At 72.8% G+C, this 115,343-nt stretch carries 93 protein-coding genes and 3 pseudogenes (2 of these 96 running past the window's edge); 43 read left to right on the top strand and 53 right to left on the bottom strand.

Annotated elements, in window-relative coordinates; translation table 11 throughout:
• Positions 1-147, bottom strand: partial view of a matrixin family metalloprotease gene (locus tag ASD33_RS20730; RefSeq protein WP_056562340.1) — the 5' portion only. The gene continues 117 nt to the left of window position 1, outside the view; the window shows 147 of its 264 coding nt (coding positions 1-147); it begins with the start codon at positions 145-147; its stop codon lies beyond the left edge, outside the window.
• A gap of 607 nt (positions 148-754) precedes the next feature.
• On the opposite strand from ASD33_RS20730, the gene ASD33_RS20720 reads away from it, so the two are divergent.
• On the top strand, positions 755-2,419 hold the full coding sequence (locus ASD33_RS20720) for an adenosine deaminase (RefSeq protein ID WP_242427144.1): 1,665 nt from the start codon (positions 755-757) through the stop codon (positions 2,417-2,419).
• Positions 2,420-2,829: 410 nt separating this feature from the next.
• On the opposite strand, the gene ASD33_RS20715 is transcribed toward ASD33_RS20720, so the two are convergent.
• Positions 2,830-3,783 carry a glycoside hydrolase family 16 protein gene (locus tag ASD33_RS20715; protein WP_056562333.1) on the bottom strand — a complete coding sequence of 318 codons (954 nt, stop codon included), beginning with the start codon at positions 3,781-3,783 and terminating at the stop codon, positions 2,830-2,832.
• A gap of 294 nt (positions 3,784-4,077) precedes the next feature.
• On the opposite strand from ASD33_RS20715, the gene ASD33_RS35525 reads away from it, so the two are divergent.
• The 3 genes from ASD33_RS35525 to ASD33_RS20705 all read left to right on the top strand — a co-directional run bounded on the left by ASD33_RS35525 (position 4,078) and on the right by ASD33_RS20705 (position 7,993).
• Positions 4,078-4,365, top strand: coding sequence for a hypothetical protein (locus ASD33_RS35525; RefSeq protein ID WP_157870061.1), 288 nt, complete (start codon positions 4,078-4,080; stop codon positions 4,363-4,365).
• 290 nt (positions 4,366-4,655) lie between these two features.
• The gene (locus ASD33_RS20710; RefSeq protein ID WP_199863567.1) at positions 4,656-6,731 is read left to right on the top strand and encodes a glycosyltransferase; all 2,076 of its coding nucleotides are present in this window, start codon (positions 4,656-4,658) and stop codon (positions 6,729-6,731) included.
• A 2-nt stretch (positions 6,732-6,733) separates the two neighbouring features.
• On the top strand, positions 6,734-7,993 hold the full coding sequence (locus tag ASD33_RS20705) for an acyltransferase (protein WP_079044903.1): 1,260 nt from the start codon (positions 6,734-6,736) through the stop codon (positions 7,991-7,993).
• Positions 7,994-8,132: 139 nt separating this feature from the next.
• On the opposite strand, the gene ASD33_RS20700 is transcribed toward ASD33_RS20705, so the two are convergent.
• Entirely contained in the window at positions 8,133-8,651 is a 519-nt protein-coding gene (locus tag ASD33_RS20700; protein WP_056562330.1) for a hypothetical protein, read from the bottom strand.
• A gap of 235 nt (positions 8,652-8,886) precedes the next feature.
• Here ASD33_RS20700 and ASD33_RS20695 point away from each other — a divergent pair, with 235 nt between their 5' ends.
• Positions 8,887-9,381 carry a DUF3237 domain-containing protein gene (locus ASD33_RS20695; RefSeq protein WP_242427143.1) on the top strand — a complete coding sequence of 165 codons (495 nt, stop codon included), beginning with the start codon at positions 8,887-8,889 and terminating at the stop codon, positions 9,379-9,381.
• A gap of 367 nt (positions 9,382-9,748) precedes the next feature.
• Here the strand turns inward: ASD33_RS20695 and ASD33_RS20690 are convergent.
• Positions 9,749-10,201: pseudogene (locus ASD33_RS20690) on the bottom strand (SRPBCC family protein); the annotation flags it as partial.
• A gap of 378 nt (positions 10,202-10,579) precedes the next feature.
• Here ASD33_RS20690 and ASD33_RS20685 point away from each other — a divergent pair.
• The 3 genes from ASD33_RS20685 (at position 10,580) to ASD33_RS20675 (ending at position 12,046) form a co-directional block, all read left to right on the top strand.
• Complete coding sequence (locus ASD33_RS20685; RefSeq protein ID WP_056562326.1) at positions 10,580-10,735, top strand: hypothetical protein; 156 nt, start codon at positions 10,580-10,582, stop codon at positions 10,733-10,735.
• A gap of 215 nt (positions 10,736-10,950) precedes the next feature.
• On the top strand, positions 10,951-11,364 hold the full coding sequence (locus ASD33_RS20680; RefSeq protein WP_347232294.1) for an STAS domain-containing protein: 414 nt from the start codon (positions 10,951-10,953) through the stop codon (positions 11,362-11,364).
• A gap of 115 nt (positions 11,365-11,479) precedes the next feature.
• A complete protein-coding gene (locus tag ASD33_RS20675; protein WP_056563122.1) occupies positions 11,480-12,046 on the top strand; it encodes a type 1 glutamine amidotransferase domain-containing protein in 567 nt (188 codons plus the stop codon).
• Positions 12,047-12,260: 214 nt separating this feature from the next.
• On the opposite strand, the gene ASD33_RS20670 is transcribed toward ASD33_RS20675, so the two are convergent.
• The gene (locus ASD33_RS20670; RefSeq protein ID WP_056562319.1) at positions 12,261-12,422 is read right to left on the bottom strand and encodes a hypothetical protein; all 162 of its coding nucleotides are present in this window, start codon (positions 12,420-12,422) and stop codon (positions 12,261-12,263) included.
• A gap of 245 nt (positions 12,423-12,667) precedes the next feature.
• Positions 12,668-13,177, bottom strand: coding sequence for a GNAT family protein (locus ASD33_RS20665; protein ID WP_056562316.1), 510 nt, complete (start codon positions 13,175-13,177; stop codon positions 12,668-12,670).
• Positions 13,178-13,511: 334 nt separating this feature from the next.
• On the opposite strand from ASD33_RS20665, the gene ASD33_RS20660 reads away from it, so the two are divergent.
• The 3 genes from ASD33_RS20660 to ASD33_RS20650 all read left to right on the top strand — a co-directional run bounded on the left by ASD33_RS20660 (position 13,512) and on the right by ASD33_RS20650 (position 15,467).
• The gene (locus ASD33_RS20660; RefSeq protein ID WP_056562313.1) at positions 13,512-14,198 is read left to right on the top strand and encodes a HemK2/MTQ2 family protein methyltransferase; all 687 of its coding nucleotides are present in this window, start codon (positions 13,512-13,514) and stop codon (positions 14,196-14,198) included.
• Entirely contained in the window at positions 14,182-14,442 is a 261-nt protein-coding gene (locus ASD33_RS20655; protein ID WP_056562310.1) for a CDGSH iron-sulfur domain-containing protein, read from the top strand. The genes ASD33_RS20660 and ASD33_RS20655 overlap by 17 nt, the downstream gene beginning before the upstream one ends.
• 83 nt (positions 14,443-14,525) lie before the next feature.
• The gene (locus tag ASD33_RS20650) at positions 14,526-15,467 is read left to right on the top strand and encodes an iron-containing redox enzyme family protein (protein ID WP_242427161.1); all 942 of its coding nucleotides are present in this window, start codon (positions 14,526-14,528) and stop codon (positions 15,465-15,467) included.
• A 69-nt stretch (positions 15,468-15,536) separates the two neighbouring features.
• On the opposite strand, the gene ASD33_RS20645 is transcribed toward ASD33_RS20650, so the two are convergent.
• Complete coding sequence (locus ASD33_RS20645) at positions 15,537-16,493, bottom strand: TIGR03557 family F420-dependent LLM class oxidoreductase (RefSeq protein ID WP_056562304.1); 957 nt, start codon at positions 16,491-16,493, stop codon at positions 15,537-15,539.
• Positions 16,494-16,786: 293 nt separating this feature from the next.
• On the opposite strand from ASD33_RS20645, the gene ASD33_RS20640 reads away from it, so the two are divergent.
• Positions 16,787-16,960, top strand: coding sequence for a CsbD family protein (locus ASD33_RS20640; RefSeq protein WP_056562299.1), 174 nt, complete (start codon positions 16,787-16,789; stop codon positions 16,958-16,960).
• 70 nt (positions 16,961-17,030) lie between these two features.
• On the opposite strand, the gene ASD33_RS20635 is transcribed toward ASD33_RS20640, so the two are convergent.
• On the bottom strand, positions 17,031-17,465 hold the full coding sequence (locus ASD33_RS20635) for a MerR family transcriptional regulator (RefSeq protein WP_242427142.1): 435 nt from the start codon (positions 17,463-17,465) through the stop codon (positions 17,031-17,033).
• Positions 17,466-17,493: 28 nt separating this feature from the next.
• Here ASD33_RS20635 and ASD33_RS20630 point away from each other — a divergent pair, with 28 nt between their 5' ends.
• On the top strand, positions 17,494-18,267 hold the full coding sequence (locus ASD33_RS20630) for a methyltransferase domain-containing protein (protein WP_056562296.1): 774 nt from the start codon (positions 17,494-17,496) through the stop codon (positions 18,265-18,267).
• Between the two features lie 728 nt (positions 18,268-18,995).
• Positions 18,996-20,375: pseudogene (locus ASD33_RS20625) on the top strand (multicopper oxidase domain-containing protein).
• Positions 20,376-20,450: 75 nt separating this feature from the next.
• Here the strand turns inward: ASD33_RS20625 and ASD33_RS20620 are convergent.
• The 6 genes from ASD33_RS20620 to ASD33_RS20595 form a co-directional block, all read right to left on the bottom strand.
• Entirely contained in the window at positions 20,451-20,825 is a 375-nt protein-coding gene (locus ASD33_RS20620) for a DUF6193 family natural product biosynthesis protein (protein WP_056562291.1), read from the bottom strand.
• 10 nt (positions 20,826-20,835) lie between these two features.
• On the bottom strand, positions 20,836-25,713 hold the full coding sequence (locus tag ASD33_RS20615) for an RHS repeat-associated core domain-containing protein (protein WP_056562288.1): 4,878 nt from the start codon (positions 25,711-25,713) through the stop codon (positions 20,836-20,838).
• 194 nt (positions 25,714-25,907) lie between these two features.
• Positions 25,908-32,096 (bottom strand): non-ribosomal peptide synthetase, encoded by a 6,189-nt coding sequence (locus ASD33_RS20610; protein ID WP_056562285.1) that lies wholly within the window; start codon positions 32,094-32,096, stop codon positions 25,908-25,910.
• Entirely contained in the window at positions 32,093-32,872 is a 780-nt protein-coding gene (locus ASD33_RS20605) for a class I SAM-dependent methyltransferase (RefSeq protein WP_242427141.1), read from the bottom strand. The genes ASD33_RS20610 and ASD33_RS20605 overlap by 4 nt, the downstream gene beginning before the upstream one ends.
• An 86-nt stretch (positions 32,873-32,958) precedes the next feature.
• Entirely contained in the window at positions 32,959-33,711 is a 753-nt protein-coding gene (locus tag ASD33_RS20600) for an alpha/beta fold hydrolase (protein ID WP_056562280.1), read from the bottom strand.
• A 241-nt stretch (positions 33,712-33,952) separates the two neighbouring features.
• Complete coding sequence (locus ASD33_RS20595) at positions 33,953-37,252, bottom strand: S8 family serine peptidase (protein WP_079044936.1); 3,300 nt, start codon at positions 37,250-37,252, stop codon at positions 33,953-33,955.
• A gap of 795 nt (positions 37,253-38,047) precedes the next feature.
• Here ASD33_RS20595 and ASD33_RS20590 point away from each other — a divergent pair.
• Together ASD33_RS20590 and ASD33_RS20585 are read left to right on the top strand one after the other, a co-directional pair.
• Positions 38,048-39,376, top strand: coding sequence for a chloride channel protein (locus tag ASD33_RS20590; RefSeq protein WP_056562274.1), 1,329 nt, complete (start codon positions 38,048-38,050; stop codon positions 39,374-39,376).
• A 21-nt stretch (positions 39,377-39,397) separates the two neighbouring features.
• The gene (locus ASD33_RS20585) at positions 39,398-40,363 is read left to right on the top strand and encodes a YhjD/YihY/BrkB family envelope integrity protein (RefSeq protein ID WP_242427140.1); all 966 of its coding nucleotides are present in this window, start codon (positions 39,398-39,400) and stop codon (positions 40,361-40,363) included.
• 48 nt (positions 40,364-40,411) lie between these two features.
• Here the strand turns inward: ASD33_RS20585 and ASD33_RS20580 are convergent, their stop codons facing one another.
• Positions 40,412-42,202 carry an ABC transporter ATP-binding protein gene (locus tag ASD33_RS20580; protein ID WP_242427138.1) on the bottom strand — a complete coding sequence of 597 codons (1,791 nt, stop codon included), beginning with the start codon at positions 42,200-42,202 and terminating at the stop codon, positions 40,412-40,414.
• A 331-nt stretch (positions 42,203-42,533) separates the two neighbouring features.
• On the opposite strand from ASD33_RS20580, the gene ASD33_RS20575 reads away from it, so the two are divergent.
• The 5 genes from ASD33_RS20575 (at position 42,534) to ASD33_RS20555 (ending at position 47,817) form a co-directional block, all read left to right on the top strand.
• Positions 42,534-42,998 carry a hypothetical protein gene (locus ASD33_RS20575; RefSeq protein ID WP_157870060.1) on the top strand — a complete coding sequence of 155 codons (465 nt, stop codon included), beginning with the start codon at positions 42,534-42,536 and terminating at the stop codon, positions 42,996-42,998.
• Complete coding sequence (locus ASD33_RS20570; RefSeq protein ID WP_063991982.1) at positions 42,995-44,932, top strand: GMC family oxidoreductase; 1,938 nt, start codon at positions 42,995-42,997, stop codon at positions 44,930-44,932. The genes ASD33_RS20575 and ASD33_RS20570 overlap by 4 nt, the downstream gene beginning before the upstream one ends.
• On the top strand, positions 44,929-45,834 hold the full coding sequence (locus ASD33_RS20565) for a hypothetical protein (protein ID WP_056562266.1): 906 nt from the start codon (positions 44,929-44,931) through the stop codon (positions 45,832-45,834). The genes ASD33_RS20570 and ASD33_RS20565 overlap by 4 nt, the downstream gene beginning before the upstream one ends.
• Before the next feature lie 193 nt (positions 45,835-46,027).
• On the top strand, positions 46,028-47,299 hold the full coding sequence (locus tag ASD33_RS20560; protein WP_056563115.1) for a molybdopterin-dependent oxidoreductase: 1,272 nt from the start codon (positions 46,028-46,030) through the stop codon (positions 47,297-47,299).
• Positions 47,296-47,817, top strand: a complete 522-nt coding sequence (locus tag ASD33_RS20555) for a hypothetical protein (protein ID WP_056562263.1) — start codon at positions 47,296-47,298, stop codon at positions 47,815-47,817. Before ASD33_RS20560 ends, ASD33_RS20555 begins: the two co-directional genes overlap by 4 nt.
• On the opposite strand, the gene ASD33_RS20550 is transcribed toward ASD33_RS20555, so the two are convergent.
• Positions 47,717-48,340, bottom strand: a complete 624-nt coding sequence (locus tag ASD33_RS20550; protein WP_056562259.1) for a TetR/AcrR family transcriptional regulator — start codon at positions 48,338-48,340, stop codon at positions 47,717-47,719. The two genes, ASD33_RS20555 and ASD33_RS20550, sit on opposite strands and share 101 nt — an antisense overlap.
• Positions 48,341-48,547: 207 nt before the next feature.
• Between ASD33_RS20550 and ASD33_RS20545 the strand changes: the two genes are divergently transcribed.
• On the top strand, positions 48,548-48,997 hold the full coding sequence (locus tag ASD33_RS20545) for a hypothetical protein (protein WP_056562256.1): 450 nt from the start codon (positions 48,548-48,550) through the stop codon (positions 48,995-48,997).
• Here the strand turns inward: ASD33_RS20545 and ASD33_RS20540 are convergent.
• The gene (locus tag ASD33_RS20540) at positions 48,960-50,489 is read right to left on the bottom strand and encodes a glycosyltransferase 87 family protein (RefSeq protein WP_056563112.1); all 1,530 of its coding nucleotides are present in this window, start codon (positions 50,487-50,489) and stop codon (positions 48,960-48,962) included. The genes ASD33_RS20545 and ASD33_RS20540 overlap by 38 nt on opposite strands.
• Positions 50,490-50,602: 113 nt before the next feature.
• On the opposite strand from ASD33_RS20540, the gene ASD33_RS20535 reads away from it, so the two are divergent.
• Together ASD33_RS20535 and ASD33_RS20530 are read left to right on the top strand one after the other, a co-directional pair.
• The gene (locus tag ASD33_RS20535; RefSeq protein ID WP_056562253.1) at positions 50,603-51,745 is read left to right on the top strand and encodes a molybdopterin-dependent oxidoreductase; all 1,143 of its coding nucleotides are present in this window, start codon (positions 50,603-50,605) and stop codon (positions 51,743-51,745) included.
• A complete protein-coding gene (locus ASD33_RS20530; protein WP_063991981.1) occupies positions 51,742-52,200 on the top strand; it encodes a hypothetical protein in 459 nt (152 codons plus the stop codon). The genes ASD33_RS20535 and ASD33_RS20530 overlap by 4 nt, the downstream gene beginning before the upstream one ends.
• A gap of 167 nt (positions 52,201-52,367) precedes the next feature.
• Here the strand turns inward: ASD33_RS20530 and ASD33_RS20525 are convergent, their stop codons facing one another.
• The 3 genes from ASD33_RS20525 to ASD33_RS20515 are packed head-to-tail and all read right to left on the bottom strand — an operon-like array spanning position 52,368 to position 54,408.
• Positions 52,368-53,024 carry a methyltransferase domain-containing protein gene (locus tag ASD33_RS20525; RefSeq protein ID WP_079044898.1) on the bottom strand — a complete coding sequence of 219 codons (657 nt, stop codon included), beginning with the start codon at positions 53,022-53,024 and terminating at the stop codon, positions 52,368-52,370.
• Positions 53,021-53,695 (bottom strand): DUF2064 domain-containing protein, encoded by a 675-nt coding sequence (locus ASD33_RS20520; RefSeq protein ID WP_056562250.1) that lies wholly within the window; start codon positions 53,693-53,695, stop codon positions 53,021-53,023. The genes ASD33_RS20525 and ASD33_RS20520 overlap by 4 nt, the downstream gene beginning before the upstream one ends.
• Positions 53,692-54,408 (bottom strand): glycosyltransferase family 2 protein, encoded by a 717-nt coding sequence (locus tag ASD33_RS20515; RefSeq protein ID WP_056562248.1) that lies wholly within the window; start codon positions 54,406-54,408, stop codon positions 53,692-53,694. Before ASD33_RS20515 ends, ASD33_RS20520 begins: the two co-directional genes overlap by 4 nt.
• A 271-nt stretch (positions 54,409-54,679) precedes the next feature.
• Between ASD33_RS20515 and ASD33_RS20510 the strand changes: the two genes are divergently transcribed.
• Together ASD33_RS20510 and ASD33_RS20505 are read left to right on the top strand one after the other, a co-directional pair.
• Entirely contained in the window at positions 54,680-55,522 is an 843-nt protein-coding gene (locus ASD33_RS20510) for a response regulator transcription factor (protein ID WP_242427160.1), read from the top strand.
• Positions 55,515-56,624, top strand: a complete 1,110-nt coding sequence (locus ASD33_RS20505; RefSeq protein ID WP_056562245.1) for a HAMP domain-containing sensor histidine kinase — start codon at positions 55,515-55,517, stop codon at positions 56,622-56,624. Before ASD33_RS20510 ends, ASD33_RS20505 begins: the two co-directional genes overlap by 8 nt.
• Before the next feature lie 85 nt (positions 56,625-56,709).
• On the opposite strand, the gene ASD33_RS20500 is transcribed toward ASD33_RS20505, so the two are convergent.
• Positions 56,710-57,738 (bottom strand): NAD-dependent epimerase/dehydratase family protein, encoded by a 1,029-nt coding sequence (locus ASD33_RS20500; protein WP_056562241.1) that lies wholly within the window; start codon positions 57,736-57,738, stop codon positions 56,710-56,712.
• Between the two features lie 258 nt (positions 57,739-57,996).
• On the opposite strand from ASD33_RS20500, the gene ASD33_RS20495 reads away from it, so the two are divergent.
• Positions 57,997-58,794, top strand: a complete 798-nt coding sequence (locus ASD33_RS20495) for a VOC family protein (protein WP_056562237.1) — start codon at positions 57,997-57,999, stop codon at positions 58,792-58,794.
• Between the two features lie 119 nt (positions 58,795-58,913).
• On the opposite strand, the gene ASD33_RS20490 is transcribed toward ASD33_RS20495, so the two are convergent.
• Positions 58,914-61,424: an RICIN domain-containing protein gene (locus ASD33_RS20490; protein WP_056562234.1), complete on the bottom strand. Its 2,511-nt coding sequence runs from the start codon at positions 61,422-61,424 to the stop codon at positions 58,914-58,916.
• Positions 61,425-61,830: 406 nt separating this feature from the next.
• Here ASD33_RS20490 and ASD33_RS20485 point away from each other — a divergent pair, with 406 nt between their 5' ends.
• Positions 61,831-62,829, top strand: coding sequence for a LacI family DNA-binding transcriptional regulator (locus ASD33_RS20485; protein ID WP_056562231.1), 999 nt, complete (start codon positions 61,831-61,833; stop codon positions 62,827-62,829).
• A 251-nt stretch (positions 62,830-63,080) separates the two neighbouring features.
• Entirely contained in the window at positions 63,081-64,154 is a 1,074-nt protein-coding gene (locus ASD33_RS20480) for a nitric oxide synthase oxygenase (RefSeq protein ID WP_063991980.1), read from the top strand.
• A 75-nt stretch (positions 64,155-64,229) separates the two neighbouring features.
• Here the strand turns inward: ASD33_RS20480 and ASD33_RS20475 are convergent, their stop codons facing one another.
• The gene (locus ASD33_RS20475; RefSeq protein ID WP_056562229.1) at positions 64,230-64,520 is read right to left on the bottom strand and encodes a hypothetical protein; all 291 of its coding nucleotides are present in this window, start codon (positions 64,518-64,520) and stop codon (positions 64,230-64,232) included.
• Positions 64,521-64,665: 145 nt separating this feature from the next.
• Positions 64,666-65,565 (bottom strand): NAD(P)-binding domain-containing protein, encoded by a 900-nt coding sequence (locus ASD33_RS20470; protein ID WP_056562226.1) that lies wholly within the window; start codon positions 65,563-65,565, stop codon positions 64,666-64,668.
• Between the two features lie 69 nt (positions 65,566-65,634).
• Here ASD33_RS20470 and ASD33_RS20465 point away from each other — a divergent pair, with 69 nt between their 5' ends.
• The gene (locus tag ASD33_RS20465) at positions 65,635-65,988 is read left to right on the top strand and encodes a helix-turn-helix domain-containing protein (RefSeq protein WP_056562223.1); all 354 of its coding nucleotides are present in this window, start codon (positions 65,635-65,637) and stop codon (positions 65,986-65,988) included.
• Between the two features lie 107 nt (positions 65,989-66,095).
• On the opposite strand, the gene meaB is transcribed toward ASD33_RS20465, so the two are convergent.
• The 3 genes from meaB to ASD33_RS20450 are packed head-to-tail and all read right to left on the bottom strand — an operon-like array spanning position 66,096 to position 71,067.
• A complete protein-coding gene (meaB, locus tag ASD33_RS20460; protein WP_056562219.1) occupies positions 66,096-67,079 on the bottom strand; it encodes a methylmalonyl Co-A mutase-associated GTPase MeaB in 984 nt (327 codons plus the stop codon).
• Positions 67,076-69,256, bottom strand: coding sequence for a methylmalonyl-CoA mutase (scpA, locus tag ASD33_RS20455; RefSeq protein ID WP_056562217.1), 2,181 nt, complete (start codon positions 69,254-69,256; stop codon positions 67,076-67,078). The genes meaB and scpA overlap by 4 nt, the downstream gene beginning before the upstream one ends.
• Positions 69,256-71,067, bottom strand: a complete 1,812-nt coding sequence (locus tag ASD33_RS20450) for a methylmalonyl-CoA mutase family protein (RefSeq protein ID WP_056562214.1) — start codon at positions 71,065-71,067, stop codon at positions 69,256-69,258. The genes scpA and ASD33_RS20450 overlap by 1 nt, the downstream gene beginning before the upstream one ends.
• Before the next feature lie 134 nt (positions 71,068-71,201).
• On the opposite strand from ASD33_RS20450, the gene ASD33_RS20445 reads away from it, so the two are divergent.
• The 3 genes from ASD33_RS20445 (at position 71,202) to ASD33_RS20435 (ending at position 74,713) form a co-directional block, all read left to right on the top strand.
• Positions 71,202-71,477 (top strand): hypothetical protein, encoded by a 276-nt coding sequence (locus ASD33_RS20445; RefSeq protein WP_056562212.1) that lies wholly within the window; start codon positions 71,202-71,204, stop codon positions 71,475-71,477.
• Between the two features lie 130 nt (positions 71,478-71,607).
• Positions 71,608-72,312, top strand: a complete 705-nt coding sequence (locus ASD33_RS20440) for a DUF2470 domain-containing protein (protein WP_056562209.1) — start codon at positions 71,608-71,610, stop codon at positions 72,310-72,312.
• A gap of 124 nt (positions 72,313-72,436) precedes the next feature.
• Positions 72,437-74,713, top strand: coding sequence for an MMPL family transporter (locus ASD33_RS20435; RefSeq protein WP_056562206.1), 2,277 nt, complete (start codon positions 72,437-72,439; stop codon positions 74,711-74,713).
• Positions 74,714-74,780: 67 nt separating this feature from the next.
• Here ASD33_RS20435 and ASD33_RS20430 read toward each other — a convergent pair whose 3' ends face one another.
• On the bottom strand, positions 74,781-75,707 hold the full coding sequence (locus ASD33_RS20430) for a TIGR03564 family F420-dependent LLM class oxidoreductase (protein WP_056562203.1): 927 nt from the start codon (positions 75,705-75,707) through the stop codon (positions 74,781-74,783).
• A 115-nt stretch (positions 75,708-75,822) separates the two neighbouring features.
• Here ASD33_RS20430 and ASD33_RS20425 point away from each other — a divergent pair, with 115 nt between their 5' ends.
• The 3 genes from ASD33_RS20425 to ASD33_RS20415 are packed head-to-tail and all read left to right on the top strand — an operon-like array spanning position 75,823 to position 78,106.
• Positions 75,823-76,377: an HD domain-containing protein gene (locus tag ASD33_RS20425; RefSeq protein WP_056562200.1), complete on the top strand. Its 555-nt coding sequence runs from the start codon at positions 75,823-75,825 to the stop codon at positions 76,375-76,377.
• On the top strand, positions 76,374-77,042 hold the full coding sequence (locus ASD33_RS20420) for an RNA polymerase sigma factor (RefSeq protein WP_056562197.1): 669 nt from the start codon (positions 76,374-76,376) through the stop codon (positions 77,040-77,042). The genes ASD33_RS20425 and ASD33_RS20420 overlap by 4 nt, the downstream gene beginning before the upstream one ends.
• Positions 77,039-78,106: a CU044_5270 family protein gene (locus ASD33_RS20415; protein ID WP_056562194.1), complete on the top strand. Its 1,068-nt coding sequence runs from the start codon at positions 77,039-77,041 to the stop codon at positions 78,104-78,106. The genes ASD33_RS20420 and ASD33_RS20415 overlap by 4 nt, the downstream gene beginning before the upstream one ends.
• On the opposite strand, the gene ASD33_RS20410 is transcribed toward ASD33_RS20415, so the two are convergent.
• Positions 78,096-79,031 (bottom strand): glycerophosphodiester phosphodiesterase family protein, encoded by a 936-nt coding sequence (locus tag ASD33_RS20410; RefSeq protein WP_056562192.1) that lies wholly within the window; start codon positions 79,029-79,031, stop codon positions 78,096-78,098. The genes ASD33_RS20415 and ASD33_RS20410 overlap by 11 nt on opposite strands.
• 358 nt (positions 79,032-79,389) lie before the next feature.
• On the opposite strand from ASD33_RS20410, the gene ASD33_RS20405 reads away from it, so the two are divergent.
• From ASD33_RS20405 to ASD33_RS20395, 3 genes are all read left to right on the top strand, one after another.
• Entirely contained in the window at positions 79,390-80,985 is a 1,596-nt protein-coding gene (locus tag ASD33_RS20405; RefSeq protein ID WP_056562189.1) for a hypothetical protein, read from the top strand.
• Between the two features lie 169 nt (positions 80,986-81,154).
• A complete protein-coding gene (locus tag ASD33_RS20400) occupies positions 81,155-81,946 on the top strand; it encodes a helix-turn-helix domain-containing protein (RefSeq protein WP_056562186.1) in 792 nt (263 codons plus the stop codon).
• Between the two features lie 167 nt (positions 81,947-82,113).
• Entirely contained in the window at positions 82,114-82,584 is a 471-nt protein-coding gene (locus ASD33_RS20395; RefSeq protein ID WP_242427137.1) for a hypothetical protein, read from the top strand.
• Between the two features lie 94 nt (positions 82,585-82,678).
• On the opposite strand, the gene ASD33_RS20390 is transcribed toward ASD33_RS20395, so the two are convergent.
• The 4 genes from ASD33_RS20390 to ASD33_RS20375 form a co-directional block, all read right to left on the bottom strand.
• Positions 82,679-84,121, bottom strand: coding sequence for a GH1 family beta-glucosidase (locus tag ASD33_RS20390; RefSeq protein ID WP_056562180.1), 1,443 nt, complete (start codon positions 84,119-84,121; stop codon positions 82,679-82,681).
• Between the two features lie 68 nt (positions 84,122-84,189).
• Positions 84,190-85,125, bottom strand: coding sequence for a carbohydrate ABC transporter permease (locus ASD33_RS20385; protein WP_056562177.1), 936 nt, complete (start codon positions 85,123-85,125; stop codon positions 84,190-84,192).
• A gap of 4 nt (positions 85,126-85,129) precedes the next feature.
• Positions 85,130-86,128: a sugar ABC transporter permease gene (locus ASD33_RS20380; RefSeq protein ID WP_056562174.1), complete on the bottom strand. Its 999-nt coding sequence runs from the start codon at positions 86,126-86,128 to the stop codon at positions 85,130-85,132.
• Positions 86,129-86,213: 85 nt separating this feature from the next.
• Positions 86,214-87,548, bottom strand: coding sequence for an ABC transporter substrate-binding protein (locus ASD33_RS20375; RefSeq protein ID WP_056562171.1), 1,335 nt, complete (start codon positions 87,546-87,548; stop codon positions 86,214-86,216).
• 359 nt (positions 87,549-87,907) lie between these two features.
• Between ASD33_RS20375 and ASD33_RS20370 the strand changes: the two genes are divergently transcribed.
• The gene (locus ASD33_RS20370; RefSeq protein ID WP_199863558.1) at positions 87,908-88,939 is read left to right on the top strand and encodes a LacI family DNA-binding transcriptional regulator; all 1,032 of its coding nucleotides are present in this window, start codon (positions 87,908-87,910) and stop codon (positions 88,937-88,939) included.
• A 184-nt stretch (positions 88,940-89,123) separates the two neighbouring features.
• Here the strand turns inward: ASD33_RS20370 and ASD33_RS20365 are convergent, their stop codons facing one another.
• The 3 genes from ASD33_RS20365 to ASD33_RS35840 all read right to left on the bottom strand — a co-directional run bounded on the left by ASD33_RS20365 (position 89,124) and on the right by ASD33_RS35840 (position 93,311).
• Positions 89,124-90,890, bottom strand: coding sequence for a glycoside hydrolase family 6 protein (locus ASD33_RS20365; RefSeq protein ID WP_056562167.1), 1,767 nt, complete (start codon positions 90,888-90,890; stop codon positions 89,124-89,126).
• Between the two features lie 37 nt (positions 90,891-90,927).
• Positions 90,928-92,508 (bottom strand): cellulase family glycosylhydrolase, encoded by a 1,581-nt coding sequence (locus ASD33_RS20360; RefSeq protein ID WP_079044894.1) that lies wholly within the window; start codon positions 92,506-92,508, stop codon positions 90,928-90,930.
• A gap of 650 nt (positions 92,509-93,158) precedes the next feature.
• Positions 93,159-93,311 (bottom strand): hypothetical protein, encoded by a 153-nt coding sequence (locus tag ASD33_RS35840; protein WP_199863576.1) that lies wholly within the window; start codon positions 93,309-93,311, stop codon positions 93,159-93,161.
• Between ASD33_RS35840 and ASD33_RS34360 the strand changes: the two are divergent.
• Positions 93,283-93,687 (top strand): annotated as a pseudogene (locus tag ASD33_RS34360) (glycoside hydrolase family 48 protein); the annotation flags it as partial. The gene ASD33_RS35840 and the pseudogene ASD33_RS34360 overlap by 29 nt on opposite strands.
• A 31-nt stretch (positions 93,688-93,718) precedes the next feature.
• On the opposite strand, the gene ASD33_RS20350 reads toward ASD33_RS34360, so the two are convergent.
• From ASD33_RS20350 to ASD33_RS20295, 12 genes are all read right to left on the bottom strand, one after another.
• Positions 93,719-94,783 carry a hypothetical protein gene (locus tag ASD33_RS20350; protein WP_157870059.1) on the bottom strand — a complete coding sequence of 355 codons (1,065 nt, stop codon included), beginning with the start codon at positions 94,781-94,783 and terminating at the stop codon, positions 93,719-93,721.
• Between the two features lie 94 nt (positions 94,784-94,877).
• On the bottom strand, positions 94,878-96,233 hold the full coding sequence (locus tag ASD33_RS20345) for a polysaccharide lyase family 1 protein (RefSeq protein ID WP_079044893.1): 1,356 nt from the start codon (positions 96,231-96,233) through the stop codon (positions 94,878-94,880).
• Complete coding sequence (locus ASD33_RS20340) at positions 96,230-97,036, bottom strand: rhamnogalacturonan acetylesterase (RefSeq protein ID WP_056562158.1); 807 nt, start codon at positions 97,034-97,036, stop codon at positions 96,230-96,232. The genes ASD33_RS20345 and ASD33_RS20340 overlap by 4 nt, the downstream gene beginning before the upstream one ends.
• Positions 97,033-98,373 carry a sugar ABC transporter substrate-binding protein gene (locus ASD33_RS20335; protein WP_056562155.1) on the bottom strand — a complete coding sequence of 447 codons (1,341 nt, stop codon included), beginning with the start codon at positions 98,371-98,373 and terminating at the stop codon, positions 97,033-97,035. The genes ASD33_RS20340 and ASD33_RS20335 overlap by 4 nt, the downstream gene beginning before the upstream one ends.
• A 68-nt stretch (positions 98,374-98,441) precedes the next feature.
• Complete coding sequence (locus ASD33_RS20330) at positions 98,442-100,070, bottom strand: glycoside hydrolase 43 family protein (protein WP_056562152.1); 1,629 nt, start codon at positions 100,068-100,070, stop codon at positions 98,442-98,444.
• The gene (locus ASD33_RS20325) at positions 100,067-100,912 is read right to left on the bottom strand and encodes a PmoA family protein (RefSeq protein ID WP_056562148.1); all 846 of its coding nucleotides are present in this window, start codon (positions 100,910-100,912) and stop codon (positions 100,067-100,069) included. Before ASD33_RS20325 ends, ASD33_RS20330 begins: the two co-directional genes overlap by 4 nt.
• Positions 100,909-102,102 carry a Gfo/Idh/MocA family oxidoreductase gene (locus ASD33_RS20320; protein WP_056562145.1) on the bottom strand — a complete coding sequence of 398 codons (1,194 nt, stop codon included), beginning with the start codon at positions 102,100-102,102 and terminating at the stop codon, positions 100,909-100,911. The genes ASD33_RS20325 and ASD33_RS20320 overlap by 4 nt, the downstream gene beginning before the upstream one ends.
• On the bottom strand, positions 102,099-102,932 hold the full coding sequence (locus ASD33_RS20315; protein WP_242427136.1) for a carbohydrate ABC transporter permease: 834 nt from the start codon (positions 102,930-102,932) through the stop codon (positions 102,099-102,101). Before ASD33_RS20315 ends, ASD33_RS20320 begins: the two co-directional genes overlap by 4 nt.
• Positions 102,929-103,867 carry a sugar ABC transporter permease gene (locus ASD33_RS20310; protein ID WP_056562139.1) on the bottom strand — a complete coding sequence of 313 codons (939 nt, stop codon included), beginning with the start codon at positions 103,865-103,867 and terminating at the stop codon, positions 102,929-102,931. Before ASD33_RS20310 ends, ASD33_RS20315 begins: the two co-directional genes overlap by 4 nt.
• Positions 103,868-103,993: 126 nt before the next feature.
• Positions 103,994-105,808, bottom strand: coding sequence for an L-arabinonate dehydratase (araD, locus tag ASD33_RS20305; RefSeq protein WP_242427135.1), 1,815 nt, complete (start codon positions 105,806-105,808; stop codon positions 103,994-103,996).
• Entirely contained in the window at positions 105,805-106,728 is a 924-nt protein-coding gene (locus ASD33_RS20300; protein WP_056562136.1) for a dihydrodipicolinate synthase family protein, read from the bottom strand. The genes araD and ASD33_RS20300 overlap by 4 nt, the downstream gene beginning before the upstream one ends.
• The gene (locus tag ASD33_RS20295) at positions 106,725-107,375 is read right to left on the bottom strand and encodes a GntR family transcriptional regulator (protein WP_056562133.1); all 651 of its coding nucleotides are present in this window, start codon (positions 107,373-107,375) and stop codon (positions 106,725-106,727) included. Before ASD33_RS20295 ends, ASD33_RS20300 begins: the two co-directional genes overlap by 4 nt.
• Before the next feature lie 254 nt (positions 107,376-107,629).
• On the opposite strand from ASD33_RS20295, the gene ASD33_RS20290 reads away from it, so the two are divergent.
• Complete coding sequence (locus ASD33_RS20290; RefSeq protein WP_056562130.1) at positions 107,630-108,355, top strand: dienelactone hydrolase family protein; 726 nt, start codon at positions 107,630-107,632, stop codon at positions 108,353-108,355.
• Positions 108,356-108,448: 93 nt separating this feature from the next.
• On the opposite strand, the gene ASD33_RS20285 is transcribed toward ASD33_RS20290, so the two are convergent.
• From ASD33_RS20285 to xylA, 5 genes are all read right to left on the bottom strand, one after another.
• Positions 108,449-109,663, bottom strand: coding sequence for a S8 family peptidase (locus ASD33_RS20285; RefSeq protein WP_056562127.1), 1,215 nt, complete (start codon positions 109,661-109,663; stop codon positions 108,449-108,451).
• Between the two features lie 253 nt (positions 109,664-109,916).
• Positions 109,917-110,669 carry a lactate utilization protein C gene (locus tag ASD33_RS20280; protein WP_079044892.1) on the bottom strand — a complete coding sequence of 251 codons (753 nt, stop codon included), beginning with the start codon at positions 110,667-110,669 and terminating at the stop codon, positions 109,917-109,919.
• A gap of 14 nt (positions 110,670-110,683) precedes the next feature.
• On the bottom strand, positions 110,684-112,108 hold the full coding sequence (locus ASD33_RS20275) for a LutB/LldF family L-lactate oxidation iron-sulfur protein (protein WP_056562124.1): 1,425 nt from the start codon (positions 112,106-112,108) through the stop codon (positions 110,684-110,686).
• A complete protein-coding gene (locus ASD33_RS20270; RefSeq protein ID WP_056562121.1) occupies positions 112,105-112,821 on the bottom strand; it encodes a (Fe-S)-binding protein in 717 nt (238 codons plus the stop codon). Before ASD33_RS20270 ends, ASD33_RS20275 begins: the two co-directional genes overlap by 4 nt.
• Positions 112,822-112,891: 70 nt before the next feature.
• Entirely contained in the window at positions 112,892-114,061 is a 1,170-nt protein-coding gene (xylA, locus tag ASD33_RS20265) for a xylose isomerase (RefSeq protein ID WP_056562118.1), read from the bottom strand.
• Positions 114,062-114,340: 279 nt separating this feature from the next.
• Here xylA and xylB point away from each other — a divergent pair, with 279 nt between their 5' ends.
• Positions 114,341-115,343 carry the 5' portion of a xylulokinase gene (gene xylB / locus ASD33_RS20260; RefSeq protein ID WP_056562114.1) on the top strand. It continues 479 nt past the right edge of the window, so the window shows 1,003 of its 1,482 coding nt (coding positions 1-1,003); the start codon lies at positions 114,341-114,343; the stop codon falls past the right edge of the window.

The raw sequence follows: 115,343 nt of genomic DNA, 5'->3' as shown, positions 1-115,343 counted from the left end.
GTGACAGAACCCCAGCGCGTGCCCCAACTCGTGCGCGGCGACCCGCCTGCGGTGCTCGTCCGTACCCCGCCGCTTCCCGTCGTCCAGGTAGGCGCGGTTCATCAGGAGATGGTCCGTGCCGTGCTGCGGGGGCCACTTGCCGTACACGTCACGCCACTGCCCGGAGACGCTGCTGACGCCCCGGAACTCCAGATCCGCACGTCGCAGCTCCGTCGGCCACGATCTTCACCTGCTTGAGCGAGCCCGCCCCCCCCATACCCTGACCGCGTACATACGCGCGTCATCGAACTTCGACTCGTCGTCCCACGCGATCTCCGTGCCGTCCACGGAGGACCGGCCGCGCGAGTCGACCAGCCCGTCAACGCACGCATACGGCCGGGCGGCGCCCGGGGCCGCGTGCGCCGGGGCCGGAACGGCCAGCAGCGCGGCGGCTGCCGAAGCAGCCACGAAGCCTGAGGTGTTCGTCCTCATGTCACCGGACGATAGCGTTCCGTGACCACCCGGGAGAGCGGCAACCACCCTGCCAGGTGCTCCACACCACCATGCCGGCCAACGTGCTCCCCCTCACCTCCCCCGCGCGCCGGTTCACGCCCCGCGCCGGCCGAGGCCGCCCCCCAGCCCTCGTCGACCAGCTCTTGAACGTCCGTTCGTCGTTCGGCTGTTCCGTGCGAGGAAATTTCTCGTGCGGGTGGAGTGGTGGGTGAAAGGCCCGTCACGGGCCCCATGCCGCGCCGTCACTCGCGATCATGCCGGAGTGATCAATTCCGTACCCCCACAGGACCTCAACCGCCCCGCCCCGCACCGCACTTCGCACCGCACCTCGCGCCGCCGTGCGCTGGTCGTCGCCGCGCTCTGCCTGCTGCCGGCGGCACTCGCCGCCCCGGTGAGCCAGGCGAGCGCCGCGCCCGGCGCACCCGGCGGGCCCGCGGCCGCGCCGCGGCCGACGCCGACGGCGGGGGAGGCGGTGGCCTCCGCGCGGCTCGCCTCGATCCGCAATGACCCGGCCGCGCTCCAGGCCTTCTTCCGCGCCCTGCCCAAGGGCGGCGAGCTGCACAACCACCTGTCCGGCGCGGTCACCACCGAGTATCTGATCGAGCTCGCCGCCGAGGACGGGCTCTGCATCGACACCAAGACCATGACGGCGGTCGCGCCGCCATGCGGACCGGGCACCCGCCCCGCCGCCGACGCGCGTACCGACGGTGCCTTCCGCGACGCGCTCGTACGCGAGTGGTCGATGCAGGACTTCCCGGCCGACGGCAACGGGCACGACCACTTCTTCGACACCTTCGGCAAGTTCGGCGAGGTGACCTGGCGGCACCGCGGCAAGCTGCTCGCCGAGTTCGCCGACACCGTGGCCGAGCAGAACCAGTTCTATCTGGAGACCATGGTCACCCCGGCCTCCGACAGCGCGAAGAAGCTCGCGGGCGAGGTCGGCTGGGACGCCGACCTGGCCCGGATGCACAGCAGGCTGGTCGCCGGCGGCAAGCTCGACAAGGTCGTCGCCGAGGCGCGCAAGGAGGCCGACGACAGCGACGCCGAGTTCCGCACCGAGGCCCGCTGCGCCACCGACACGCCCCGCCCCGGCTGCGGGCTGACCGTCCGCTGGATCTCCCAGGTCTCGCGCGGCAGCACCAACGAGCGGGTCTTCACGCAGATGGCGGTCGGCATGCGGCTCGCCGAGGCCGACCCGCGCTTCGTCGCGGTCAACCTGGTGCAGCCTGAGGACTGGGACACCTCCCTGGCCAACTACCGCACCCAGATGCGGATGCTGCAGTACCTGCGCGGCGTGTACCCGAAGGCCCATGTCACCCTGCACGCGGGCGAGCTCTGGCCCGGGCTCGTCAAGCCGGAGCACCTCACCTTCCACATCGGCGAGGCCGTGAACACGGCCGGCGCCGAGCGCATCGGGCACGGCGTCGACCTCGTCCACGAGGACGACTGGCAGAAGGTCGCCGACACGATGGCCGCGCGGCGGATCGCCGTCGAGGTGCCGTTCAGCAGCAACGCCCAGATCCTCGGTGTCAAGGGCGCCGACCACCCCTTCGAGGCGTACCGCGCGCACGGCGTCCCGATCGTCCTCGCCACCGACGACCCGGGCATCTCGCGGATCGACATCACCCACGAGTACCGCTACGCCGCAGCGACGTACGACCTCGGCTACCGCGAGCTGAAGGACCTGGCCCGCGCCTCCCTGGAGTACGCCTTCCTGCCCGGCGCGAGCATCTGGCAGGGCAACCCGACCCGTGACGGCTACCGCCTCGCCGGCGCCTGCCGCCACGACGAGCCGGGCTCCGAGCGGCTGCGCCCCGCCTGCCGCCGGCTCCTCGACGCCAGCCCCAAGGCCGCCGTCGAGTGGCGTCAGGAGGCCGCGTTCGGCGCCTTCGAGCACCGCGTCGCGAGGGGCCCCGTGGGCGGCTGATCCCCTGATCCGTCCGCTCCGTGCGCCCCGCCGTCCGCCACTCCAGGGCGGGCGGCGGGGCCGCGTCATGCCGGGCGACGTGCCATACCGGGGGCCGGGCGGCGCCGAGCGGGATCGCGGCGGACAGGATCGTGCCCTCGCCCGGCGCGGACCCGACCATCGGGGTGCCGCCGAGCTGGGCGGCGCGGGATCTGCTCGCGCCACCTGTCACCTTCGACAGCTGAGTGGCTTTCTTGTCGCCCGGCTCTGCGGGGACGACATCGGTGAGGACTTCTCCGGCCCGGCCCGTACACGCACTCTGAGTCGACCACCCAGTGGCCGACGCGCGTCAACGACCGGAGCGCACCTCGACTCGGTCCAGGTGCGCTCCGGCGGTCCATCGCGACGGCGAGGCCCGCCGTCGGGTGGCGTCAGGGCTTCGGGACGGTGTTGATGTAGTCGGTGCCCGCGCTGTGGAAGCCGTCCACCGTCTTCTGGACGTTCGCCGGGGACACGGCCTCGTCCGCCTTGTAGTAGACCCAGTCGACCTTCATGTCCCAGCTGCGCGGACCGCCGGTGAAGGGGAGGTCGATGAGCCAGTTGCTGAAGTGGATGTCCATCTGCTCGCGCGGGACGTACTTGCCGGAGCTGGTGAAGAGCTCCTTGCCGTCCAGGGAGTAGGTGACCTTTCCGTCCATGGCGGTGATCATCATGGTGTGCCAGCCCCCGAGGCGTCGCTTGAGGCTGTTGTGGACCCGGTCCGGCGGATCGGCCTTGTACCAGCTGACGTTGTCGAGCTGCGGACCCACGGAACCCCAGCCGCCGTTCGGCAGGTACTCGAAGTCGAGTTCGCTGTAGTTCTCCGAGGAGTCCGAGGAGGAGATCGGGAAGAAGGTCTGGACGACGTGGTCCCCGTCGCGTCCGCTCGTGGGCTCGTCGCTGAGATGGACCCGGGCCGCGAAGGTTCCCGTGAAGAAGTTCCGGCTCGTGGTCTGCACCTCGACCTGCGTGGTGCCCTGCGCGGTGCCGTCGGTGGAGGAGCGCAGCCGGAGGACCTTGCCCCCCTTGGCCGTCGGGTCGGAGAGGAACGCGGCGCCGTCGGCGCTCCAGGTGTCCTTGATCCCCGGGCCGCCCCCGCCGGTACGGATCTCCCAGCCGTGCGCGGCGAGGGAAGGGTCGTCGGCGCCGGTGTAGTCGAAACTGTCGAACAGCGTTCCCGGCGGTCCGGTGGGCGTCGGCGAGGCATCCCGCGTCGCGGGCCCGGCGGCGTCGGAGCCCCCGCCGGTCGCGGGGTCGGCGGAACACGCGGCGAGCACGCACAGGAGGGCGGGCAGCGTGAGCGCGGTCCACGCTCGGCGACGAGAGGTGCGGCGGGGCTGGCTCACACTGGCTCCTTGGGGCGTAGAGGCGGTGACTGGACACGCCCGTTGCATGCGGATCAATCGCTGATCGCATGAATCGAGCGGTCATCCTAGCGAAGGATTCAAGTCATCCCGCCGCGTGTTCGCGACCCGGTCACCCAAGGGCCGGGAGGCGCCCGTCGACATACCGATCCGGTTACGGCACCCGATCAGGGCATGCCAAATGCGTACATCACACGCCAATCGATTCAGGCCATGCGCTACCGTCCGCTCTACGCTTCAGCGGTCCCCACACCCTGCACAAAAAGGCCACAAGTCATGCGCCACTCCGCCACATACCCCGGGCGCGGATCGGTCCACTCGGCACAGCCCGGACTGGCCGAATCACGTCAGGAGGAGCCTGCACCGGTCTTCGTCGACCAGTCGGGTCTGCGCAGCCGTCATCTGCGGCGCTTCGGCTGGCCGGTCTCCGTGGTCGGCGCGGTCCTGGCGGCCGCCATGGCCGGCAGCCTCATCGGCATGCAGTCCGACGCCCCGGCCATGGGGATACCGCCGAAGCCCTCGTACCTGCCCGCCAAGGGGCCCTTGCTGCCCTCCTTGCGCTAGGGGACGTCTCGCCGGTCGGGCCGCGCTCGCGGGTTCCGGCAGGCAGGACACCCCCGAAGGGCGCGGTCGGCGACACCTCACCCGAGGAGTGTGGCGACCACCCCGAATGTCATGACATTCCCTGACATGACGTGGTCATCGTGCCGCCCGGAGCGACGCCGACGGGCCGCCCGAGCGTGCCTGATCGTCCGCACCACCCATCTCCAGGAGCGCCCTTGTCCCGCCACCAGCGTCGCCGGCAGTCCCTGCTGAGACCGCGCCGACTGGCTGCGCCACCGCTGCGCTTCTTCATGCCGCTGTCCCTGCTGGCCTGCCTGCTCGCGCTTCTCGTCCTGCGCGGCCTCGCCACCAACGAGGCCTTCCACGACACCCGGATCGCGACCTCGGTCGACAAGACGACCGTGCCGGAGAACCTGCTCAAGGGCGGCCCGCTCATCGACGCGCGCGGCAGCAAGAACGAGCGCCCGGTGAGCTATCGGATCCCCGACCACACCGTGGTCCTCAGCTTCGACGACGGCCCCTCGCCGGAGTGGACCCCGAAGATCCTGGACGTGCTCGCGGCCCACGACGTCCGCGCGGACTTCTTCGTGACCGGCGCGATGACCACGCGGCACCCGGAGCTGATCCGGCAGATCGTCGCGGGCGGACACGAGATCGGCGTGCACACCTTCACCCACCCCGATCTCGCGTACCAGTCGAAGACCAGGATCAGCTGGGAACTGGCACAGACGCAGCTGGCGCTGGCCGGCGTCGCGGGCGTCCACAGCGCGCTGTTCCGACCGCCGTACTCCTCCGACGCGTCGGCGCTCGACGACTGGAACTACCCGGTGATCAAGTACGTGGGCGCCCACGGCTACCTCACCGCCTTCATCGACCGCGACACCGACGACTGGAAGCGCCCCGGCGTCGACGAGATCGTCAAGGCGGCGATGCCGCGCAAGCCCGGTGCGGGCGAACTGATCCTGCTGCACGACGCGGGCGGCGACCGTACCGAGACCCTCGCCGCGCTCGAGCAGATCATCGTGAAGCTGCAGGGCGAGGGGTACCGCTTCGCCACCATCTCCGAGGCGATCGGCGCCACCAGCGCCACGGTGCCGGTGCACGGATACCAGCTGTGGGCGGGCAAGTGTTTCATCTGGGCCACCCAGGCCGCCGTGCTCACCCTGCCGGTGCTGGTCGCCCTGCTGGCCGTCGTCGGCTTCCTCAACTTCGGCCGGTTCGCGCTGATGCTCGTACTCGCGCCGCTCCACGCCCGGCGTTCCCGGCGGCGGGACGCGTGGGGACCGCCCGTCACCGAGCCGGTCACCGTCCTCGTCCCGGCCTACAACGAGCGCGAGTGCATCGCGAACACCCTGAACTCCCTCGCCGCCAGCGACTACCCGATCGAGGTCATCGTCATCGACGACGGCTCGACGGACGGCACCGCGGACATCGTCGAGGAGATGCGTCTGCCGTTCGTCCGGCTGATCCGCAAGCCCAACGGCGGCAAGTCCAGCGCGCTCAACACCGGCATCGCGGCCGCGTCGCACGAGATCATCGTGATGATGGACGGCGACACCGTCTTCGAGCCGTCCACCGTGCGCGAGCTGGTCCAGCCGTTCGGCGACCGGGGGATCGGCGCGGTCGCGGGCAACGCGAAGGTCGGCAACCGCGACAGCCTGATCGGCGCCTGGCAGCACATCGAGTACGTCCTCGGCCACAATCTGGACCGCCGGATGTACGACATGCTCAACGTCATCCCGACCATCCCCGGCGCGGTCGGCGCCTTCCGCAAGGAGGCCCTGCGGCGGGTCGGCGGGATGAGCGACGACACCCTTGCCGAGGACACCGACATCACCATGGCGGTGCTCGGCGACGGCTGGCGGATCGTCTACGCCGAGCGCGCCCGCGCCTGGACCGAGGCCCCCGCCAGCATCCAGCAGCTCTGGTCGCAGCGGTACCGCTGGAGCTACGGCTCCATGCAGGCGATGTGGAAGCACCGCCGCGCCGTGATCGCGCGCGGCCCGGCCGGGCGCTTCGGCCGGATCGGGCTGCCGCTTGTCGTGATGTTCGGCGTGGTGGCTCCGCTGCTTGCGCCGCTGGTCGACCTGTTCCTGCTGTACGGCGTGCTCTTCGCGGACGCCCCGATCACCCTTGCCAGCTGGGGCGGCTTCATCCTGCTCCAGGCCGCGCTGTCCTGGTACGCCTTCCGGCTCGACGGCGAGAAGCCCCTGCATCTGATCAGCCTGCCGATCCAGCAAGTGGTCTACCGGCAGCTGATGTACATCGTCCTGTTGCAGTCCACGATCACGGCGCTGACCGGTGGCCGACTGCGCTGGCAGAAGCTCCGGCGCACCGGCGAGGTCGCGGCACCGGTGGAGGCCTGACCATGACCGCATCCTTCGAGTTCGGAGGATCCCAGGACACCGTCCGTCTGAGGATCCCCGCCGCTCTGCGACGGGAGTCCCAGCCGGAGCCGGAGCCGTCGGCACCGTCCCCGCGCAAGGGCGGCCGGGACCGCTACCTCGACATGCTGCGCGCGCTGGCGCTGGTCCGTGTCGTGCTCTACCACAACTTCGGCTGGTTCTGGCTGCCCATCGTCTTCCCGTCGATGGGTGTGATGTTCGCGCTGGCCGGCTCGCTGATGGCGCGCTCCCTCAGCCGTCCCGCCCTGGGCGTCATCCGGAGCCGTCTGCGCCGGCTGCTGCCGCCGATGTGGCTGTTCGGCGCGATCATGGTCACCGCCCAGGTCCTCGACGGCGGAGGGCCCGACGCCGAGGGGCACCCGGACTGGTGGTGGGGCAAGCTGCTGTTCTGGATCGTGCCGCTGAGCACTCCGCCGTACGCCGAGTCGCTGAACGGTTTCGACCATCTCGTGGGGCAGGGTTGGGCGACACAGGTCATCGTCCCGCTCTGGTACCTCCGCGCGTACCTCTGGTTCGTCCTGCTGTCGCCGTTGATGCTGTGGGCGCTGCGGAAGATGCCGGTGGTGACGCTGTTCGTGCCGATCGCGCTGGCGATCGTCATGAACACGTTCCTCATCGACCAGGAGTTCATCTACAGCCGCGTCTGGGAGACCGTCAGCGACTTCGCCACCTTCGGCTCCTGCTGGATCCTCGGCATGGCCCACCAGGAGGGCCTGCTCAAGAAGATCCCGCAGTACGTCGTGCCGTCCGTCGCACCGTTGATCATGGTGGCCGGCTGGTGGTACCTGCAGACCCGGCCGGTCGATCCGACCGTGCCCACCGACATCGAGAGCTGGCCGATAGCCCAGGCCCTGTGGTCCTTCGGCTTCGTCGCCATCCTGCTCCACGTCAGTCCCTCCTGGGAGGAGTGGCCCCGGCCGCTGGAGCGCTGGAACGGCCTGATCAGTCTGCTCAACTCACGCGCTGTCAGCGTCTACCTCTGGCACGAGACCGCGCTGGTGGCCGCGATCCCGCTGATCGACCCCCTCTGGTCCGTCGGCTTCTTCTACGAGCACTTCCAGTGGCTGCTGACCAGCCAGTGGTTCCCGCTGCTGGTGGCGATCCCGCTGATCGGACTGCTGGTGCTGACCTTCGGCTGGGTCGAGGACGTGGCCGCGAAGCGCTCGCCGCGGCTCTTCCCGTACCCGCGCCGGGTGCGGGGCAGGCGCAGGGCCGGCGCCTGACGCGTGGCCGTCAGGTCGCGTCGGTACGAGTGAGGGTGTCGGCGCGGTGGTCGCGGGAGGGTGATGTCGACGGCGGCGCGGAAGGTGCGGCTGAGGGCGGTCGTGCGGGTGAGGCCCTGGTGGTGCGAGGGCGGAGTGGTCAGTTCGTACGGCCGAGGACATCACCGGCTGCCGTGCGGAAGCCCTTCACGGCCTGGTAGAGGGCGTGTTCCCGCTCGGCGGCGAGAGCGGTGTCCTCCGCCTTCCGGGAGGAGTCTCCGGAGTGGGCGTCCTTCACCATCCGCCGCATCACGGTGGAGAGGTCGCCGGATGTGTGAGCCACACGGTCGGCCGCTTCCACGATCGAAGGCGGGCCTTCGAGACTGACGACTTCAACGGCACGATGGACGTTTCGCGCCAGCGCGACGAAACGGTGGACCTTCTCGTCCACGTCCCGCAGGTCGGGAGTCTCTGGCCGGAGCGCGTCCAGCACCGCGTCCATGGCGACGTCGCGATTGTGAAGTGCGTCGAGGTAGTTCACGTAGGCGTCCCTGCGGTGCTGCCTGCGCGACTGGCGGAACTGCGAGCGTGCGGTAGCGCGCCCGGTCACCATCGCCGCGCCGATGGTGGCCAAAGAACCCACGGCGGCGCCGAGCAGCGCGGCAAGTCCAGCGTCCATGATCCATTTTGCCTTTTCCTCTGGGACGACGAGGGCAGACGACTGCGTTCCGCTCCTTCGGCGTGAGGGTGGGGACGGAGTGGTGAGGTCCGGGGGTTCTGTCCTGGGTGGTCGGTCGGCGCTGTGCGGTAGAGGTGTGGCGGCGCGCTATGTCAACACCGTTGACCCGGCTTGGCGTGGCCTGCCTAGGATCTGCCGTTGCGTCCATGCCAGCCCCGCAGCCCTACGGAGTGCCGTGATCGCCCCAGAGTCGCAGACCCTCGTCGGGTCCGGTTTCACCCCCGCCCTGGACTTCGCCTTCGAGGTCCGTGTCTTCCTCGCTCCCTCCCTGCACATCGGGCACGGTGCCGGCGAAGTCACCGAGTACGTCCCCATCACCGGCGGCACGGTCGAGGGTCCCCGCCTGCGCGGCACCGTCCTGTCCGGCGGCGGCGACTGGTGCGACCGGCGCAGCGGGGTCTACCAGCTCGACGCCCGGTACCTCCTCCGAGCCGATGACGGCGCCGTCATCGACATCACCAACCGCGGCTACTACCACGAGGACGACCCCACCGCCCCCGCCCAGCACGACGGCGCCCTTCAGGTGTCCGAGGCGGGTGTGTACTACAGAACCTCCCCCGTCTTCCGCACCGACGCCCCCGCCCATCTCTGGCTCGCCCGCACCGTCTTCGTCGGCCTCGCCCGCGGCGACGACTCCGAAGTCACCATCCGCTTCTACTCCGTGAGCTGACCGCCCTCGCAACAAGCCGCAGAGGAAGGGCTCTCGGGCGCGTCCAGCCGTTCGACGCCTCGAAGCCGACGGCCGACCGCATCGGCAGACCGATGTCGACGAACCGGGTGCGGAGCGCAGTCCGCCCGCCCCCTGTCGGGAGCGGGCGGCAGGCTGCGTGGACGGCGCGGCGAGGGCCGTCGAGCTCGTTCCGTGGTCAGCTCGGGCGGGGGCCGTCGGAGCTGCCGGGCGGCATCGGCCGGGGCTGCTGCGCTCCCGGAGACGTGCTCGTCGGACCGGGCGTGCCCATCGCCCCCGGAGCCTCCCGGACCGGCGCGTCGGACGGCGTCGGCGAGACGGCGCCGGTCGGACCGCCGGCGGTGTCCGAGGGCTGCACGCGACCGCGCCACGCGCCGGTCTCGTGACCGTGCTCCTCGATGAAGCCCTTGAACCGCTTCAGGTCACCCTTGACCCGCCGGTCCAGGATGCCGAGCGCGTCGGCCGCCTTCTCGGCCATGCCTTCCGGCTCCACGTCCATCGCCAGACTCACCCGGGTGTGACCTTCGTCGAGTCCCTGGAAGGTGACGACGCCCTTCTGCTTCACGTCGCCGCCGACGGTCCGCCACGAGATGCGCTCGTCGGCCAGCTGGTCGACGATCTCCGTGTCGAACTCGCGGCGGACGCCCGCGATCCTGGTCTGCCAGTGGCAGTGTCGATCGTCGACCTGGGTGACGTCCTCGACGCCCTCCATGAAGCTCGGGAACTCCTCGAACTGTGTCCACTGGTTGTAGGCGTTCCGCACGGGAACGTCCACGTCGATGGTCTGCTTCACCATGCTCATGTCGTGCCTCCTGCATGTGTCGCGAACAATTCGGTGCCATTCCGCGCGTACCCGGCGATCTCGGGTCCAATCACCGGCGCCGCCGGTCCGGTGGAGTTCCCGCTCCGGTTCCCGTCCGCCGTCCGTCCCCGTGCCCTTCAGGGGCGTGTCGCTCTCAACCCCGCAGCGCCCGGACCGCGTTGTCCGTTGCCTCGGATGCCCGGACCGCCCCGCCGGGCGGCAGGCGGACGAGCGTCGGGCGACCGGGGGAGACGACAATCTTCGCTCTCTCTCTCACGACGGACGTGTGACGCCGTGGAGAACGGGCAACCGCCAGGAACGGAGGCCGCCTCGGCAAGAACGGCCCGAGGGCCCCCGGTGGCATTCGGAGGTGGCGTCATGGTTCCCCTGCTTCTCGTCCTGTTGGTGATTCTGATTCTCTTCGGCGCGGGCTTCGCGGTCGACGTGCTGTGGTGGGTGGCCATCGCCCTCCTCGTGCTGTGGGTGCTGGGGTTCTTCATGCGGAGTGGCAGCGGCCGCTGGTACCGGTGGTGACCCGGAACCGTGGGTGAGGCCCGGACGGCCCGGAAGCGTCGGCGGACCGACAGCGTCGGGGAGTACGCGTCATCGCTCGATGTGTGCGCCACTCACTCGGGGCCCGGCGTGACGGCGTCTCCCGTTCGTACCGGACCGTGCCGAGCCCGACACGTTCCGTCCCGCTCGCGCCCGCGCGGAGGAGCGGACAACCGATAAGGTGCAAAAATGGCAAAATGCCCTGGAAGGCTGGTGCGCCCATGGCGGACGAAGAGCCGGTGTCCGGAAGGGGCACGGCCACGCCTGACCGGTTCACGGTCGAGGTCCGATCCGTGCCGGGCGCGGACACCGCCGTCCTGTCGCTCGCGGGCGAACTCGATTGCGACACGATGCCCCCGCTGAGCGCGGCCCTGGAGGAACACGTCGGAGCCGGGAGGGTCCTCGTCGACTGCTCGGCTCTGGCGTTCTGCGACTCGTCCGGCCTCAACGCCCTGCTGCGGGCACGCCTGCGGGCGCTGGAGGACGGGGGAACGGTGGAGCTCGCCGGGCTGCGCCCGCCGGTGGACCGGATGTTCGACGTCACCGGCGTCCGCACCATCTTCCAGGTGTACGAGACGCTGGACGAGGCGCTCGACCGGAGCGCCCCCTGAGGCGGCCGAAACCGTGACCGAGGCCCTCGACGCCGCCCGGGGTGGCAGCGAGGACAGGGAAACGAGGAGCGACGGGTCGAAACAGCCCGACGCCCGGCAGGGGCAGGGAGGCACCGTGTCACTCGACGGCAAGAACGTACTGATCCTCACGACGAACTACGGCACGGAGCAGGACGAGTTGCTCGGGCCGGCCTCCGTACTGCGGAAGGCCGGCGCCCATGTCACCGTCGCCGCGCAGAAGGACGAGGCCGTCCACACCCTCGTCTCGGACCGCCGGCCCGGAGCCGACGTCACACCGGACACGACCATGGCGAAGGCGACGGCGGACGGGTTCGCCGTGGTGGTCGTGCCCGGCGGCACGGTCAACGCCGACCGGTTGCGGACGGACGCGGACGCACGTCGTCTCCTCTCGGCCTTCGCCGAGGCCGGCAAGCCGATCGCCGCCATCTGTCACGGACCCTGGCTCCTCGTGGACAGCGGGCTGGCCGGGGGCCGCGACCTCACGTCGTACCCCTCGCTCCGCCCCGACCTCGAGAACGCGGGCGCCACCTGGCTCGACCGGGAGGTCGTCGTGGACACCACCGGACGCCATCCGCTCATCACCTCCCGCAGGCCCGGGGACATCGACGCGTTCGCTTCGGCGATCGTCGACATCCTCGACGCCGACGGAGACCGGGACTGACCCCGACCGACACCCAGGCGGGGTGGGGCCCCCTTCGGCGGCGGGCTCCCTTCGGCGGCGGTCCCGTCACGGCGGAAACGCCGTGACGGGACCGNGCCTGCCCCCGCCCGACCCCCGGGCGGGGTGGGGCCCCCTTCGGCGGCGGGCCCCCTTCGGCGGCGGCCCCGTCACGGCGGAAACGCCGTGACGGGACCGCCGCCGAAGATGCCCGGCACTACCAGCGGTACCAGCGGCTGCCGCCGCCCCTCGGCCTGGCCACGAAGCCGATCAGCCACAGGACCAGGACGACGATGGCGACCCACCAGAGCACCTTCAGCGCGAATCCCGCGCCGAAGAGAAGCAGGACCAGAAGCAGGACGAGAAGCAGGGGAACCATGGATATCAACCTCCGAGAATGCGCGTGCCCCCGCTCTCGTCGTGTACACGCACCATCACGGATTCATCGGACAGCCGACGTCCGAGGGCCGTCCGGCCCGGGCGGGCCACACAGTGCGGGCGGGCCGCCCGGTGCGGGCCTCGCGGCAGAAGATCCCCGCTCCGCCCGTAGGCGTCCGTCCGTCGCCGTACGGCCGTGCGCTGTCGCTGTGTCATGGCGGCGGGTTCGTCTCCCCGCGGCCCGCCTCAGCTCAGCTCTTCGGCGAGGAGGTCCATCAGCAGGCCGTCGTGCCAGGTGCCGTCGGCACCGCGCTCGTACTGCCGCATGACGCCCACCGGCCGGAAGCCGACCTTGGCGTAGCAGCGGATGGCGGCCGCGTTGTCGGCCGCCGGGTCGATGACGAGTCGGTGGAAACCCGCATCCTGGACGAGGTGCCGGGCGAGGGTTCTGACGGCGTCGGTGCCCAGGCCTCGGCCGTGCACGGCGGGGTCCAGGAAGAGGTCGATGCCGGCGTGCCGGTAGTCGGCGTCCTCCTCGGCGTACCACTGGATCATGCCGATGATCCGCTCGTTCCGGACGATCGTCATGCAGTGGGTGTCGGGATCCGCCAGGGCCTCCGCGACCTCGGCTCCGAGGTCGGGCCCGCCGCGCCAGCGGGCCCGCACCTCGTCGGTGGCGCGGATCGCGGTCAGCGCGGGGACGTCGTGGGGCTCGGAAGGCCGGAGTTCGAGGGCTTCGCCGCACAGCACAGTCATGCCTCGGAGCCTACGGAGATACGGGTGCCGGGGCCACGGTGTTTGCGGGCGCGGCGCTGCCCGGGCGGTCCCGTCGGCCACGTCCATGCGATCCGGCTGCCCGCTTGCGCTCGGGCGGCCTCATCGAGGAGTCCTCTGCGCTCGGGCCGCCTCATCGAGGATTCCTCGCACCCCGCGAGGCCGTGCCCCACGCGATCCACACCGCCGTCCCGGGCGCCCGTGGTGCACGACAAGTGATCCGCCCCGGCATGAGGTGCCCTCCTCGGGGCAGTCGCAGGCTGAAGCCCGTGAAAGCCGATCGGACGGGCGCCGCGCCCGGACCTGGAGGTACACGATGGTCAGCATGGTCCCGGCCTCGGGGGTCCTCCCCGGCGGCCTGGTCGTCCTGCCGAGCGTCTACCGGCCACAGGCGGACACCCGCCTGCTCGCCGCCGCCCTCGCCCACGAGGAGCTCGGCCCCCGCACGGACGTCCTGGAGATCGGCACCGGGACCGGTGCGCTCGCCCTCAACGCCGCCGGCAGGGGCGCCGCGGTCACGGCGGTCGACGTGTCCTGGCCGGCGGTGGCGACGGCCCGGGTGAACGCCCTGGCCCACCGACTGCCCCTGAGCGTCCTCCACGGGGACTTCGTGGCGCGTACGAAGGGGCGGCTCTTCGACCTGGTCGTCACGAATCCCCCGTACGTACCGGCGCCCAGGGCGCGCCTGCCCTCCCGGGGCGCCGAGCGGGCCTGGGACGCGGGCCCCGACGGACGCCTGGTGATCGACCGGATCTGCGCGGCGACTCCGGCGCTGCTGCGCCCCGGCGGCGTTCTGCTGATGGTGCACTCGGGCATGTGCGGGGCGGAGACGACCGTGGACCGGCTGACCGGCACGGGCCTCTCCGCCGAGGTCACGGCGCGAGCCTCGGTCCCCTGGGGGCCGGTCCTGCGCTCGCGACGGGCCTGGCTGGAGCGGCAGGGCCTCGCACGCGAGGCCGAGCAGCGGGAAGAGCTGGTGGTCATCCGTGCCCGGAAAGCCTGACGACACGCCGCGCCCCGCGCCCGCCCGCCGGGTGTCGGTGGATCCGCAGGGCCCGGTCCTCGTGGAGGGCCCGGTCGAGATCGTTCTGGACGACGGGACGGTCGCCCGGTCCGACCGCTTCGCCGTCGCCGTGTGCACCTGCCGGCGGAGCCGTACGTACCCCTGGTGCGACACCAGCCACCGCCGCCGCGAGCGAACCGCCCGGCCGGCCCGAGGCGAGACATCCGGGGAGAGGTCCCCGTGACGACCCCGCCCCGCCCCGGCCCGCCGGCCGCGCCCCCTGCCGCCCCCCGCCTCGTGGAGGGGCGTGGCGAGCTGTCCCACGCCGTGACGGAAGCCCTGCGTTCCGGGGGCCCGCCGCGTCACGGTCCCGGGGCTGTGACGAGCGCCGACGTCTGGGGCGAGGACCTCCAGCTCGCCCTCTACCTCCTGTACGAACTGCACTACAGGGGCTTCGAAGGAGTGGACGACGCACGTGAGTGGGACCCCGAGCTGCTGAGGCTGCGCCGGGACATGGAGGCCCGTTTCCTCGACGCCCTGCGCGGCCGGCTGCCCGATGTGCCCCGGACGGCCGAGGAAGCCTTCGCACCGCTCCTGGTCGAGCCCCTCGACCTCGCCGACAGCCTCAGCCACCGCCTCGCGACCGACGGGGAACCGTGGCAGCTGCGCGAGTACGCGGCCCTGCGCTCCCTCTACCACCTCAAGGAAGCCGACCCGCACCTCTGGGTGGTGCCCCGTCTCACCGGCCGGGCCAAAGCCGCCATGGTCGCCATCGAGTACGACGAGTTCGGCGCCGGCCGCGCCGAACGTGTCCACGCGAGGCTCTTCGCGGACCTCATGGACGACCTCGGCCTCGACCACACCTACGGCCGGTACCTCGACCACGCGCCCGCGCCGCTCCTGGCGACCGTCAACCTGATGTCGCTGTTCGGGCTCCACCGCGCCCTGCGCGGCGCCCTCGTCGGCCACTTCGCCTGCGTCGAGATCACGTCGTCACCCGGCTCCAGGCGCCTGGCCAAGGCGATGCGGCGCTGCGGGGCGGGAGCCGCCGCCGAACACTTCTACGCCGAGCACGTGGAGGCCGACGCCGTCCACGAACAGGTCGTCCGCCACGGCGTCGTCGGCGGACTCCTGACCGACGAGCCCGCCCTGGAGCCCGACATCGCCTTCGGCTGCGCCGCGACCGTCCTCCTGGAGGACCGGCTCGCGGACCACATCCGCGGCGCGTGGGACCGGGGGCGCAGCGCACTGCGCCACCCGCTCGCGTAGAGGCCCGGGGATGCGGGCCTTCACCGGCTGCCTTCACCGGCCCCCGGGCCGGGCCTTCTTCCGCCGTCCTCAGCCGCTCAGTGCGGGCAGCACCTTCTCGCGGTAGGCGGTGAAGAACTCCTCCTGCCGCTGTCCGATCTGGCCCACGTACACCTCGTCGAATCCGGCGTCCACGTACGCGCGGACGGCTTCGACGTGCTCCTCGACGTCCGAGCCGCACGGTACGGAGTCGGCCACCCGCTGTCGCGTGACGAGCTGCGTGGCCTGCTCGAAGTGCGCGGGGGTGGGGAGGATCTGGTTGAGTTCGCCGGGCAGCCGTTCGGTCGGCCACATGCGGTGCGCCGTGTCGACGGCCACCTCCCGGTCCTGGTCCCAGCAGACCTTCAGGCCGCCGACGACGGGCTTGCCGGCCCCGCCGGCCTCGCGGAACGACGCGAGGGAGTCCTCGTCCGGGCTCATGGTGACGAGGCCGTCCCCGATGCGCCCCGCGAGTGCGGCGGCCTTGGGGCCGAAGCCCGAGACCAGAATCGCGGGCGGCGCCTCCGGAACGGTGTAGAGACGGGCGTTGTCGACCGTGTAGCGCCGGCCCCGATGAGTGACGTCGCGGCCGGTGAACAGCTCCCGCATCACCTCCACCGCCTCTTCCAGCATGTCCGCCCGCTCGTCGAACGCGGGCCACCGGTCACCGAGCACGTGCTCGTTGAGAGCCTCGCCGGTGCCCACGCCCAGCGTGAACCGACCGCCCAGCAGCACGCTGGAGGTCGCCGCCGCCTGAGCGGTCACCGCGGGGTGCAACCGCACGGTGGGGCAGGTCACGAGCGTGGTGACGGGCAGTTCCACCGTCCGGGACAGCGCGCCGATCATCGACCACACGAACGGGCTGCTGCCCTGGGTGTCGGTCCACGGATGGAAGTGGTCGGAGATGGCCAGGCGGGTGAAACCCGCGTCCGCCGCCAGGTGCGCCTGGCTCAGCAGCTGGGCCGGGGTGAACTCCTCGCTGGACAGGAAGTAGCCGAAGGACGTCATGCCGTGTTCCCTTCACGTCGGCCCCCTCGGTGACCCCCTCGGTCCGGCTACCCGGGCAGAGCCTCCCGAAGCACCGCGCGGCGCCCGGAGTCCTCGAACTTTCCTTCGAACGCGCCGCCCTGGACGTCACCGCGGCCCGTGCTCTTCCTGACCTGACCTGACCTGACCTGACCTGACCTGACCTGACCTGACCGGACCGTCGCCGGGCCGCATGGATGTCGGTGTCCGGGGAAGGCGCCACGACGCGTCTCGTTGCGGGGCGCGGGAGGGACGAGTACGGGAAGGTGAGAGGAATGGCCGGAGGCAAGAAGGCCAAGAACGCGGCGAAGACCGCCAAGGGCAAGGTGAAGGAGACCACGGGCAAGGCCGTGGGCAACGAGAGCCTGACGATGAAGGGCCGTGCCGAGCAGGCCGAAGGCGACGTGAAGCAGGCGAAGGAGAAGGTCAGGGACGCGTTCAAGCGCTGACCCGGCGGTCCTCGCCGTCCGGGACGCGTTCAGGCGTTGGCCTGTCGGCCCTTGCCCGTCCGGGACGCGTTCAGGCGTCGGCCTGTCGGTCCTCGCCCGTAAGCGACGCGATGACCCGTTGGAAGTGCGGGCAGTTCGCGATGTCCTCGTGTGCGCATTTCAGTGCGCCCTCTACCAACGCCAGCCGGGACTGCGCCTGTTCGACCGTGGCGCGGAGCGCCGCGCGGTGGGCCGAGAGGACCGCCTTGCGGTGTTCGGCGTCCTGGACCGTCAGCACGGTCCGGATCTCCTGCAGGCCGAGTCCGGCCTCCTTGGCCCGCAGGATCACCGCCGTGCGGACCAACTCGTCGTGGCCGTAACGGCGATGTCCGTTCGTGCCGCGCTCGGGGGCGAGGAGTCCCATCGACTCCCAGTGCCGCAGTACGTGGGGGGCCAGCCCGAAGCGCCCGGCGAGGGCCCCGATGCTCATCGACGCGACGGGCGGGTCGTTCTCGCTTGACTTCACGTCGACATTAAGCGCCAGCCTGACGGTCATGTCCAACACACACGTACATGGTGATTCGGCCGGTCGGGCAGCGCAGCTCATCGCTCTGCTGGACACGCTGGACGTACGCCCCGACGCCCGTCGACTCCGCGAGCGCTCCTACGCGTTGCTGGAGATCAGGCCCGGGGTCTCCGTCGTCGATGTCGGCTGTGGAGCGGGCCGGGCGGTGGCGGAGATGGCGGACCTCGGCGCGCGGGCGACCGGTGTGGACGTCAGCGCGGTGATGCTCGCCGAGGCCGGCAGGCGCAGGCCGGACGGCGACTTCCGGCGGGCCGGTGCCGACCGGCTCCCGTTCGCGGACGGTGAGCTGGACGCGTACCGGGCCGACAAGCTCCTCCACGAACTCGACGACCCCGCCCGCGCCGTCGCGGAGGCGCGCAGGGTCCTCGCGCCCGGCGGCCGTGCCGTCCTGGTCGGCCAGGACTGGGACTCCTTCGTGCTCGACTCCGACGCCGCCGCGTTGACCCGGGCAGTCGTGCACGCCCGCGCCGACGCCGTGCCGGGACCCCGGGCGGTACGGCGCTACCGGAGCCTCCTCCTGGACGCGGGTTTCCGCGATGTCGAGGTGGAGGTGCACACGGGCGTCTTCACCACGCCGGCCGCGCTGCCGATGCTCGACGGGCTCGCCCAGGGGGCGTACGCCGCCGGAGCGATCACACGGAGGCAGGCCGACGACTGGATGGCCGAGCAGCGGGCACGCGCCGATGCCGACCGGCTGTTCCTGGCCATGCCCTTCTTCGTCGCCTCCGCGACCCGGGCCTGACGCGAGGACTCGGACCGGGACCTGACCCGAGGACTCGAACCCGGACCTGACCCGAGGGCCCGGTCCCGGGTCCGACCCGAGGACCCGGACCTGACCCGAGTCACATACCCCCACCCCGTATCATCGTTCCTCGGCCCCCTCCCCTCGGGCCGAGGACGGAGAGCGACGTGACCGGGAGCCGGAAGGCCGCGACATGGTGGGGCCGCTTCCTGCTCGCCGTCGTGGTTCTCTGCGGCATCGTGCTCATGCACTCCCTCGGTCACCCCGGCGAACACACCGCCCCGGGCCCCGGCGACACCCACACGAGGACAGCGGCGCACGCCCCGGTCCCCTCCGCGGAACGAGCGGCTGCCGTCGGGAGCGTTCACTCGACCCACCCCGCGCCCGCCCATGGCGCGGGCGTCGCCGCGATGTGCCTCGCCGTGCTCGGCGCGGGCACCGGACTGCTCCTTCTGGCCCGGGCCGCGCGCCGACGCCCGCCCCTCCGTGACGTGCCCCCGGCGACGGCGCGGACGGCGTACGCGCTCCTGGATCCCGCCGCCCGCCCCGCACGGGTCCCTCCTGACGCGTCTGTCCCTGTTGCGCATATAAGGGCGCCCGGCCGCTTCGCGACGCGAGCGGCACGCCGCCCTCCTCACGCAACGACCACGTCAAGGGGTTCCTTCGTCACGACCCGACCCACCCGCCGCACCGTCCTCGGCGCCGGACTCGCCGCCGCCGGCGCTGGTCTGACCGCCTGCTCCGGCACGACGAGCGGCATGGAGCAGTCCTCCGGCGGCGGTTCCGGCACGCAGCCGGCCGCCGACTACCTCACTCCCGATAGCAAGGAGATCGGAGCGACCGAAGCTCTGCGCAAGCCCGGCCCGGAACGGAAGGTGAAGCTCACCGCCGTCGAGACCCCGCTCGACCTCGGCGGCGGACGCACCGTCCGCAGCTGGGCGTACGGGGACCGGCTCCCCGGCAAGGAGGTGCGGGTCACCGCCGGTGAGACCCTCGTGCTCACCCTGGCCAACCACCTTCCCGAGGCCACCAGCGTCCACTGGCACGGCCTCGCCCTGCGCAACGACATGGATGGGTGATCGTCCTCGACGACTGGGTCGACGGCGTCGACGGCTCCACCCCGGACGCCGTCCTCGCCGAACTCGGCAAGGGCATGAGCGGCATGGACCACGGCGGCATGGACATGGGCGCGGGCACGGACGGTGGCGGAGGGGCGGGCCACGACATGTCCCGCATGTCGATGACCGCCCCGAAGTCTCCTTCCCCGACGCCGGCCGGGCCCTCTCGCATGCTCATGGGCGCGACCAGCGACCTCCTGGGCGGCGACGCGGGCGACGTCGGCTACCCGTACTACCTGATCAACGGGCGTACGCCGGAGCCCCGCAGACCTTCACCGCCAGGCCGGGCGACCGGATCCGGCTCCGGATCATCAACGCCGGCGGCGACACCGCCTTCCGGGTCGCGCTCGGCGGCCACACGTTCACCGTCACCCACACCGACGGCTTCCCCGTGGAACACGCGCGGGCCGACGCCCTGCTGCTCGGCATGGGCGAGCGCGTCGACGCCCTCGTCACCGCCGGCAGCGGCGCCTTCCCGCTGACCGCGCTCGCCGAGGGCAAGAACCGCACCGCCCTCGCCGTCCTGCGCACCGGCGGCGGCGCCGCGCCCACCGCGTCCGTACGCCCGAGGGAACTCGACGGCAAGGTCGTCCACGGCGGGCAGCTCAAGGCCGCGGAATCGGTGCGCCTGGCAGCACGCCGGCCCGACCGCACCGTCGAGCTCGAGCTCACCGGCTCGATGGCGAAGTACGACTGGGCCATCAACGGCAAGAAGTACGACCCCGCCCAGCGCTACCCCGTCCGCGCGGGCGAGCGCGTCCGCCTCGCCTTCGTGAACGCCACGACGATGTGGCACCCCGTGCACCTGCACGGCCACACCTACGCGCACCCCGACGGCGGCGCCCGCAAGGACACGTCCATTCTGCTGCCGGGCCGACGGCTGGAGGTCGACTTCGACGCCGACAACCCGGGCCTGTGGATGGTCCATTGCCACACAACGTCTACCACGCGGAGTCCGGCATGATGACGGTCCTCGGCTACCTGAGGTAGAGAGCGCGACGGGACGGGTGCGGCCCGGCGGGGACGAACCGCCGGACCGCACCCTCGCCTCTGCGTCCGCCCCCGTCAGACGCGGCCCGCGCCCCCGAGCACCGCCGGCCCGCACCCCTCCGGGAGGTTCGCGACGACCAGGGCGAACGCCTCCTCCAGGGTCTCCGCCCGGCCGAGGGTCCCCACCCCCTTGGGGCCGGCCACCCGGAACCGTCCGTCGGCACCCCGCGGATGGACCTGCCCCCCGACATGAGCGGCAGGCATTCCGGTGCAGCCGCTGAAGTACATGACCCCGTGGCTCACCAGCGGGAAGAGCTGCCGCAGCAGCGGCTGCGCATGAGCGGCGCGGACGGTCTCCGCGTCGACCAGGTCCTGGCTCCCGGCGAGGAGGGAACGCCATTCCCCGGCCACGGCTTCCGCGGCACTCCGCGTGTCGGTGTCGTCCGTCATCTCTCTGCTCTCACCTCATGTGCTTCGGAAGCTTCGAAAGGTCCGGTTTGATCTCCGGGATGTCCGGCTTGGGAACGTCGATCTTCTCATTGTTCGAGTACCAGTCGATCTCCTCCCAGGGGCGGCCGAGGCGCTCCTCGTCCGGCTCTCCCCAGGCCGCGTCGCCGTCGTACTGCCGCACGGCGCGGGCGACCAGGCTCATCTCCCACGCGGTTCCGCCGACACCGGCGGGCGGGTAGTTGTCCTCGTGGCTCATGTTGAACTGGGAGCCGAACGCCGCCGCCTTCTGGAAGGCCTCGACGATGGTCTCCGGGGTGTTCCAATTGCCCACTTCGTCCCGGCTGTTCGGCATGCCGTCGAGCGTGATGGACAGCCTCGTGCTCCGGTCGCCGACGGCACCCGAGACGTTGGTCATCCAGTCCGGCGGGGTGCCGTGCGCGTAGGCGTCGCCGTTGTACGTGTGCGCGCCTGGATCCCTCTCGCGGTTCGGGTCGTGATCCGGGTCGTCGGGGTCGTTGCGCAGGTACCGGGCCAGCTCGTTCGACGCGTGGGTCGGCGGCCGGTTCGGCCCGAGGACGACACTGTGCCGGGGCTTGTCCGCGCCCCGGTGCGGGCAGCCCGCCAGCCCCAGCGGGTCGATCCACCGGGTCGGATTCTCCACGTACGCCACCGAGTTGGGCGCCGGTGCGAGGCCCAGGGGGTCGGGGGAGACGTAACGGCCGGAGGCGGGGTCGTAGTGGCGGTGGCGGTTGTAGTGGAGCTGGGACTCGGGGTCGAAGTACTGGCCGGGAAAGCGCAGCGGGGTGTACGCCGTCGCGTCGCGGTTCCAGGTGGTGGTTCCCCACAGGGTGGCGCGGGTGCGCCAGGCGATCTCGCCCGTCTCGTCGACGAGTTCGCGCGGGGCGCCGACCAGGTCCGTGACGATCGCGAAGAAACGGCGGTCGACCTCCGCGCCGTCCAGGAACCGGCGCTCCACCTGGGTCACCGGCTTGGAGCCGTCGTGGTCCCAGGTGAGCGCGACGCTCTCCGGAGCGCCCGGAGCGCGGGTCGACTGCTCGCAGAGGGTGTCGCCGTCCCAGGTGAACAGCGTCTCCTCGACGACCGTGACCCCGTCGTCCGCGAGGCGCCGCTTGGCGGTCCGGCGGCCCAGCGCGTCGTACAGATACCGCCAGCGGGTGCCGTCCGGGGTGGTGACGGCGATCAGCCGGTCCTCGGCGTCCCAGTCGTAGCGCCAGGTGTCCGGCTTGCGGGAGAGCCGGGCCTTCTGCCGCAGCACCACGCGGCCCTGGGCGTCGTGCTCGTAGCGGATCCCACCGGCGCGGGTGATGCGGGTGCCGTCGTACGCGCGGGCGCCCTCGGCCGTGCCCGCGCCCGGCCACGAGGCGTGCGTCTGGTTGCCGGCCTCGTCGTAGGCGTACCGCTCCGTCCACTTCCCGGCCCTGAGGCCGGTGACCCGGCCCTCGCCGGACAGTTCGAGCCGGCGGTGACCGGTCAGGTGGTCGTCGACGGCGGTCAGGTGACCGTCCGGGCGGTAGGTGTACGCACGCTCCTGGACGAGCCCGGATCCCGCCGCCCGGACGTGCTGGCCGGTGAGACGACCCACGGCGTCGTAGGCGTGGTCGATGGTGAGCGTGGTGCCGAAGCGCCGCGTGGTCTCCAGGCCCGAGGCGTCGAACTCGAAGTCGACCCGGTGGCCCGAGGTGTCCAGGCGTGCGGTGGAGCCGGCCGCGAAGGACCAGGAGCTGACCGCCCCGGACGGGGTGGTGCGCCGGACGCGGTGCCCCGCCTCGTCGTACGTGCGGGTCAGCGTCCGGCCGTCGACCGTCTCCCGGAGCACCCGGCCCGATACGTCGCGGACGTAGGACAGTTCGGAGTCGGGGCCGACAGCGCCGATGAGGTGGCCCCGGGCGTCGTAGCCGAAGCGCGTGACGGCCCCGTCGGCGTCCTTCAGGAGGAGCCGGCCGTCGGCGTCCCGCTCGTAACGGACCGTCTGCCCCGCCCCGTTGGTGCGCGAGGCGAGCCGTCCGAACGCGTCGTACGTGTAGCCGATGCCGCGTCCGTCGAAGTCGGTCTCGGCGATCAGCAGACCGGCCCGGTCGTAGGTGTAGGACCAGACGAGCCCCTGCGGGTTCGTGACGTGCGTCAGGCGCAGTTCGGTGTCGTGCGCGAACTCGTGGCGTGCCCCGTCCGGTGTCGTCCGGGCGCTGACCAGGTCGAAGTGGGTGTACTCGAAGCGGGTCTCGCCGCCCATGGCGTCGGTGTGCAGGACGCAGTTGCCCTCGCCGTCGTATGCCCAGGACCGGGTGGCCCCGTCCGGATCGGTCCGCCGGGCGAGCCTGCCCTCGACGGTCCACTCCAGCTCGGTGCTGCCGCCCTGCGGATCGGTGATCCGCACGGGCCGGCCGAAGGCGTCGCGGACGTAGCGGGTGACCCCGCCGTGCCGGCCGCGCACCGCGAGCGGGAGGCCGGCCGGGTCGTTCTCCACCCGGTCGACGGCGCCCAGCGCGTCGTCGACCCCGGTGAGACGGCCTCGGGCGTCGTAGCTGAGCCTGGTCATCGTCCCGTTGGGGCGGGTGAAGAGGGACGGGTTGCCGTCCTCGTCGTACTCCTGCCGGGACACCGAACCGTCCGGGCCGGTGACGACCGTGATCTGGTTCAGCTCGTTGTACTCGACACGGGCCGAGCTGCCGTCCGGGTGCGCGATGCCGGTGAGGTTGCCGCGCTCGTCGTAGGTGTACGCCGTGGTCCGCCCGGCGGGATCGGTGCGGGTCGCGAGCCGGTCGTGACGGTCCCACGTCTGGCGGACGGTGTTGCCCAACGGGTCGGTCACGGCGAGGACATGCAGCCGGTCGTCGAGGACGTAGACCTTGGAGGCGCCGGTGGAGTCCGTGAAACGGGTGATCCGGTCGCCGGTGGCGGGGTGGACGTCGTACGCGAACGTCGAGGACAGGCGGCCGTCCGGGCCGATCGTACGGGCGACCCTGCCCTCGGCGTCGTACACGTACCGGAAGGTGGAGCCGTTCCGGTCGGTCCACGAGGTGATGCGGCCGTCCGGGTCGTAGGTGAACCGCAGTGGCAGGTCGGAGGAGTTGACGACCTGGGTGAGCCGGCCCGACTCGTCGTAGCCGTAGCGCATCACCGTCCGCGGGCCCTCGGGCGTACGGAGGGCGAGCTCGCGCACCCTGCCGTCCTCGGAGGCGAGCGTCGCCAGATATCCGCCGGAGTGGGACACGGCGGTGGGTGCGCCGTCGCCCCGCCGGCTGATGCTGATCCGGTTGCCGCCGCGGTCCTCGATCGTCGTGAGCCAGTACGCCGAGGACTCGTGGTACGGGCTGCCGGCGAAGGTGCGGACCACGCCGGTGCGCGGGTCGGTGACGCGGTACGTGGTCACCGCCTCGTCCTGCTCGCCGTGGCGGAGCGCCAGACGGGGGCCCTCCACGGGGAGCACCGGGTCCGCGGCGCCGGGCGCGGGGAGCGCCGGGAACCACAGCACCGATCCGTCCTCGCGGGCCCAGAAGGCGCCCTGGCCGGAGGGGGCCGGTTCGATCCGCTCGTCGAGGGTCGACGCCCAACTGGGCCCGAACCAGTGCCCGTAGCGATAGGTCGACAGATGGGTGCGCCGCAGGACCAGCGGCAGGACGCCCGCCAGGGACAGGTCGACCTGCTCCATCGTCATCTCGCCGGAGGCGATGTCGACGGGGTCGCCCTCGCAGGTGCGGTCGCCGATCTCGACGCTCTTGCCGCGGGGGTCGGACTTGCTGTCCTTGAGGGGCTCCGGCTTGGCGCGCGTGTCGGAGCCGGGCCCCTTCTTGCCGCCCGGCCCGCGGCCGTCGGAGTCCTTGCCCTTGCCGTCGTCGTCCTTGCGTTCACGGGCGAGGCGGTCGCGGATGTTGTCGTCGTTGGTCTTGTGGTCCTTGGAGATCCGCTTGACGGCCCGGGGGAGTGTCTCGCCGACGTGGTCGCCCATGGTCTTGGCCGACTTCACCAGCGCGCCCATGGCCTTCTCGATGACGGGGTCGAGGGCGTCGGCGATGTCGTCGCGGCCCTTGTTGCGGCGCTGGGCGCCCTTCGCCTTGGTGAGCTTGCCGGCGGTCTTGCCGTGGATGCCGACGCTCACGCCGTTCAGCTTCGTACCGGCGTTGTCGTGCTCGTCGTGCTCGATGTGGAAGCCCTTGCCGCCGCCACGGCCTCCTCCGCCACCGCCGCCTCCGGCCGATGCGAGGTTCAGGCCGTCCTTCGCTCCCTGCACGCCCTCGTCGAAGCCGTCCTTGCCGGCCTGCTTCGTCTGGTTGAGGTCCACACCGTCCTGGACGCCGAGGGCGTCCATGCTGACCTGGACCACCAGGTCGGCCGCCATGTTCTCCAGGGCGGCCACGACCGGTTCGGTCATGACCGCGACGATATGACCGACGGCCTCTTCCATCGCGGCCGTGATGAGCTTCAGCAACTGCTTCTTCGTGAGCGCGATGGCTCCGGCACCGAGCAGCGCGGACAGACCTCCGGTCACCGGGATCAGCGCCATCGCCAGACCCGTCTGGCCGGCCAGCACCCCGAGCTCCGCGACGGCCTTCCACTTCATGCCCTCGATCGCGCCCGCCGCGAGGTCGAGCGCGTCCGCGATCGTGCGGGCCGCGGAGACCATGTCCTTGAGGTGTTTGCCCTTGACCTTGGTCCAGTGCGCGTTGAGCGCGTCCATCGCCTCGCCGTGACCCGACGACAGCAGGCGTTCCATGTGGTTGTTGGCGAGCTGACCGTCGTCGGCGAGGTCGTCCGCGAACTCCCGGAGCGCGTCCGCCATCTCGCGGTACGCGTCCTCGTCGACGTTGGGCCAGTTGACCCCCACCAGGTCGAGCAGTGTGTCCGCCCAGTCCGGCACCGTGACAGCCATGACCTCAGATCCCCCCGTACGCACGCATGTTCGCAGAATGCGAGTGCGAATACTGTGTCATGGGAGGTCGCAGTCGATCAACGTGACTTCTTCCCCGTCGGCATCCTCCGCTGCCTCACCCGCACGCGGTGAGGGGCCGTTTCGGAGTGATCCGAAACGGCCCCCGGTCGTCCTCGGGAAGCAGGGGAAGGGGGTCAGGCCCCGTCGCTCACCTCATGGGCGTCGCCCCTCCCGGCCGCCTCGGTCCTGAGGCGGTCGACCGTGACCGCGAGGTCCGCGATCGTGCGGGAGGTGAACACCTCACGCAGGCCGATCGTGAGACTGAACCCCTTGCGGATCCGGGCGATCAGCCGCGTCGCGGCCAGCGAATCGCCCCCGAGCTCGAAGAAGTTGTCGCGGACGTCCACGTGGGGGAGCCCCAGGACCTCGCACCAGAGCGCGGCGAGCCGCTCCTCGGTCGGTGTGCGCGGCGCGGCGGAACCGGCCGCGTCGTCGGCCTGCCGGGGGGCGGGCAGCGCGCGGCGGTCGACCTTGCCGTTCGCGCTGAGCGGCCAGCTCTCCAGGGTCAGCACGTGCGGGGGGACCATGTGCGCCGGCAACCGTTCCCCCAGCCATGCCCGGAGGTCTCCGAGCGGCGCCGCCCGTTCGACGGCCCCGGCCGACCGGACGGGGGCGGTACGGTCCACCCGCCCGCCGAGCAGCGAGTGCACCGGCAGATGGCGCTCACCCAGCGCGAGCAGCGGCCTGACCGGGGCGAAGTCGAACGCGCCGATCGGGCAGAGCCCGACGTCGGTACGCGACACCCGGTCCATCAGGAGCTGGCCCATGTACCCGGCCTCCAGCAGACAGAGGTCACGGGCGAGCCGGCCGTACATGGGCTCGATCGCGTCCGGGTCCGCGACGAGGAAGAGACAGAAACCGGCGGCGTCGAAGAGCGCACGGTTGTGCGCCGCGTGGATCCCGGCATCGAGCGTCGCCCCCTCGTCGAGGGTCACCAGCGCGTGGTCCGACGGGTCGAGGTAGTACGTGCCGCCCGCCAGACCGGACACCGCACCGGCCTTCACGTACAGGTACGTCTGGACCGGGTAGAGCCCCCCGCCCGACGGGTAACGGCACTTGGCGAGCCCGTCCACCTCGTCCTGCCGCAGAACGCCCAGGCAGGCGGCCAGTTCCGCGAGGTCCAGCGGCTCGGGGAGGAACGCCCGGTCGCTGCGCCGCCCCGACGGCTCGTCCGTCACCGGCGGCAGGGCGACCCGGGGCCGGTCCGCTTCCCGGCGCAGGCCGCGCCGGGCGAGCTTGAAGGCGGCCCGGTTCACGGGGTCGAGCACGGTGACGCCGGTGCGGCGGGCTTCTTGGAGGCCGGTGGCGATGTCGGAGGTGTCGTGCGGGGCGTCGCCCGTCGGCTGACCACCCAGGACCGGCGCTCGTACGCCGTCACCCCTCCGCTCGGGAATCACGTACGCGACCAGCCCGTCGTGGCCCGGCCGGTCCGTACGCGCGGTGGCGGTGACGACCGCCGAGGCGACCTCGGGGTGCGCGAGCAGCGCCGCCTCGATCTCGCCGAGCTCGATGCGCTGACCCCGGATCTTGACCTGGAAGTCGGCGCGTCCCATGAACTCGACGGTGCCGTCCGGCCGCCACCTGCCGAGGTCCCCGGTGCGGTACATCCGCTCCCCGCTGCGGGGGTGGGTGATGAACACCGCGTCGGTGCGCTCGGGCTCGCGCCAGTACCCGTCCGCCAGGCAGACGCCGGAGACGTACATCTCCCCGGTGACCCACTCCGGGCACTCGTCGAGGCGCTCGTCGAGCAGGTGGTAGCCGACGTTGGCGAGGGGCGTGCCGTACGGAACGCTGCGCCAGGACGGGTCGACCTCCGCGATCCGGTGCCAGATGCTCCACAGGGTCGTCTCGGTCGGGCCACCCGCGGAGACCACCTCGACGCCCGGTGCCGCGTCCGCCAGTCGGCGCGGGACCGCGAGGGGGATCCAGTCGCCGCCGAGGAACGCCAGCCGGAGCGACTCCAGCGGCGCGACCGCGTCGCCCGAACCGGTCGCCGGGTCCCCGCCGACCGCCTCCAGGAGCATTTCCATCATGGCCGGGACCGAGTTCCACACGGTGACCCCGTGGGCGGCGATCAGCCGCGCCCAGTGCGCCGGGTCACGGCGGTCGGCGGCGGCCGGGACGACCATCGTTCCGCCCGCGCCGAGGACCCCGAAGAGGTCGAAGACCGACAGGTCGTGATGGAGCGCGGACACCGCGAGGCAACGGTCGCCCGCCGTGATCCGGAACGCCGCGACGGTCTCCACCAGGCAGTTGACGAGCGCCCGGTGGTTCACCGACACACCCTTCGGCTCGCCCGTCGACCCCGAGGTGAACATCGTGTACACGAGGTCGGCCGGGCCGCCGTCGACGGGCGGCGGCGTATCGGTGACGGCGGGCAGCGGCCCGTCCAGGCTGAGCCGCAGGGGTCCCGTCGGCCAGTCCAGGGACGCGTCCAGCCGTGACTGGGTGAGGACGAGTTCGACCTCGCCCTTGGCGAGCAGAGCGCGGACGCGTCCCCCGGGCAGATCCGGGTCGATCGGCAGGTACGCGGCTCCCGAGAACAGCACCGCGTAGGCGGCGACGGCCTGCTCCCAGCCCTTCTCCATGACGACGCCGACCAGCCGGCCGGGCCGTGCGCCGTGCGTACGCAGCCAGTCGGCCACCTGCCGTGCGGCGGCGTCGAGTTCCGCGTACGACAAGGACCGGTCGGGGGCGATCACGGCGGGGGCGTCCGGGCGTGCGGCCACCTGTCGTTCGAAGAAGTGCTGCACCTGCACGTCGGGGATCGCACGGGTCGGACCGGTGCTCGACCGGCGCCGTTTCGCCTGCGCGGGCGGCAGGGCGAGCGGAGCACGCAGGTCCCAGGTGCGCTCGTCGGTCGCGAGCGCGCGCAGCAGGGCCGTGTGCGCGGCGAACATGTCGTCGACGAGCCCGGCGGGGAAGAGCTCGTCGACCGCGTCCCAGTTGAGGAGCAGCGCACCCTCCTCCTCCTGCACCTGCTCGTCGAGGGAGACCTGCGGGGTCTGCGAGACGGCGAAGACGGGGGTGAGCAGCTTTTCGAGGGGGGTCCTCCCCTCGGTGGCGAAGGTGAGGTTGCTGGTCATGACCACCGGCATCAGCGCCTGGTCGAATCCGCCCTGGAGGCGCATCAGTTCGCGCAGCACCTCCACACCGGTGACGTCCTGGTGCCGCAGGTCGGAGCGGAGCTGCCGCTGCAGTCCGCGCGCCCGGTCGAGGAAGGTGGAGCCCGTCCGGAAGTCGACCTCCAGGAGGGTGAAGGACGCGAACTGGCCGATCACCTCCCCATAAGCCGGGTCGTGGACCGGCCGGTTGAGGCGTGGCACGTTCAGCGTGAAGTGGCGTCCGGCGCTCCAGGTGGCCAGGACCTCGGCGTACGCGGCGAGCAGCAGCCCGGTCGGGGTGAGTCCGGCCCGGCCGGCCCGCTCCTTGAGTCCCTGCCACAGCTCGGCGGGCAGCGTGGTCTCCCGCCGGGTGAACCGGGGCCGCTCGATCGCACCGGCGCGGGCGGCCCCGGGCAGCTGCGGAGCGGGGGGAAGTTGGGGCAGCCTGCTCCACCAGTGGTCGCGCGAGCGCCGGTACGCGGCACCCTCCTTGCGCTCCCCTTCGGCGCGCACGTGATCGCGGAACGACTTCTCCGGCGCCGGGGGCTGTGCGTCCGGCTCCTCGTAGAAGCGCGACAGGTCGTCGAACAGGAGCCGTCCTGAGGAGAAGTCGGCGATGAGCGAGTCCACGCTGAGGTGGACCCGCAGGCCGTCGTCGAGCCGGGTGGCGGCGACCTCGAACAGCGGCCACTGGTCGGCCGGACGCACCTCGTGGGACAGCCGCTCCCGGACGGACGCCAACTCGGCCTCCACCTCCTGGTGTTCGCGGCCTCGGAGATCGGTCACCCGGATCTCGTACGGGGGCACCTCGGGGAGGATCCGCTGCTCGTTGGTCTCGGGCAGCATCACGGCGCGCAGCATCTCGTGCCGGTCGATCACCCGCCGCCAGGCGTGCTCGAAGCGGGGCAGGTCGAGAGTGGGGGCGTCGAACTCCAGATAGACGTGGGTGGAGACGTTCCCCAGCTCGAAGGCGCCCGTGCGGCCGAGGCAGTAGGCCTGCTGGGTGTCGGTCTGGGGGAAGGGCGCGTCCGGCAGGACGGCCGGGTCCGCCGCGGTGGCGCCCGCGGGGGTGTCCGGGGCGGCGTCGGCGGTGACCTGCGGCGAAGCGGGCATCGTGCCGAGGGCGGCCGGGGTCTCGGCCCGAAGCAGCCGGCCCGCCTCGTCGAGGGGGAGTCGACCCCGGTGCCGTTCGGCGACGACGGCCGCCAGCGTGGCGATCGTCGGATCGCCGTCGAACACGTCCTCGGACACGTCCACGCCGAGGTCGCGCTCGACCCGGCCGACGAGGCGCAGCGTCGCGAGCGAGTCCAACCCGAGGTCGAGCAGCGGGCGTTCGCGATCCGGTCCGTCCGATCGATCCGTCATCAGGGTCGCCACCAGGTCGCCGAGATAGGCCTCGACGGCGCCGGTCCGGCGGTCGTCGTCGACGGTCCGGTCGGGTCCCCGGTCGGAACCGGCGGTCCACTCGCCGACGACGGTGAGGCCGCCGTCGAGGAGGGCCTGCCGGGTGGCCCTGCGCTGGATCTTGCCGCTGGAGGTCTTGGGGATGGTGCCGGTGCGGACGAGGACCAGCCGGTGGAGCCGTACGTCGAACTCCGCGGCGATCGCCCGGCTTAGCCGCTGGGCGACCTCTGCGGCGGGTGGCAGGTCCGCCCCGCGCCGGACCTCGGCGACGAGCGACAGCTGTTCCGTTCCGTCGTCGTCGACGGCCACGGCGGCCGAGGAGTTGGCCTGCAGGGCGGGATGGGCGCGCTCCGCGCAGCGTTCGATGTCCTGCGGGTAGAGGTTGCGGCCCCGGACGATGATCAGGTCCTTGCTGCGGCCGGTCACGAACAGCTCGCCGTCGCGCAGGAACCCCAGGTCGCCCGTCCGGAGGAACGGTCCCTCTCCGGTGGGGAGTTCGGCCTCGAAGGCCGCCTCGCTCTCGTCCGAGCGCCCCCAGTAGCCGCGGGCGACGCTCGGGCCGCCCACCCAGATCTCGCCGACCCGGTCGGGTCCGCAGAGGTTCCCGGTGGCCGGATCGACGACGACCAGCCGCTGCCCGTCGACGGTGGAACCGCACCCGACGATGTCCCGGCTCCGGGCGGGCCCGTCGCCCACGGCCCCGGGGTCGTCGTCGCCGCCCGGGACGACGCGGTGCGCCTCCAGGGTGGGCGCGTCGACCGTGACGGAGGTCGAACGGGTCAGGTGCGTCCCGCAGGACACCATCAGGGTGGCCTCGGCGAGTCCGAAGCTGGGCCGCAGGGCGTCCCGGCGCAGCCCCCAGGGGGCGAAGTGCCCGGCGAACCGGTCCAGCGCCGACGCCCGTACGGGCTCCGCGCCGATGATGACGCTCTCCAGGCGGCTCAGGTCCAGGGGCTCGTGGACGGCGGGGTCGACCCGCTCGACGCAGAGGTCCAGGCCGAACGGCGGCGTCGGGGAGTTCGTCGCCCCGTAGGTGGAGAGCGCGCGCAGCCACTGGACGGGGTCCAGGACGAAGGTGCCCGGCGCCATCAGGACCGCGGGGAAGCCGGCGACGAGGGGCTGCAGGATCCCGCCGATGAGTCCCATGTCGTGGTACGGAGGGAGCCAGCTCACACTGACGGAGTCCTCGGACGTCCGGATGCGCCGCTGGATCTGAGCGGAGTTGTGCAGGAGGTTGCCGTGCGAGACCATCACGCCCTTCGGCGCGGCGGTGCTGCCCGAGGTGTACTGCAGGAACGCGAGGCTGTCGGTGCCGACGAGCGGGTCGGTCCACTGCTCGGCGTCGGCGGTGAGGGCGTCGTTCGGGAGTAAGGTGACGGCCCGCAGCTCGGGTGCGTCGAGGAGCTGCCGGCGGGCCCCGGGCGTGATGCGGTCGCCCAGCAGGGCGGCGGCGGGCGCCGCGTCCGCGGCGACGGCCCGCAGCCGGGTGAGGCTCCGGGCGTGCGGCGGATAGCACGGTACGGCGACGGCCCCGGCATAGAGGCAGCCGAAGTACGCGCTCAGGTAGCCGGCGCCGGGCGTGTGCAGGATCAGGACCCGGTCCCCGGTCTTGACCTCCTCCTGCAGCGTCGCCGCCACCACGCGGGCGCGGTGGTCGAGTTGGGCGTAGGTGAGTCGGGTGTCCTCCGCGCCGTGGCTGTCGAGCAGGACGTACGCGAGCCGGTCGGGCTGCCGCTCGGCCCGCGACCTCAGCAGGTCGACGAGACTGCCCGGCCGTCGGCCGTACGCCTCGGGGAAGGGGGCGGAAGGGTTCATGCCTGCGGCTCCCCGTCGCGCGCTCCGGCGCCTTCGCTGTCGTGGTCGCCCTCGTCCACGTCCGGCTTCTCCGCGCTCACCAGCTGGGTCCGGACCCAAGGACCGCTCCACCACATCCGCGGGCCGGCGTCGGTGCGGGTGGCGTTCACCGCGCCCGCCGCACGCAGCACGTCGAGGTAGCGCGGGGCGTGGAAGATGTCGGCGACGAGCAGCCGCCCGCCCGGCCTGAGGACGCGGTAGGCCTCCCGTACGGCCTCCTCGCGGCCCTCTGCGCCCACGATGTTGTGGATCGCCATGCTGGACACCACCAGATCGAACTGATCGTCCAGGAAGGGAAGGCTCCTCATGTCGGCGGTGACCAGTTCGACCCGGTCGGCGACCCGCTCGCGCCGGGCGTTGTCCGCCGTGGCGCTCTCGGTGTTGCCGGACTGGTCGACCGAACGCCAGAGGTCGACGCCGGTGACCCGGCCCTTCGGCACCCGGTGCGCCACCGCCGTCAGGACCGCTCCGCGCCCGCAGCCCAGGTCCAGGACCTGTTCGTCACCCCGCAGGCCGAGCGCGTCCAACTGCTCCTCCCAGACGAGGAACTTGCCCCGCGCGGTCGCGTGCAGATACAGCCCGGCCGGGACGGCCAGCAGTGGGGGGATCCGCAGCAGCCAACGGGGCGCGCCCGCGGCGACCGCCGCGAGCGGCGCCAGGACACCGCCGCCGAGGGCTGCCATCCAGCCCGGTCCGTCGATGCCGTAACGGCCTTGTCGTACAGCCTTGTTGCTCACGTTGAACATTCCTTGACTCACCCGGCGAAGGGAGCGGGTGGGGGGACGAGTGGGGGCGCTGGTACCGGCACGGGGGAGGGTGCCGGTCAACGGGAAGGGCAGGCGTCCGACACGAGGGCGAGGACCTCGGCGGTCGACTCGAAGGGGAAGAAGTGGGCGCCGGGGAAGATCCGTACGGTCACCTCGGTCCCCAGCTCGCGCCACCGCTCCACGTCGGCGGGCGGTGCCGCCGGGTCGTCGGCGCCGCCGAGCGCGATCAGCCGTACGGCGGGGGAGAGCGCGTTCCCGGTGCGGTAGGTCTCGGCTGCCTCGAAGTCGGCGCGCAGCACGGGCAGGAAGAGCTCCAGCCACTCCTCCTCCGCGAGGAGCTCCGGCGGGATTCCGCCCAGGGCACCGAGCCTGTCCAGGAACTCGCCGTCCGGGAGGAGGTGCATGGTCTCGGTGCGACGGGTCACGTGCGGCGGGACGGCGCCGGACACGATCACGGCGGCCGGCGGGCGGGGGCCGTCCTGGAGGGCGAGGCCGAGCTCGTAGGCGAGCAGCGCTCCCATGCTGTGGCCGAACAGCACGTAGGGAAGGTCGTCGGCGCGGCGGGCGACCGGGCCGGTGAGACGCTCGCCGAGTCGGGTCAACGAGCTCTCGGGGGGCTCCGCCATGCGCATTCCGCGCCCCGGCAGGTGTACGGGCACGACCTCGATCCCGGGGTCCACCATGGCCTGCCAGGACCGGAAGACCGACCCGTCCGCCCCGCCGTGCGGAAGGCAGAAGAGCCGGGTGTGGTGACGGGCTGCCACGGGACGGTCGGGGGAGAACCACAGGTCTTCGGTGGTGAGGCTCACTGAAGGCACATACTTTCGACTCGCTGGTGACGCGTTGTCACCCCAATGGATCTTTGGGTGCAACGACCACCCGGGTCGAAGGAAACGGTGATCTCCGTCCGGCCCCCGGCGAGTGGCGGGAACAAGACACGAGACGCGGCACACGACGACCGGGGGCCGGGGATCAGAGGTGTTCCCCTGATGCCCGGCCCCCGATCGCCCGGTCATGCGATCACGCGTTCACGTGTTCACCCGGGCAGCCTCACTTGCCGAACCACGCGTTGTGGATCGTCAGCGTCGACGTGTTGCCCTGCTTGTCCGTGATCACGGCGGAGAGCGAGAGGGCGCTGTCCTTCGCCGGGTTCTTCACGGAGATGCCGCCGTTGCGGACCTGGACGGCCTTCCACGTCTTCCCGTCGTCGTAACTCACCTTCACGGAGAGCGACTTGAGGTTCCGGCCGGCCGCCGAGCCCTGCACGGTCACCGGGACCAGGACCGTCGCGTGCTCAGGAGCGCGCGTGGCGAGGTCGACGGGGGCCGCGAAGCGGACCGTGGACACGGGCAGCGCCGTGGTCTCCGCGACCTGCTTCGAGCGGAACGTGAAGCCGGTCTCGATCCGGGTGGAGACGGTGGAGACGCCCGACGGGCGTTCCACGGACGTGACGAGGCGGTACTCGGCGTCGGCGCCGTCGACCGAGAAGGGCGCGGAACCGCTCAGCGGGTCGTCGTTCGAGCCGACCTTCACACCGTCGCGGTAGAGCGTCGACGTGACGGAGGAGTACGGAACGGTGCCCACGTTGCCCTTGCCGTCGGCGACCAGCGGCACGGCGCCGACGAGCTGCTGCTGGCCGGTCGCCGGGTCCGGAGCCGTACGGAAGACGCCCATGCGCTCACCGAGGAGCGGGCCGAAGACACCGGTGTTGAAGGTCTCCCGGTACGTCCGGCCGGTCTCGTAGCGCTTCGGGCGGAGCATCTCGTAGGCACCCTCGAAGGCCGGGTAGCCCCACTGGTCGGGCTCGCCCAGCTGGTTGAGCCGGGTGAGCCAGGAGACGCCGTCCGCGGTGGAGACGTAGAAGGTGCGCGTCCCCGGCGCCGCCTGCGGTGCGGAGTAGCCGTTGCCCTCCGGCGCGCCCGGCAGATGGGCGTACGGGGAGGCCAGGACGGACTTCCCGGGCACGGAGGAGCCGAGACCGACCTTGAGCGTGGCCAGCTCGTTCGCCTTCACGTGCTTGGTGTAGCCGGTCGTCACCTTGCTGGTCCTGCCGCCGAAGGCCACCGAGTACTGGCTCGTGGCGTCCTTGATGAAGTGGGCGTCCCAGGTCTGGAGGAGGGTGCCGTCGGTGACCGCCGGACCGAGGTGCGCGGTGCGGAAGCCCGTGAAACCCCTGAGGACCCAGCCGTTGCCGACGCGGCCGATGTCGGTGTCGACCTCGTAGTACGTGCCGCCGTAGTCGGCCCGGTCGATGCCGGGCACCGTCAGGTCCACCGGCTTGGTGGTGCGGGCGTCGGCGACGACCGAGGTGTCGCCGGTGACGTCCAGCTTCGGCTGGGCGATCCAGTCGGTGCCCGCGGTGTAGTCCGACGGGTCCTGGTAGACGGCCGAGTTGAAGGTGTACGTGCCCTTGGGCACACGGATCGTGTGGATGCCCGGCTCGTTGTCGACGCGCGCCTGGAAGCCCGCGGCGGGACCGCTGACGCCCGTCAGGGTGCTGGAGAAGTTCTGCGCGTCGGCGCCGTCACGGCCGACCGTCCGCAGCGTCAGCTCGTACGACTCGGCCTCGCGCACGGCCACCGCGGCCGTACGCACCGACTGGCCCGCCGAGGAGGCGGTGACGTAGCCCGAGTACGTGCCGTCGGCCTCACCGATCCGGGTGTCCGCGACGAGGTCGACCTCGGCCGTGCCGCCCGCGGGCACGGTCACCTTCGAGGAGCCGAGGGCGAAGAAGCCCGCAGGGGCCGGCTTGCCCGCCGGGTCGAGGGTCGACACCGACAGGTCGAGGGTGACGTCGGCGGTCCCGAGGTTGCGGTAGGCGAGCTTCTTGGTGACGGGCTTGTCGTCGGTGTGCGGCCAGAGCGCCGTGCCGTAGTTCAGCGACACCGGCTCGGCGATCACGCTCTGGTCGAGCGCCTTGTCGACCTGGATCCGGCCCGTGCCCTGCTCGAAGGCGGTGTAGTCGCCGCCCTTGGTGGAACCGGTGAGCGCGCCCTTGAGTTCGACGGACTTCCAGTCCGGGTGCTTCTGCTTCAGGATCGCGGCCGCGCCGGCGACGTGCGGCGTCGCCATGGAGGTGCCGTCGATCTGCAGGTACCCGGGTGCGGGGTGCGGGGTGCCGGGGCGCAGGTCGATCAGGCTGCCGGAGGCGGCGGCCGCGGCGATGGCCACGCCCGGCGCGGTCACGTCCGGCTTGACCGCGCCGTCACCGACGCGCGGGCCGGTGCTGGAGAACGGTGCCAGCCGGTCGTCCTTGTCGACGGCGCCGACGGTGAGCGCGGCGTCCGCGCTGCCCGGCGAGCCGACCGACGACGCGCCGGTCTCGCCGTCGTTGCCGGCCGCGATGGCGAAGAGGATGCCCTTCTCGGCGGAGAGCTTGTCGACCATGGCCTCCAGCGGGTCGACGCCGGGGGAGTCCGGACCGCCGAGGCTGAGGTTGACCACGTCCGCGCCCTCGGCGGCGGCCCACTCCATGCCCGCGATGACGGCGGAGTCGTCCCCGTAGCCCTCGTCGTCGAGGACCTTTCCGCTGATCACCTTGGCGCCGGGGGCGACGCCCTTGAACCGGCCGCCGGACTTGGCGCCGGTGCCGACGGCGATGGACGCGACATGGGTGCCGTGCCCGACGCGGTCCACCGCGTCGGCCGCGGCGGAGAAGTTCTTCTCGCCGACGACCTGGGTCCTGAGGTCGTCGTGGGTCTTGTCGACACCGGTGTCGAGGACGGCGATCTTCACGCCCGCGCCGTCGTACCCGGACTGCCAGGCCCGGTCGGCGCCGATCTGCGGGACACTGCGGTCCAGGCGCGCGCCGCGCACCCCGTCCAGCCACACCTTGGCGATGCCGGAGGCGACGGCGCGCGCGCCGGTCCGCTCCCGGTCGGTGAGGGCGTCCCAGACCCGGGCCACGTCGTCCTGCGAGGTGCGGATGGCGTCGGCGTTGATGCTCGGGAACGTCCGCCGCAGCTGGGTGTCACCGGCCGTACGCACCTCGGCGCGGGCGGCGGCGGCACCCCCTTCGTACTGCACGATCAGCTTGAGGCCCGCGCTGTGGCTCTTGCGCAGCCGCGGGTCGCCGAGCACATCGAGGTCGAAGAGCCGCTGGTCCAGTACGCCCGAGGCGATGAGGCGCTGCGCGTCGGCGGGGACCACCAGCGTGTGGCCCGCCGTGCGCTGCACCTGCACGGGTATGTGTTCACGGCCGGGGGCGGACTCGAAGCCCACCATCCGGCCGGTGCCGTCCACCACGACGCGGTCGCCGGTGATGAGCGGGATCCGCCGGCTGCCGTCGAGGCGCGGGGTGTCCGGTGCGGCCGTCGTGTTCGCGGCGATGGCCGCCGTCGGGCCGGTCATGCCTGCCACGAGCGCCACCGAAGTGGCCGCCGCGATGGTGAAGGCGCGTGCTCTGTGCACGTGTGCGCGCAAGTCTCCCCCAGGAGCTTGGGATGAGGTCGAGTGGTCGGTTCCGGACCGGGGGCGCGATGGCGCCCGTCGCCGGTCAGCGCAGTATGTGAGGCGCGGCGGACGTGATCAACGACGGGACGGGCGCGGGGGATCGAGTGTCATGGATTCAGGCCAACCTGCGTCCGCCGAGTGCGATGGGGCGACGACGGCTCTGTGACGGCACCGTGACACCCGGACGATCCTTGTGCGACAGCGGCCACCGCCGAGCCCGCCGGATCGCAGACGCCGCACGGCTTTTCCGGGCCGCGCGCTGTGACGTCCCGGCCGTGTCCGGGCTGTTGGCTGTATCCGGGTGGGGAGGGAACGGTGTTTCGTCGGGGTGCGGGTGCGGGTGCGGGTGCGGGTGCCCGTGAGGGTGCGTGGGCGGGCCTGGGTTGGGGTGGGTGCCGCTGGCCGGTCCCGTACGGGTGTCGGTGTCGGCGCCGGTGTCCGCCTCGCGACCGGTCGGCCGCGTCCGGACCACCATGCCTGGCCGCGGTCCGGCGGCCCGCTCGCGCCCGGCCCGGATGCGAGACCCCGTCAGACCCCTTTCACTGGGGGGACGACGACCGTTCGGCTTTCCCGGGAGGGTGCGGTGCTGTTCGACCGGACAGAGCGGCGGAGGCCCGCACGGCCCGCCGCGGCGGCGGCGTCGGCCTGCGCGGGACCCGTCCTGCCTCCGGGCGGCCGACCCGAAGGCACGGCGTGAGCGAGGAGACGCGGGGAACGACCGCGCCCGACGCGGAGGGCGTACGGAACCTCCTGCTCAGCCGCTCCTACCAGAAGCTGCTGCTGGTCTCCGTACTCCTCGGCGTACCGATCGCCGTGGCCTGCTTCTTCTTCGTCGGCCTCCAGCACACCCTCCAGCACGCCGTCTGGGAGAGCCTTCCCCGGGCCCTGGGCCACGACCGGGCGCCCTGGTGGTGGCCCCTGCCCGCGCTCCTCCTCGCCGGACTGATCCTGGCCCCGATCGTCACCCGCATGCGCGGTCACGGCGGACACCTGCCGGTCAACGGCCTCGGCGGCCCGCCGGTCGGCCCGGCCGAGCTGCCCGGCGCCGCCCTCGCCGCGCTCGCGACCCTGCCGCTCGGCGTCGTACTGGGCCCGGAGGCGCCCCTGATGGCGGTGGGCAGCGGCCTGGCCCTCCTCGCCCTTCGGGCCGCCCGCACCGCCGTCGACCCGCGGTCGGCCCTGGTCATCGGCACCACCGGCTCCACCGCCGCCATCGCCACCATCCTCGGCGGCCCCCTCGTCGCCGCCGTCCTCGTCGTCGAGGCGGCGGGACTGGCCGGCGGACAGCTCGTCCTGCTCCTCCTGCCCTGTCTCGTGGCCAGCGCCGTCGGCGCGCTCGTCTTCACCGGCTTCGGAACGTGGACGGGGCTCTCCATCGGGGGCCTCGCGCTCCCCACGCTGCCCCCCGACGTCAATCCCGACGCCGGCGACTTCCTGTGGGGCCTGCCCCTCGCCGTGATCGTCGCCGTGATCGTCGGCGCCGGGCACCAGCTCGGCCGGATCACCGCCGTCTGGACCGCCCGCAGCACCGCCACACGCACGGTGGCCTGCGCGTTCGCCGCCGGAATCTGCCTCACCGCCTACGCGGTGCTGACGGGCCGCTCACCGGAGGAGGCGGCCCTCTCGGGCCAGGCGACCCTCGGCGAACTCGCCGCGCACCCGCACGACTGGTCCGTCGCGGCCCTCGTCGCCCTCGTCGCGTGCAAGGGGCTCGCCTGGGGCATCAGCCTCGGCAGCCTGCGCGGCGGCCCCATCTTCCCCGCCCTGCTGATCGGGGCGTCCGCCGCCATGGCCTGCTCGGCCCTGCCCGGATTCGGTGTCACCCCCGCGCTCGCGCTCGGTCTCGCCGCCGCCGCGGCCACGGTCTCCGGCCTCCCGCTGACGAGCGCGGTCCTGGCCGTCCTGCTGCTCGGCGAGGACGCGTACAACCAGATGCCGTTGATCGTGCTCGCCGCCGTCATCGCCCACCTGACCACACAGTTCGTCGACCGCCGCACCCGTGATCAGCCTTCGGCGGCCTGAACAGGCCGGGGGAGCGGAGACGTGAGGGCATGGGTGGCCCGGATGCGGGGCGTGTGGACGGGGGCCGAGCGCCGGTTCCCCGTCCTCACCGAGCTGGTCGGCAGGCTGGCCTCGGGCAACCTGCTGGACGCGGGCACCCGGCTGGCCGCGCAGGCGTTCCTGGCCGCAGTGCCGCTCCTGTTCGCCGTGGCCGCGTTCGCGCCGCACGGCGTACGCGACCAGCTCCTGGCCTCCCTGCGGGCCATCTTCGGACTGAGCGGCCCCTCGGACCAGGAACTGCAGCGCGTCCTGGACAGCACGGCCGGCGGCACCCTGCGCGACACCAGCGGCGCGGTGGGGGTGGTCCTGGCACTGGTGTCGGCGACCAGCTTCAGCAGAGCCATGGCGAGGGTCTGCGAACGGGCCTGGCAGCTGCCCAAGTCGAAGACGCGGATCGCGGCCTGGCGATGGCTGGTCTGGCTGCTCGCCCTGCTCATGGTGGTCCTCCTCCAGGGCCCCGTCCGGGACGGATTCGGCGCGGGAGGCTGGGTGGGGTTTCCGCTGTACTTCCTGGTCAGCGCGGGAGTCTGGCTCTGGACGCAGCACCTGCTGCTCGCCAAACGGGTGGCCTGGCTGCCGCTGCTCCCCGGCGCCCTGCTGGCGGCCGCCGCCACCACCGCGCTCGGGCTGACGGCCCCCCTCTACGTACCGAACGCGCTGAACAGGGCGCTGGAGGCGTACGGGTCCCTGGGACTCGTGTTCACGCTGCTGTCCTGGCTGATCGTGATGTGCGCGGCGCTCACGTTCGCGTTCACGATCGGAGCGGTCCTGGCGCGGGAGCCGACGCTGAGCCGGTATTTGGGGACGGAGGCGGGTCTTGCGTCAGGCCCGGAGGCGGGGCCGGGGTCAGGTCCCGGGGCAGGGACGGGGGCGGGGCCGGATCCGGGACCCGGCCCGGTACCGGTACCGGATCCGGGACCAGGCCCCGGGCCGGGCGCGCCCCCGTAGCTGGCGGATGCCACGACCCCGGGCCCGGCGGACCCGGGGGCGTGCCGGTCAGCGCAGTTCCGCCGCGCCCGCCGGAGTGTCGTCCGTGGGCGTCTCGTCGAGGAAGCCGCCCGACTGGTGCTGCCACAGCTTCGCGTACGAACCCTCGGCGTCGAGCAGCTCCTGATGCGTTCCCTGCTCGACGATCCGGCCGCGGTCGAGGACGACCAGCCGGTCCATCGACGCCACCGTGCTCAGCCGGTGGGCCACCACGAGCGCCGTCCGGCCGTCCATCAGCCGCCACAGCGCGTCCTGGACGAGGATCTCGCTCTCGGAGTCCAGCGCGCTGGTCGCCTCGTCGAGCAGCAGGATCGGCGCGTCGCGCAGGATCGCCCGGGCGAGGGCGACCCGCTGGCGCTGCCCGCCGGACAGCTTCACCCCGCGCTCGCCCACCATGGTGTCGAAGCCGTCGGGGAGCGCGTCGGCGAACTCCGTCACGTGGGCAGCCTCGGCCGCCCGGCGCACCTCGGCCTCGGAGGCGTCCGGCCGGGCGAACGCGATGTTCTCCCGCAGGGTCCGGTGGAACATCACCGGGTCCTGGGGGACGTAGGCGATCAGGCCGCGCAGGTCGGTCTGGCGCATTCTGCTGATGTCCTGCCCGCCGATCAGGATGCGGCCGCCGTCCACGTCCGTCATCCGGAGCAACAGCCGGCTCAGTGTCGTCTTGCCGCCGCCGGACCGGCCGACGAGCCCGATCCTGGCCCCGCTCGGCACGTCCAGGTCGAGGCCGTCGAAGAGCGGGTTCCCGCCGCCGTGCGCGAAGGTCACGCCCTCGAAGCGGACGTCGGCCTCCTTGCCCAGGAGCGGTTCCGGCGACACCGGGTCGAGCACGGTGGGCGGATCGAGCAGCAGCTCGGTGAACTGCGCCGCCTCCGTCATCGAGCTCTCCAGACGCCGGTAGATCTGGTTGAACTCGAACATGATCCGGGTGGCGTTGGCGTAGTACGTGAACGCCACGATGACCACTTCCACCCCGTGGTCCGCCGCGCCCAGACCGAGGGCGAGGACGAGACCGAGCACGTTGGTCAGCACCGACATCGGGGCGACCAGCGTGTCGATCTTCAGGTTGCCGTAGTCCCAGGAACGCAGCGTGAGGCGACGGGACTCCGCGACCCGGGAGCGGTGTTCGGCGGCCTCCCGTTCCTCTGCGGCGAAGGCCCGCACCGTGTCCATGTTCATCAGGCTGTCGGCGACATGGCCCGAGACCCGGGCGATGGCCTTCTCGCGCTGGGCCACGAGCCGCTGGCGGCGACGGATCAGGGGTGTCACCAGTACCCCGGTGAAGGTGATCAGCACGAGCAGCCCGGCCACGAGCAGCGGGTCGTACTGCCACAGCACCACCGACGCGAACAGCAGCGGTACGAAGCTGCCCATGACGGAGAACGTGAGCGTGTCGACGACGTCCTCGAAGCGGGAGGCGAAGCTGAGGACCCGTTTGGTCAGCGATCCGGCGAAGTTGTCGTGGAAGAAGGCGGCGTCCTTGGCGAAGAGTTCGTCCATCCCGATCACGTAGAGGTTCTCGATGCCGCGTGCGTCGAGGCGGTTGAGGCAGTGCAGACCGACCCGCCACAGAGCCTCGGAGAGGAGCAGGACGCCGGCGAAGCCGAGGACGTACGGCAGCATCGGGCCGATCGCCGAGGAAGCCCCGCCCCCGGCGATCCGGCCGACGAGCTTGGCGACGATCAGCGGGGCGATGTAGTTGATGCCGATGTTGCCGAGCGCGGGCAGCAGCAGTGCCGGGGCGGTCAGCAGCCGGAGCCGGAGCAGTTCCCGCCCGTAGCAGCGGAGGGCGAGGGTCACCGAGCCCTTGCTCGGCAACCCCTCGGGTTTTTCCGGTGATTCAGATGATTCGCATGATTCAGGGGATTCCATGCCCAACCCTGTGTTGTCGGACCGTCAGATGAAGACGGAGTCTCCCGCGAGCGGCGCCGCCCGGTCCAAGCGTTTTCGGGCGCGAAGGGCCGGGAACGCGGCGGTGCCCCACCACACCGGCGGGAACTCGCCAATCGCTCCCGAACGGGTTTGCGGAGGAGGGCTCCACACGTTCGGGTGGAGTGGCGGATCAACCGTGGCCGCCATCCGCTTCGCCTGATTCCATGGGTGTTTCAGAGGCCGACGGGGGGAGGCTGACGTGCCTGGACCGGTGCGACAGAGCGGGACGAAGGACGAGTTCGTGGAGCTGTCCGTGGAGTTGACGGGCTTCGACACGAGGGAGTTACGGGCCACCGGAATGGTGGACGCCTACCGGGACGTCCTGCGGACGCACGCGACAGCCGAGGAGTACGAGCGGCTCGTCGCGGCGGCGGCCGAGGGGGCGTTCGCTTCCGAGCCGGTGGGGGAGTCCGCGGGTGAGAGCCCGGGTGACCCCGTCCCGCCCGACGTGGCGGAGCTGGCCGAGGCGATCACCCGCCTCTGGTACACCGGCGTGTGGCCGGGGCTCGCGGGCGAGGCCGCCTTCCTGGTCTCCGCACGGGCGTACGCCGAGGGGCTCGTGTGGCGGACCTTCGGCGGCCGGGCGCCCGGCGCGGCGCCCCAGGGCTTCGGGAGCTGGGCGGAGAAACCGGGCGGGGCCGCGGGGTCGGAGGTGTTCCGATGACCTCCTCCGGACCGATCCCCCCGCACTACGACGTGATCGTCGTCGGCGGCGGCTTCGCGGGGACGCTCGTGGCGCACAGCCTCGGCGCGGCAGGACGGCGCGTGCTCGTCCTGGAGGCCGGGGCGAGCGCCCGGGACGCCGAGCGCGGTCACACCGACGCGGTGGACACCTATCTGGCGGCGACGGCGAAGGTGCCCGGCTCGCCTTATGTGCCGCACCCCGCGGCCGCCTGGCCGGAGGTCACCGACCTCGGTGCCGGAGCGGGCGGGGACGGCCATCTGATCCAGCGCGGCCCGCTGCCGTACTCCAGCACGTACATCAGGGTGAACGGCGGCACCGGGAACGTCTGGACGGGGCTGACACCCCGGATGCACCCGGAGGACTTCCGTACCGACCTGTTCGGCTACGGCCGGGGCTGGCCCCTCGGCTACGGGGACCTGGAGCCGTACTACCGGGCGGCGGAGCGGGAGATCGGCGTCGCCGCCGATGTCGCCGAACAGCGCGAGCACGTGGGACTGCCGTTCCCCGAGGAGTACGTCTTCCCGATGCACGCCCTGCCGCCGAGCCACCTCGACACGGTGATCGCGGGCCGCCTGGACGGCCGGTCGGTCACGGACCCGGTGGCCGGGGAACGGGTCGCGTTACGGGTGGTGGGGACACCGCACGGCCGCAACGGCACCGTCAACGCCGCCTACGAGCGCGGGCCGGGCACCCGCCACGACGGTGGGGCGGGAGCCCGCCACGACGGTGGGCACCGCCCCTGTGAAGGGCATGCCAGCTGCATCCCCGTCTGTCCCGCGCGGGCCAAGTACACCCCGCTGCGCACCCAGGCGCGCTGGGGCCCGTCGGTGACGCTCGTCGACCGAGCCGTCGTGAGCCGGGTGCTGGTCGACGGCACCGGACGCGCCACCGGCGTCGAGTACCTCTCGTACACGCGGGGGACCACCCGCCACCGCGTGGACGCGGACGTCGTGGTGCTCGCCGCCCACGCCGTCGAGAACGCCCGACTGCTGTTGCTCTCCGGCCTCGCCGACCGCAGCGGCCAGGTCGGCCGCAACCTGATGGACCACCCGGTGCTGCTGACCTGGGGGCTGATGCCGGAACAGGTCGGCCCCTACCGGGGGCCGGGCTCCACCTCGGGCCTCGAAGGGTTCCGCTTCGGTCCCTCCCGCGCACGGCACGCCCCGTTCCGCGTCGAGATCGGGAACTGGGGTTGGGTGTGGGCGACCGGAGGCACCGGCGCGGACGTGGCGGCCCTGGTGTGCGGCGGCGCGGACGGCCGCCGGCTGTACGGGCCCGCGCTGCGGACGGCCCTGCGCGACCGGGTGGGCCGCCAGTTCGCCCTGCAGTTCGAGATCGAACAGGAGGCGGACCCCGCCAACCGGGTCACCCTCGACCCGGAGCGCCGTGACGCGCTGGGGCTGCCGCGCCCCGTCGTGTCGTACGACCTCTCCGACCACGTCAAGGAGGGCTTCGCGGCGGCGCGGGAGGTGTCCGACCAGATCTTCGCGCTGCTGGGCGCGGAGGACCACACCGACCACGCCCCCGGCCGGCCCGGGAGCTTCACCCACCGGGGCCGGTCGTACGCGTTCCGGGGCGCGGGCCACGCCGGAGGTACCCACCTCATGGGAGACAGCCCCGACACCTCGGTCGTCGACCACTGGCAGCGCTGCTGGGACCATCCCGGGCTCTACGCGGTCGGCTGCGGCAGCATGCCCTCGCTCGCCACCTCCAACCCCACCCTGACCATGGCCGCCCTGGCCCTGCGCACCGCCGAACGCATCGAGACCGACCTGACCGCGCGGCACACGCCCGCCGTTCTGACGGCCACCGCCTCGCCCGCCGCCGGTGGCCCGGGCACGGGGCCGTCCGACGGTCAGGAGACCATCCGCCGGAGCCCCCGGCCCGCCGACCCTTCCGGAGCCGCGTCATGAGCCCGCTTCCCCTGCCGCCGGTGGCGGCGCCGTACCAACTGCCCTTCCACTACGGCGCCCTGCACAACATCGGCCTGGACTTCCTCGTCGACCCCGAACCCGCCCGCGAGATCCTCGCCAAGCACCACCCGGCGCTCAGCGCCGCCGACTTCGGCGGACGGGCCCTGCTCTCGGTCAACTTCCAGCTCTACTTCGCCCAGTACCGGTCCGGCGCCGGAGTCACCCAGGAGATCGAGGTCAACCTCGTCGCCTACCCGTCCGCCGCCGCCGGGCGACTGCCCGAGGTGTCCTACGCCGACTACGCGCAGGGCCACGACCAGACCAAACTGCTCGGCATCGCCCGCATCCACGTGCTGTGCGACAACCCGCTCGCCATCGACGCCGGCCGCCGGCTCTACGCCGAACCCAAGTACCCCGCCTGGTTCGAGGCGACGATGCCCTCCCTCAACGGCCCCGAGGCCCAGGACTGGCAGGTGACCTGCCGGAGCGCCGAACTCAGCCCCCAGGGCGAACTCCGGCGCGGCAGCACCGCGCTCTTCTCCCTCGAAGCCGACCTCACGAACCTCTGGGGCGCGCCGGTGAACAACACGCCCATCACGGGATACGGCACGGACGAGGAAGGACGGGCGCTGGCCGGCCCCATGAACGTCTACGCCCCCTACACCTGGCACTCCCTCGCCGACGGAGCGCCCGACCCAGCATCCGAGCCGGCGCACGACCGGGCGTCCGGCCGAGAGCGACACAGGGCATCCGATCGCGCCCGGCTGACCGTCCTCGACGCGGGCGCCGACGTCGGCCGGGACCTGGAGCGGCTGCTCGGCGGCGCTCCGGCCGTGGGTGCGTGGAGCTACCAGTCGCCGCCCGTCGCCGCGCACAACCGGCCCTACTACCTGGGTGGCTGACCGGCCGTGTGGCGTGTCACGGGGGTCTTCGGCGTTCGGGTGCGGCATGTTCTCCTCGGCGGGGGACATCCGATGAGGCCGGTACGTGCGGAGGTTTCCCGTGGCTGCGAGCGACGACGGCGAGCGCGAGGAGACGGGAGACGCGGCACCGTCCGGGGACGGGCGGCCGGGGCCACGGCGGTGGCGCATCGTGCTGGAGTCCGTGGTGCCGACGGGGCCTCCGCCCGGTCCTTCCCGGCCGGAGTTCTGGCGGAGCCCGCTGCGGGGGCCGTGGCTGACCGCCGTGTTCGGACTGGTCCTGCTCGTCGGCGTGACGGTCCTGTTCGTGACGGGACTCCTGTCGTACGCCGCGTACAACCCGGATCTCGCGGCGGTGAACGACCAGACGCCCGACAAGGGGTGGCTCGGCTTCTACCTGTTCTCCTGGCCGACCTCGCCGTACTGGCTGTACCGGCTCACCCAGGGCGTGCACGTCGTCCTCGGCATCGTGCTGGTGCCCGTGCTCCTCGCGAAGCTGTGGTCCGTCATCCCGAAGCTCTTCGCGTGGCCGCCGGTGCGGTCGCCGGGCCACGCGCTGGAACGGCTGTCGCTGCTGCTCCTGGTGGGCGGGGCCGGCTTCGAGTTCGTCACCGGCATCCTCAACATCCAGCTGCACTACATCTTCCCGGGCTCCTTCTACGTCCTGCACTTCTACGGTGCCTGGGTGTTCATCGGGGCGTTCGTGGTGCATGTGACACTGAGGCTGCCGCGCGCGCTCCGGGCCGTGCGGGCCGGACACGCGGCGCGGCCCGCCGCCGGGAGCGAGGAGGCCGCCGGGCTCGTGTCGCCCCGGCCGGCCGAACCGACGATCTCCCGCCGGGGCGCGGTCGGCATGGTCGGTCTGGGGTCGCTGGCGCTGTTCGCGGTGACGGCCGGGCAGAGCATGGGCGGCTGGTGGCGGAGGACCGCGCTGTTCGCCCCGCACGGCGGGAAGGAACCCGGTTCGGGGCCGAACGGCTTCCAGATCAACAAGACCGCGGGCTCGGTAGGCATCCGGGCGAGCGACGTCGGAGCGGCGTGGCGGCTCACCGTACGCGGCGCGGGGCGGCAGGCCGTCCTGACCAGGGAGGCGCTGCTGGCGATGCCGCAGCACGAGGCGTCGCTGCCGATCGCCTGTGTGGAGGGGTGGTCCACCCCGGACCAGCTGTGGAGCGGGGTCCGGCTCGTCGACCTCGCCGCGCTGGTCGGCCTCGACGACGATCCGCCGGACGTACGGGTGGAGTCGGTCCAGCGCGGGGGCCCGTTCAGCGTGGCGGCGCTGCGTGACAACCAGGTGCGGGACCACCGCTCGCTGCTCGCCGTACGGGTCAACGGCGCCGACCTCTCCCAGGACCACGGCTACCCGGCCCGGGTCGTCGTCCCCGGCGCCCCGGGCGTCCTCAACACCAAGTGGGTCGCCCGTCTCACCTTCGGGGAGCAGCCGTGAGCGCGCTCCGCCGACGGGAGGAGGACACGCCGCTCCCTCTGCTGCTCGTACTCGCCTCCTTCGCCCTGGCCGGCTACGCGGGCCTGCGGCTTCTGCAGGGCGACCCGTGGGGGGTGACCCTCTGGTTCGTCGGCGCGGCCCTCCTGCACGACCTGGTCCTGCTGCCGCTGTACGCGATGACCGACCGTGCCGTGCAGCTCCTGTTCCCGCCCCGGGAAGGGGCGGACGGCACGACGAGCGGGGCGCGGCGGGCGCGGTTCGGCGTCAACCACGTGCGGGTTCCGGCCTTCCTCTCGGGCCTGGTGCTGCTCGTCTACTGGCCGCTCGTCTTCCGCCGGGTCGGCCACTACACAGCGGCGACGGGTCTCCCCGCGGACGTGTTCCTGGGGCGCTGGCTGCTCTTCACGGCGGCGCTGTTCATCGCCTCGGCGGCGGTCCTGCTGGTTCCCCGGATTCCCCGGCCCCGGTGGCCCCGACGGCTCCGATTCCGGCGACCAGCGCGTCGAGCCCGCGCTTGATCCGGTCCACGTCCCAGCCCCGGTCGGTGCGCTGGAAGTCGAACAGGCCGGGTGTGTACGCCATGAGGAGCAGGTCGGCCAGATAGGCAGCGTCCGCGTCCGGCGCGAGTTCCGCGACCATGCCCACGACCTGTTCGTGGTGCCGCCGGAACGGGGCGCTGCGATAGCGCCCGGCCGGGACGCTCGCCTCCGCGAGGAGCAGCAGGGCGCGGTTGTTCTCGACGAGGTCGGCCATGCCGTGCAGGAAGGCCCGCAGCCGTTCGCGCGCCGGCGGGGACCCGTCCTCCGCCCGGCGGGCGAACTCCTCCTGGAAGCGGCTCTCGTTGTCCTCGATGAGCGCGTAGACGAGCCCCGCCCTGTTGTGGAAGCGGCGGTAGACCGTGCCGACGCCCACTCCGGCGTCCTTCGCGACGGCGTCCAGGGAGAGTTCGGCGGAGCCGTCCGCCGTGAGCCGGCGCCGGGCGGCGTCGAGGATGCGGAGGCGATTGCGGGCGGCGTCGGCGCGTTCGGCGGGGGCGGTCATGCGGAGCAGCGTAACGGACGTAGCGGAGGGATCTCCGGTTACGCCTTGAAAATCGGAGAGCCCTCCGTTTATGGTGGCGACACGTCAACCGGAGAGATCTCCGCTTATTGGTTCGGAGCTTCCCGAGAGCACCGCACCGCATCGGACCGGACCGGACGCATCGCACCGCATCGCACACCGCACACCGCAACCAAGGAGATCCACGCCATGACCGTCACCGTCACCTCCGCCACCACCACCGCTCCCGCGCCCCTGCTCAACGGCCAGCTGATCGGCATCGCCTACCACGCCGTCGCCGCCGTCCGGGACCGGATCCTCATCGGCTCCGGCCTGACCTTCCCCCAGTCCGTCGCCCTCAAGGCCGTCGTCGACGGGCTCGGCCGCGACGGTGCCGTCGACCGGCTGACCTCGACGCTCAAGATCACCGGGCCGGAGGTCCACGCCCTGCTCGCCGCACTCGCCGAAGCCGGGCTGATCGACGCCGCCCGCACCACCCCCACGGAGAAGGGGGAGGCGCTGCACCGAGGGTTCACGGACGAGGTGGCCGCGCTGGCCGAGCGGCTCTACGGCGGCCTTCCGGCCGCCGACCGCGAGATCGCCGCCCGCGCCCTCGCCCACGTCACGGAGAGGGCGAACGCTGAACTCGCCACCCGGTAGCCGAGGTCTGCCACCACCGGACCGCCGGGCCCAGCACCACCACGAGCGCGGCGATGCCGTACGCGGTCGCGCTCAGCGCGGATCCGTAGCCGTGGTCGGGCCCGAGGACGTACACCGCCTCGCCCGCGAGCGCGACACCCAGCCACTCCCGTCGCCCGTCCAGCGCGACCAGCGCCACCAGGAGCAGCGCGTACCAGGAGTAGCCGGGCGTGAGGAGCACGAAGGCCCAGCCCGTGACCAGGAGTGCCCCGCTCCACGGGCGCCGCGGATCGCCGCGCCACATCACGGAGAGGGACACCGCGGCCATCACGGCGAGCAGCACCGGGAACGCCCAGCTGTCGGGCAGGACGAGACGCAGCAGCGCGTAGCGGGAGCCGGCCGAGGGATCGTCGTAGCCCTCCTCGTCCACGTACCCGCCGAGGTAGCCGAAGACGGAGTCGTGCGAGAGGAGGACGTAGGGGACGTACGCGAGAGCGGTGAAGACCGCGGCCGGCACCAGGACGGCCGCCGCGTCGCGCGCCCGGCGCACCCCGGACAGCGCCCCGGGCAGCACGACGGCGGGCATGAGCTTGGCGGCGACGGCGGCCCCGAGGACGAGACCTCCGGCGACGAGCCGACGGATGCCGTGCGACGCTCCGACGGGCACACCACCCCCGAGCGGCAGGCCTCTCTCACGGCTCACCTCCCCGGCCGCTCGACGGCCAGTCGTGCGGCCGGTCGTGCGGCCGGTCGTGCGGGCGGCGGCCACGAGGCCGAGGCCGAGCACGGCGAGGAGCGCGCCGAGGACGTCCACGTGCGCGTTGTTCACGGCCTCGATCGGGACCAGCGGACACCACGCCCAGGCCGCGGCCCGTCGTGGGTCCGTGCCCCGGCGGCGCAGGATCAGCAGCAGCGCCCAGGTCGTGGCGAGCGCGACCAGCCCGGCGGCGATCTGGAGCGGCTTGTGCCGGGCTCCGTCCGGGGACAGCCCGTCGACGGCCACGAAGTACACCTCGGCGACGGGCGGGTAGATCGTGTGCACCGAAGGCCGGTTGATCCGTGTGCAGTGGGGTTCGGGGCCGGGGGCGGGGATCGTGACCAGGTCCCGGCCGGAGCACGCGGACCCCGTGGGGAAGAGCCACGGGTCGCGCAGCCCGCCCAGCTCCGGATCCCGTGGGGCGTGGTCGTACGGGGAGATCCCGGCGGACTGGACGCGGCCGTCCCAGGCGTACCGGTACGAGTCCGTGCTCGTCCGGGGCGGCGCCACGAGCCCGGTCACCGACACCGCGACCGCACCGGCCACGAGCAGCGGCACGACGTGCGCGGCCGGAACCCTGCGCAGCCCGAGCAGCGCGACTACGAACAGGGCCCAGCAGGCCGCGTACCGGCCGAACAGCCCGGAAGGGTCGGTGACATGACCGTCGTACCGGACGGTGACGACGAGGGCGGTGGTGAGGGCGGCGAGGACGGCGGCGGTGAGGACCGTGGCGGTACGGCCGGTGCGCTGGTTCACCTCGGCAGCGTTCCAGTCGCGGGCCCCGAACCGCGGACCCCGGAGCCGCATGTCCGCATTCCGTAAGGTGTTCCACGCGCCCGCGCGGGTGCTTCCGGGGGTGTGATGGGCTCATGCGCCCCACCCCGCCCCACGGCCCGCCGATCACGTTCAGGGCCCGGCTCCACGACGCCCGCACCGCGACCGCGCTGGGCCGGTGGCTCGGACTCGCCGTCGTCGTCTGCTTCGTGACCGGTGTGCTGAGCCACTGCCTCCAGCACCCGCCCGGCCCGCTCGTCGACCGGCTGCCGAGCCGCCCCTCCTGGGGCTACCGGTTCACCCAGGGCCTCCACGTGGCCTCCGGCACGGCGGCGATCCCGCTGCTCCTGGCCAAGCTGTGGGCGGTCTACCCCCGCCTGTTCGCATGGCCGCCGGTGCGGTCCGTCCGGCACGCGGCCGAGCGCCTCTCGGTCGCCGTGCTCGTCGCCGCCGGGATCTTCGAACTGGCCACCGGACTCCTCAACACCTTCCAGTGGTACCCCTGGCCGTTCTCGTTCGTCCCCGCGCACTACGCCGTCGCCTGGCTCCTGCTGGGCGCGCTCCTGCTCCACATCGCCGTCCAGTGGCCGCGGATCCGCGACCACCTCACCCGCCGCTCGCCCGGCACCCTCGCCCTCCCCGCCGCAGACGAACCCGACCGCCGCCGGTTCCTCGCGGCCGTCGCCGCGGGCGTCGGCGCCGTCACGCTCACCACGGTCGGCCAGTCCGTCACCGCGCTCGGCCCCCTCAACCTGTTCGCCCCGCGCAGCCCCGCCCCCGGCCCCCGGGGGCTGCCCGTGAACCGCACGGCCGAGGCGGCCCGCGTCACCGGGGAGACGCTCGCCGACTGGCGGCTCGTCGTCGCCGGACCACGCCCGTACACCCTCACCCTGGAGGAACTGCGCGCCCTGCCGCAGCACGAGGAGACCCTGCCGCTCGCGTGCGTCGAGGGCTGGAGCCGGTCGGCCCGCTGGACCGGAGTACGGGTGCGGGACCTGCTGGACCTGGCCGGAGCGGGCCCGAACGCGCGCTGCCGGGTGGTGTCGCTCGAAGCGGCCGGCGCGTACCGGGTCATGGAGATGGGCCGCCGGTACGCCCGGGACCCGCTCACCCTGCTGGCGCTGCGCCTCGACGGCGAGGTGCTCTCCCCCGACCACGGCTACCCGGCGCGGATCATCGCCCCGAACCGGCCGGGCGTGCTCCAGACCAAGTGGGTCGGCCGACTGGAGGTCGTGTGAGGACGGTCCGATACGGGGTGGGGGCGGCCGGGATCGCCCTGATGACCTTCGGCGGCGCACTGCTGTGGGACGGGCCCCGGCCCTGGTCGACCGCGCTGTGGCTCGCCGGGGGAGTCCTCGTGCACGACGGGCTGCTCGCACCCCTGGTGCTCGCGGTCGGCGCCGTCGCCGGGATCCTCGCAGGGAGGCCCCCGCGCGGCGTCCCGCGCGCGGCGCTGATCGTCGCCGGTTCCCTGACGGCGGTCGCCCTGCCGGCCCTCCTCCGCCCCGACGGCGTGGCCAACGCGACGGTGCTGCCGCTGGACTACTCCCGGAACTGGCTGCTGGCGATGGCGGCGGTCGCGGTGACGACGACCGGATACGCGGGGGCACGTGCGGGCGCGAGGTGGGCGAGGCGGTCGGGTGGCGCGGGGCGGGGGAGAAAGGGGCCGGGGGTGGCTGGGCGACGCCCTTGAGGGGGCGTGAGTTGCGGGCGGGCGGTTGGGTGGGCGGCGGCGCCGGGAGGCGGTGGGGCGGGACAGCTCGGCCGCCGCTTTCCCGTTCGGACAGCCCTGCTGAGTCCGCCCCGCTCAAACAGCCCCGGCCAGCTCACCCGCAGAGTCCCCCTCCCCCCGCCCGTCCCTCAGCGCCGCAAGCCCACGAAGGCGCGGCCCGCCGACTGCCAGGTCAGGGAACGGGTCCAGCCCGCCTCGGCGGCCCCGGCGCACAGGGCCCGGGTGCCGAGCCGCGCCCAGCGGAAGGGCGCGCCCCGGCCGCCCCGGCCGTCGTCCACGTGGACCTCGACGCGTTCGTCGACATCCTCCGGGGCCACCTCCACCAGCAGGGAGCCGTCCGGCGCGGCGAGCCGCGTCGCGCGGCGGAGGAGCGCGGCCGGGTCGCCCCCGATGCCGATGTTCCCGTCGATGAGCAGCACGGTGCCCCAGCGGCCCTCACGCGGCAGCGGGTCGAACACCGAGCGGCACAGGGCGCTGCCCCCGGCCCGTACCGTACGGTCCACCGCCTCGGGGGTGACGTCCACACCCAGCGCCCGGTGCCCCCGGGCGGCGAGCGCGGCGACCAGCCGGCCCGGTCCGCAGCCGACGTCCAGCACCGGCCCCGTGCAACGGTCCAGGACGGTGACGTCCGCCGCGTCGGGTTCGCCGCACCACCGCTCGACCTCCAGTGGCAGCAGCCAGCCGTCCTCCCGCCGCAGATAGAGCGGCCCCCGGCCGGTGCGGAGCGCCGCCGTGTACGGATCGGCCCGCCAGGCGACGGCGGGCTCGGCCAGCTGGGCGGTCACCTAGCCACCGCGCACATGTCGTCGTACAGGGCGGCGAAGCGGGTGCCCGGCGAGGCGGCGGCGACCCGCGCCGCGTCGGCCGGCTCGTCCACGTCGCACAGCTCGGGCAGGTCCCGTACGAGGCGCCCCGACGCGGTGAGCCGCCGGCGCTGCTCCCTCCCGGTATGGCCCACGGACATGGGGACGCCGAGGAGCAGCGCCGGGTCGGGTTCGGCCAGTCCGAGCGCCCAGAACCCGCCGTCGTCGGCGGGGCCGAACCAGGCGTCGGTCCCGCCGAAGTCGAGCCCCTGGGCGAGGAGACCGGGGGTGACCTGCGGCGTGTCCATGCCGATGAGCAGGGCCGGTCCCTCGGCGTGCGCGAAGGCTGCGGCGAGCCGGACGTCGAGGGCACCCGCGCACTGCGGTACGACCTCGATGCCCTCGGGCACCCATGGCCCGGGCCGTCCGTCGAGAACGAGCACCCGGCGTCCGGCCGGGGTGGCGAGCACGGCCGCGAGGGTGTCCTCCAGAGCCGCGCGCGCCAGCTCGGCGGCCTGCTTCGGTGCGAAGTGCGGGGTGAGACGCGTCTTGACCCGCCCGGCGACGGGCGCCTTGGCGATGACGAGGAGCGTGCTCGCGGGGAAGGCGCGCGGGGAGCCCACGGGGGAGGCACTCCTGCGGACGGTGCTCATACGGAGACCTCCCCGACGGTGAGGGACTGCGCGGCCGGCGGTTCGGCGAGCACCCGGCGCATGTCCCGCACGGCGTGCCAGGTGCCCCGCCACGTGCCGGTGACCTTGGACTTCCCCGTGCGCGGCAGATACGGCACGTCCGTCTCGGCGACCCGCCAGCCCGCGTCCGAGGCCCGGACGACCATCTGGAGCGGGTAGCCGCTGCGCCGGTCCGTCAGACCGAGGCCGAGCAGGGCCTCGCGCCGGGCCACCCGCATCGGGCCGAGGTCGTGGAGCCGTAGGCCGGTGCGGCGGCGCAGCAGGTGCGCGAGGGCGATGTTCCCGGCGCGGGCGTGCGCCGGCCACGCGCCCCGTCCCTGCGGGCGGCGGCGGCCGAGGAGCAGATCGGCCTCGCCGGCCTCGACGCGCGCGGCCATCGGGGCGAGCAGCCCGGGGTCCATGGAGGCGTCGCAGTCGCAGAAGCAGACCAGGTCGGCGCGGGCCGCGAGCAGCCCGGCGTGGCAGGCCGCGCCGAAACCACGCCGGCTCTCGTGGACGACCGTCGCACCGAGAGCGCGGGCGATCTCGGCGGAGCCGTCGGTCGAGCCGTTGTCGACGACGATGGCGCGCCACCCGGCGGGCACCCGCGCCAGCACCCAGGGGAGTGCCTCGGCCTCGTCGAGGCACGGCAGTACGAGGTCCGCGCGGGGCGGTGCGCAAGCAGAAGAAGTCACCCTCCACACCGTAGGAATCCGGAACCGGGAAAAGGGGATCCGAGACCTTACGAAACGCGGACGCCCACCGGGCGGGTGGCAGAGTCCGCGGCAGGTGGGCCCGGACGGGTGACACGCTGGGGCCATGGCAGTGAGTGATGTGGAGAGCGGGCGGCGGGGGCACGACCCGGTGGGCGCGACCGGCGCCGTCGCGAGCGACGGGACGGTGACAGCGGTGGTCGCGGAGGGTGCCCACGAGACGGCGGGAGCAGCCGCACCCCTCGACGCCGCCGTGACCGACGCCCCGGCTCGGGTGCTGGTCGTCGACGACGATCCGACCGTCTCGGAGGTCGTGGCGGGGTACCTGGGCCGCGCCGGGTTCGTCGTACGGCTCGCGGCCGACGGCCCGGCCGCCTTGCGCGCCGCCGAGGACGCGCGGCCCGACCTCGTGGTCCTGGACCTGATGCTGCCCGGCATGGACGGTCTGGAGGTCTGCCGGCGGCTGCGCGCACGGGAGGACGGCGGCCGCCCCGTCCCGGTCATCATGCTCACGGCGCGCGGCGACGAGGACGACCGCATCCTGGGCCTGGAGGTCGGCGCGGACGACTACGTGACCAAGCCGTTCAGCCCCCGGGAGCTGGTCCTCCGGGTGCGTTCGGTCCTGCGCAGGGCGAGCGCCCCTGCCCCGGCCGGCGGCCCGCACCTCACGGCGGCGGGTCTGTCCCTGGACCCGAGGGCCCGGCGGGTCACCAAGAACGGCACGGAACTCGCTCTCACCCTGAGGGAGTTCGACCTGCTCGCCTACTTCCTGCGCCACCCGGGACAGGTCTGCGGCCGGGAGCGGCTGATGCGCGAGGTCTGGGGCTGGGACTTCGGCGACCTGTCGACCGTGACCGTCCACGTCCGCCGCCTGCGCGGAAAGATCGAGGACGACGCGGCGAGCCCCCGGCTCATCCAGACGGTCTGGGGCGCGGGGTACCGCTTCGACGCGGCCCCGGGGGGCGGGGACGTGTCCGCTGCGGCCCGCGCCGAGGCCGTCGGGCCGGCCGACCCCCGTACGAGCGACGCCACACCCGTACCCGTACCCGAATCCGAGCCCACCACCCCCCGCCACCCGGAGGCCGACCGTGGGTGACCTCCTCCTCATCGCCCTGTACGCGCTCCTCGGCGCGGGCGCCGCCGGGCTGCTGGGCGCCGTGGCCCTGCGGCTGCTGCGCCGCCGGAGCCTCGCCGTGTCGCTCGCCGTCGTCGCGGCCGTGGCCGTGACGGCGATGCTCGCCGGGACGCTCGCGGTGGCCTGGGCGATGTTCCTGTCCTCCCACGACCTCGGCGTGGTCACCCTGGTCGTCGCGATGGCGGCCGCCGTGTCGCTGGCCACCGCGCTGCTCCTCGGCCGCCAGGTCGTACGGCGCTGCCGCGAACTCGTGGGCGCGGCCCGGGGTTTCGGGGAGGAGGGGACGTTCACGGCGCCGCTGGTGCCCGCCCCCGCGGAGTTCGCGGACCTCAGCCGTGAGCTGGCGCTGACCAGCGAACGGCTGGCCGCCTCGCGTGAACGCGAACGGGCCCTGGAGACCTCCCGGCGCGAACTCGTGGCCTGGATCTCGCACGACCTGCGCACCCCGCTGGCGGGCCTGCGCGCGATGTCGGAGGCGCTGGAGGACGGCGTGGCGGCCGATCCCGCCCGCTACCACCGCCAGATGCGGACGGAGGTCGACCGTCTGAACACGATGGTCGGGGACCTCTTCGAACTCTCCCGCATCCACGCGGGGGCACTCGCGCTCAGCCCCACCCGGATGTCCCTCTACGACCTGGTCGGCGACGCGCTGGCCGGTGCCGACGCGCTCGCCCGCGAGCACGGCGTCCACCTGGCGGGGGAGGACATCGCACCGCTCCCGGTGGAGGTGGACGGCAAGGAGATGACGCGGGTGCTCTCCAACCTCCTCGTGAACGCCATCCGGCACACCCCGGCGGACGGCACGGTCGCCGTCGCCGCCGAGCACCGGGCGGGCGCGGTGGTGCTGTCGGTGACGGACGCCTGTGGCGGCATTCCCGAGGACGACCTGCCGCGCGTGTTCGACACGGGATGGCGGGGGACCGAGGCCCGTACCCCTCCCTCGGGCGCGGGACTCGGCCTGGCGATCGTCCGGGGCATCGTCGAGGCCCACGCGGGCCGGGCGGACGTGCGCAACGTCTCGGGAGGCTGCCGCTTCGAACTGACCCTGCCCGCCTCGACGTGACCGGAGGGCGCGGTGCGCCGCGCCCTCCGGTCACGCTTGGGCCCTGAGGGGACCTGCGGACGCCCGGCCGGCGCGGTGTTGGGCCTTACGGACGCCCGGCCGGCGCGGCGGGCGAAAGGGCCCCTTCGGTCGTACCGCCGGCGAGTTCGGCCATCCCGTCGGCGAAGGTGACCTCCGGGCGCCACCCCAGCTCCCGGCGCAGCCGTGCCGAGTCGGCGGTGATGTGCCGGACGTCGCCGAGCCGGTACTCGCCCGTGACGACCGGCTCCGGGCCGCCGTACGCGGCGGCCAGCGCGCTCGCCATGTCGCCGACGGTCCGGGGGTCGCCGCTGCCGACGTTGTACGCGGCGAAGCCCGGCGCCTCCGGCAGGGCGTCCAGCGCGACCGCGTTCGCCCCGGCCACGTCCCGGACGTGGACGAAGTCGCGGCGCTGCCCGCCGTCCTCGAAGACGCGGGGGGCCTCGCCGCGCGCGAGCGAGGAACGGAAGAGGGCGGCGACTCCGGCGTACGGGGTGTCGCGGGGCATCCCCGGCCCGTAGACGTTGTGGTAGCGCAGCGAGACCACGCGCCCGCCGGTGGCCCGGGACCACGAGGACGCGAGGTGTTCCTGGGCGACCTTGGTGGTGGCGTACACGTTCCGGGGGTCCAGCGGGGCGTCCTCCGCGACCAGGCCGGGGGAGAGGGCGGCGCCGCAGTCCGGGCAGCGCGGCTCGAACCGTCCGGCGGCGAGGTCCTGCTCGGCGCGCGGGCCGGGCCGGACCGCACCGTGCGCGGGGCACGCGTAGCGCCCCTCGCCGTAGACGACCATCGAGCCGGCGAGCACGAGACGCCGGACGCCCGCGGCCGTCATCGCGGCCAGCAGGACGGCGGTGCCGAGCTCGTTGGCCGACACATAGGCGGGGGCGTCGCCGAAGTCCTTGCCGAGGCCGACCTTGGCGGCCTGGTGGCACACGGCGTCGATCCCGCGCAGGGCCTCCCGCACGGCCTCGGGATCACGGACGTCCCGCCCGTCCCGTGCCAGGTCGAAGACCACCGGTTCGTGTCCGCGGGAGGCCAGTGCGGCGACGATGTGCGAGCCGATGAAGCCCGCGCCTCCAGTCACAAGTACACGCATCCTCCGACGCTATGCCGCCCGGTCCGCGCATCCCCGCCCGCCGTTCCGCATGTCACGGATCCGTAAGAGAAACGGGGCGCGCGACCGGCGCATTCGCCGCCGTCCGGGCCGCCCGGGTCAGCCCCGGCCGTCCGCCGCCTCGTCCAGCGCCGAGCCGATCCGGCCGACGACCATCGGTGTGCGCGGCGGCCGACGGGCGGGTCTCCGCGTCCGGTGCCAGGCTGAGGGCCCACCCCCGGAGACGCGAAAGGCAGCACCATGATCACTACCGACTTCGTACCCGGCTCCCCCTGCTGGCTCGACCTCGGCGCCCCCGACGTCCCGGCCGCCGCGGCCTTCTACGGCGCCGTGCTCGGCTGGGAGTACGAGTCCATGGGGGACGGCGAGGACATGGAAGGGGGGATGTTCCGGAAGGACGGGAAGATCGTCGGCGGGCTCGGCAGGCTCACCGAGGAGGGCGCCCGGTCCGCCTGGATGATCTACTACAGCGTCGCCGACGCGGACGCCACCACCCGGGCGGTGGAGGAGGCGGGCGGCACGGTCCGGGTCGCCCCGACGGACCTCGACGAGTGGGGCCGGATGGCCCAGTACAGCGACCCGCTCGGCGGACAGTTCGCCGTCTGGCAGCCCGGCACGAACAAGGGCGTCGACCTCGTGGACGCGCCGGGCTCCCTGTCCTGGACCGAGCTGTACACGACGGACGCCGCCGCCGCGAAGACGTTCTACGGCAGTGTCTTCGGCTGGCGGTTCAGCGACATGGAACTGCCGGGCGGCGGGGGGACGTACACCCTGATCACCCCCGCCGGACTCCCCGAGGAGCGGATGCACGGCGGCCTCATGCAGCTGTCCGAGGCCGATCTCGCCCTCGCGCACGGCCGTCCCTACTGGCACCCCGTCTTCGCCGTCGCCGACTGCGACGAAGCGGTGGCCAGGGTCACGGCGAACGGCGGCAACGTCCAGATGGGCCCGGCGGACGCGGAGGGCGTGGGCCGACTCGCCGTCTGCCTCGACCCCTCGAACGCCGACTTCGTCGTCCTCACCCCGCCCGCCGGCTGACATCCGTCCGACCGCCGACCGCCGACCGCCGACCGCCGACCGCCGACCGCCGACCGTCGACCGCCGACTGCCGACCGCCGTGCGCCGTGGTCGCGCTCGGCCGTACCTCGTGGTCGTGCTCAGCCGATCGTCCACTGCTGGAGGGCGCCGCCGTTGTCCGGCTGCTGGGTGACCGGCGCGCCGTTCGTCGCGGAGGCGGCCGTCAGGAGCAGACCGCTCGCCGCGGAGGCGACGGTGTGGGTGCCGTTCGCCTGCCGGGTGATCGTCCAGCGCTGGTTCGCGCCGGTGGTGCACGTCCACTGGATGATCTTCGCGCCGACGGACGCGGAGCCGCCTTCGACGTCGGCGCACAGCCCCGACTCGCTGTTCCTGAGGACGTAACCACCGTCGGCCTGACGGGTGAACAGCCACTTCTGGTTGGCGCCGCCGTTCGCCGTCCAGGTGATCAGCTGGGTGCCCGCCGTGGTGCTGTGGTTGGGGTTGTCGAGCGCCCTGCCGCCGGTGGTGAGGGTGTGGAACCCGTCGAGGGCGGCCGTGACCGACCAGGTGAAGGTGGCCGTGCCGGTCGCGGTGCCCGAGCCGGCGGTGACCGTCACGGTCGAGCTGCCCGCGGTGGTCGGCGTACCGGTGATCAGGCCGGCGGAGCTGATCGTCAGCCCGGCGGGAAGCCCGGTCGCCGTGAACGTCAGGGCCTTGCCGAGCGAGTCGGTGGCCTCGATCCTCAGGGAGACGGACGTGTTCGGGACGGTGGACTGCGGGCCCGGACCGAGGACCGTCACCGTCTCGGGCGCCTGCGCGGTCGGGACCAGGCTCAGGGTCTGCTCGGCGGCCGTGCGGGCGCCGCCGACGGCGCTGCCGGTGGTGTTGGTCCAGCTGCGGGCGGGAGTGGTCTCGGCCGGGCGGCCGGAGTCGGCGGAGAGGCCGATGACGAGCCCGCTGTACCGGTTGACGATCTTGTACGTGCCGGTCGCGGAACCGTCGGCGGGCGAGGTAGCGCGGAGCACGAACCACTGCTGGCCGACCGTGGGTCCACCGGCCCCGGCCGGGGTGACGGTGGGCCGGGTGCCCCAGGCGCGGGTGGCGGCGGAGGTGGCGCCGACGCCGAGGAGGCCGCCGGTCGCGGAGTTCGCGATGCGGTAGGAGCCGTCGCCGTTCGAGGCGAAGGCCCAGGACTCCGCGCCGGAGCCGGTGGCGGCGGCGAGCGAGGTCGTGGCCGAGGTGTCGGCGACCTGGGCGAGGACGCGGCCGCCCGCGGTGGCGATGCGGTACGCCTTCGAGGTGTCGACCGGGGCGGCCGGCGCGGTCGTGTCGACCGTCAGGTTCACGTACTCGCCACTGGCTCCGCCGGAGCAGCCGAAGGAGCAGTACGAGCGGAAGTCCCTGCCGACGATCGAGGAGCTCGTCCTGTTGCCGCTGTCGAGGAACCAGCGGTACCAGGAGGCGTTCCGGTAGCTCCCGGTGTCGCCGAGGCGGAACCACTTCTGGGTGGTCAGGTCGGCGGTGGCGTAGATCTCCTGGGACGCGTTGCCGCTCTGGTCGACGGCCTGGGGCTGGCCGATGTACAGCCCCAGATGGGCGTTGTACGTGATGTCCATGACGAACAGCGGCGAGGTCGCCGGCATCAGCCCGGCGGCCACCTGCTGGCTCACGCTGCCCGCGTTGGCGGGGTCGTACTCCTTCGAGACCGGGGTGTACCCCGTCGTGCTGCCGGAGCCGACGGGCACCATGGTGCTCTCGCGGCCGCCGACGCCGGGTTCGGACCAGGCCCCGCCGTACCACTTCTGCCAGGAGCCCGGTGCCATCTTCGAGGCGATCGGGGCGCGGGCCACATGCCCGTAGAACGCGGCCCAGCCGCCGCCCTTGTTCACGATCCGGGAGCCGTAGAAGGCGTAGAAGTACCCGGACGCCGTGTCGACGAAGAGCCGCTGGTCACCGGTGCCGTAGTGGTACGTCTGCTGCGGGAAGGCGGCGGTGTCGCCGCGCTTCGTGCCGTAGCGCGAGGTGATGACGTGGTCCTTGATGCTCCACGTCCGCCCCTGGTCCTTGGAGACGGCGTAGTCGATGCCGTCGTAGTGGACGCCGTCGCCGAAGGGCTGCGGGGTGAACTCGTTGTGCACGAGCCCGTACCAGTCGCCGGTGTCCGGGTCGACCCAGACGCCCGCCAGGTCGCAGTAGTTGCGGTGGGCGTAGCCCGAGCCCGCCGGGGCGGCCGTCGCCTCGACCCCGGTCGGGCTGTTGTTGCAGCGCCAGGTCGTGTCGTTGTTGCGGTCGTCGGAGTTCGCCGGGTTCACCGCGTCGCTGAGCGCGCCCGACCGGGTCGCGGTGTCGAGGTTCGTGCCGGTGAAGAACGTCCACCTGCGCGGGTCGTTCGCGCCGTAGAGCGCGTGGGCCTGCTGGAAGTAGAAGGTGCCGTCCTTGTCGATGTACGGGCCGGCGGGGGTGTCGTCCGGGTGGGTCCAGGAGCCCTTGGCCCCGACGGCGACGGTGTAGGAGGCGGCGGAAGACGCGGCGGGAGCGGTGGGGGCGGTCGGTGCCGCCGCCGCCGTGGGCGCCGTCAGCGCGCCGCCGCCGGTGAAGACCAGCACGGCGGCGGCGAGCGCTCCGGCCAGTCTGCTGCGAGGAGTGGTCACGAGTGTCCCCTGATCGGAGGAGCCGGGTGGGGCGGCTCCATGAACGGTCCGGCGCCCTTCGGGACGGCGGTCGTGCGGGATCGCGGTGGTACGGGATAACGGTGGTACGGGATCGCGGTCGTGCGGGTGCACGGTGGTGCGGGTCGTGCGGGAGCGGGGTCGTACGGGATCGCTGGGTGCGGCGTCCGGGGTCCGGCCGCCGCGGTGTCCGGTCACGGCCCGGCCGCGGCGCGACCGTACGGCTCATTTGACCGGTAAAACAAGAGTCGCGGACCGAAAAACTTCCGCGCCCCGCAAGGGAGTTGCCCGCTCCCCGCGTCCCGCCGGCCCCTGCTCCGGGGCGTTGACCACGGCATTCCCCCGCGATACGTTGCACCCGCCGTCCGACCGGTCGATCGAGGTAGTCATGGTGACGATGCAGGACGTGGCGGAGCGCGCCGGCGTCACCAAGCAGACGGTCTCCAACGTGCTCTCCGGCCGCGTCGCCGTACGCCCCGGCACCGAGGCCCGGGTCCGCGCCGCGATAGCCGAACTCGGTTACGTCCCCAATCTGGTGGCCCGCTCGCTCGCCACCGGAAGCACCCGCACGGTCGGCCTCTTCGTGCCCACCGTGTCCACCGCCTTCTACGCGGAGGTCGTGGAGGAGGCCGAGGACGCCCTCGACGCGCACGGCTACCACCTCCTCCTGTGCACCACGCGCCGGGACGGCGAGCGCGCCCGGGGGCACCTCGCGGGTCTCACCAGCCGGTCCGTCGACGCCCTCCTCATCGCGGGCGACCAGGGCCTGACCGACCATCTGCCGCTGCTGTCCCGGGCCCGCTTCCCGGTGGTCCTGTGCGCCTGGGAGACACGGGCCCCGGCCGGGTTCCCCGTCGTCACCATCGACTACGAGCACGGCGGCCACCTCGCCGGACGCCATCTGCGCTCCCTGGGCCACGAGAACGTGGCCGTGCTCGCCAGCCCCGCCCACACCCGGCGCGTGGACGGCTTCCGCCGCGCGTTCGCCGAGGACGGACTGCACGTCCCGGAGGGCGCGGTGCACCTGGCGCCCGAGCCGTCGTTCAAGGGCGGTGTCGCCGCCGCCGGGGCGGCCCTCGCCGCCCATCCGACGGCCACGGCGCTGTTCGCCACCCATGACGTGCTCGCGGTCGGCGCGCTCCAGGCGGCGCGCGACGCCGGGCGTTCGATCCCGCACGACCTGTCCGTCGTGGCCCACGACGACACCCCGGAGGGGCTGCTCGCCCGCCCCACCCTCACCAGCGTCGCCCTGCCCACCCGCGAGATGACCCGCGAGGCCATCGAACTGCTCCTGAAGGCGATCGAGGGTGCCCCGCCCACCGCGCCGGAGCGCCGTCTGCTGCTGCCCCGCCTCATCGCCCGCGACAGCACGGCGCGCCTCGGCTGACGTCAGGCCCCAGGGGCCGCGAGGCGGCGGGCAGCGTACCAGCGGGGCCGTCTCCCCAGCAGGATATTCACGTACTCTCCGCGCCCGCCCGTGTTCATAAGGTAGTCATGGCGTCGGGAGGGAACACATTGATCTTCAGTCGAAGCCGCAGCCGCCGGAAGTCCGTCACCGGTGCCACCGGGACCTGCCCCTACGCCCACGGGGACCTCGCGTCCGCCCCAGGGGACCGCGCCGTCCCCGCGTCCTGTCCCGTGGACCGGGCGGAGGCGGAACGATTCATCCGTCAGTTCCACCACGAGCAGCCCGCCGCGGGGGACGCCGCCGCGCGGGTGCGCGCGGTGCTGGCCGAGATCGGCCGTACCGGCACCTACGAACACACCGCCGAGGAGCTGGCGTTCGGCGCGCGGGTCGCCTGGCGCAACTCCGCCCGCTGCATCGGCCGGCTCTACTGGCGCAGTCTCGTGGTGCGCGACCTGCGGCACGTCACCGCCGCCGACGACATCGCCGCCCACTGCTTCGAGCACCTGCGGCAGGCCGGCAACGGCGGCCGGATCAGACCGGTGATCTCGGTCTTCGCACCCGACCGGCCGGGCCGCGCGGGCCCCCGGATCGTCAACGACCAGCTGGTGCGCTACGCCGGACACCGTACGCCGGACGGGAGCTGGAGCGGCGACCCGCGCGGCGGACCGCTCACCGCCCGCGCCGTCGACCTCGGCTGGAAGCGGGACCAAGAACCCTTCCAGGTCCTGCCGTTGATGGTGCGGGAACAGCCCGGAGCGCGGCCCGAGTGGTACGAGCTGCCCGACGACTCCGTCCTCGAAGTGCCGCTGAGCCACCCCGACCACGCCTGGTTCGCGGCACTCGGACTGCGCTGGTACGCGGTGCCGGCGATCAGCGACATGACGCTGGAGATCGGCGGCGTACGGTACGCGGCGGCGCCCTTCAACGGCTGGTACATGGGCACCGAGATAGGCGCCCGCAACCTCGCCGACGGCGAACGGTACGACCTCCTCCCGCTGGTCGCCGACCGGCTCGGACTCGACCGCTCGGCCGAGCGGACCCTGTGGCGGGACCGCGCCCTGGTGGAACTCAACGTGGCGGTGCTGCACTCCTTCCAGGAGGCCGGGGTGACCATGGCCGACCACCACACCGAGTCGCAGCGGTTCCTCCGGCACATCGAGAAGGAGAGCCGCCACGGGCGCGAGACGCCCGCCGACTGGAGCTGGATCGTCCCGCCGGTCTCCGGGTCCGCCACCCCGGTGTTCCACCGGTACTACGACCCGGTGGACCCGCACCTCCGCCCGGCCTTCCTCGCGAGGACGTGACCCCGGTCCGGGGAAGGCTCCGTGATCCCGTACGTGACCGGGGCCGACCGGTCGGCCCCACCCGGCCGCGAGGGATCAGCCGCCCGCCCCCGGAACCCAGTGGTTGTGCACCTTCAGGACCTCGGGCCTGTCCATGTCCGCGGGCCAGCCCAGTTCCACCGAGAGCGGCATCAAGCGCTCGGCGAACGCCTCCATCTGCCCTTCCGTCTCCCAGACGTCGAAGATCTCCAGACCGTCGTCCGTCGTGACGCACGTGTGCGACACACAGCCGTCGAAGATCTCCGGCGTCTCCTGGAGCCTGGCGTTGAGGGCGTCGTACTGATCCGTGGTGATGCCCGGAAGGATGGCGTGCACGAAGATCGCCATGAGGGATCCTCCTCGTGAGAGGGGACGGCGCCTCCCGCCGCCGCCCGGCCGGCGGCGTCCGCCCCTACAAGCCAGCACATCACGGCCCGCCGCCGACGGCATCCGAGGGAGCGACCCCCGCCTCCCCGGGTGCCGGGCGGCCCGGTCAGCGGCGGCCCAGGACCTCGGCGACCCGTGTGAACCCCTCGGCGCCGTGGCCGAGCTCCACCGTCCGCCGGGCCAGGGCCTCGGCGGCGCGCATCACGCTCGCGTCGATGCCGTGCCCCTCGGCTGCGTGCACGACGTGCGTCATCGTCGACACCGCCGAGGTCAGCGGGTTCCCCTCGCCGGAGAACCCGTCGCTCTCCACGTCCTCGGCCCACTCCTGGAACAGCGGGGGCAGGATCGCGCCGATGCCCCGCGCGAACGGCGCCAGCTCGGTCGGGGAGACCCCTTCGGCCCGTGCGAGCGCCAGGGCGTGCACATAGCCCGTCATCGACGTCCAGAAGATGTCGAGCAGCGCGATGTCGTACGCGGCCGCCCGGCCGATCTCCTCCCCGAGGTGCGTGTGGGTGCCGCCCAGGGCGTCGAGCACCGGCCGGTGCTCACGGTGCAGCGGCTCGGGGCCGCTGTGCAGGAACACGGCCGACGGCGTCCCGATGCTCGGCGTCGGCGTCATGATCGCGCCGTCCAGATAGCCGATGCCGTGCTCCCCGGCCCAGCGCTCGGTGTCCCTGGCGCGCTCGGCGGTGTCGGCGCTGAGATTCACGACCGTCCGCCCCTTGAGGGCGCGCGTCACGGCCTCCGTCCGCAGCACGGAGTCGGTGGCGTCGTAGTTGACCAGGCAGACCACGGTCAGCGGGCTCGCCGCGACCGCCTCCGCCGCGCTCGCGGCCGGGACGGCGCCCCGGGCGACCAGCTCCCCGTCCCGGCCGGGCGTACGGTTCCACACCGTGGTCCGCACGCCCGCCGCCAGGAACGCGCCGGCCAGCGCCCGCCCCATGGGCCCGAGGCCGACGACCGTGACCGCGAGCCCGTCCCGGGTGGGCGAAGGGGAAGAAGACATGGGTGAACTCCCTTGTAGACATGGAGACAGACGAAGGAAAGAGATCCCGGAGGAAGGGGAAGGACGCGGATGACACGCGCCAGGGCCCAGGACACGAACGTGTGCGGAGTGAGCGCCGCGATCGTGGTGATCGAGGGCAAATGGAAGACGACGCTGCTGTGGCTGCTGGAGGCCGGCCCGCACCGCCCCGGCGAACTGCGCCGGAAGGTCCCCGAGATCAGCGAGAAGGTGCTGACCCAGGCGTTGCGGGAGATGGAGGAGGACGGCCTCGTCCACCGTGAGGTGTACGACGTCCTGCCCCCGAAGACCGTCTACTCGCTCAGCGCGTTCGGGCGCGAACTCGCCGAGGCGCTCGGCCCGTTGTCGGACTGGGGCCACCGTCGTCTGGACCTGCTCACGGCCGCACCCACCGCCGTGTCCTGAGGCCCCTGTTCCCTTCCTCCCGGGCCTCGTTCAGCTTCGCCCGGGGCGCCGCACCCCGACAAGTACCCACAAAAAAGTGGGTGTGCGGGGTGCGGCCCGGGGACCCGTCAGTCGCGCCGGTCGCCGAACGCGCCGAGGATGCGCTCGGCGGCCGTCGTCGCCGTCAGCGCTCCGGCGCGGACCCGCTCTTCGAGCTCGGGCGCGAGGCCGCGGACCGCCGGGTCCGTGTGGAGGCGGCGGAGGAGTTCGTCGCGGACCATCGTCCAGGTCCAGTCGACCTGCTGGTCCTGGCGCTTGGCCGTGAGACGGCCGGTGGAGTCGAGCAGGGCGCGGTGCTGCCGCAGCCGGTCCCAGACCTCGTCGAGGCCGGCCGACTCGCGGGCGCTGCAGCTCAGCACCGGTGGTGTCCAGAAGGCGTCGGCGCCGTGCATCAGCCGCAGCGCGCCCGCGAGTTCGCGGGCCGCGGCGCGGGCGTCGCGCTCGTGGGGGCCGTCGGCCTTGTTCACGGCGACCACGTCCGCGAGTTCCAGGACGCCCTTCTTGATGCCCTGGAGCTGGTCGCCGGTGCGGGCCAGGGTGAGCAGCAGGAAGGAGTCGACCATGTCGGCGACGGCGGTCTCGGACTGGCCGACGCCCACGGTCTCGACGAGGACGACGTCGTAGCCGGCGGCCTCCATCACGACGATCGACTCGCGGGTCGCCTTCGCCACCCCGCCGAGCGTCCCGGCGGTGGGGGAGGGGCGGACGAAGGCCGCCGGGTCGACCGCGAGCCGCTCCATCCGGGTCTTGTCGCCGAGGATGGAGCCGCCCGTCCGGCTCGACGAGGGGTCGACGGCGAGCACCGCGACCCGGTGGCCGAGCCCGGTCAGCATCGTGCCGAACGCGTCGATGAACGTCGACTTGCCGACACCGGGCACTCCGCTGATCCCGATCCGCACGGCGTCGCCGCTGTACGGGAGGAGTTCCGTCAGGAGGTCCTGGGCGAGTGCCCGGTGCTGGGGGCGGGTCGACTCGACGAGGGTGATCGCGCGGGCGACGAGCGCCCGCTTCCCCTCGCGGACGCCCCGGACGTACGTGTCGAGACCGATCACCGCTCGTGCCCGAGGTCGGCCGCCAGCCGCGTCACCAGGTCGTGGGCCGCGTCGGGGATCACCGTCCCCGGCGGGAAGACGGCCGCCGCGCCCATCTCCAGGAGCGTCGCCACGTCCTGCGGGGGGATCACCCCGCCGACCACGATCATGATGTCCTCGCGGCCCTCCGCCGCGAGTTCCTCCCGCAGCGCCGGGACGAGCGTGAGGTGGCCGGCGGCGAGCGAGGAGACCCCGACGATGTGCACGTCCGCCTCGACGGCCTGGCGGGCCACCTCGGCCGGGGTCTGGAACAGCGGGCCGACGTCGACGTCGAAGCCCAGGTCGGCGAAGGCGGTGGCGATCACCTTCTGGCCGCGGTCGTGGCCGTCCTGGCCCATCTTGGCGACCAGGATGCGCGGCCGGCGCCCCTCGTCCTCCGCGAAGGCGTCGACCAGGGTCCGGGTGCGGTCCACGGCGGGGGACTCGCCGGCTTCGTTGCGGTACACGCCGGAGATCGTACGGATCTGGCCGGCGTGCCGTCCGTAGACCTTCTCCAGGGCGTCGGAGATCTCGCCGACGGTCGCCATCGCGCGGGCCGCGTCCACCGCGAGTTCGAGCAGGTTGCCCTCGCCGCCGGCGGCCCGGGTGAGCGCGGCCAGCGCGTCCTGGCAGGCCCGCTCGTCGCGCTCCTCGCGGAGCCGCTTCAGCTTGGCGATCTGCTGGGCGCGCACCGAGGAGTTGTCGACCTTGAGGACGTCGATCTGCTCGTCGGTCGCCACCCGGTACTTGTTGACGCCGATCACCGGCTGCCGTCCGGAGTCGATCCGGGCCTGGGTGCGGGCCGCGGCCTCCTCCACGCGCAGCTTGGGGATGCCCGCGTCGATGGCCTTGGCCATGCCGCCCGCCCGCTCGACCTCCTGGATGTGCTTCCAGGCGCGCCGGGCGAGGTCGTGGGTGAGCTTCTCGACGTACGCGCTGCCGCCCCACGGGTCGATGGTCCGGCAGGTGCCCGACTCCTGCTGGATGAGCAGCTGGGTGTTGCGGGCGATGCGGGCGGAGAAGTCGGTCGGCAGGGCGAGCGCCTCGTCGAGGGCGTTGGTGTGCAGCGACTGGGTGTGGCCCTGGGTGGCGGCCATCGCCTCGACGCAGGTGCGGGTGACGTTGTTGAAGACGTCCTGCGCGGTGAGCGACCAGCCCGAGGTCTGCGAATGGGTGCGCAGGGAGAGGGACTTGGCGTTCTGCGGGTCGAACTGCTTGACCAGCTTGGCCCACAGGAGCCGGGCGGCGCGCAGCTTCGCGATCTCCATGAAGAAGTTCATGCCGATCGCCCAGAAGAACGACAGGCGCGGCGCGAACGCGTCCACGTCGAGACCGGCCTCGCGGCCCGCGCGGATGTACTCCACCCCGTCGGCGAGCGTGTACGCCAGCTCCAGGTCGGCCGTCGCCCCCGCCTCCTGGATGTGGTACCCGGAGATGGAGATGGAGTTGTAGCGCGGCATCCGCTGCGAGGTGTAGGCGAAGATGTCGGAGATGATCCGCATCGAGGGCCCCGGCGGATAGATGTACGTGTTGCGGACCATGAACTCCTTGAGGATGTCGTTCTGGATGGTCCCGGCCAGCTTCTCGGGCGGTACGCCCTGCTCCTCGGCCGCCACGATGTACAGCGCGAGGACGGGCAGCACGGCGCCGTTCATCGTCATCGACACCGTCATCCGGTCCAGCGGGATGCCGTCGAACAGCTGCCGCATGTCGTAGATCGAGTCGATGGCCACGCCGGCCATGCCGACGTCACCGGTGACGCGCGGGTGGTCGCTGTCGTAGCCGCGGTGGGTCGGCAGGTCGAAGGCGACCGAGAGGCCCTTCTGCCCGGCGGCGAGGTTGCGCCGGTAGAAGGCGTTCGACTCCTCGGCGGTGGAGAAGCCGGCGTACTGCCGGATCGTCCAGGGCTGGTTGACGTACATCGTCGGGTACGGGCCCCGGAGGTACGGCGCGACGCCCGGGTAGGTGCCCAGGAAGTCCAGGCCCTCCAGGTCCTGCCCGGTGTAGAGCGGCTTGACGCCGATGCCCTCCGGGGTCTCCCACAGCAGGTCGCCGCCGTCCGTGGCCTTCTCGACGGCCGTGCGCCAGGCGTCGGTGCCGGGACCGCCATCGGCGGCCGGCGTCCCGAGCTCGATCCCGGTGAAGTCGGGGATGGACATCAGGACACTCCCATGCGGTCGAGGGCGGTGGAGAGCAGGGCGACGGCGTCACAGCCCGCGAAGAGGTACGTGTCGACACCGGGGTGCGCCCCCGGGCGGCCGGCGAGGAGGACGTGCCCGGCGCCCGCCGCGCGCAGCTCCGCCGCCGCGGTTCCGGCTCGCTCCTCGTACACGGCGTCGCTGGAGCAGAGGCAGGCCTCGCGGGCGCCGCTCTCCTCGAACGTGCCCTCGGTGACGGCCTCGATGCCGCCGGCCCGGAAGAGGTTCGCGGCGAAGGCGACCCGGGCCGAGTGGGCGGCGGCCGGGCCGAGCGCGGCGAGGAAGACCCGGGGCCGGGCCCCGGTCGCCGCCAGGTGGGCGTCGGAGCGGGCGCGCAACGCTTCGAAGGCCTCGTCGCGGCGGACCCGGGGGAGACCGCCGGCCGGCTGCTCGGGGGCGGGCGCCCGGTGGACGGGCTTCTCCGTGAGGTCGGGGAACTCGCTGACCCCGGTGACGGGTTCGCGGCGGGTCGCGAGCTTCGCGCTCCGCGCGGCCCACGTCGTGGCCAGCCGCTCGCCGACCGTCCCGGCGCGCAGCGCGGCCTCCTGGCCGCCCGCCCGCTCGATCTCCTGGAAGAACTCCCATGCGGCTTGGGCTAGTTCGTCGGTCAGCCGCTCCACGTACCAGGAGCCGCCCGCCGGGTCGATCACCCGGGACAGGTGCGACTCCTCGATGAGGACGGTGGAGGTGTTGCGGGCGATCCGGCGCGCGAAGGCGTCCGGCAGGCCGAGCGCCTCGTCGAAGGGCAGCACGGTGACGCTGTCGGCGCCGCCGACCCCGGCCGCGAGCGTGGCCACCGTGGTCCGCAGCATGTTCACCCACGGGTCGCGGCGGGTCATCATCACCGGCGAGGTCACCGCGTGCTGCCGCTGGGCGCCCGCCTCCGGGGCGCCGCAGGCCTCGGCCACCCGGGCCCAGAGCCGGCGCGCCGCGCGGAGCTTGGCGATCGTCAGGAACTGGTCGGCGGTGGCCGCGTACCGGAACTCCAGCTGTCCGCACGCCTCGGCGACGCTCAGCCCGGACCCGGTCAGTCCCCGCAGATAGGCCACGCCGGTCGCGAGCGAGCAGCCCAGCTCCTGCGCGGCCGAACCGCCGGCCTCGTGGTACGGCAGGGCGTCCACGGTGAGGGCCCGCAGCGCCGGGTGCCGGTCGGCGCAGCGGCGCGCGAGACCGGTGACGGACGCCAGGTCGTAGGAGAGGCGTCCGGTGCGGGCGAGGTGGCCGAGAGGGTCGGCGCCCAGGGTGCCGCGGGCCGCGTCGTCGGCGACGCCGCGCTCCTCGTACAGCCGGAACAGCCGCTCCGCCGCCGCCTGCGTCTCGTCGCCCGCGTCGAGGGCGACGGGGGCCAGGTCGAGGTAGACCCCGTCGAGGACCTTGTCGAGGGAGGAGACCGGGATGCCGGTGCCGCCGACGCCCAGCCAGAGCGAGGTGACGCCGTTCTCGAGGTCGGTGAGGACGGCCTCGCCGTCGGCCACGAGGTGCCGTTGGCGCACGTCCCAGCCGCCGACGGTGTTGCCCTCGGGGCGACCGCCGCGGACGAAGGGGGCGAAGCCGGGGAGCCCGGCGTCGGGGGCGGCCTCGCGCGCCGTGTACAGCGGACGGACGTCGAGGCCGTCCTCCAGGAGCGTGGACAGGGCGTCCTCGGCGGCGTCGCCGGAGACGTCCTTGCCGGACTTGCGCAGGACACCCGCCACGAGGTGTTGCCATTGTTCGTGTGGTGCGTCGGGGAATTCGGACGCCAGGGAGAGCCCGTCGTCAGGCAGGACCGTCATGCTCGGATGCTAGGGGAGATCGACAAAGGAGCAGGAGGGCGTACGACTGTGACCTTCTTCTCTTGGACCTGGGGCGTTCCGTGTGGTGGGCGCGGTGCGGGGCGTTGTCAGTGGCGGCTGGGACGCTGGATCGCATGGACAGGGACGAGGAGCTGCTGAGGGGCCGGGTCTACGGCCAGGACCACGACGACCCCCACCGGGGGCCGAGACCGGGCCGGGTCTACGTCGAGCTGACCGGGGGTCCGCTGGACGGCCTCCTCCTGGACGTCACGGACCGGACGGCGGAGGAGCGGGCCGAAGGCGCGGCGCTGGAGACGGAGCTCGGGCGGTACGGGGCGGACGGGCGCTCGCTGTACGACCCGCGTCCCGGCGATCCGGGCCGCTTCGACTGGTCGGGCGACGCGCCCTGACCCCGGGTGAGGGAGGCGCCGGGGGGCAGCGGTTCGTGTCGGCGCGGCCCTTCCGTCCTCCCGGCAGAGTGAGTTAGCTTAGGCTTACCTAAGTAATAGTGTCTCCGTCACCTGTCCCGGGAGAACTCGGATGCGTCCCTTCAGTCCCCGCACCCCGCTGCCCACCCCCGCCGAACGCGTACGGTCGATCCTCGCCGCCGCCCACTCGATGACGGTCGTCTCCGACGGGCTGCACCAGGAGGTCCACCTGCTCGACGGGACCGGACCGATGGGCCACATCCACCTGCACGACCCCTCCGAGGAGAGCCACACCGGAGCGCCCGCGCGGATCCCCGTACGCCTGGAGTTCACGGACATCGCCCCCACCCCCGTACGCGAGCGGCTGCGGGCGCGCGTCACCCTCACTGGACTCCTCGCCGCGCCCTACGCCCCCGAAGGCGCCGCCGGCCTGTGCATGGAGTTCGGCCAGGCCCTCGTCGAGGACGCCGAAGGACGGAACTACATCACCCTGGAGGAACTCCAGGCCGCCGAGATCGACCCACTGGCCTCCTCCGAGGCAGCCCTGCTCACCCATCTCGTCGACCGCCACGGTGAACTCGTCCCCCTCCTGATGCGGCTCGTCCGGCCACGCCCCGAACGGGACACCGTCCGCGCCCTCCCCGTCGCCCTCGACCGCTACGGCATCACCCTGCGCCTCGAACGTCCCACCGGCCACCACGACGTCCGGCTGCCCTTCCCCACCCCCGTCACCGACATCGACCAGGCCGGACCCCGCGTCCACGCCCTCCTCGCCGCCGCCCGCCGCTTCTCCCACCCCAACCGGCTGCTCACCTGACCGAACGGGCCTCCGTACCGGCCGAGATGCCGGAGCGCCCCGGCAGGCGAACAATGGAGCGGGTAGGCGCGCACAGCCGGCGCCGGGACCGCTCGGGGACCTCCCAACCGGACACGGCCACGCCATGAACGCTGGAAGCCCGGCCGAGGGCCGAGGAACACCCACGAAAGGCGCCCTCTACCGACTGGGGCACTGGTGCGCCCGCCACTTCCTCGTCGTCATCGCCCTCTGGGTGGCCGCGGTCGTCGGGCTCCAGATCACCGACCGGGCCGTGGGCGGCCAGTTCTCCGACGACTTCGCCCTCCCCGGGGTCCAGTCCGCCGAGGGCCTGGACGTCCTCAAGGCGCACGACCCCGCCGCCGGGGGCTACGGCGCCCAGATCGTCCTGAACCGGCCCTCCGGACCGCTCACCGACGAGGCCTCCGCCGTCAACTCGACCGTCGCCGCCCTGCAGAAACTGCCCGACGTCCTCAGCGCGCAGAACCCGCTGCCGCCCCCGGGCACCACCCCGCCCGCGCTCCCCGCCGGGGTCCCGAACACGGGCCCGCTCTCCACCGACGGAAAGACGGCGTACATCACCGTCCGCTTCAGCGTGCCGCCCTCCACCCTCGGCACCGGCTACCTGACCGGCGTCGACGCCGCCGTACAGCCGGTCCGCGACGCCGGGGTCACCGTCGAGTACGGCGGCCCGCTCGGCGAACTCGCCCGGCCGCAGCCCGACGACCGCACCAGCGAGGCGATCGGCTTCGCCGTCGCGATCCTCGTCCTCCTCATCGGCTTCGGCAGCGCCATCGCCGCCGTCCTGCCCCTGGTCACGGCCCTCCTCGGGGCGGTCTGCGGCCTCGCCCTCCTCGGCCTGACGGCGGCCGCCTTCACCTTCGGCACCGTCTCGCCCACCCTGGCCACCATGATCGGCCTCGGCGTCGGCATCGACTACGCGCTCTTCCTCATCACCCGGCACCGCCAGAACCTGATGAACGGGCACGCCCCCGCCGAAGCCGCCGCCCTCTCCACCACCACCAGCGGCCGCGCCGTGCTGGTCTCCGGCTGCACCGTCATCATCGCCCTGTCCGGCCTGTGGGTCTCCGGCGTCACCTTCATCGGGAAACTGGGCCTGGCGGCCGCCTTCACGGTCGTCACCGCCGTCCTCGCCGCGCTCACCCTGGTCCCGGCGATGCTCGGTCTGGTCGGCCGCCGGATCGACCGCTACCACGTGCGCAAGCCGGTGGCGGAGGCCGACGAGACGCCCGGCGCGGTGGCGCACGGCACCTGGCACCGGTACGCGCAGCGCGTCGAGAAGCGCCCCCTGTGGTTCCTCGGCGGCGGCGTCGTGGCGCTCGTGATCCTGGCGATCCCGCTGTTCTTCATCCAGCTCGGCCACATCGGCGACGGCGCGGACCCCGAGTCGTTCACGGACCGGCGGGCCTACGACCTGATCTCCACCGCCTTCGGCCCCGGCGCGAACGGGCCGCTGACCGTCGTCGTCGACCAGACGGCCGTGCCCGCCGCCGACCGGGCGGACCTCGCGGACAAGCTCAAGCAGGCCCTGACCGGCGTCCCCGACGCCGCCTCCATCACCCCGCTCCAGGCCACCTCCGACGGGGACGTGCTGGTCGGCACCGCCTACTCGGTGGCCTCCCCGCAGGACGAGCGCACCACCGAGCTGACCGACCACCTCGTCGACGACGTACTGCCCCAGGCGGTGGCCGGCACCGACGCGCAGACCTACGTCACCGGCACCACGGCGGCCCAGGTCGACTTCCTCGACCTCGTCTCCAGCCGCCTCCCGCTCATCATCGCCGTGGTGGTGGCCCTCGCCTTCCTCGTCATCCTCACGGTCTTCCGCGGCCTGCTCGTCGCGGTGAAGGCGGCCGTGCTCAACGTGCTGTCCATCGCCGCCTCCTACGGCGTGGTCGTGGCCGTCTTCCAGTGGGGCTGGGGCGGCCCCGCGCTCGGCGTCTCCGGCAAGGTGCCCATCGAGAGCTACGTACCGATGATGATGTTCGCGATCGTCTTCGGGCTGAGCATGGACTACGAGATCTTCCTGCTGTCCCGGGTCCGCGAGGCCTGGCTGCGCACAGGCGACCCGAAGGCCTCCGTGGCCCACGCCCTGGAGATCACCGCCCGGGTGATCACCTGCGCCGCGCTGATCATGGTGAGCGTCTTCGCGGCGTTCATCGTCTCGGACAACATCGTGGTGAAGATGCTCGGCCTCGGCCTCGCCGCCAGCGTCCTCATCGACGCCACCGTGGTGCGGCTGCTCCTCGTGCCCGCGGTGATGACCCTCCTCGGCGAGCACGCCTGGTGGACCCCCGGATGGCTGGACCGGATCCTGCCGCACCTGGACACGGAGGGCGAAGGGGAACCGGAGCGGGCCGCGGCGCCCGGGCCAGGGACCTGATCCCGGCCCCGGGCCCGGCACGATCCGGAAGACGGCCCGCGCCCTCACCGGGACGGCGGGCCGCCGTTCAGCCGCGCGACAGTTCGCCCAGCAGCTTCCAGGTGCGGCGGCGGTCGTCCTCGCCGCCCAGCTCCGTCGCGGTGAAGACCACCTCCGTCGCCCCCGCCTCCCGGTAGCGTCGCACCTCGGCCGCGACGGTCTCCTCGTCACCGATCACGGCGAGGTCCACCGCCCGCGTCACACCGGACAGCTCCAGGACCCGCCGGTACGAGGGAATCGTCTCGTACAGCGCGAGCGCCTCGGCCGCCGCGTCCCGCACGGCCTCCGCGTCGGCCGTGACCACACCCGGGACGAGCGCCACGATCCGGGGCGCGGGACGGCCCGCCGCCGTCGCGGCCGCCGTGACGGCCGGCACGATGTGCTCGGCGAGCGCCCGCGGCCCCGCCAGGAACGGCAGGATCCCGTCCGCCAGTTCACCCGAGACCCGCAGGGCCTGCGGACCCATCGCCGCCACGAGCACCGGCACCGTGGGCTGTGCGCCCGGCACCGCCGCCGAGTAGGGCGTCGTCGCCGTCAGGAGCTCCCCGTGGAAGTCGGCACTGCCGGTCTCCAGCAACGGGCGCAGCGCCGTCAGGAACTCCCTGAGCAGACCGATGGGCCGCTCGTACGGGATGCCGAAACCGGTCTCCGTGAGGTGCCGGGTGCCGAGGGCGAGCCCCAGGTGGTAGCGGCCGCCGGTCGCCGCCTGGGCCGTCTGCGCCTGGCTGGAGACCAGCAGCGGATGACGGCCGAAGACCGGGATCGCGGACGTCCCGACATGGAGACCCGGCACCTCCCGGCCGACGATCGCGGCGAGCGAGGGCGAGTCGTACGCGAAGGTCTGGCCGAACCAGGCCGAGTGCAGGCCGGCCTCGCGCGCCTCCCGCGCGAGTTCCACCGTGCTGTCGATCGTGCGCTGGACGGCGGTCGAGCCGAGCGTTACTCCGAGAGTCATGCAATCGGCAACAGGCCTGTCCGCGAAGGGCATTCCCGCCGAACGTGAACACCGTGTGGCGTCCGCGACGGCGCCCCGCCCGGGACGCGCGAGCGCGCCCCGCGATGATGGGGCGATGATGACTCTCGCCGAGGTGGACGCGCTCGCCGGCCGGGCGCACGCCGGACAGACCGACAAGGCCGGTGTCCCGTACGTCGAACACGTACGCGCGGTCGCCGCGGGCCTCGCGCCGCTCGGCCCGCACCTGGCCATGGCCGGGCTGCTCCACGACGTCATCGAGGACACCCCGTGGACGGCGGAGCGGCTTCGCGCCGCAGGCGTCCCCGACCGGGTCGTCGCCCTCGTCGAAGCCGTCACCAACCGGCCCGGCATCCCGTACGAGGAGAAGATCCGCCGCATCACGCAGGACCCCGGGGCCACCCTCCTGAAGATCGCCGACAACGCGCACAACAGCCGCTCCGACCGGGCCGCCGCGCTCGACCCCGCCCAGCGGGAGCGGCTCGCCGCCAAGTACCGCACGGCCAGGGAGCTGCTGTGGGCGGCGGCCGACCCCCGGCAGGTCGCGACCGTCCTGCGGGTGGTCAACCCCGAACTCCTGGAGGAGTTCGACAGCTGGTGTGACCCGCGTCACGGGAACCCGTCCCGGGGGCCGGACAGACGAGAGACGTGAACAACGACCTGCGCGCCCGCGTCCGGGACGGAGACCCCTCGGCCTACGCCGAACTCTTCGACTCCTTCGCCCGGAGCGTCTACAACCACGCCTTCCGGCTGACCGGGGACTGGTCCGTCGCCGAGGACGTGATGGCGGCGACCTTCCTCGAAGCATGGCGGCTCCGGGGGAAGGTGGACCCCGAAGGGGGCTCGCTCCGGCCCTGGCTGCTCGGCGTCGCCACCAACGTCGCCCGCAACCACTGCCGGGGCAACCGCCGCTACCGGGCCGCCGCCGTCGCCTACGCCGCGGCCGGACCGTCCGAGGCCTCGGTGCCCGACCACGCCTCCGAGGTCGCCGGACGCCTCGATGACCGCCGCCGCATCGCCGCCACCCTCCGCGCGCTCGGCACCCTCAGACGCACCGAACGCGAAGTCCTCGTGCTCTGCCTCTGGGAAGGCCTCGCCTACACCGAGGCCGCCGAAGCCCTCGGCCTGCCCGTCGGCACCGTCCGCTCCCGGCTCTCCCGCGCCCGCGCCAAGCTCCGTACCGGCGCCGAGAAGGAACTCGACAAGGAACGACGGGAAAGACTCGACGCGGAAAAACGGGAACCCGCCCCCCGCCCCCGACAGACAACAGGTGATCGCGCGAACGCGGTCCGGCCCGCGCAGGAAGGAATCCGATGAACCCCGACCCGAACCAGCCCCGTACGGCGAACCGGTACGAGACCGGAGACCTCCCGGCGATCGAGGAGCACGACCTTCCTCCGGGCCGCCACCAGTTCCACAAGGAGCGCCTGATGAACCGGATCCACGACGACCGCCTCGTAGCCGCCGCCGCGCCGCCCGCCCCGCGCAACCCCTTCCTGCGGAAGGCGATCCTCCTGCCGGCCGCCGCCGTCCTCGCCGGCGCGCTCGCCGTCGGCGCCCTCGCGCTCACCCCCGGCGGAGCCCAGGCCCCCGACGACCGTGCCTCGGGACCCGTGCTGACCACCAGCATCGGCACCGTCGACGCCCACGGCGCACCCCGGCTCCTCGACCGGATCTCGCTCGCCGCGGCCGGAACGGACGCCCCCGGCGGGCGGGCCGGCCAGTACGTCTACATCGAGTCGCGGATCGCCGCCACCGACGTGAAGACCGTGAACGGCGAGAGCAGCCTCGTCAGTCGGCCGCTGCACACCCGGCAGTCCTGGAAGTCGCCCGACGGCCGCAAGGGCTGGCTGATCGAACCCGGCAACACCGGCCCCGAGGGCATCACCCTGGAAGGACCCGACGAGAACGGCGACGTACCGAAGCCACACCTCGGCGCGCCCTCGCACGACTATCTGGCCGCCCTCCCCACCGACCCCGACGCGCTGCTGGACAAGATCTACCGGGAGACCGAGGGGCAGGGCAGGAACAAGGACCAGCAGGCCTTCACCACCATCGGGGACCTGCTCGTCGAGAGCTGGCCGTCCCCCCGGCTCACGGCGGCGCTCTTCCGTACCGCCGCGAAGATCCCCGGGGTCGTCACGGTCGACAGCGCCACCGACGCCGTCGGCCGCGAGGGCGTCGCCGTCGCCCGGTTCGACGAGACCAGCGGACAGCGCACCGAGTGGATCTTCGACAGCAAGACCCTCGCCTTCCTCGGGGAGCGGACCGTCCAGGTCAGCGGGACGAGCGCCGACGGCCTCATCGGGCCCGGCACCGTCGTCTACACCCAGGCGGTCATGGTCCGGGCCTTCGTCGACGGGGTGAAGGTCACCCCGTAGCGGACCGGCCCTCCCGGCCGGACGACCAACCGCCCAGCTCCGTGGGGCGGTTGGTGATGATCCCGTCGACCCCCAGCGCGTCCAGGGCCTTCCAGCGGGCCGGGGTGTCGACCGTCCACACGTTCACGGCGACGCCCGCCGCGTGCAGCTCGCCGACGAGCCCCGGCCGGGTCGCGAGGGCGGCGTCCGCCACGTTGTACGCGGAGAGCCCCAGCTCCCCGGCGAGCGCGACCGGGTCGGCGTCGAGGGTGCCGCGCAGCAGGCCGAGCGGCAGCTCGGGCGCCAGCTCGTGGACGAACCGCAGCGACGGGATGTCGAAGCTCTGGACGAAGACCCGGCCGGTCATGTCCTGCGCGCGGACCTCCCGGACGATCCGGGCCACCTCGGCGTGGCTGTGCCGGCCCTTGATCTCCAGGAGCAGTTTCCCGCCGCGCTCCCGGAGGTCCGCCAGCTGCGCGGCGAGGGTCGGGACCCGGGTCCCGGCGTAGGCCGGGGCGAACCAGGAACCGGCGTCCAGGGCGTCCAGCTGGGCGGCGGTCAGCGAGCGGACCGGGCCCGTGCCGTCGGTCGTCCGGTCGACGGTCGTGTCGTGCAGGATGTACGGCACGCCGTCCTTGCTGGGCTGGACGTCGTTCTCGATCCAGACGGCCCCGCCCCGCCGGGCCACCTCGTCGGAGACCAGGGTGTTCTCGGGGGCCGCCGAGGGGGCGCCCCGGTGGGCGATCACCGTCAGGGGCGCCCCGTCCGCGCGCAGCCAGGGACTCGCCGGCGCGGTGGCCCGCGCCACCGGGCGGGGCGCGGAATCCGGCTGCGGGGCGGCGACGGCGAACGCGGTCGCGAGCCCCGCCACGGCGGTGGCCCCGGCGACCAGGCCGAGGGTCCGGCGCCGGCGGAACCGGGGGGCGGGCGGGTGAGCGTCTCTCATTCCCGACACTTTAGAGGGCGCGCCCCCGATCGGGCCGGAGCGCCGGGGCGGACACCTTTCGCGCCGATCGCTCCGATCGCGCCGGCGTGGCGGGTCGGGCACATTCCCGGCGATCCGCGTGAAACGAAATTCGAAGGATCCGCCCGGTTCCCCGCACCGGTCCCCACGGGGACCTTCACCCACCCCTCACCGTTCGGCGCCCGACCCCGCCCGAGCGGTCGCGAAATGCCCGCCTTGTCGACAACTGCCGCTCCGGGAGCGGCAGTTGTCGACGGCGGGCAGTTGTTTGCGTTCGCGCAGGTGCTCTGGAAACCTCCGTTCGGTCGATCGGACACCCGAGCAGACGGAGGCAACCCCCATGCCCACAAGGCGCATTCGCCGCGCTTGGCTCACGGCCGCCGCCGCGGCCTCGCTCGCGTTCACCGCCGTCGCGGGGCCGGCCCGGGCGGAGGGCCTTCCGCCGGACGTCCCGCAGAGCTGGATCCAGGAACCCCGTACGACCGAGGGTGCCGCCCCGCCCTTCTCGGCCGGCGCCTGGACCGAGCCCGGCGGCGCGGCCTCGCCCGGCGACTTCACCCTCTCGCCCGGCGCGCTGAACGGCGAGACCACCCGACGGGTCGCCCGCCTGGACGCGGTCCTGCCCAAGTCCGGTGTGCAGAACCTGCTGGCCGGGGCGAACCGCACCGCCGTACCGTGGTGTTCCCGCGACCCGTTCGGCACCGCCCCGGACCCCGACATCAAGTACTGCCTGCGGGACGACGACTCCGTCTCGCGGGAATGGGTCCCCCAGGGCATGACCGGTGTCTCCGACGCCAAGGACAACGAACTGTGGGGCGAGGCCGGGAACATCCAGCTGTACGCCTCCTACGACGGCTACGACCCGGGACGGGAGAACGACCCGCTCCCCACGGCCGGCGACTGCACCGAGGCCGAGCTGGAGGCGGACGACGCCTGCAACCAGAAGGGCGTCCGGATCACCTTCGTGCAGAGCCGGATCAACCCGGCCACCGGCAGCCCCGAGATCAAGTACCGGCACGTCCTGCTCGGCTGGACCTACGTGAACTCCGCCGACCACATCTCCTTCGACGGGCTGCACGCCTCCGAGTACCCGATCCAGCGGGGCGTGCACGCCGGCGGGATCGTCTGGTACGGCAACTACCTCTACGTCGCCGACACCCGCAACGGCATGCGCGTCTTCGACATGCGCACCATCATGGACCTGGACCCGGACGGAGATCCCGCCACGCACGACGCCATGGGCACCGACACCGACGGCGTGAAGACCACCGCCAATGTGCAGGACAAGACGAAGGTCGGCCGCCACGACAACGTCTGGTACAGCTTCGGCTACCGCTACGTGATGCCCCAGGTGGCCGCCTGGAAGTTCAAGGCCACCCGGAACAACCCCCAGGGCTCCTACGCCTGCGTCTCCACCGGCGCCCCCAAGGCCTCCTACATCTCGCTGGACCGCAGCACCACCCCGGACCGGCTGCTCATGGGCGAGTACTGCAGGCCGAAGAGCGGCTACCCCTCCACCGGCCGCATCGCCTCCTACCCGATCGCGGACCTGGAGGGACGCTCCGCCGACGTGCCCGCGCAGGGCTGGGCCAACTACCTGCCGCTGACCGGCGGCGGCGCGCAGGGCGCCGCCGCGTACGACGGCACGCTGTACGTCAACGAGTCCAAGGGCACGGACGAGCCCGGCAACCTCTGGCGCTACACATGGGCCGGCGGCCGGCTCGCCCAGACCGGCCAGGCCGTCAAGACCGCGCGGGGCGCCGAGGACCTCTACGTCGAGCGCGGCACCGGCCGCCTCTGGTCCCTGTCCGAACACCGCCCGGGGACCGCGGACGACTGCACGGCGGGCCATGACGCCGGCGACCCGGACGGGAAGGACTACTGCCAGCGCGTGCTCTACGGACACAAGCTGAGCTGGATCGACGGCCGGCCGTAGACCGAGCCGGAAGGAGTTCCCCGGGGGCGACACCGCCCCCGGGGACCTTCGCGACACGACGGGCGGGCCGAGCCCTTCGCCGGAATCGTCCCCTCTGCGGCATGGTGGACGCCGGCCCGGAGCGTGCCATCGGGGGACCGCGGCCGGGCGTGCGGAGTCAGGGGGACTCATGGACACCGGTACAGGACGTGAACCGCACAGAGCCGGGCCCGGCGGCACGGGCGACGGAGGCATCGGAGCGGGAGGCGGAGGTGACGGCGCCGCCCGGACGGATGCCGGCGGCGCCGCCGTCCCCGCGCGGGGCCGGGGCGTCCTCGAAGGGGCCTTCGCCCTGCTCGACGCCCTGCGCCGGAGCGGCGACGAGGCCGGGGTGACCGAACTGGCCCTCCTCTGCGGGGTGCCCAAGGGCAGCGTCCACCGGCTGCTCGACCAGCTGGTCACGCTCGGCGCCGTCGAACGCAGGGGCAACCGCTACCGCGTCGGCCCGCAGCTCTACCGCCTCGGCCAGTCCTGGGAACCGCACCCGGGCCTGCGGCCCGCCGCCCGGCTGCCGCTCCAGCGGCTCCGGGCCGCCACCGGCGCGAGCGTGGTCCTCACCGTGCTGCGCGAGGACATGGCGATCACGGTCGGCTCGGTCCCCGGGGACCTCGAACCCCTGCTCCCCGTACGGGACGGCATCGCGTTCCGGCTGGACACCGCCGCGGGCAAGGCCCTGCGCGGGCCCCTGCGAGGCGGCGCCGTCCTCGACCGCGAGGACGTGATGGACGGCGTGTGCTGCGCCGCGGTGCCCGTCCGCACCCCGGACGGGCGTACGGTCGCGGCGCTCGCCGGCCTCGTCCCGGCGGGCCGCCCGCTCGACGGGCTCGCCCGCGCCGTCGCCGAGGCCGGCGCCGCGATCACTCGCACGCTCGGGCGGAGCGGACCCCGCAGGACGCTCCCGCACGCCGCTCTGGTGCTCTGAAACCACACCCGTGCGGGGCCGTTCCGCCCAGTGGAACGCGCGTAGAACCGGACGGGGGAAGCCGGGCACGGTAGGTGTCGTGCCGAGGGGAACGGCACACCGGCCCCGCCGTCAGGAGGCGGGCCGGGACCACCGTCACGTACGTGACCCGAATGTGGGGGGACCACATGCGCAAGAACCGACTCGTCCGCACGGCCGTCACCGCCCTGCTGGCGCTCGGGAGCGTCGGCGCCTTCGCCGGCGCCGCCCAGGCCGAGCCGATCGACTACGTCCGCATCGAACTCGTCGAACTGCACTGCCAGGTCAACAGCGAGGGCGACCACGACGAGGCCTACCTCAAGATCACCGACGCCAACGGCAACGCCGTCAAGGTCTGGCCCGGAAACGGCGTCAAGTACCAGACCATGGGAAGCGGCTACGTCCGCTCCATGGCCGACGGCAACGGCAACGCGGCCCTGATCCTCGGCAAGGAGCAGGCCCGCACCCTGACCCTCTGGGACTACGACTCGACCAGCGGCGACGACAAGCTCGGCGCCACCCTGGTCACCGGCAGCGAGGTCGGCGCCGAGACGCAGTGGCGCTCCGTGGAGGGCTCCGGCGGCGTCTACGTCATCGGCTACCGCGTGGTCGACATCTGACCGTCGCCCACACCGTGAAGCAGGGCCGCGCCGGTTCGTCCGGCGCGGCCCTCCCGCGTGTGCGCGGCGCGGTCCCCCTTCGCGGGTGCGGCGGTCAGCCGCCGTCGGGGGCGTGCAGCTCGCCCGACCGCGCCACCCGCGCGTACCAGCGGGCACTGGACTTCGGGGTCCGCTCCAGGGTGTCGTAGTCCACCCGCACGGCGCCGAACCGCTTCGCGTAGCCGTACGCCCACTCGAAGTTGTCGAGCAGCGACCACAGGAAGTAGCCGCGCACGTCGACCCCGTCCGAGAGCGCCCGGTGGACGGCCTCCAGATGCGCGTGCACGTACGCGGCGCGTTCCGGGTCGTGCACCGAGCCGTCCGGGCCGACCACGTCCTCGTACGCCGCCCCGTTCTCGCTGATCACCAGCGGGAGTTCGGGATGTGCCGCCGACACCCGGGTCAGCAGGTCGTACAGCGCGCTCGCGTCGACCGGCCAGCCCATCGCCGTCCGCTCGCCCGGCGCCCGGTGGAAGGCGACGTCGTCCGCGCCGGGCCACGGCGAGTGGTCGCTGTTCCCGTGCCCGTCGTCCTGCGGCTTCTCCGCCCCCTCGGGCACCCGGGAGACGAGGGTCGGCGTGTAGTAGTTGATCGCCAGCAGGTCCAGCGGCTGCCCGGCGGTGGCGGTGTCGCCGTCCTTGACGAAGGACCAGTCCGTCACCCGCGCCGTGTCCCGGATCAGGTCCTCGGGGTAGGCGCCCTCCAGCATCGGCCCCAGCCAGATCCGGTTGCCGACGGCGTCGATCCGGCGGGCCGCGTCCCGGTCCTCGGCGGAGCCCGTCAGCGGGCGGACCTCGTGGAGGTTGAGCGAGACCGAGAGCTGCCGGTCGGCGGGCAGCGCGGACCGCAGGGCCCGGACCGCGAGACCGTGCCCGAGGTTGAGGTGGTGCGCGGCCCGCAGCGAGGCCACCGGGTCGGTGCGGCCGGGGGCGTGCACCCCGGAGCCGTAGCCGAGGAAGGCGCTGCACCAGGGCTCGTTGAGGGTGGTCCAGCGGGTCACCCGGTCACCGAGGGCGTCGGCGACGATCCCCGCGTACTCGGCGAACCGCTCGGCCGTCGACCGCTCCGGCCAGCCGCCGGCGTCCTCCAGCTCCTGCGGCAGGTCCCAGTGGTAGAGGGTGAGGGCGGGCTCGATCCCGGCGGCGAGCAGCTCGTCCACGAGCGACCGGTAGAAGTCCAGGCCCTTCTGCACGGCGGGACCGCGCCCGGTGGGCTGGACCCGGGACCAGGAGACGGAGAACCGGTAGGCGTTCAGGCCGAGTTCGGACATGATGCGGACGTCCTCGCGGAACCGGTGGTAGTGGTCCACGGCCACGTCACCGGTGTGGCCCTCGAAGACCTTGCCGGGGGTGTGCGAGAAGGTGTCCCAGATGGACGGGGTACGGCCGTCCTCCGCCGCGGCTCCCTCGATCTGGTACGCGGCGGTGGCGGCGCCCCAGAGGAAGTCGGACGGGAACGAACGGGTGGCGGTGAGCGGCCGGGTTTCGGACGCGGTCATAGGAGAGCGCTCCCAACGCGGGTACGGGGTAGGGACGTTCGGTACGGGGAAGGCATCGGCGCGGCCGGTCAGCTCTTGACGGCGCCTGCCGTGATGCCGCCGACGATGTGCTTGCCGAGGAAGGCGAAGACGAGCAGCAGCGGAACGGTGGACAGCAGCGCGCCGGTCAGTACGACGGCGTGGTCCACGGTGTGGTTTCCCGCGCCCAGCCCGGCCAGTGCCACCTGAAGAGTGGGGTTGCCGTCCGGGGTGAGCGCGATGAAGGGCCAGAAGAAGTCGTTCCACGCCTGGACGAAGACCAGCATGCCGAGCACGGCCATGGCGGGCCGTGCCACCGGGAACACCACGTGCCAGATGATCCGGAGACTGTGCGCCCCGTCCATCCGGGCCGCCTCGACCAGTTCGACGGGAAGCGCCTCGACGAGGAACTGCCGCATGAAGAACACACCGAAGGCGGCGACCAGCGAGGGCAGCACGACCGACTGGAGCTGGTCGACCCAGCCGAGGTCGGTGACGATCTGGTAGAGCGGGATGACGCTCAGCTGGGGCGGGATCGTCATGGTGGCGACCACCAGCGAGAGCAGCAGGCCCCGGCCCCGGAACGGCAGCTTGGCGAAGGCGAACCCGGCGAGCGTGGAGAAGAGGACGGTGGACGCGGCCACCAGGCTCGCCACGATCGTCGTGTTGACCAGCGCCGCGCCCATGTCGACCTGGTTCCAGGCGAACGTGAGGTTGTCCAGGAGACGGGAGCCCGGCAGCAGCGGCGCCGGCGCCTCCACGACCCGTTCGCCGGTGTGCGAGGCCGCGACGACGTTCCAGTACAGCGGGAAGAGCGAGACCACGGCGGCGACGATCAGCAGGACGTACGTCAGGGGTCCGGCGTGGTGCTGCCGGCCGGCCGACTGGCGGAGGCGGGGTCCGGGCGACCGCCGGGAGCGCCGGCCGGGTGCGGCGCTCCCGGGCGCCGGGCGCGCCGGACTCGGGGTGGCGAGTGTGCGGGCCATGAGGTCAGCCCCCCAGCTTCTTGCGTTGGTGACGGGAGACGAGCGCCTGGACGCCGCCGACGACCAGCAGGAGCAGCAGCATGACCCAGGCGATGGCCGAGGCCTGGCCCAGCGCGCCGGTCACCCAGCCCTTCTCGTACATGAGCAGGCTCAGCGTCTGGAACTGGTTGCCGCTGCCGCCGCTGATGCCGACGCTGCCGCCGTACAACATCGGCTCGCCGAAGAGCTGGGTGGCGCCGATGGTGGAGACGACGATCGTGAAGAGGACGGTGGGCCGGATCGACGGGATCGTGACGCTGAGGAACTGGCGCCAGCGCGAGGCCCCGTCGAGCGAGGCCGCCTCGTACAGGTCCTGCGGGACGGCCTGCATGGCGGCCAGGTAGATCAGCGCGTTGTAGCCGGTCCAGCGCCAGGTGACGATCGTGGAGATCGCGATCTGCGCCGGCCACCGGGAGGCCTCCCAGTCGACCGGACCGAGCCCGACCACGTCGAGGAAGGTGTTGATGAGCCCGTAGTCGGTGTTGAACAGCTGGGCGAAGACCAGGGTCGCCGCCGCGATCGAGGTGGCGTACGGGGCGAGGATCGCGACCCGGAAGAAACCGCGGCCGCGGAGCTTGTAGTTGAGGAGGTGCGCGAGTCCCAGCGCCATCAGCAGCTGCGGGACGGTCGAGATGACCCCGATGGTGAAGGTGTTGAACAGCGCGTTCCAGAAGAACTCGCTGGTCGCGAGGTCGGTGTAGTTCTCCAGGCCCTTCCACTGCGCCTCGCCGCCGAGTTCGACCCGGTGGAGGGAGAGCCAGCCGGTGTAGATCAGCGGGAAGAGGCCGAAGGCGGCGAAGGTGAGGAAGAAGGGGGTGACGAAGACGTACGGGACGGCCTTGAGGTCCCAGCGGTAGAGGGTGCTGCGCAGGCCGCCCGAGGGGGCGCGGCGGCGCGGGCCGGGGGAGGAGGGCGGTGCGGGCGGCGGGGAGCCTTCCGGCCGCGCCCGAACGGAGGTGGCCACGGGGGCGTCCTTCCAGGTCGATGCGTGCGGTGGTGCGGACGGTGCCGGTCCGCCGCCGCGGGCGGCGGACCGGCAGGCGCCCCCGCTACTGGTCGATCTTGTCGTCGACCAGCTTCTTGACGTTCTCCCAGGCCTTGGCCGGGTCGGTGCCCCGCTGCTCGATGTCGAGGATGCCGTTGTCCGTGAGGAAGGTCTTCACCTGGCCGTCGTAGCGGCTGATCGTGGCGGGCGTGATGCGGGCCGCCGCGCCGGAGAAGATCCGGCCGACCGGGGTGTCGCCGAAGTACGGCAGCTTGGCGTCCTGGACCGCGGACGAGGTGAGGGTGTCCTTGGACGAGGGGATGTTGCCGTTGACCGCGAACACCTTGGCGTGCTGCGCGGGGGCGGTCAGCCAGGCGGCGAGCTCGGCGGCCTCCTTGGCGTGCTTGCCGGACTTCGGTACGGCGAGGAAGGCGCCGCCCCAGTTGCCGGCCACCGGCGGAGCGGCGATGTCCCACTTGCCCTGGTTGGCGGGGCCCGCCTGGTCCTTGATGATGCCGGTCATCCAGCTGGGGCAGGCGACGGTGGCGAACTTCGAGTTCTTGAAGGCCGCGTTCCAGGTGCCCTTCTCGTCGAACTGGCGGAGCTTGGCGGTGAGTCCGCCCTGCGCCGCCGCGACGGCGGTCTCCCAGGCCTTCTTCACGCCGGGGCTGTTCTCCCAGTCCAGCTTGCCGTTCGCGTCGGCGTACTGCACCGGGTCGCTGGAGACGACGGCGTTGAACAGTCCGCTCGCCGAGTCGTGGAAGGAGGTGCCGGCGGGCGCGTTCTTCTGGTACGTCTTCCCGGTCTCCAGGAACCTGCCCCAGTCGCCCGCCCACAGCTTGGCGACGGCCTCGCGCTCGGTGGGCAGCTTGGCCTTGGCGAAGAGGTCCTTGTTGTAGCAGATGGCCATCGGGCCGATGTCGGTGCCGAGACCGATGACCTTGCCGTCGGCGGTGGTCGCCTGCTTCACCTTCCAGTCGAGGAAGGCGCCGATGTCCGCACCGCCCTCCTTGCTCAGGTCGACCCACTTGTCCGCCATGGTGGGACCGGTCGCCTCGGCGATGAAGCCGACCTCGACGGCCTGGATATCCGCGAGGCCGCTGTTGCGGGAGAGGCGCAGCTTCAGCGTGTCCCAGTACTTCTGGCCGTCGGCGACGTTCGACTCTTCGATCTTGATGTTGGGGTGGGTCTTCTCGTACTCGGCGTAGAGCTTGGCGCCGGTCTTGTCGTCGTAGCCGAAGGAACCGAAGGTCCCGACCCGCAGCGTGATCTTGCCGCCGCCCGGGGCGGCGTCGTCGCTGTCGCTGCCGCAACCGGTGAGCAGGGCCGTGCCGGTCACGACGACGGCGACCGCCGCGACCGCCGCACGGCGTCCGCGTCTGCTGCTGGAAGTGCGCATTCCACTCTCCTCGTCCAAAGGTGGTGCTCGTTGTGCGCCAAGAGGCCCGGCCGGCTGATCGCGGCTCGGCGGCGCCCGCCAGGACCTGATGCAAGGCTGTGCGCGTCCCGGATGGGAGCGCTCCCACGTCGTTGCCGGAAGGTTGCTGCCTGGCGGGTGTGGGTGTCAAGACATGAACGCGGATTCGTTACCGGAAGGTTTTCCCGGGGTTTCGCGGCGCCGTGCGGGGGTGGGGCCGTCATCTCCTGAACACATGCTCGTGGCGCGGTCGCGCCCGGTGAACTAGTGTGGGAGCGCTCCCATCGCTGATGGCGGTCCTGGTGAGCGGCACGTTGTCCTACGAGGGGAGCTCGGCGGTTGTGAACGGACGGCAGAACGCCAGACCGACCCTGGAGCAGGTCGCGGCCAGGGCCGGGGTCGGCCGGGGCACGGTCTCCCGGGTGATCAACGGCTCTCCCCGGGTGAGCGAACAGACCAGAACGGCCGTCGCCCGAGCCGTCGCCGAACTCGGCTACGTCCCCAACCAGGCCGCCCGCGCCCTCGCCGGCAGTCGCACCGACGCCATCGCGCTGGTCATCCCCGAGGCCGAGGCACGGCTTTTCGCGGAGCCGTACTTCCTCGACCTCATCCGCGGGGTGAGCGCCGAACTCGCCGACGCGGACAAGCAGCTGCTGCTCACCCTGGTCCGCAGCGAGCAGGAGCGCCAGCGCTTCGAGCAGTACCTCGCCGCTCAGCGCGTCGACGGCGTGCTGCTCGCCTCCGTGCACGGCGACGACCCGCTGCCCGACCGGATCAGGGAACTGGGCCTCCCGGTCGTCATGAACGGCCGCCGCTCGGAGGCCGAGCCCGTGGCCTATGTCGACTCCGACAACATCGGCGCCGGGCGGGCGGCCGTCGCCCACCTCGTGGCCCGCGGCCGGAGCCGTATCGCCACCGTCACAGGGCCGCCCGACATGTACGTCGCACGGGCCCGGCTCGGCGGCTACCGGGCCGGCCTCGCCGAGGCCGGACTCGCGCCCGACGAGGCGCTCGTCTCGGTCGGCGACTTCACCGAGGAGGGCGGGCGGCGGGCGATGCGGCTGCTGCTCGACCGCAGCCCGGACCTGGACGCGGTGTTCGCCGCGTCCGACGTGATGGCGGCGGGCGCGCGGGGGGTCCTCCGGGAGGCCGGACGGCGGGTCCCCGAGGACGTGGCGCTCGTGGGGGTCGACGACTCGGCGGTGGCCCGGCTGATGGACCCGCCGCTGACGAGCGTGCGGCAGCCCATCGAGGAGATGGGCCGCACGATGGCCCGGATGCTGATCCAGGAGATCCACGCGAGCACGGAGGCGCCGGAGGAACCGCGCCGGCGCGTGCTGCCGACGGAACTGATCGTGCGCGAGTCCTGCTGAGGGCGGGCGCGGGCGTACGGAGGCGGCGGGGTGCGCGTACGGCCCCGGGCATTCGTATGCCTGCGGGTGCGCGTACTCCTCCGGTCGGTGGGCGCACCCTCGCCTGCGGTGCGTCCTCGTCCGTGGGTGCGCCGACGACCCCACGGGAGCCGGGTCCCGTGGGGTCTCGCGCGCGGGGGCGGGGTTACAGCGCCGGGTGGGCGTTCTTCATGAGCTCCTGGAACTGGGCCGAGAACCACTGGCCAGAGACCGGGGCGTCCGGCAGCGCGCCCGACATGCTGTTCCCGTTACGGGCGTTGCCCGTGTACGTCGGGTCGCACATCCGGTCGAAGCCCTTGCCCTCGTTGTTCGGGATCTCCTTGCTGGCGCCGTCGGACTCGCCCGGGGGCTTCATCCAGACGTACGCGTCGATGCCCGCGGCCGGTGCCGCCTGCGGCCTCTCGCCGAGGCCCGCGCCGGACTGGTTGCACCAGTTGCCGAGGTGGATGCGACGGTCGTAGCGGCCGCCGTTGACGTAGGTGTCGACACTGGTGGTCGCGCCCGCCGCGGTCGGCCGGGCGGTGCCGCCCCAGCCGTTGCGGGAGGTGTCGATCAGCATGCCGAGGTTGCTGTCGAAGCCGAGCGAGACGAGCTTGGCGCGCATCGCCTGGGCGTACGACAGTTCGTCGGTGTACCGGTTCCAGTCGACCCACTTCGACTGGCGCACGGACACCCCGTTGACGCTGTCGTTGATCGTGAAGTGGTCCTCCTTCAGGGCGCTGTAGTTGGCGGTGTTGACGATGAAGCCGTGGACGTTGGACAGCGTGGAGCCCTCGGCCGTGGCGGCCTGCCTGAACAGCTCGGCGGAGGGGCCGAAGTTGTCGTCCCAGCCCAGCCAGCCGTGGTGGCCGGCGTCGATGTAGTTGTAGACGTTGCCGATCGCGCCGAGCTTCTTGAGCGCGTAGCCGACGCCGGTGATGTAGTTGCCGTTGGCCTTCATGACGTCACAGTTGGGCGTCGCCGTCGGGCGGCCCGAGACGTTGGTGACCAGGTTGGGCAGCGAGTCGATCTCGACCGTGGTGACGATCCGCAGGCCCGCGTACTTGGAGTCGGCGAGGATCGCGGCGATCGGGTCGATGTACTCGGTCTTGTAGCGGCCGATCTCCGTCGGGCCCAGCTCGCCGTTGGAGGCGAGAGCGGCGCAGTCGCGGCCCGGCAGGTTGTAGACGACCAGCTGGACGACGAGCTCGCCGGAGCCCTTCTGCTTGAGGGCCTCGTCGAGGTGGGCGCGCAGGCCCATGGAGGTGGCGGAGCCGTTGATGGCGGCGATCCGGTCCAGCCAGACGCCGGTGGGCTGGCTGGAGATCCGGCTGCCGCCGGGCTCGGCCGCGGCCTTGGCGGACCACTCCGGGTTCACGTACACCTTGGCGCCGGCGTACGGGTTGTCCGCCCTGCTGCCGGCCGGAGGCGTGGTGGGCGGAGTGGTCGGCGGGGTCGTCGGGGGAGTGGTGGGGGGTGTGGTCGGGGGAGTCGTCGGCTCGGTGGCGCCGTTGCAGACGACGCCGTTCAGCTTGAAGGTGGCCGGTACGGCGTTGGTGCCGCTGTACGAGCCGTTGAAGCCGAAGGAGGCCGAACCGCCGGTGGCCAGGCTCCCGTTGTAGGAGAGGCTCTTCGCGGTGACGGCGGCGCCGGACTGGGTGATCGTGGCGTTCCAGCCCTGGGTGACCTGCTGGTTGCCCGCGTAGGACCATTCGAGGGTCCAGGAGGCGACCGGGTCACCGGTGTTGGTGACGGTCACGTTGGTGCCGAAGCCGGTGCTCCACTGGTTGGTGATCTGGTAGTCGACCTTGCAGCCGGGGGCGGCGGCGCCGGCCGTGGCGGTGCCGAGGACGGTCGCCGTGGCGCCGGTGGCCGTGATGAGGCCGAGGGCCGCCAGGAGGGCGGTGCGGCTGGTGTTCCGGGTGCGGCTCATGCGGGTGGGGATTCCTTTCGGAGGGACCTCGGGGTCCTCAGGGGGTGAGGCCGCGCAGGTGGTCGCGCAGCCCGATGCCGAATGCGGTGGGAGTGCCGTCGTACGAACTGATCAGCGCGGGACCGGAGTTGCAGTTCCAGGTGTTCCAGGTCCAGCCCAGGTACGAGAGGCCGCGGTCGTCGAACCACTTCATGACGCGGTCGACGAAGGCGTGTCCGCAGGTGTTCTCGCCGATCTCGCCCGCGAGGAGGGGTACCTCGGCGGCCACCGGGGCGAGGGTGTTGTTCCAGCACGTCTCGTCGGAACAGGTGTTGAAGTTGTAGACGTGCCAGGCGGCGGCCAGATTGTCCGCCGGGTCCGTGGGGCGGTACGTGAGCCACTGGCTCAGGTCGTTGGAGTACGCGAGGCCCGGGACGAGGAGGAGGTTCCTCGACCCCGTGGCGCGGACCGCGTCCACCAGGTCCTGCATGCCGGCGACCTCGTAGCCGATGCCCGGACAGGTTCCGCCGTCGCGCCAGCAGGACCAGGCCTGGGTCGCGGTGGAGGTCGCCCGGTCCGGATAGGGCTCGTTGAACAGGTCGAAGACGACCCGCCTGTCGTTCTTGAAGGTGTTCGCCACCGAGGTCCAGAACGCCGGGGTGTACCGGGCGTCCGGCATCGGCTTCTGGCAGGTGGCGTGCACGTCGGAGCAGCCCGCCGAGTTGCCGGTGTACTGGCCGTACGTCCAGTGCAGTTCGACCACGGGGGTCATTCCGTGGGCGAGGACCTTGGTCACCAGGTCCTTGACGGCGCTGATGTACGGGGTGCCCCGGTACTCGGGCTTGATGTTGTCCAGGCCGAGCCAGCACTCCTCGTTGAGGGGGATGCGGACCGTGTTGGCCTTCCAGTCGGCGATGGCCTTCACCGAGGCGTCGTCGGCGGGGCCGTCCCAGATGCCGTAGCCCTGGACGCACATGAACTCGCCGCCGGAGCGGTTGACGCCGAGCAGACGGCGGGTCGCGCCGTTCTGATCGGTGAACCTGTTGCCGGACACGCCGAGTTCGGGCGCGCCGGTGACGGGGGCGGGGGTCGTGGGGGGAGTGGTGGGAGGGGTGGTCGGGGGTGTGGTGGGTGGTGTGGTCGACTCGGTGGGTGTGGGTGTGGGTGTGGGTGTGGGTGTGGGTGTGGGTGTGGGTGTGGGAGTCGGCGTCGGGGGCGTGCCGGTGGCGCACGGTGTGCCGTTGAGCGTGAACGCGGTGGGTGCCGTGTTGGCCCCCGACCACGAGGCGACGAAGCCGCCCGTGATCTTCGCGCCCGTGCCGAGTGCCGCGTTCCAGCTCTCGTTCACGACCGTGACGGCGGCCCCGGTCTGGGACCACGTGCCGCCCCAGCCCTGACTGACGACCTGGCCGGCCGGGAAGCCGAAGCCGAGGCTCCAGCCGTTCAGCGCGGCGCCGCCGTTGGTGACGGTGACGGCGCCCTGGTAGCCGCCGGCCCACTGGCCGACGACCGAGTACTCCACCGTGCAGACGGGTGCGGCCGCGGCTCCTGAGGCCGTACCCATGAGGGCGAGCGCGGTGCTCGCCATCGTGAGCGCCGCTCCGGAGAGCAGCGCGAACAGACGTGGGGGATGTCGCATGAGCGAGTCCTCGCAGCGAGGGCACACCCCTGACGGTGTGCCGACCGGACGGATTCGCTCCCACTGGTCGGGGCAGACCGTAGCGTCAACTGACGCCAAGCAAAAGAGGTGTTGGGTAAATTCCCCGCCGATTGCCTTCGACTCTTCACGCACCTTGACGCCGCCGCGCCCCAACTGCACAGTGGGAGCGCTCCCACTGGTTCAGAGCTTGTCTCCGTACAGGTTCCGCTCTTCGCTCCCCCCGACCTCCAGAGCCGCGAGGAGAACCACCCCCATGCCACGCCTCCGACCGAGAACGCGCCCCCGTCGGCAGCTGACCGCGCCGGCCGCGGCGCACCCCCCTCCCCCTCGGCCTCACCGCCGTCGCCACCACCGGTGCCCAGTTCACCTACAGCGGCGCCAACGCCGCCCCACCTCCTTCGCGGTCAACGGCACCCCCTGCACGGGCGCCCACCAGGCCCCGATGACCGTCCTCACCAGCCCCGCCCCCGGAGCCGTGTACAGCCAGGGCGACCCGGTGCCGCTCGTCGCCACCGTCGGCAAGGTGGCGTTCTACAGCGACACCACCCTCCTCGGTACGGACACGACCGCGCCCTTCACCTTCGGCGCGGCCGGCCTCGCCACCGGCCCCACTCCCTCTACGACAAGGCCTACGACAGCCTCGGCGCCTCCGCCGAGTCCGCGCCCGTCGGCATCACCGTCGCCGCCGCGGCCACCGGCACCGGCTCGGCCGTCTTCGCCGCGACCGCCCCCGGCCGCGCGAAGGCCGAGGTCGACGTCGGCGTCGCCGCCGCGTACGCCAAGACCCTCACCTACTACGCGGCCAGCTCCGGCCACGCCGAGGCGAAGCGCGTCGCCAAGGCCCTTCTCGACGGCATGTGGGACCACCACCGGGACCCGCTGGGCATCGCCGTCCCGGAGACCCGCGCCGACTACAGCCGCTTCGACGACCCCGTGCACGTGCCGAACGCCTGGACCGGCACCATGCCGAACGGCGCCCCGGTGAGCACCTCCTCCGCCTTCGCCTCGATCCGCACCTTCTACCAGGACGACCCGGCCCGGCCGAAGATCGAGGCCTACCTCGCGGGCGGCGCCGCGCCCGTCTTCACGTACCACCGGTTCTGGGCCCAGGCGGACATCGCCCTGGCCATGGGCTCGTACGCGGAACTGCTCGAATAGGCCGCCGGGGTACGCGGCGGGAAAGGGTGGCTCAGCCGGCGCGCGGGGTCCAGTCCGGCGGCGTCCACAACCGGGCAGTGGCGCCGCCGACCTGGATCAGCGTTCCGGTATGCCGATCCTGACGCGCCGGGCGGAACCCGTCGATCGCGAACACCTGCTGTCCGCTGGTGATGTCGACGCCCCGCAGACCGGCCTCGTCGGCGATCAGCAGATGCTCCCCGTCGGTGAAGAAGCCGAGATCGCCGACCGGCCAGGGGAACGTCGCGAGCGCCCTGATCCACCGGACGCCCGGCGAGTGCGGTGCGATCGAGGTGGGGTCGAGGACGTGGACGGTACCGCTGCCGGCCTCGTCCCGGTCGTACACCGCGATCCGTTCGTCGTCGATCCACACCACCGGCCCGTTCCACTCCGAGACCTCGGGATACACCGCACGGCTGGGCCCGTCCTCGGACTCGTACGGGTTGCCGTGCAGCCAGGCGGTCAGGCTCCACACCGCCGGCATCGCCCACGGCTGCCACACCCACCCGCCGTCGTAGACACGAGTCCCGTCGGGACTCAGCGACAGCGCGCCGTGGAAGTAGTCGAGGTCGTACTCCGCGTCTTCCTCCTCTCCATCCGGGCTGTCCCGCGCCGTAAGCACCTCCCCGGACGCGAGATCGGTGACGTCCAAGCGGTTCCAGTCGGTGCGATGGACGACAACCGGCCGGCCGCCGTGCTCGGCGAACGCCAACGCGAACGGGACGGTTTCACAGCAGTAGTCCCCGCCGTCGAACGTCACCACCGGCGAACCGCTGGTGAGATCGACGACGGTGCCGTACCGGCCACGGTCCTGAACCACCGCCGCCCAACGGCCGCATCGAGACGCGTGAACCCGCAGCCGAACGCCGCCACCGGCTGCGGACGCCGGCCTCTCCTCCCGATACCGGGCCACGTCCCGCACCTCGCCGGTCGTCGGCGTCCACCGCGCCAGCCGTCCGCCCTCGGACAGCACCAGCCACGCCGGCCCCGCGTCACCGAGGGCCGCCGGCAACGCCGCCACATCCACGACCGGCCGCAGCGCGTCGGGAACCGCCACGTCCACCGTGATCGTCGCCATACTGATCCCCTCGATGCGCCCGCCCCGCAGCAACGTCAACAGCAGGTGATGCGGCACCGTATCGGGCGGGGGTGAACGGGTGCTCCCCGGGGGCTCAGCGGAGGCGGCCGGCGCCCGCGTGGTGGTCGACGAGGGCGGGGACGGCCCTCGGGAGGTCGACCCGGGTGCGCAGGACGGGGGTCCAGCCGGCGTCCGCGCGGAGCTGCTCGGCGGGGTACCGCGCGTTGTGCGCGGCGAGCAGGTCGACCGGGACGCCGTTGACGTAGTTGCCGGAGGTGGTGACCGGGGCGTCCTTCCACTTCTTCAGGATCTGTCCGGCGGGGACGCCCGCGGCGAGCGTGAACGCGTTCTTCTCCGCGACCAGTCGGGACTCCTGGCCGATGCCGAAGCTGTACACGTACGCGGAACCCGGCACCACGAAGTGGTTGTTGTACGCGTCGACCTGCCCGAACCGGACCCGGGGCGCGCGTTCCACCACGTTGTCGAAGAGGTTGTGGTGGAGGGTGACCCGCAGTCTGCCCCGGTCGGTGGCGCCCGCGCTGTCGCTGTTGCCGATCATCAGGGTCTTGTCGTGGTCGGTGAAGACGTTCCAGGAGACCGTGACGAGGTCCGCGCCCCGCACGACGTCCAGCTCGCCGTCGTGCTGCTGGTACACCTCCCCGTAGTACGAGGGCAGCGAACCGTCCGGGTGGGCCCCGTCGGTGAAGGTGTTGTGGTCGATCCAGACATGGGTGGAGCCGTACACGACGAGGCTGTCGTACTCGGAGTTCCAGGCGCCGGTCGCACCGTCCGTGGGATCCCACTGCGGGAAGCAGTCGAGCGGGGACTCCATGGTCAGGTTGCGGACTACGACGTTGTCCACGCCCGTGACCTGGAGGCTGCCGCCGGTGATCCCCGCGTGCCTCCCGACTCCGACGATCGTGGTGTTCGCGGGGACCTTCGCCTTGATCGCCTCGCCCTGTGCCGCGGCCGAGGCCGCCCGCAGGTCCTCCTGGGGGCCGCTGACCTCGTTCTCGTACCCCCAGACGGCGGGGTCGTAGTCGGCGAGGTAGCGGGCGAAGTCGTAGCCGGGGGCCTCGAAGGCGGCGCAGCCGGCGGCGGTGGCGTTCAGCGTGCCCACCACCCGGACGAGCCGGGGCTCGGTGCCGGGCACGGCGAGCGCGGCCCGGAACTCCTCCCAGGTGGTGACGGTGAAGACCCGGGAGGCGACGGCGGCCGATCCGCCCGTGGTGCCCGTACCGGCGGACGCCCAGCCGTCACCGGCAGGGAGGGTCGCGCGGGCCGGGTCCCCGCCCGGCCGGGGGACGGCCCGGGCGCCGGCCGCGGGGGTGACGACCGTCAGGAGGAGGGCGGCCGCGGCCACCGCTCCCAGGCGCGCGCTCCGGTTCGTGCCGCGGTTCGTGGTCCGGTCGGTGCTCCGGTTCCCGCTCCGGTTCGTGGTCCGGTTCATGGTCGGTTCTCCTCGGGTTCGGGCCAGGTGATCCAGCGGGTGGGTATCGCGTCGTCCAGGCGGCGCGTCTCGCGCGGCGTCAGGACATGGGTGCGGAGCAGCTCGGCGGCGACCAGCCGGGCCACCTCGATCGCGCCCGGCGGGTTGAAGTGGGTGTTGTCCTGCTCGGTCGCCGTCCAGTTGAAGTACGTCTTGGTGGCCTCCGGGCCCAGCCGCTGCCACAGCGCGAGCGACAGCGCCTCGATGTCCAGGAGCGGGACGTCCGCCTCGCGGGCGGTCTCCCGCATCGCCGCCGGATACGCGCCGAGCGTGCGCAGGGCGGTCCCGTCGACGTCGAACCGGCGCCGCTCGACGGAGGTGGCGAGCACCGGGAGGGCGCCCCGGGAACGCGCGCCCTCGACGAAGACGCGCAGGTTGTCCCGGTAGGAGGTCCACGGCTCGGTGTACCGGGTCGGGTCGGCGACCTTCTGGTCGTTGTGGCCGAACTGGACCAGGAGCAGGTCACCGGGGCGGAGCGCCGCCAGGATCGGTTCGAGCCGCCCCTCGTCGAGGAAGCTCTTGGTGCTGCGCCCGTTCACGGCGTGGTCGGCGACCGTCACGTCCGGGTGGAGGAAGAAGGGGAGGGCCATGCCCCAGCCGGTCTCGGGCGCGGCGTCGGCGTACTTGAGGGCGGCCGTGGAGTCGCCCGCGACGAAGAGGGTGCGCATACGGGGGTGTCCTTGGGAACGGGCCGGGGGAGCCCCGGCCAGGGGGAGCGCGAGGCCCGCCCCGGCCGTGACCACCGCGCGGCGGCCGACGCTCACGGGTTCTGCTGCTTCCACTCGGCCTGCGCCGCGTTCAGCCGCTCGGCCAGGTGGTCGAGGAACTCCCGGGCCGTGGACGTGCCGAGCAGGACCTTCTGGAAGGCGGGCTCGTTCTCCGCCTTGGAGAGGGTGTTCCAGTCGGGCAGGTAGTACGGCAGCTCCACGATCGTGGCCTTGCCGCTGAACAGGACCTCGGCGCCGAGCTTCGTCGGCTCCGCCTCCTGGAGCCACGGGTCCCGCGCCGCCTCCGTGTTGGCGGGGATGGCGCCGGCCGACCTGTTCCACTTGCTGTTGGAGGCGTGCGAGGCCGCGAACTCGATGAACTTCCAGGCGGCGGCCTTGTTCCTGCTGGACGAGAAGAGCCCGAGGCCGTCGACCGGGTTGGAGACCTGCACCCGGGTGCCGTCGTCCAGTGTCGGGTTGGGGATGCCCCGGAACTTCCCGGGGCCCAGTGCCTTCACATGGTCCTGGTAGGAGCCCAGGTTGTGGCTGAGCATGCCGATCTGGCCGCTGTCCCACTGGGCGACCATCTTGGTGAAGTCGTTGTTGACGTCGGCGGCGGGCGTCGTCCGCTTGAACAGGCCGGCGTACTTCTCCAGCGCGGCCACGTTCTTCGGGTCGTTGACGGTGGTCCTGTCGCCGTTCCAGAAGCTCGTGATGCCGCTCTGGCCGTACATCGCGTCCAGGGCCTGCGCGATCGAGCCCGCGCCGCCGCGGATCGTGTATCCGAACCGGTTCCTGTCGGCGGCGGTCAGCTTCTCCGCCGCCGCGTAGAACGTCGACCAGGTACGGGGCTCCGGCAGCCCGGCCGCCCTGAACAGGTCGGTGCGGTAGTAGAGGACGCCGTTGCTGGCGGAGGTGGGGACGGTGAACAGCTTGTCCCGGCCGCCCGCCGACTTCACGCTCGCGAGCATGCCGGCGTTGAGCTTCCCCTTGAGCGCGCTGCCCTCGATCCGGGCGTCCAGCGGCTCCAGGGCGTTCTGCGCGGCGATCCCGGCGAGCATCGCCGCGCCGACCCCGCCGACGTCCGGCAGCGCGCCGCCCTGGATCGCGGTGTCGTACTTCGACTGGACCTCCTTGGAGGCGACCCCGACGTACTCGACGTCGATGCCGGGGTTCGCCTTCTCGAAGTCCGCGATGATCTCCTTCCACACATCGGTGCGGACACCGCCGTTGTTGTCCCAGAAGGTGATCTTTCCCTGGCCCGATCCCTCGGCGCCCTTGTCGCCGGCCGCGCCGCTGCCGTCGTCGCCGCAGGCGGTGGCGGTCAGGGCGAGGACGCCGGACAGGGCGAGGGCGAGGGCGGCTCTGCGCCCTCCACGGGTGAAGACGGTCATCGTCGGCTCTCTTCTGTGGGGTTGGTACGGGGGTGGGGTGGGGTTGTGCTCGGTGGACAGCGGGGCCCTCAGCCGGGGGTGACGCGGAAGTCGGTGAACACGCCCGCCCCGGCGTGCCCCGCGTCACCGGGCGCCGCGGCGAACAGGCCGAGCAGCGCGCCGACCCAGCGCCACGGCGTGGCGGCGAACTCGGGCCCGACCGGGACCGGGCCCTCGCCGGTGTCGTACGAGAAGTGGCAGCGGGCGTCCGCCGTGACCGCGATCCGCAGCAGCACCCGGCCGGCGGGGACCGCCCGAGGCCTCGCCGCGTCCCGTTCCCGGGCGGCGCCGGGCGGGGTGAAGCGGTGCACGAGCCGCGCCGTGCCGTCCGGGGAACGCTCCAGGCCGATCCACGCGTACGCGTCCCCGAGGACGACGAGCCCGGCACGCGCCCCGGCGGCCTCCGCGTCGAGCCGCAGCCCGACCTCGACCAGGCCCGCCCCGGCGGGCAGCCGCTGCGTCAGGACGTGCGGCACCCCGCGCAGGTCGTCCACGCGCTCCGTCCGCACACAGGCCAGGCGGAGGCCGTCGCCCGAGTGCCGGCAGGACCAGCCCTCGTCGGGGTTGGCGGTCCACTGCCACTGCCGGCCGAACCGGCCGCCGGGGAAGGCGTCGTCCACCGCCGGCCGCGCGCGCGGCTGCTCCGGCAGGTCCGGCTTGCGGTGGACGCGCACCGGGGCGCCGTGGTCGCCGAGCACGGGCCAGCCGTCCGCGTCCCAGCGCATCGGCTGGAGATGGACGAGCCGCCCGAACGCCCCCGACGCCTGGAAGTGCAGGAACCAGTCCTCGCCGCGCTGGGTGCGGACCCAGCCGCCCTGATGCGGGCCGTTGACGTCGGTGTCGCCCTGCGCCAGGACGATCCGCTCCTCGTACGGGCCGAAGAACGACCGCGACCGGAACGCCCCCTGCCAGCCGGTGGCCACGCCCCCGGCCGGGGCGAGAATCCAGAACCAGCCGCCGTGCCGGTACAGCTTCGGCCCCTCCAGGGTGAACCAGCCCGGAAGCAGATCGGCGTCGACGAGGACCCGGCCCCCGTCGAGGACCCTGCTGCCGTCCGGGCTCATCCGGTGCCCGATCAGCCGGTTGTTGACCCCCGCGCGGGACTTCGCCAGGGCGTGCACGAGGTACGCCTCGCCCGACTCCTCGTCCCACAGCGGGCAGGCGTCGATCAGACCCCGGCCCGCCTTCACCAGGTGCGGGGGCGTCCACGGGCCGCGTACGGAAGGGGCGTTGACCTGGAACACCCCCTGGTCGGGGTCGCCCCAGAAGATCCAGAACCGCCCGTCGTGATGCCGCAGCGAGGGCGCCCACACCCCCCGGTCGTGCCGGGGCTCACCGAACGCGGCGGCCGGCTCCAGCCGTTCCAGGGCGTGGCCGACGAGCGTCCAGTTGACCAGGTCCCGGGAGTGCAGCAGCGGCAGCCCGGGGGAGCGGCCGAAGCTCGACGCGGTGAGGTGGTAGTCCTCCCCGACCCGCAGCACGTCCGGATCGGACCAGTCGGCGGCGAGGACCGGATTGCGGTAGGTGCCGTCACCGAGGTCCCCGGCCGCCGCACGGCCCGCGTACGCCCCGGGCGTCGCCGTACCGCCGTACGCTCCGAGCGCCGCCGCACGGCCGTGCGCTCCGTGCGTCGCCCTACCGCCGTGGCCCCCCGTCATGACGCCACCGCCCCGCGTACCAGGGCCGCGGCCCCGGCCCGGTCCAGGCGGCCGTCGGCGACGACGGTCACCACCCGCCGCACGACGGTCTCCCCGGCGCCCAGCGGAAGCGGGGTCTCGTGGGCGAGGGAGGAGCCGACCCCCGGGTACTCGGCCGCGCGGACGAACCACGGGTCCTCACGGGTCCGAGCCGTCGCCCCGGCGAACACCAGGGTCCAGTCCTCGCCGGCGAGCGCCACCCAGTCCGCGCGCACCCCGTGCACCGCCTCCTCGCCCACGGCGCAGGCCGCGAACACCGCCGGGGGCCTCGCCTCCTTCGGCGCGCGCCAGAAGAAGCCCCCGTACCCGGCGCCCGGCCGGCCGTTCGTCGCGGGGCTGCCGACCGACAGCTCACGGCCGGAGACGTTGGTGAGCGAGAAGGCCAGGTCGAGCGCCCAGGCGGTGTCGGTGAGCGCGGTGACCGCCACCGTGCGGCGCTCCCCGAGCAGCCGCTCGCCGCCCGCCGTCCAGCTCAGCTCCGCCACGAACCCGTCCGGCCCGCACCGAGTGAACCGCTCGTGCCGCTGCACCCCGTGGTTGTCGAGCGCGACCGGGCCACGGCCGCGCACGAAGGTGCGCCCGCCCCAGAAGTCGTACCCGGCGACATCGGCCACGGCCACGCCCGCCCCGAGGTGGTGCGGGTGGTCCGCGGGCACGCTCTCGGTGACCGGCCGCCCCGCGAGTGTGGTGACGGGGTGGAGGTACGGACGGGGGGAGTGGTCCGGGGCGAGCCGGGGCCGGATCGTGTAGCGGGCGACGGTACGGCCCCGGCAGCGCAGGACCGTCGCCGGCCCGGCGGTCATCGGACGCCCGCCCGGGGCGACGGAGCCCAGGGGGCGCCGAGTTCGGAGAACAGCTTCAGTCCGTCGGCGGCCGCGCCCACCAGGGCGTCGACCCCGTGGACGACCCGGCGCGGTCCGCCGTCGCCCGGCTCGCCGTGCCAGTGCGCGGCGGGGATCTCCCGGGGCTCGGGGGCCGTCCGTACCGCCTCGACCACCCGCATGAACCCACCCGTCTCCGCCGGCGGCACCCACAGCGGGGCGCCGTCCGTGACGTGGGCGACGAGGTTCTCCAGGAGGTCGGTGCGGCCGTACTCGGTCTCCACCGGCCCGTGCCCGCCGCGCTGCACGAGGACCCGGTCCTGCCGGTACCAGAAGGTGATCCGGCCCCGGCTGCCGTGCACGACCACGTACGGCTCCGCGGACTTCTCGGCGCACAGCGTCGCCGCGACCGCGACCCGGACGCCGGCCGAGGTCACGACCCGTACCCCTGAGGTGTCGTCGGACTCGATCGCGTGCGCCCGCAGCAGCTCGGTCTCGACCAGCTCGACGTCCTCGGCCCGGGAGGCGCCCGCCAGCGCGAGCGCCGTCGCGACCGCGTGCGCCAGGGGGTTGGTGAGCACCCCGTCGACGACGTCGACCCCGTCGAGGCGGCGGCGGCCCGCCCAGGGCGCGCGCCGGAAGTAGGCCTCGTCGCGGACCCAGGCCCCCGCCCCGCCGACGCCGAGGAGTGCGCCGATCGCGCCCTCCTCGACCATCCGGAGGATCGCGGGCACCGCGTGCGAACCGAGCGACTGGAAGCCGATCTGACAGGCGACCCCGGCCGCCGCGACCCCGTCGGCCATCCGGCGGAACTCCGCGTACGACGGGGCGGGCGGCTTCTCCAGGAGGAGGTGCGCCCCGTGCCGGGCGGCGACGAGGGCCAGGTCGGCATGGGTCTGGATGGGGGTGCTGAGCACGGCGATCCGGGCGCCGGTGGCGGCGAGCAGCGCGTCGAGGTCGGCGGACTGCGCCGGGGCGCCGAAGCCGTCGAGCTCGGCCGCGTCGAGGGGACGCAGCTCGCAGACCCCGGCGAGGCGGACGAGCCCGGCCTCTTCGAGGCGGCGGATGTTGAGGAGGTGGCTGCGGCCGTGGCCTCGGGCGCCCGCGAGGACGACGGGCAGCGGGGTGCGTGCGGTGTCCGGTCCCTCCGCCTCGGTGTGGAGGATGCTCATCCCTTCACCGCCCCGGCGCTGAATCCGGTGACCAGCCACTTCTGGATGAAGGCGAAGACGAGGACCACGGGGACGGCGGCGACGACCCCGCCCGCGGCGAGCGCCCCTAGGTCGACGCTGTCGGCGCCCATGAGGGTGTTCAGGCCGACGGGGATCGTCTGCTTGTCCTGGCTGCTGAGGAACATCAGGGCGAAGAGGAAGTGGTTCCAGGCGTGGACGAAGGCGAAGGAGCCGACGGCGACCAGACCGGGCCGGAGCAGCGGGAGGACGACGATCCGGAAGGCGTGGAACCGGTTGCAGCCGTCCACCCAGGCCGCCTCCTCCAGGGAGGAGGGCACGTTCCTGATGAAGCCGCTGATGAGGATCATCGACAGCGGGAGCTGGAAGACCGTCTCGGCGATGATCACGCTGCCGAGCGAGTTGATCATCCGCAGCTCGGCGAAGATCTGGAAGAGCGGCACGAGGAGCAGCGCCCCCGGCACGAACTGGGAGCAGAGCAGGGCCAGCAGGAAGCCCTTCTTGATCCGGAAGTCGAAACGGGCCAGCGCGTACCCGCCGGCCAGGGCGACGACGGTGGTGCTGACCAGCACCGCCACCCCGATGAGCAGGCTGTTCTGGAAGAAGACGCCGAAGCTGCGCTCGTTCCACACCTTCTCGAAGTGCGCGGTCGTCATCGGCCAGGGCAGCAGGGAGGTGGAGCCGGCGGGGCGCACGGCGAAGAGGAGGATCCAGTAGAAGGGGATGAGGGTGAAGAGGAGGTAGATCCCGAGGGGCAGATAGATCTGCCATCGGGGTACCTCGTCCCACGCCCTGTGCCGGGCGGCTTTCACTTGCCGTCGCCTCCGAACTTGCTCAGGCGCAGATAGACCATCGAGCAGAAGAGAAGGATCACGAACGCCACCGTCGTGAGGGCGGAGGCGTATCCGAAGTCATGGGCGTCGACGCTGGTGTGGGCGATGTACAGCGGCAGGGTCGTCGTCTCGCCCGCGGGGCCGCCGCCGGTCAGCGTGTACAGCAGGTCGACGTTGTTGAACTCCCAGACCGCGCGCAGCAGCGTGGACAGGACGATCGCGTCCCGGATGTGCGGCAGGGTGATGTGGACGAACTGCCGTATCCGGCCCGCCCCGTCGACCTCGGCCGCCTCGTACAGGTCCTTCGGTACGGACTGGAGGTCGGCCAGGATGAGGATGGCGAAGAAGGGGACCCCACGCCAGAGGTCGGCGACGATCGCCGCCGGGAACACGGTCGCGGTGTCGGAGAGCCAGGACGTGCCGTACGTGCCGAGGCCCAGGTCCGCCAGGTAACGGCTGATGCCCGTCTGGGAGTTGTAGAGCAGGACCCAGATCGCGGAGGTCAGGACGCCCGAGACCGCCCACGGCGAGAAGACCAGGGCGCGGCCCAGGGCGCGGCCGACGAACGTCTGGTTCACGATCAGGGCGAGCGCCAGACCGAAGAGCAGCTGGAGCGTCACCTCGACGACGACCCATTTGAGGCTGAAGGTCAGCGTCCCCCAGAACGCGGGGTCGTCCGTGAAGATCCGGGCGAAGTTGTCCAGACCCGCGAAGCCGTTCCGCCAGGGCTTCGTGGGGTTGTAGTGCTGGAGGCTGTAGTAGAAGACGCTGAGCACGGGATAGGCGATGAAGCCCAGCATCAGCAGTCCGGCGGGGGCGATCAGGAGGTACGGCAGTCGGCGGGGGGTCGCTCCCGTGCGATGGCGCGGCCGAGCCCTGAGGGCTCGGGGCGATGGGGTCACAGCTGAGGCCATGACGGCGGCTCCGTTCTCGGTGAAGCGCTGCGCGAACGTCGTGCGAGAGGTCGGGCGGGGGTGGGGGCGGGCCGAGCGTGAGGGGGGCGCGGGCAGGTGCCGCGGCCCGGGCGGTACCCGGGAGGCTCAGCCGGCGTACGGATCCGGGGTGGCGCCCGGCCGGGCCAGGAACGCGAAGTCGCAGCCGGTGTCGGCCTGGGAGATCTGCTCCATGTACAGCGCGCCGTAGCCGCGCTCGTAACGGACCGGCGGCGGCGTCCACGCCTCCCGGCGTTCCGCCAACTCCTCGTCCGGGACGTGCAGATGGAGGGAACGAGCCGCCACGTCGAGGGTGATCGTGTCACCCGTGCGGACGAGCGCGAGCGGGCCGCCGACATGGGACTCGGGCGCCACGTGCAGCACGCACGCCCCGTAACTCGTCCCGCTCATCCGGGCGTCGGAGATCCGCACCATGTCCCGCACCCCCTGCTCCAGCAGGTACCGGGGGATCGGCAGCATCCCGTACTCCGGCATCCCCGGCCCGCCCTTGGGGCCCGCTCCGCGCAGCACCAGCACATGGTCCGGGGTGATGCCGAGCGCCGGGTCGTCGATGGTCCGCTGCATCGTCCGGTAGTCGTCGAAGACGACCGCGGGACCGGTGTGCTTCAGCAGCCGGGGCTCGGCCGCGATGTGCTTGATCACCGAACCGTCCGGGCAGAGGTTGCCCCGCAGCACCGCCACCCCGCCCTCCGGGGCCAGCGGCCTGGAACGGTCGCGGATCACCTCCTCGTCATGGACGAGGGCGCCGTCGAGCTGCTCCCGCAGGGTGGCGTGGGAGACGGTCGGCCGGTCCAGGTGCAGCACGTCGGTGAGCCGCGACAGGAAGCCGGGCATCCCGCCGGCGAAGTGGAAGTCCTCCATCAGGAACCGGCCGCCCGGCCGCAGGTTCGCCAGCACCGGCACCGTCCTCGCGATCCGGTCGAAGTCGTCGAGCGTCAGCTTCACCCCGGAGCGCCCGGCCATCGCGATCAGATGGATCACCGCGTTGGTGGAGCCGCCGAGCGCGAGCACGGCGGCCACCGCGTCCTCGTACGCCTCCCTCGTCAGGATCCGCGAGAGCCGCAGGTCCCGCCGTACGAGCTCCACGATCCGCAGCCCCGAGGCCGCCGCCATCCGGTCGTGCCCCGAGTCCACCGCCGGCACCGAGGAGGCGCCCGGCACCGTCACCCCCAGGGTCTCGGCGGCGGCGGTCAGCGTCGACGCCGTCCCCATCGTCATGCAGTGACCGGGGGAGCGGGCCAGACCGCTCTCCAGCTCCGCCATCTCGCAGTCGCCGATGCGCCCGGCCCGCTTCTCGTCCCAGTACTTCCACATGTCCGTGCCCGAACCGAGGACCTCGCCCCGCCAGTGCCCCGGCAGCATCGGCCCCGCCGGGACGAACACCGTCGGCAGGTCGACCGAGGCCGCCCCCATCAGCAGCGCCGGGGTCGTCTTGTCGCAGCCGCCCATCAGCACCGCCCCGTCCACCGGGTACGAGCGCAGCAGCTCCTCGGTCTCCAGCGCCAGCAGGTTGCGGTACAGCATGGGAGTCGGCTTCTGGAAGGTCTCCGAGAGGGTGGAGACCGGGAACTCCAGCGGGAAGCCGCCGGCCTGCCACACCCCGCGCTTCACGGCCTGGGCCCGGTCGCGGAGGTGGACGTGGCAGGGGTTGATGTCGGACCAGGTGTTGAGGATCGCGATCACCGGCTTGCCGAGGTGCTCCTCGGGCAGATAGCCGAGCTGCCGGGTGCGGGCGCGGTGACTGAAGGAACGGACCCCGTCGGTGCCGTACCACTGGTGACTGCGCAGCTCCTCGGGGCGGCGGGGGGCCTCCGCGGCGGCCGTGTCCGGGGCCGTCCCGCCCGCGCCGGCGGTGTCCGCTTCCGGTGTGCCCGTGCCGGCCGTGTCCGGACCCTCGTTCATATCGGCCACCCGGCGGCGATCTCCGCGACCTCGGGCCGCTCGCTCTCGGGGAGTGCGCGGCTCGGCGGGCGGACGTCGCGGCGGCACAGGCCGAGGGAGGCGAGGGCCTCCTTGACGACGGTCACGTTGTCCGCGTTGCCGTTCGCCGCGCGCAGCTCCTCGAAGCGGCGGATCCGCTCCCAGACCTTCATGGCGGCCGGGTAGTCACCGGCGCGCAGCGCTCCCAGCATCTCCAGGGGGAGCGCGGGGGAGACGTTGACCAGGCCGGAGGTGAACCCGGTGGCGCCGCCCGCGAAGTAGGAGGGGGCGTACGGCTCGGCGAGACCCGCGACCCACACGAAGCGGTCGAGGCCCGCGTCCCGGGCGAAGCCGGCGAACCGGGCCGCGTCGGGGACCGCGTACTTCACGCCGACGACGTTCGGGCACGCGGCGCCCAGCTCGGCGACCCGCGCCCCGCCGAGCAGCGGGTTGCGGACGTAGGGGACGACGCCCAGCTCGGGGACGGCCTCGGCGATGGCCCGGTGGTAGTCGACCCAGCCGCTCTCGGAGACGTACGGGTGCACGGGCTGATGGACCATCACCATCTGGGCGCCACAGGCGCGGGCGTGCCGGGCGGCGTCGACGGCGGTCGGCACGTCGTGGCCGACGCCGACGAGGATCGCGGCGCGGTCCCCGGCCTCCTCGACGGTCACCTCGGCGAGATGGCGGCGCTCCCCGGGAGTGAGGGCGTAGAACTCGCCGGTGTTGCCGTTGGGGGTGAGGGTGCGGACGCCCCCGTCGAGGAGGCGGCGGAGCAGCGCGCGGTGGGCGGCGGTGTCCACGGAGCCGTCCTCGGCGAACGGGGTGACCGGGATGGCCACGACGTCGGCGAGCGCGGCCCGCATCGTCTCGACTGCCCCGGGCGCCGGTCGCGCGCTCATTCGCTGTCCAGGGAGGAGTGGGGGAAGGCGCGCTCGACGAACGAGGCGATGTGGTCGTGCACGGCCCGCCCCGCCCCGTCGGCGTCTCCCGCGAGGGCCAGCCGCAGGATCTCCTCGTGCTCGGCGGCCTCGCGCTCCCAGGAGGGGACGGCGGCCCAGGCGACCGTGGAGACCAGGGCCGCCTGGTCGCGGACCTCGTCGAGCATCCGGCCGAGCAGCGGGTTGCCGCAGGGCAGGTAGAGCGCGCGGTGGAACTCCCGGTTGGCCAGGGACCGTTCGGCCGGGTCGTCGGCACCCGCGGCGCGCAGCAGGGCGTCGTGCGCCGCGTCGAGCGGGGCCCGGGAGGTGACGGCGCGGCGGACCGCCTCGGGCTCCAGGAGGAGTCGTACGTCGTAGACGGCGCGGGCCATCTCCGCGTCGACGGTGCGGACGGTGACGCCCTTGTACTGGCTCATCACCACGAGCCCGCTGCCCGCGAGGGTCTTCAGGGCCTCGCGGACCGGGGTCTTCGACACCCCGAAACGCGCGGCGAGTTCGGTCTCGACCAGCGCCTGTCCCGGTCTGAGACCGCCGGTGAGGATGTCGTGCTTGATCGCTTCCAGGACGTACTGGGTGCGGGAGGGGATGGGGCTGGGGGCGAAGGTCATGACGCACTCTCAGATCTCATGTATCGCGTCTCATATATGACGTACGAAGTGCAACGGGCAAGAAGCTAAAGGGGCGTTGGTGTTTCGTCAATGCTTCGCGCAAGCGTTCTCCGCGTTCCCCGTGGCCGGCCGGTGTCCGGCCACGGGGAACGGGGGTCGTCGGTGCGGCGGGGTGATGTCGTCGGGCCGGACCGCTGTCTGCCATCGGTGAACACCACCCCGAGTGGGCGCGCCGACGATTACCGTCGAGTCGCATGACGACGGTCACCACCCGTACGGTCGAATACCCGGCCGACAACCTGACGATGATCGGACACCTCGCGCTCCCGGCCGGTGCCGAGCGCCGGCCCGCGGTCCTGATCGGACCCGAGGGGGTGGGACTCAGCGACGTCGAGCGCCGTCGGGCCGAGGCTCTCGCCGAGCTGGGGTACGTGGCGCTGGCCTTCGACCTCCACGGCGGACGCTACTTGGAGGAACCCGAGGACATGCTGGCCCGCTGCATGCCGCTGCTCGCCGATCCCGACCGTATGCGAGGAATCGGTCACGCAGCGCTCGACGTGTTGCGTGCCGAACCCCGGGCCGACCCCGACCGGATCGCCGCCGTCGGCTACGGCACCGGGGGCGCGGTCGTACTGGAACTCGGCCGTGACGGCGTCGACCTGCGTGCGATCGGGACGGTCAACGCACTGACCACGGGCCGACCGGGCGAGGCGGCGCGCATTCGCTGCCCGGTATGGGCCGGGGTCGGGGCGGAAGACCCGATCATGCCGCCCGCGCAACGGGAGGCGTTCACCGCGGAGATGCAGGCCGCGGGAGTCGACTGGCGTCTCGTGGTCTACGGAGGAGCCCTTCACGCCTTCCACCACCCGACGGTCGGCCACACCGTGCGCCCCGGCGTCGGCCACCACCCGCGGCACGCCCAGCGGGCCTGGCAGGACATCGTCGCCCTCCTCGCCGAGTGCCTGCCCGTCACGGACTGACCCGGCACGAGCGGCGCCGCGACCCGCACACGACGGCGGCCCGTCCCGCCCCCGGGAAGGGGCGGAACGGGCCGTCGTCCCGTGCGTCGCTGGTTACTCGACGATCTTCAGGAGCTTGTTGGCGGTGCCGGGGCTCGCGTTGCCTATCTTGTCGGAGGTGGCTCCGCCGACGAGGGCGTCCGCGACCTGGGCGGGGGTGGCGTCCGGGTGGCCGGCGAGGTAGACGGCGGCGGCGCCGACCACGTGCGGGGTGGCCATGGAGGTGCCGGAGATGGTCTTGGTGCCGGTGTCGCTGTCGTTCCAGGCGGAGGTGATCTCCGAGCCGGGGGCGTAGAGGTCCACGACCGAGCCGAAGTTGGAGAAGCTCGACTGCTGGTCGTCCTTGGTGGAGGAGGCGACGGTGATCGCCTCGGTCACGCGGGACGGGGAGCCCTGCCCGGCGTCGGAGGACTCGTTTCCGGCGGCGACACCGAAGGTGACGCCGGAGGCGATGGCCTTCTTGACGGCCTCGTCGAGGGCGGGGTCGGCGCCGCCGCCGAGACTCATGTTGGCGACGGACGGGCCCTGGTGGTTCTTGGTGACCCAGTCGATGCCCGCGATGACCTGCTCGGTGGTGCCCGAGCCGTTGTCGTCGAGGACGCGGACGGCGACGATCTTCGCCTTCTTGGCGATGCCGTGACCGGTTCCCGCGATCGTGCCGGCGACGTGGGTGCCGTGGCCGTTGCCGTCCTGCGCCGTCTCGTCGTTGTCGACCGCGTCGAAGCCGTCCGAGGCGCGGCCGCCGAAGTCCTGGTGGCTGACGCGGACTCCGGTGTCGATGACGTAGGCGGTGACGCCCTCGCCGGCGGCGTCGGGGTAGGTGTACTTCTGGTCCCCGGCGGTGTCGGTCTGGTCGACGCGGTCGAGGCCCCAGGACGGCGGGTCCTCCTGGGTGGCGCTGATGGAGAACGTGCGGTTCTGGACCACCTTCGCGACCGAGGGGTCGGCGGCGAGCCGCTTGGCCTCGGTCTCGGTGAGGTTGTTGACCGAGAACCCGTTGACGCTGGAGTCGTAGCTGCGGCGCAGGGTGCCGCCGTACTCCTTGGCCAGCTCGGACTTCCCGGCCTTGTCGGTCTTTCCGTCGAGCAGGACGACGTAGCTGCCCGCCACGGCGTTCTGGGCGCCGAGGCCGTAGACGGTCCCCTCGGCGGGAGCCGGGCTCGCGCCGGCGAACGGGCCGACGGCGACGGTCACGCCCGCCGCTGCGACGATCGCAGTCGCGACGGCGAGGGAGTTCCTGAGGGTGCGGGCACGCTTGTGAGTTGCCACGAAATGGCCTCTTCTCGTCAGGATTTGTGGGGGGTTGGGCCGCCGACAGGAAACTCTCCGGCGGCCCGCTCGAAACCCTGACCGATTGACGAGTGCAAATCAAAGGGCCTTCACAGATCCATGACCTTCTCACCAAGGTTTCTTGGAAAGAAAACGGACGCTTCCGCGCAACTCGCCCTCAGGGAAAGCGGCCTGGTCGGGCAACGGGAAGCGTCCGGTCGCACGGGCGCACGGTGTACGCGCCCGTCACGCTTCACCGCACCAGGATCACTTCCAGGGTGCGGGGACCGTGCACGCCCTCGACCCGGTCGAGTTCGATGTCGCTCGTCGCGGACGGCCCCGAGATCCAGGTCAGCGGGCGCGACGGGTCGAGCCGGGGGAGCGCCTCGGGAACGGAGGCCACCACCTGCTCCGGCGCACGGACCACACAGATGTGGAGATCGGGTACGAGGGTGAGGGCGCGGCGGCCCTGCCCCGGGCCGCCGTCGAGGACGATCGTGCCCGTCTCCGCGACCGCGAGCGCGCAGCCGGTCACCACGGCGTCGATCCCGTCGAGCGCGGACGGCGTGAGCCGGGGCTCGTCGCCGCACCGGTCGGCCCCGGTCGCGGCGAGCCACTCCTCGGGCAGTCCGGGCGGAACGACGACACTGCGGGCGCCGCGCTCCGCGAGGAGCCGGGCGACCAGCGCGGGGACGCCGTCCGGGGTGGCGCGGTGGACGTGGGCTCGGTAGTCGACGAGGTTCTCGTGCAGGAGGTCGAGCAGCCCGTCGGGGCCGGCGGGAGTGTGACTCGTCCGGTAGGCGCGGGTGACGTCCGGGGCTTCGGGGGCGTCGGCGACAGCGGCACGGATCCGGGCGAGGACCTGCGCGCGGGAGCCGCCGGGGGCGGGGTCCGCACCGGGGCCGGTGGTGGGGCCGGGGATGCCTCCGGCGCTGGGGCCGGTGGTGGGGTCGGGGGTGCCTCCGGCGCTGGGGACGAGGCTGTCTCCGGTGGTGTCGTCGGTCATGGGCGAGTCCTCCGTCACGTGCGGTTCTTCTTCCACCAGTCGCGGAACGGCTCGGCCGGCAGTTCGGGCAGGTTCCGGTGCTCGGACCACTGGCGCGCCCCGGGCCCCGGCAGCCGCTTCGGGTGCAACGCACGCGTGGCGGAGGCGAGGCGCTCGCCCGTCACCAGGGCGGCCGGATGGTCGAGCACCCAGGAGGCGGCCCTGATCGCGGCCCGTTCGAGGCGGTGCCCCTTCCCGCCCTCCCCGGCCACCCGCTCGCGCAGGTGCACCAGGACCTCGGGGATGTCGATGGCGACCGGGCACACCTCGTAACAGGCACCGCACAGCGAGGAGGCGTACGGCAGGGAGGCGTCGATCTCGCTCACGGTGCCCCGGAGCTGCGGGGTGAGGATCGCGCCGATGGGCCCGGGGTAGACGGAGCCGTACGCGTGTCCGCCGGCTCGCTCGTACACCGGGCAGACGTTGAGGCAGGCCGAGCAGCGGATGCAGCGCAGCGCCTGCCGTCCCACCTCGTCGGCGAGGGCGTCGGTGCGCCCGTTGTCGAGGAGCACGAGGTGGAAGGTGCCCGGACCGTCGTCGTCGGTGGTGCCGGTCCAGGTGCTGGTGTACGGGTTCATCCGCTCGGCCGTCGACGAACGCGGCAGCGTCTGGAGGAACACCTCCAGGTCCCGCCAGGTCGGCACCACCTTCTCGATGCCGACGACGGAGATCAGGGTCTCCGGCAGGGTCAGGCACATGCGCCCGTTGCCCTCGGACTCGACGACGACGAGGGTGCCGGTCTCGGCCACCATGAAGTTGGCGCCCGAGATCCCGACCTCGGCCCGCAGGAACTTCTCGCGCAGGTGCAGCCGGGCCGCCTCCGCGAGTTCGGCCGGGGAGTCACTGAGACCCTCCGGCGCCGGGCGGCCCCAACTCCCCATTCTCTCGCGGAAGATGTCCCGGATCTCGCCCCGGTTGCGGTGGATCGCCGGGACCAGGATATGCGAGGGGCGGTCCTCGCCGAGCTGCACGATCAGCTCGGCGAGGTCCGTCTCGTAGGCGGCGATGCCCTCCGCCTCCAGGTGCTCGTTGAGCCCGATCTCCTGCGTGGCCATCGACTTGACCTTGACGACCTCCGTCTCGCCGGTGGCCTTCACGAGCGCGGTGACGATCCGGTTGGCCTCCGCCGCGTCGGCCGCCCAGTGCACGGTCCCGCCGGCCGCCGTCACCGACTCCTCCAACTGGAGTAGATGCGTGTCCAGGTGACGGAGCGTCCGGTCCTTGATCTGTTTCCCGGCCTCCCGCAGCTCCGCCCAGTCGTCGAGCTCCGCGACCGCGCGCGCCCGCTTGTCCCGGATGGTGTGGGTGGCGTGCCGCAGGTTGGCGCGCAGGGTGGCGTCCCCGACCGCCGTCCGCGCCGCCTCGGGGAACGCCGGCATGCCGACGAAGGTTCCGCTCACCGCCAGGGCTCCTCTTCCGTGCTCGCCAGGATGTCCGCCAGGTGCACCGCGCGCAGCGGCGCACCCTGCCGGTCCAGCATGCCGCCCACGTGCAGCAGACAGGAGTTGTCGGCGCCGCACAGCACCTCGGCACCGGTGGACAGCGCGTTCGTGATCTTGTCGGCGCCCATCGCCGCCGACACGTCCGGGTTCTTCACCGCGAAGGTGCCGCCGAAGCCGCAGCACTCCTCCGCACCCGGCAGCTCCACCAGCTCAAGGCCCTTCACCGCCTCCAGGAGCCGCCGGGGCCGCTCCCCGAGCCCGAGCAGCCGCAGGCCGTGGCAGGACGGGTGGTACGTCACCCGGTGCGGGAAGTACGCGCCCACGTCCGTGACGCCCAGCACGTCCACCAGGAACTCCGTCAGCTCGTACACCCGCGGGGCCAGGCCCGCCGCCTCCGCGCCGAACGAGGCGTAGTGGTGGCGGACCATCGCCGCGCACGAGCCCGAGGGGGTGACCACGTACGCGTACCCCTCGAAGGCCCGCACCGTGCGCCGCACCAGCGGCGCGGTCTCGGTGCGGTACCCGGTGTTGAACTGCGGCTGCCCGCAGCAGGTCTGCGCGGCGGGGAAGTCGACGGTCACGCCCAGGCGTTCGAGGACCCGGACGGTGGCCACCCCCGTCGCGGGGAAGACGGCGTCGTTGACGCAGGTGACGAAGAGGGCGACACGCATCACGGGTCCTCGGGGACGGTTCCGGCGGGGCGGTCCGTAGTCTCGCAGGGGGCGGCCCCGAACACCCGCCTCAGCGAACGCCGAGGAGGTGCTCCAGGGCCAGTTGGTCGAGGTGTTCGAAGGCCATCGAACGAGCCGCCGCCGCGTCCACGTCGAAGGTCTCGTACGCCGTCGGGTCGGCGAGCAGCCCCGCGAGCCCGTCAGCGGCCGTGGGGGCGGAGAGTTCGGGCAGCCGGGAGGCGGACAGGGCGTCGCGGACGTCCGGGTCCGCGCGGAAGGCAGCCGTGCGCTCCTTGAGGACGAGGTAGTTGCGCATGCAGTTCTTCGCGGACTCCCAGACCCCGTCGGCGCCGTCCGTGCGCACCGGCTTGAAGTCGAAGTGGCGCGGACCCTCGTAGCCGGCCGACTCCAGCAGGTCGACCAGCCAGAACGCCTGGCGCAGGTCCCCCGCCCCGAAGCGGAGGTCCTGGTCGTACTTGATGCCCGACTGGCCGTTCAGGTCGATGTGGAAGAGCTTGCCCGCCCACAGCGCCTGCGCGATGCCGTGCGGGAAGTTCAGTCCCGCCATCTGTTCGTGGCCGGTCTCCGGGTTCACCCCGACGAGCTCGGGGCGCTCCAGGCGCTCGATGAAGGCGAGCGCGTGGCCGATCGTGGGCAGCAGGATGTCGCCGCGCGGCTCGTTGGGCTTGGGCTCGATCGCGAACCGCAGGTCGTAGCCCTGCTCGGTGACGTACTGGCCGAGCAGGTCGAAGGCCTCCTTCAGCCGGTCGAGGGCGACCCGGACGTCCTTCGCCGCACCGGACTCGGCGCCCTCCCGGCCGCCCCAGGCCACGTACACGTTCGCCCCGAGTTCGACGGCGAGGTCGATGTTGCGGAGGGTCTTGCGCAGGGCGAAGCGGCGTACGTCCCGGTCGTTGGAGGTGAAGGCGCCGTCCTTGAAGACGGGATGGGTGAAGAGGTTCGTGGTGGCCATCGGCACCGCCAGCCCGGTGCGGTCGAGGGCGGCGCGGAACCGCTTCACGGCCGCGTCGCGCTCGCCGTCCGCGGCGCCGAAGGGGATGAGGTCGTCGTCGTGGAAGGTGACGCCGTACGCGCCGAGGGCGGCGAGCCGTTCCACGGTCTCGACGGGGTCGAGGGCCGGGCGGGTGGCGTCGCCGAAGGGGTCGCGGCCCTGCCAGCCCACGGTCCACAGACCGAACGTGAAACGGTCCTCGGGGGTGGGTGAGAAGCGCTCGGTCATGGTGTCTCCCTGCTACTGGCGGGCGGATTTGTTTTCTGAGATAACTAATACGGGAAGGGGGCCGCCGGGCGCCAGACCCGATCGAGCGATCGAAGGGACGGCTTCGCGGCCGAGCGGCTTTACGGGCGGCTTCGCGGCCCGATGCCCGTCGCGCGTCGCGCGTCGAGCTGTCGCACCGATGCCCGATGCCCGATGCCTGCTGTCCGATGACCGATGAACGATGTCCGACGTACGGCGCCCGATCCGCATCGGGCCGCGAGCCGAGAGAAGAGGTGACGGGTGCCCACCAGCCGCTCCGTCGTGATCGGTGTGGACAGCTCCACGCAGTCCACCAAGGCCGTCGCCGTCGACGCCGACACCGGCGAACTCCTCGCCCTCGGCCGAGCCCCGCACACCGTGACCGGCACCTCGGGCGCGCGCGAGAGCGACCCCGAGCAGTGGTGGACCGCCCTCGTCACGGCCGTCCGCGCCGCGCTCGACGGCACCGGTCTCCCGGCCGGGTCCGTCACCGGCATCGCCGTGGCCGGACAACAGCACGGCCTCGTCGCCCTCGGCGCAGACGCCCGCCCCCTGCGCCCCGCGCTGCTCTGGAACGACACCCGCTCCGCCCCCCAGGCCGCCGCCCTCGCCACCCGGCTCGGCGGCCCCGGGGCCTGGCTCGAACGCACCGGCTCCGTCCCCGTCGCCTCCGTGACCGCCGCCAAATGGCAGTGGCTGCGCGAGCACGAACCCCACCACGCGGAGGCCGCCACCGGGGTCCGCCTCCCGCACGACTTCCTCACCGAACGCCTCACCGGACTCGCCGTGACCGACCCCGGGGACGCCTCGGGAACCTGCTGGTACGGGACCGCCACCGGCACGTACGACCCCGGCGTCCTCGACCTCCTCGGCCTCGACCCGGCCCTGTTGCCCGCCGTGGCCCCCGGCGGCGCCACCCGCGTCGGCACCCTCGCCCCGGCCGCCGCGGAGGCCCTCGGGCTGCCCCGTACGGTCGCCGTGGCCGCCGGAACCGGCGACAACATGGCCGCCGCCGTCGGCCTCGGCCTCGGCGGCGCCGGGCTCCTCGACCACCCGGTCGTCAGCCTCGGCACCTCCGGCACCGTCTTCGCCGCCACCCGCGCCCGCCCGGCCGACCCCGGACTTGCCGGCTTCGCCGCCACGGACGGTACGTACCTGCCGCTCGGCTGCACCCTCAACTGCACCGTCGCCGTCGACCGGTTCGCCGGGCTGCTCGGCCTGGACCGGGAGGACGCGGCGCCCGGCGGAGAGGTCGTCGTCCTTC

Origin of the sequence: Streptomyces sp. Root1304 (assembly GCF_001426405.1) — a bacterium.
Classification (GTDB): Bacteria; Actinomycetota; Actinomycetes; order Streptomycetales; family Streptomycetaceae; genus Streptomyces.
Note: the sequence above shows the minus strand (reverse complement) of the source record. Positions and strands in the feature narration are given on the sequence as shown.

Bases quoted from the DNA above. Each gene is read 5' to 3' on its own strand.
- ASD33_RS35525 (WP_157870061.1), top strand. From the start codon at position 4,078: ATGCGCCACTCCGCCACATACCCCGGGCGCGGATCGGTCCACTCGGCA.
- ASD33_RS20710 (WP_199863567.1), top strand. From the start codon at position 4,656: ATGCCGCTGTCCCTGCTGGCCTGCCTGCTCGCGCTTCTCGTCCTGCGC.
- ASD33_RS20705 (WP_079044903.1), top strand. From the start codon at position 6,734: ATGACCGCATCCTTCGAGTTCGGAGGATCCCAGGACACCGTCCGTCTG.
- ASD33_RS20700 (WP_056562330.1), bottom strand. From the start codon at position 8,651: ATGGACGCTGGACTTGCCGCGCTGCTCGGCGCCGCCGTGGGTTCTTTG.
- ASD33_RS20685 (WP_056562326.1), top strand. From the start codon at position 10,580: ATGGTTCCCCTGCTTCTCGTCCTGTTGGTGATTCTGATTCTCTTCGGC.
- ASD33_RS20680 (WP_347232294.1), top strand. From the start codon at position 10,951: ATGCCCTGGAAGGCTGGTGCGCCCATGGCGGACGAAGAGCCGGTGTCC.
- ASD33_RS20670 (WP_056562319.1), bottom strand. From the start codon at position 12,422: ATGGTTCCCCTGCTTCTCGTCCTGCTTCTGGTCCTGCTTCTCTTCGGC.
- ASD33_RS20665 (WP_056562316.1), bottom strand. From the start codon at position 13,177: ATGACTGTGCTGTGCGGCGAAGCCCTCGAACTCCGGCCTTCCGAGCCC.
- ASD33_RS20660 (WP_056562313.1), top strand. From the start codon at position 13,512: ATGGTCAGCATGGTCCCGGCCTCGGGGGTCCTCCCCGGCGGCCTGGTC.
- ASD33_RS20645 (WP_056562304.1), bottom strand. From the start codon at position 16,493: ATGACGTCCTTCGGCTACTTCCTGTCCAGCGAGGAGTTCACCCCGGCC.
- ASD33_RS20640 (WP_056562299.1), top strand. From the start codon at position 16,787: ATGGCCGGAGGCAAGAAGGCCAAGAACGCGGCGAAGACCGCCAAGGGC.
- ASD33_RS20630 (WP_056562296.1), top strand. From the start codon at position 17,494: ATGTCCAACACACACGTACATGGTGATTCGGCCGGTCGGGCAGCGCAG.
- ASD33_RS20620 (WP_056562291.1), bottom strand. From the start codon at position 20,825: ATGACGGACGACACCGACACGCGGAGTGCCGCGGAAGCCGTGGCCGGG.
- ASD33_RS20615 (WP_056562288.1), bottom strand. From the start codon at position 25,713: ATGGCTGTCACGGTGCCGGACTGGGCGGACACACTGCTCGACCTGGTG.
- ASD33_RS20610 (WP_056562285.1), bottom strand. From the start codon at position 32,096: ATGAACCCTTCCGCCCCCTTCCCCGAGGCGTACGGCCGACGGCCGGGC.
- ASD33_RS20595 (WP_079044936.1), bottom strand. From the start codon at position 37,252: ATGACCGGCCCGACGGCGGCCATCGCCGCGAACACGACGGCCGCACCG.
- ASD33_RS20570 (WP_063991982.1), top strand. From the start codon at position 42,995: ATGACCTCCTCCGGACCGATCCCCCCGCACTACGACGTGATCGTCGTC.
- ASD33_RS20565 (WP_056562266.1), top strand. From the start codon at position 44,929: ATGAGCCCGCTTCCCCTGCCGCCGGTGGCGGCGCCGTACCAACTGCCC.
- ASD33_RS20550 (WP_056562259.1), bottom strand. From the start codon at position 48,340: ATGACCGCCCCCGCCGAACGCGCCGACGCCGCCCGCAATCGCCTCCGC.
- ASD33_RS20545 (WP_056562256.1), top strand. From the start codon at position 48,548: ATGACCGTCACCGTCACCTCCGCCACCACCACCGCTCCCGCGCCCCTG.
- ASD33_RS20535 (WP_056562253.1), top strand. From the start codon at position 50,603: ATGCGCCCCACCCCGCCCCACGGCCCGCCGATCACGTTCAGGGCCCGG.
- ASD33_RS20520 (WP_056562250.1), bottom strand. From the start codon at position 53,695: ATGAGCACCGTCCGCAGGAGTGCCTCCCCCGTGGGCTCCCCGCGCGCC.
- ASD33_RS20500 (WP_056562241.1), bottom strand. From the start codon at position 57,738: ATGCGTGTACTTGTGACTGGAGGCGCGGGCTTCATCGGCTCGCACATC.
- ASD33_RS20495 (WP_056562237.1), top strand. From the start codon at position 57,997: ATGATCACTACCGACTTCGTACCCGGCTCCCCCTGCTGGCTCGACCTC.
- ASD33_RS20485 (WP_056562231.1), top strand. From the start codon at position 61,831: ATGGTGACGATGCAGGACGTGGCGGAGCGCGCCGGCGTCACCAAGCAG.
- ASD33_RS20475 (WP_056562229.1), bottom strand. From the start codon at position 64,520: ATGGCGATCTTCGTGCACGCCATCCTTCCGGGCATCACCACGGATCAG.
- ASD33_RS20470 (WP_056562226.1), bottom strand. From the start codon at position 65,565: ATGTCTTCTTCCCCTTCGCCCACCCGGGACGGGCTCGCGGTCACGGTC.
- ASD33_RS20465 (WP_056562223.1), top strand. From the start codon at position 65,635: ATGACACGCGCCAGGGCCCAGGACACGAACGTGTGCGGAGTGAGCGCC.
- scpA (WP_056562217.1), bottom strand. From the start codon at position 69,256: ATGTCCATCCCCGACTTCACCGGGATCGAGCTCGGGACGCCGGCCGCC.
- ASD33_RS20450 (WP_056562214.1), bottom strand. From the start codon at position 71,067: ATGACGGTCCTGCCTGACGACGGGCTCTCCCTGGCGTCCGAATTCCCC.
- ASD33_RS20445 (WP_056562212.1), top strand. From the start codon at position 71,202: ATGGACAGGGACGAGGAGCTGCTGAGGGGCCGGGTCTACGGCCAGGAC.
- ASD33_RS20440 (WP_056562209.1), top strand. From the start codon at position 71,608: ATGCGTCCCTTCAGTCCCCGCACCCCGCTGCCCACCCCCGCCGAACGC.
- ASD33_RS20435 (WP_056562206.1), top strand. From the start codon at position 72,437: ATGAACGCTGGAAGCCCGGCCGAGGGCCGAGGAACACCCACGAAAGGC.
- ASD33_RS20430 (WP_056562203.1), bottom strand. From the start codon at position 75,707: ATGACTCTCGGAGTAACGCTCGGCTCGACCGCCGTCCAGCGCACGATC.
- ASD33_RS20425 (WP_056562200.1), top strand. From the start codon at position 75,823: ATGATGACTCTCGCCGAGGTGGACGCGCTCGCCGGCCGGGCGCACGCC.
- ASD33_RS20415 (WP_056562194.1), top strand. From the start codon at position 77,039: ATGAACCCCGACCCGAACCAGCCCCGTACGGCGAACCGGTACGAGACC.
- ASD33_RS20410 (WP_056562192.1), bottom strand. From the start codon at position 79,031: ATGAGAGACGCTCACCCGCCCGCCCCCCGGTTCCGCCGGCGCCGGACC.
- ASD33_RS20405 (WP_056562189.1), top strand. From the start codon at position 79,390: ATGCCCACAAGGCGCATTCGCCGCGCTTGGCTCACGGCCGCCGCCGCG.
- ASD33_RS20400 (WP_056562186.1), top strand. From the start codon at position 81,155: ATGGACACCGGTACAGGACGTGAACCGCACAGAGCCGGGCCCGGCGGC.
- ASD33_RS20395 (WP_242427137.1), top strand. From the start codon at position 82,114: ATGCGCAAGAACCGACTCGTCCGCACGGCCGTCACCGCCCTGCTGGCG.
- ASD33_RS20390 (WP_056562180.1), bottom strand. From the start codon at position 84,121: ATGACCGCGTCCGAAACCCGGCCGCTCACCGCCACCCGTTCGTTCCCG.
- ASD33_RS20385 (WP_056562177.1), bottom strand. From the start codon at position 85,125: ATGGCCCGCACACTCGCCACCCCGAGTCCGGCGCGCCCGGCGCCCGGG.
- ASD33_RS20375 (WP_056562171.1), bottom strand. From the start codon at position 87,548: ATGCGCACTTCCAGCAGCAGACGCGGACGCCGTGCGGCGGTCGCGGCG.
- ASD33_RS20365 (WP_056562167.1), bottom strand. From the start codon at position 90,890: ATGAGCCGCACCCGGAACACCAGCCGCACCGCCCTCCTGGCGGCCCTC.
- ASD33_RS20360 (WP_079044894.1), bottom strand. From the start codon at position 92,508: ATGCGACATCCCCCACGTCTGTTCGCGCTGCTCTCCGGAGCGGCGCTC.
- ASD33_RS20350 (WP_157870059.1), bottom strand. From the start codon at position 94,783: ATGGCGACGATCACGGTGGACGTGGCGGTTCCCGACGCGCTGCGGCCG.
- ASD33_RS20345 (WP_079044893.1), bottom strand. From the start codon at position 96,233: ATGAACCGGACCACGAACCGGAGCGGGAACCGGAGCACCGACCGGACC.
- ASD33_RS20335 (WP_056562155.1), bottom strand. From the start codon at position 98,373: ATGACCGTCTTCACCCGTGGAGGGCGCAGAGCCGCCCTCGCCCTCGCC.
- ASD33_RS20330 (WP_056562152.1), bottom strand. From the start codon at position 100,070: ATGACGGGGGGCCACGGCGGTAGGGCGACGCACGGAGCGCACGGCCGT.
- ASD33_RS20325 (WP_056562148.1), bottom strand. From the start codon at position 100,912: ATGACCGCCGGGCCGGCGACGGTCCTGCGCTGCCGGGGCCGTACCGTC.
- ASD33_RS20320 (WP_056562145.1), bottom strand. From the start codon at position 102,102: ATGAGCATCCTCCACACCGAGGCGGAGGGACCGGACACCGCACGCACC.
- ASD33_RS20310 (WP_056562139.1), bottom strand. From the start codon at position 103,867: ATGGCCTCAGCTGTGACCCCATCGCCCCGAGCCCTCAGGGCTCGGCCG.
- araD (WP_242427135.1), bottom strand. From the start codon at position 105,808: ATGAACGAGGGTCCGGACACGGCCGGCACGGGCACACCGGAAGCGGAC.
- ASD33_RS20300 (WP_056562136.1), bottom strand. From the start codon at position 106,728: ATGAGCGCGCGACCGGCGCCCGGGGCAGTCGAGACGATGCGGGCCGCG.
- ASD33_RS20295 (WP_056562133.1), bottom strand. From the start codon at position 107,375: ATGACCTTCGCCCCCAGCCCCATCCCCTCCCGCACCCAGTACGTCCTG.
- ASD33_RS20290 (WP_056562130.1), top strand. From the start codon at position 107,630: ATGACGACGGTCACCACCCGTACGGTCGAATACCCGGCCGACAACCTG.
- ASD33_RS20280 (WP_079044892.1), bottom strand. From the start codon at position 110,669: ATGACCGACGACACCACCGGAGACAGCCTCGTCCCCAGCGCCGGAGGC.
- ASD33_RS20270 (WP_056562121.1), bottom strand. From the start codon at position 112,821: ATGCGTGTCGCCCTCTTCGTCACCTGCGTCAACGACGCCGTCTTCCCC.
- xylA (WP_056562118.1), bottom strand. From the start codon at position 114,061: ATGACCGAGCGCTTCTCACCCACCCCCGAGGACCGTTTCACGTTCGGT.